The sequence below is a fragment of the Phreatobacter aquiterrae genome, from assembly GCF_053471285.1.
The window spans coordinates 112,599-222,479 of record NZ_JBJPHW010000002.1 but is presented as its reverse complement, the minus strand read 5'-3'; the positions used below and the strand labels follow the sequence as shown (position 1 = coordinate 222,479).

The window sequence follows — 109,881 nt, the reverse complement described above, 5'->3', positions numbered from 1 at the left end:
CCGCTCGGCTCCTGTACGATGAAGCACAATGCCCGCCTGAACGAGAAGATGGCGCGGCTGCCCGGCTTCGGCGACATCCATCCCCTCCAGCCGGCCTCCACCGTGCAGGGCGCGCTGCAACTCATCGACACGCTGGCGCACTACCTGAAGGAACTGACCGGCATGCCGGCCGTCGCCATGAGCCCGAAGGCGGGCGCCCATGGCGAACTTTGCGGGATGATGGCGATCAAGGCCGCGCTGGAGGCCAAGGGCGAGGGCCATCGCAAGATCGTGCTGGTGCCGGAATCCGCCCACGGCACCAATCCGGCGACCGCCGCCCTGATCGGCTTCGAGGTGCGCTCCGTTCCCGCCAACGTCGACGGCACCGTCCATGTGGCGGACGTCAGGGCCGCGCTGGCGCCCGACGTGGCCGCGATCATGCTGACCAACCCGAACACCTGCGGCATCTTCGAGAAGGAGATCGTCGAGATCGCCAGGGCGATCCACGCCAACGGCTCCTACTTCTACTGCGACGGGGCCAACTTCAACGCCATCGTCGGCAAGGCCCGGCCGGGCGATCTCGGCGTCGACGCCATGCACATCAACCTGCACAAGACCTTCTCGACGCCGCATGGCGGCGGCGGTCCGGGCGCCGGTCCTGTCGTGCTGTCGGAGCGCCTTGCGGCCTTCGTGCCCTATCCTTTCATCCGCGTCGGCAAGGGCTACGCGCTGGTGGAGGAGGGCGGTAAACTGGACAAGGGCGAACAGCCCTTCGGCCGCATGTCGGCCTTCCACGGCCAGATGGGCATGTTCGTCCGCGCGCTCGCCTACATGCTCAGCCACGGCGCCGACGGCATGAAGCTGGCGTCTGAGGACGCCGTGCTCAACGCCAACTACATCCGCGCCTCGCTCGCCGACCTGATGAGCCTGCCCTTCGGCAACCAGCCCTGCATGCACGAGGCGCTGTTCGACGACGACTGGCTGAAGAACACCGGCGTCTCCACCCTCGACTTCGCCAAGGCGATGATCGACGAGGGCTACCACCCGATGACCATGTATTTCCCGCTGGTCGTCCACGGCGCCATGCTGATCGAGCCGACGGAGAGCGAGTCCAAGGCCTCCCTCGACCTGTTCATTGCGACGCTGCGCGACCTCGCCATGTCCGCGAAGCGCGGCGAGGTGGACCGGTTCAAGGGTGCGCCCTACCACGCGCCGCGCCGCCGCCTCGACGAGACGCGCGCCGCCCGCACCCCGATCCTGCGCTGGACGAAGCCCGAGCCCTTCAAGGAGGCGGCGGAGTAATCCGTCTTCGCCACGTCTCACTGACGTCCCCGATGCCCGGCCCTGCGCCGGGCCTCGTCGCTTGACGCGCCTAGCGGACGGGCAGGGGCCGCTCGCAGCGCTCATAGGTGTGGCCCTCGCCGTCGTCGACAGCGATAACGAGGCGGTCGCCGCTTTCGAGCCGGAACCGGACGCGGCCGGGCTCCACGGCGGTTTCGCCCTCGTCGCGGCAGCGGCCGGAGCCGGTCACGGAGCCGTCGTGGCTCCGCCGGAAGCGGGTCAGGCTGCAATGGGAGGCGAAGAAGGTCACGGCCCGCGGTTCCACCAGCGCGCGCCCGTCATCCGCCGGATTGACACAGGCTTCGGCGTTATAGCCCCAGGTCCCGTGCATGGTCTGGGGAAGCGTCCGCAGGCTCGGCTCGGTCCCGGCGCCGGACGGTCCGGCAGCGAGCACGAGCAGGAACAGAACGATGTTGCGGATCATGGTGGGCCACGGCGGTGGGAGAGGATCTGAGACCTTCTGAAGGTTCTCTGTTTCCCTTGCGCGTCGCCGCTCCGCCCTTGCCTTTCAGCCCGCGTTCCCCGTATGAGACGCCATGCGCGCCGCCCGCACCGCTTTGCGAATTACCGGCCCGGCCTCCTGAAGGCAGCGGGGCCGTCTCGCGCGCGTTCGGAGGTCCGGGGTTCCGCTCCACCCGATCCGACATCCGCGGCCCGCCGCCGCCTTTCCCGGCCGATCATCCCATGTCCGACAAGACCAAGACCCCCGCTGCCCAGGCACCCGACGCCTTCGACTATTCGAAGACACTGCTGCTTCCGGAGACGCCGTTCCCGATGCGCGCCGGCCTGCCGGAGAAGGAGCCGCAGATCCTGAAAAGCTGGGAGGAGATGGACCTCTACGGCCGCCTTCGCCGCGCCTCGAAGGGCAGGGACCGCTTCGTCCTGCATGACGGCCCACCCTACGCCAACGGCCACCTCCACATCGGCCATGCGCTCAACAAGATCCTCAAGGACATGGTGACGAAGTCGCAGCAGATGCTCGGCTTCGACTCGGACTACGTGCCCGGCTGGGACTGCCACGGCCTGCCGATCGAGTGGAAGATCGAGGAGGAATACCGCGCGAAGGGCAAGAACAAGGACGAGGTGCCGGTCGTCGAGTTCCGCCAGGAATGCCGCGCCTTCGCCACCCACTGGCTGAACGTGCAGCGCGAGGAGTTCAAGCGCCTCGGCGTCGTCGGCGACTGGGCCAACCCCTACCAGACCATGACCTTCCACGCCGAGGCGCAGATCGCCGAGGAAATCATGAAGTTCGCGGATTCGGGCCAGCTCTACCGCGGCTCGAAGCCGGTCATGTGGTCGGTGGTGGAGAAGACCGCCCTCGCCGAGGCCGAGGTCGAGTATCACGACCACCAGAGCGACATGATCTGGGCGGCGTTCCCGGTGACCGATGCAGTGCTTCGGACGACCGAAGTGCGGCCAGATGGGACATCCGTTACACGGTCCGAGTTTAACAACCGGCTGCGCGGCTCAAAGGTCGTCATCTGGACCACCACGCCCTGGACGATCCCCGGCAACCGGGCGATCTCCTATTCGAACCGCATCGCCTACGGCCTCTACCGTGTCATGGCTTCGCCTGCCGACAACTGGGCGCGCGTCGGCAACACCTACATCCTCGCCAAGGCGCTGGCCGAGAGCGTGTTCAAACAGGCCAAGGTCGAGGGCTTCGAACTTGTGACGGACGTCTCGGCCGAAGACCTCGGCGGTATCACCTGCGGTCACCCGCTGGCGGGCCTCGGCTACGGCTTCGACGTGCCCCTGCTCGACGGCGACCATGTCACCGACGACGCCGGAACGGGCTTCGTCCATACCGCTCCCGGCCACGGCCGCGAGGACTTCGAGATCTGGATGGCCAACGGGCGCGTGCTTTCGGAGCGCGGCATCGAGACCCGCATCCCCTACACCGTCGACGGCGACGGCCGCTTCACGAAGGAGGCGCCGGGCTTCGAGGGCCGCCAGGTCATCACCGAGAAGGGCGACAAGGGTGACGCCAACCAGGCCGTCATCGACGCGCTGGTCGCTGCCGGCAGTCTCATCGCGCGCGGCCGCCTGAAGCACCAGTATCCGCATTCCTGGCGCTCCAAGAAGCCGGTCATCTTCCGCAACACGCCGCAGTGGTTCATCGCCATGGACCGCCCCTATGACGACGGCACGACGCTGCGCCAGCGGGCGCTGAAGGCCATCGGCGAGACGCAGTGGGTGCCGGAATCGGGCGAGAATCGCATCCGCGGCATGATCGAGAACCGGCCGGACTGGGTGGTGTCGCGCCAGCGCGCCTGGGGCGTGCCGATCGCCGTCTTCGTCCATCGCGAGAGCGGCGAGGTCCTCAGGGACGAGGCGGTGAACCTGCGTATCAACGAGGCCTTCCGGCAGGAGGGTGCCGACGCCTGGTTCAAGGCGGGCGCCAAGGAGCGCTTCCTCGGCCCGCAGTACCAGGCTGAGGACTACGACAAGGTCGACGACGTCCTCGACGTCTGGTTCGATTCCGGCTCGACCCACGCCTTCACGCTGGAACGCCCGCAGGACTTCCCCAACTTCGAGGGCCTGAAGCGCAAGGTCGACGGCGGCGCCGACACGGTCATGTACCTCGAAGGCTCCGACCAGCATCGCGGCTGGTTCCATTCCTCGCTCTTGGAAAGCTGCGGGACCCGCGGCCGCGCGCCCTATGACGTGGTGCTCACCCACGGCTTCGTCCTCGACGGCGAGGGCCGCAAGATGTCGAAGTCGCTCGGCAACACGGTCGCCCCGCAGGACGTCATCAAGCAGTCCGGCGCCGATATCCTGCGGCTGTGGGTGGCGGCCTCCGACTATTCGGACGACCTGAGGATCGGCAAGGAGATCCTGCAGACGACGTCGGACGCCTACCGCAAGCTGCGCAACACCATCCGCTGGATGCTCGGCGCGCTGGCTCACCACGACGGAACGAAGCTGCCGGAGATGGGCGATCTGCCCGAGCTCGAGCGGCTGATGCTGCACCGCCTCGCGGAACTGACGCCGGAGATCCACGCCGCCTATCGCGACTATGACTACAAGAAGGTCTTCGCGGCGCTGACGCAGTTCATGAATGTCGACCTCTCGGCCTTCTATTTCGACATCCGTAAGGACCGGCTCTACTGCGATCCGGTCTCCTCACACGAGCGCAAGGCGACGCTGGCGGTGATCGAGGAGATCTTCCGCGCGGTGTCGACCTGGCTTGCGCCGATCCTGTCGTTTACGGCCGAAGAGGCCTGGTGGGACCGCTACGGCCGCGATGGTTCGGTTCATCTCGCCGGATTCTACGAAGCGCCTGCCGGGTGGCTCGACACGGCGCTCGACGCGAAGTGGGAGAAGGTCAGGAAGGTCCGCCGCGCCGTCACGGGTGCGCTCGAACTCGAGCGCGCCGCCAAGCGCATGGGATCCTCGCTTGAGGCGGCGCCGATCGTCCATATCGGCGATGCCGATCTGCTGGCGGCTCTCGATGGGATCGACCTCGCCGAGGTGGCGATCACCTCCGGCGCCAGCGTCGTGTCGGGCGAAGGCCCCGCCGATGCCTACCGCGCCGACGACATCAGGGGCGTCGCAGTGGTTCCGGCCAGGGCAGAGGGCATCAAATGCGCCCGCTCCTGGAAGTACTTCGACCCTGCCACGGCCGATCCCGACTTCCCGGACATCACCCCGCGCGATGCCGCCGCCATGCGCGAGTGGAAGCAGCGCCACGTGATGTGAGCCCTCGAAGAGGCGCCCGTGTGCGGGCGTCTCTTTGTCTCGCCTGGCGGGCTTGACGCAGAGCCCCGACGGCTGCGGAGGCTCGTCAACGGCCGCCGTATTCTCCGGCAGAGCCAGCTCCGAGCGAGAAGGCAGCGTCGGGTGCAATCGGTCATGATGTACCCATTGAGTGTATTTTGCATCAGATACAACCCTAAATAGAATATGCGTCGCCCTCCTGGTATTCGGGTTGTGGCCGACCCCACGCCTCGCGTGACGCGAGTTCCGGTGGGCGGACGGCTCAACCCCGGAAGGAGCAGCATGATGGCGACGTTCCACAAGTTCGATGAGAAGGCGATCGCTTCGGCCCTGGAAACGGCCCGGAGCATCTACGACCAGCCGCGGTTCGAGGAGAGCAGCCGCGTCATCAGCCTGTCTGACGACGGGCATCTGCGCATCGCCGCCAGCTGCATCAACGTGGTGGTCGACGGTGGCAAGATCTGTCTTGAGCTTCCGCTCGGACTCGGCAAGTTCTGCTTTCCGATCCCGCCGGTGTTTCCCAACGGCACGGCGGCACAGGCCTGCCTGAGCATCTGCACCACCTGGGGTATTCCCACGGGCGTGCGCGTCACCGTCAGCATCGCCGGCAACGTCATCCTGGAGAAGACCTTCGGCAAGTGCTGAGGGAACACCACCACGGCCGGTTCCGGCGATCCGTCTGACGAGGAATGGCCCGGCGCGTGCTGTGCCGGGCCATAGCCGTTCAGCCGAACGCCAGGATACGCGCATGGGTTGTGCGCGGTGCAGGATGCGCCGTCCGCACCACCCGGTATTGTCCTTAAGCGAGAACACGTGGGGGCAAAGCCCGATCCGCACGCGCAGTCGCCGTGCGATGGTGGCGAATCACCTGTGGGAGCTGGCAATGGCCCAGCGCGCCAATTCCCCCTCCGCCGACGGGGCGCCCGAATTCGAACCGACGACCCGTTTCGCCGTCGTTTCCTTCATTCAGAAGGGATCGCGCATGGTGGCGGAGGATGTCCACTACCTCGACACCTATGATCAGGCCCGGGTCGTGGCGAAATTCGTCTCGGCGCGGCGGCCCGGCGTCCTCGTCCTGTCTGTCTCACCCTCTTCGGAAGGAGAAGATCCCGAAATCGTTGTCCTCGAACAGATCGGTTCCGGGCTGGCTGGCGCCACCGCCACGGTGCACTGAAGATTGCGCGGTGCCGCGCGCGGCACCACGGTTGACGTCAATGGGCCGAAGGCCTGAGCCTTCGGCGTCTCCCCGGCTTGCGACGATCAGGCCAGCTTGAGTTCGTCGGCCGACTGCTTGCCGGTACGACGGTCGGTCGCCAGTTCGTACGACACCTGCTCACCCTCGCGCAGGTCGTTCAGGCCGGCGCGCTGCACGGCCGAGATGTGCACGAACACATCCTTGCCGCCGTCGGACGGCTGGATGAAGCCGTAGCCCTTCTGGGGGTTAAACCACTTAACGGTCCCGGTCGCCATAGAATGCTCCTCGATGCTTGGCGGTGGAGGGAGTCTGTCAGGCAGCCCGTCGCCGGGGCTGATGACGCTTGGGCGGCACCGGCGCGCGGGTGTCGCCGCGCGTCTGGGCCAGAATGGGAGAACCGGCGACGGCGAGCCGCACGCGGGTCAGCTTCTCGATCGCGGCGAGATGGCCGCGCTCACTCGGATCGCAGAACGCAAGGGCGATGCCCGTCCGTCCGGCGCGGCCGGTGCGGCCGATGCGGTGGACATAGCTCTCCGGCTCGTTCGGCAGGTCGAAGTTGATGACGTGGGTCACCTCCGCGACATCGATGCCGCGGGCGAACAGATCGGTCGCCACCAGGATGCGGCACTCGCCGGTCTTGAACGCGGCGAGCGCACGCTGGCGGGCGTTCTGGCTCTTGTTGCCGTGGATCGCATCCGCCGAGAAGCCGGATTTCACGAGCTGGCCGGCGAGCCTGTTGGCGCCGTGCTTGGTGCGGGTGAAGACGACCACGCGGGCGAGGGCGGGATCGCCCAGGAGCTTCTCGAGAAGCCCCCGCTTGTCCGAGGTGCCGACGTGATAGACGTGCTGTTCGATGGCTTCGACCGTGACCGTCTCGGGGGTCACCTCGACGCGCAGGGGCTCCCACAGCATGTCGCGGGCGAGCTTGGCGACCTCCGTCGGCATGGTGGCCGAGAAGAGCATCGACTGGCGCTGCTGCGGCAGCTTGGCGAGAATCTTCTTCACGTCGCGGATGAAGCCCATGTCGAGCATGCGGTCAGCCTCGTCGAGGACGAGGTGGGTGACCGTGTCGAGCCGTACCAGGCCGCCCTGGTTGATCAGGTCGAGAAGACGGCCGGGCGTTGCGACGAGAACGTCGATGCCACGCGACAGGGCGTCGACCTGCGGGTTCTGTCCGACCCCGCCGAAGATCACGGCATGGCGCAGCTGGAGATGCCGCGAGAGGAGCTTGACGTTGTCGAAGATCTGCAGCGCGAGCTCCCGCGTCGGCGCCAGGATGAGGGCGCGGACGCCCTTCGCCGGAGGCCGGACCTTGTCCTCCGAGAGGTGCTGCAGGATGGGAAGCGCGAAGGCCGCGGTCTTGCCCGTGCCTGTCTGCGCAATGCCGATCAGATCGTGGTCATCGAGGAGATGGGGGATCGTCTTCGCCTGGATCGGCGTCGGCGTGGTGTAACCTGCGTCGTGGAGGGAACGCAGAAGCGGCTCGGCCAAGCCGAGTTCCACAAAAGTCATATTGTTCAAGAAGAGCAGTCTTTCAAACCGACCGGAAACGCGCGTTCGCGTCCTCCAGTTTCAAAGTCACGAACCGCGCGCCGGGCGGCCCAGACGGAGTTGTCGCACCGGACACCCGGTTGTCGACGCCTGGTTACGAACATAGGCGGCGCAGCGCATTCACGACGATGGTGACGACAAAGATGGGCGAGAGCAGGCGCGCCGTCAAGCCCGGTTGTCAAAAATAGGTCTATCGCAATGCTTAATAGTTCGAAGACTTGCTGAAAACATCCAGCAAAGTCTTTGAATCAAGATAAAATTACCCAAGAAGACCCGCGAACCTTCGTCTGCTGCGACGGCCTGACACCGGTGCGGCCACCCGCCGCATCCAGGCGTCCCTGGAGACTTGCGTGCAGCGGTAGGCCTTCCGCCCCGGTTCACCGCTCGCTCGGCCGGCGATCCGCGCGGGCGCCGCCGCCCGGTCTCGGCCGTTCATCATGACCGCATTGAGGGCGCTTCCCCGGTGCCCTCGATCGGCTCCACGCCCGGACGGTCACTATCCGCGAAGGCCAGCCTCAGGCCGACGACGCGGCGGGCCGAGGCTTCCCAGTCGGCGATGCGGATGAAGTTGTCGAAGAACCAGTTGAAGGCGAACTGGGTCTGCACGAAGGCGGCCGCGATCTGCATCATCGAGCCGAGCGGCATGGAACTGTTCAGATAGAGCGGCGCACAGGCGAGCAGGGGCACCACAGGCATCAACGTGACGTTGGCGTTGATGAGGATCGTCAGCTTGGCCAGCAGGGCGGCGATCGCGTACCATGCCGAGACGACGCCGCGCATGAGCCCGACGAGGAGCTTCTGCTTGGTCTTTTCGTCGCCGGCCCGGGCGATGGCGGTTGCTTCTTCACGAACCTTGACCATGTTGCCGCGCAAGGCGGCTTCGGCGGCATTCTTGCGCTCGATGGCATGGATCAGAGGCCGGCCCAGCACGGCGATCATGCCCGATGACAGGATAGCGTAGGCAACCGCCACCCAGACCATGAAGCCGGGAATGGCGATGCCGCCTGCGATGGGCAGGGTAATGGCGCCTCCGACGGTCCAGAGGATGGTGATGAAGGCCGTGGCCGACAGCAGGGCATTGGCGAGCCCCACGGCAAACTCGACCAGGGGCTCGATGGCGACCTGGACGTCCTGGGCGATGCGGAACTCGGGCGCATCGACCTGCGGGGCAACCCTCGGCAGGCGGGCGAAGCGCTGCCGGCGCAGCCACATGGCGATCAGCTTTTCCGACAGCCAGCCGCGCCAGGCGATCTGCAGACGCATGCGCAGCCAGATGGTGAGGGCGGCGATCAGGGCGGCCGACAGCGCCAGGATCGCCAACTGGCTGATGCCCGCGATCAGCCGGTCGGCATGACGCTGCTCGAGAGCGTTGAAGAAGCTCGCGTGCCAGCGGGTGATCAGCACCTGGATGGTGACATTGACCACCACCAGCGCGAGCAGGCTGGCGGACAACGTCCATGCCATGGCGGCGGTCCGGCCGCGCCAGAAACCGCGGGCCAGCGGGAAAAAGGGCAGGGGGCTGATCGTTTCGGGAGACGGGGTCGGGTCCGGCGGCATTGTTCTGGCGTCTTCGCTCATGGAACCAGTCTAGGCGAGCGCGATGCACGCGCCATGAGGCCATCTCCGGATGGCTGCGCTGCCCCGCCGGACCGGCGATTGCCGCTCGGGGCCGGGGCCACTACTGATACGGGCCTCGCGCGCGCCAACCCGCACGTCCATCAGGAGGCCCCCATGCCGACCACCAGCCGCCAGGTTCTTCTCGCCAGCCGTCCTCACGGCGAACCGACCGCCGCGAATTTCTCGATTGTCGATACGTCGCTGGCCGATCCAGGGCCGGATCAGGTGTTGCTCAGGATCCGCTATCTCTCGCTCGACCCCTACATGCGCGGGCGGATGAACGACGCGAAGTCCTATGCCGCCCCGGTGCCAGTCGGCGGGTTGATGGAGGGCGGCACGGTCGGCGAGGTCGTCGCCTCCAACAGTGATCGGTTCCGCCCCGGTGACATCGTGCTGTCGCATTCCGGCTGGCAGAGCCACGCCATTGCCGATGCGAAGGACCTGCGCAAGGTCGATCCGACCGCAGGCCCGATTTCCACCGCCGTGGGCGTGCTCGGCATGCCCGGCATGACCGCCTATACGGGCCTCCTCACCATCGGCCAGCCGAAGCCCGGCGAGACCGTGGTTGTCGCCGCGGCGACGGGGCCGGTGGGCTCGGCGGTCGGCCAGATTGCGAAGATCAAGGGGGCGCGGGCCGTGGGTATTGCGGGCGGCGCCGACAAGGTGCGGGCGCTGACCGAGGAGTTCGGCTTCGACGTCGGTCTCGACCACCGTTCGCCGACCTTCGCCGCCGATTTGAAGGCCGCCTGCCCGGACGGTATCGACGTCTATTTCGAGAACGTCGGCGGCCACGTCTTCGACGCCGTCTTCCCGCTGCTGAACTTCTTCGCCCGCATCCCGGTCTGCGGCCTGATCGCCCAGTACAACGCGACGTCGCTCCCCGATGGCCCGGACCGGCTGCCGCTCCTCATGCGCGACGTGCTGACCAAGCGCCTGAACTTCCGCGGTTTCATCGTCCGTGACTTCGCCGACCAGTCGAAGGCCTTCTTCACCGACATGAGCCAGTGGATCGCGGAGGGCAAGGTGAAGTACCGCGAGGACATCGTCGACGGGCTGGACAAGGCCCCCGAGGCCTTCATCGGCCTTCTGAAGGGTCGGAACTTCGGCAAGCTCGTCGTCAAGGTGAGCTGAGTGCCCGTCGGCGGACCAAGGCGCCCGGCGCCCCTGCGCCGCTCCTGGCTGTTCCTGCCGGGCGCGGCGCGCCAGCGTTTGCTGGCAGCCGGGAGCCTGGGAGCCGACGTTCTGATCCAGGAACTCGAGGACTTCACGCCGCCGGACATGAGGCCCGAGGCCCGTCGTCTCTCGCCTGAGGTCTTCGCCGCATGGCGGCAGGCGGGATGGCTCGCCGCCGCCCGCATCAATCCCCTCGAGACCTGCGGCCGCGACGATCTCGCAGGCGCCATGCAGGGCGCGCCTGACATCGTCATGATGTCCAAGGTGGCGAGCCCGGACCAGGTGGCGGCGCTCGACGAAAGCCATCACCGCACAGGAGAGCGCGCTCGGCCTGCCCGCCGGGTCCACGGAGATTGTACCGAACATCGAGACGGCGGCAGGCCTCGTGCGCACCGCGGCCATCGTCGCTGCCAGCCCGCGCGTGACGGCGGCGCTTGTCGCGTCGGAAGACATGGTGGCCGATCTCGGCGCTGAGCGCAGTCTCGATGGCGCGGAGATCGCGGCGGTTCGCGAACGCTTCCTCATCGAATGTGTCGCGGCAGGCGTGGTCGCGATCGACTGTCCCTTCACCTTCTCAAGCCTCGCCCATGCGGAGGCCGACCTGCTGTGGGCGCGGCGGCGCGGCTTCAAGGCCAAGTCGATCGTCTCGGCGGATCAGGTTGCCCTGGTCAACCGGCTTCTGACGCCGTCAGAGGCCGATGTTGCCGCCGCGCGCCGGCTCGTTGCCGCCTTCAATGAGGCGCGCTCCCGTGGTGCCGAGCGCTGCGAGATCGACGGTCACCTCGTCGAGGTGCCGACGGTCAACGCCGCCCGCCGGCTCATCGCTCGGGCCGAGGCCTTCGCGGCGCTCGACCGGTAGAACGCGGCGTCAGACCGGCGCGGTCGGTGCGGTAAGATCGTTCTCGGGGATTTCGTGGGTGGCCGGTCCGAAGGGCAGGCCGGCACCGGCGGCAAGGCTCGCCACCGCAGCACTGACGCCGCCCTCGCCATGGGGGACGCCCAGCGCCTTCATCGCCATCTCGATGGCCGAGAGCGAGCCGATGACCATCGGCGCGTTGACGTGACCCATATGGGCGATGCGGAAGGCGCGGCCCGACAGTTCGCCGATCGCCGAGCCGAGGGCCACGCCGCAGATCTTCTGCGCATAGGCCGAGATGGCCTCGGCATCTGCGCCCTGGACGATGACCGGGGTCACGGAGCAGGCGCGCTGCGCCGGGTCGATGACATTGCAGGAGAGAACCTGCCCCTCCGACCAGCGGCCGATGGCGGCGTGTGTCGCTTCCGCCAGCAGGCGATGGCGCTTGAAGACGGCATCGAGGCCCTCTTCCTTGATCATGTCGAGGGCAGCGCGCAGCGCGAAGAGCAGATGCTCCGGCGGTGTGCCGCAATATTTCATGTAGTGCTCCTTGCCCTGGCGCGCGGTCCAGTCCCAGTAGAGCGTCTTCATGTCGGCGGTCTCGTGGGCCTTGTGCGCCTTGTCGTTGGCGGCGACGAAGGCCAGGCCCGGCGGTGTCATCAGGCCCTTCTGCGACGCCGACATGGCAACGTCGACGCCCCACTCGTCCATCTCGAAGGGCATGCAGCCGAGGGATGCGACGCCATCGACCATGAACAGCGCCGGATGGCCGGCGGCGTCGATCGCCTTGCGCACGGCCTTCACGTCGTTGGCGACGCCGGATGCCGTGTCGATCTGCACCATCAGGATCGCCTTGATGGCATGACCGGTGTCGCGGCGCAGGCGCTCCTCGACGGCAGCGGGATCGATCGAGGCCCGCCAGGAGCCCTCCATCACCTCGACGTCGGCGCCCATGAAACCGGCCATCTGGCCCCAGCCGATGGCGAAGCGGCCGCTGGCCAGCACCAGCACCTTGTCGCCGCGCGAGAGCACGTTGGAGATCGCCGCCTCCCAGCCGCCGTGGCCGTTTGCCGCGTAGATGTAGGTGCGCCCGCGGGTGCGGAAGATGGTCTGGAGGTCAGCCAGAAGGCTGTCGGTCAGCGCCACCATTGGCCCCGAATAGATCTCCTCGGCCGGGCGGATCATCGCCTGCAGCACGCGGTCGGGAATGTTGGTCGGGCCGGGGATGGCGAGAAGGCTGCGGCCGTTGGCGACGCTCATGGGTGGTCCTCTCCCGGAATGTCCGGATCGTGTTGCACAATCGGGTAAACGCCGCCTTCGAGCCTCGCAAGGGGCTGTCCGGCGTGGCTGATGCGCTTTTCCCGGCGGCTCTCGGGGATTGTCAGGCGGGCCCGAACCTGGCGACGAGATCGGCAGGCAGGGCAATGCCCTCGGCCAACGCCTTCTGGCGCAGCTTCAGCCGCCGCTGGCCGGGCAGGCGGACGCCGGCCTGGGCCTCGATCGCCCCCGCGAGGGCGGTGATCCGCTCGCCGAAGCCCGAATGGCCGAAGCCCGAGGGATCGATGGCGAGGATGGTCTGTCCCGTGCCGGGGGGCGGGCCCTTGTCGTCGAGGAAGGAGGAGGCCTCGAAGGCGAGGTGCGCGCCGGTGAGGGCCGCCGCGAGTACCTCGACCATGAGGGCGAGGGCGGTGCCCTTCGCGCCACCAAGGGCCACCATCGTGCCCTTGAGGGCCTTGGCGGCATCGGTGGTCGGGTTGCCGTCCGGGTCAAGCGCCCAGCCCTCCGGGATCGCCTCGCCCTTCTGGTTGGCCGCGACGATGTTGCCGCGCGCCACGGTGGAAAGCGCCAGGTCCACGACGATGGCCGGCCGGCCGGGCAGGGGACAGGCGAACGCGATGGGATTGGTGCCATAGACAGCCTTCGTGCCGCCGGCAGGGGCAATGGCCTCCGGCGTATTGGCGAAGAACAGGGCGATCAGGCCCGCATCCGCCAGCTTCTCGACATGGGCGCCGAGGGCGCCGGCATGATTGGAGCGCGCGATGGTCGCCGCGGCGATCCCGGTCTCGCGGACGATGGCCGGGAGTTCCTTCAGCGCGAGATCGACGGCCGGATAGGCGAAGCCGTTGGCGGCATCGACGGCGAGTGTCGCAGCCCGCACGCGCGTCGCGGTCGGTACGGCCCGGCCGTCGATCTTGCCGCTCGTCAGCATCACCAGATAGGTCGGGATGCGCGAGAGCCCATGACCTTTCAGGCCTTCTGCCTCGGCGCCGACGAGGGCCGCCGCAACGGAACGCGCCGCCTCGGGGCTCGCGCCATGATCGGTGAAGATGCGGACGACCCAGGCGCGGGCCGCGTTCAACGAGACGGTGGTCATGTGCGCTTCCCCATCAGCACGCGGCGGACATTGGCGGCGGTCACCGACGAGACCCGCACATTGCTCTCGACCGTCACGCCGGCGATATGCGGCGTGAGGATCAGGTTCGGGCAGCCGGCGAGCGGCGATCCGGCCTTCAAGGGCTCCACGTCGAAGACGTCGAGCGCCGCGCCGGCGATCGTGCCGGCCTTGAGTGCCGCGGCCAGTGCGGTCTCGTCGACTACGCCGCCGCGGGCCGCATTGACGATGACGGCGTCGGGTTTCATCGCGCGAAGTCTCTCCGCATCGATGAGGTTCCGTGTTTCGGCGGTCAGCGGCACGTGCAGGCTTACCGCGTCGGCTTCCGCCAGCAGGGCATCGAGCGATACGGAACGGGCGCCGATGCGCCCCCAGGCCGGGTCGTCCGACGTCACGAAGGGGTCGGCGGCGATGATCGTCATGCCCAGCGCCCTGGCGCGTACCGCCGTCTCGCGGGCGATGGCGCCGAAGCCGACCAGGCCCAGGACCTTGCCATGGATTTCGCGGCCCATCAGGCGCTCGCGCGGCCATGTGCCCGCCGCCACCGCATCGGTCGCGAAATAGGCGCCGCGCAGCAGCACCAGAATGGTCGCGATGGCCCATTCGGCGACCGCGACGTCGTTGGCGCCCGTCGCCGGAAGAACGGCGATGCCGCGCGCCTTGCAGGCCTCGACATCGATGTTGTCCAGTCCGACGCCGAGTCGGCCGATGGCTTCCAGCTTCGCGCCCGCGCTCAGCAGGTCGCCGCTCACCTGCGTCCGGTTGCGCACGATCAGGGCGCGGGCGCCCGCCGCAAGCGCCTTGAGGTCCTCGGGGCGATCGACCAGCGCCTTGTCGTAGGTGACGCTGAAGTCTCGCCTGAGATCGTCGACCGCCGCCGCGTCCATGAACTCGGAAATGACGATCTCAGTCATGAGCTATCCCTGGATGATGAAGAGCCCGGCGGTGACGATGGCGAGGATCACCACCGTGGTGCCGAAGAAGACGGCCACGTGCCGCCAGCCGATGGAGAGGATGGCGGTGATCGAGGTGCCGAGGCCAAGCGCCGCGATGGCGATCAGCAGCCCGGCATTGGAGAGGTGGACCAGCCAGGTCTTGGCGACGGCATAGGGGGCGGCGAGCGCGGGTATCGCGGGCAGGACCGAGTTCACCACCACCAGCGCGAGGAAGACGATGGCGAAGACGGGGACGGGGACCTTGGCCTCGTTGGTATGGGCGCCCTGCCGCACGAACCACCAGCCGATGGCGAGCACAACGGGCAGCAGCAGGAAGACGCGGAAGAGCTTGACCACGACGGCCGTGTTGCCCACCGGCTCGGACACCGCATAGCCGGCGCCGACCACCTGTGCCATGTCGTGGATCGTGGCGCCGAGGAGGATGCCAGTCTTCGTCGCATCGAAGCCGAGCAGGATGGCGAGCGGCGGATAGGCCAGCATGACGATGGTCGAAACCGCATTGGCGGCGACAACCGTGAAAGCGGTGTCCGCGGCCTTGGCGGGATAGTTCGGCAGGACCGTCGTCGTCGCCAGTGTCGCCGAGGCGCCGCAGACGGCGGTGGCGGCTCCCGCAAGGGCGCCGTAGCCGTCATGAACCGCCAGGCGGCGCGCGAGCCAGATGCCGCTGGCGATCGTCGCGGCCATCGACACGACCACCAGGACAAGGGTGCCGAGACCGAGGCCGAGAATGTCGCCGAAGGCGATCCTGAGGCCAAGCAGGCCGATGGCCCAGCGCAGCAGCTTCTTCACCGCGAAGCCGAGGCCGGGTTCGAAGACGGGTCGCGCGGCGAAGGAATGCAGGGTGATGCCGACAATGAGCGCGATGACCATGACCGGCAGGGCGAGGCGGCCGGCGCTGACCTGCCGGACCAGCGGCTCGGCATAGATGGCCGCCACGGCCACCACCGTGGCCAGCGCGATGCCGGGAAGCAGCGGTCGCGTCGTTGCCGACAGGGTCATCAGGGGCTCCAGGACGTCATCTGGTAGATCGCGATGCTCCGGTCCCCGATGTCGCGGACCTCGTGAAGCGCAAAGCCGAGATCGACGAGAATGTGTCGGGACGCAAGATTGCTTTCGCGCGTGACCGCCATGACAGGATGAATATTCTTCTCTGCGGCGAAATCGAGAACGGACTTTGCCGCCTCCTTCGTGAAGCCCTCTCCCCGATGCTCCGGCATCACGGCGTAGCGCATGGCGACGCCGATCCCGGCATCGTGGTCCCACAGGCCGACGATCCCGACGAAGGCCCCCGTGTCGCGCCGCCGCATCACGAAAACCCCATAACCGCGCTCGCTCCAGGTGGCCCTGTAGCTGTCGAGCAGCGGCCGGGTCTCGTCCGCCGACAAAACGCCGTGCTTCAGCTTGCCGCCGACCTCCGGATGTCCCGTGAGCGCGCACAGATCGGCGAAATCGTCTTCGTCGATCTGTGTCAGGTCGAGCCGGGCTGTGACGCGTGCCGTCACGCCGAACGGTAGAGCTTGGTCAGCGAGAACTCGCGATGGCCGAGCGCCTCCGACGCGGTCAGGCGGCCGTTGGCGGTGCGCACGATGCTCTCGATGAGGGCATCGCCCGCCTGCGGGATGGTGAGTGTGCGCTTGAGGATGCCGGAGACGTCGAGGTCGATGTGCTCGGGCATGGTGCGGATGGTCTTCGGATTGCCCGAGATCTTGATGACCGGGACGATCGGGTTGCCGATGACGTTGCCCTGGCCGGTCGGGAAGGTGTGGACCACATAGCCGCCGGCCGCCATCAGCGTCACGCATTCTGCCGCCGCGGAGGACGTGTCCATGTAGTAGAGGCCGGGCCCCCGGGCCGGTGCCTCGGCCGGCTCGAGGATGTCGATGTACCTGCACTCGCGGCCGATTTTCTCGAGATTGCCCAGCGCCTTTTCCTCGATGGTGGTCAGGCCGCCGACGATGTTGCCCTTTGTCGGCTGCGAGTCCGAGAGGTCATTGGTCTTGTGGGCCTCGATGACGTCGTCCTGATAGGCCTTCCACATCTTGTACCAGCGTTCGCCCACCTCCTTGGTGGCCGCACGCGCCTTGCACAGGTGCTCGGCGCCGGTGATCTCCGAAGTCTCGCCGAAGACGCCGTAGACGCCGCGCGGGATGAGCTTGTCGTACATGTTGCCGACGGTGGGGCAGGAGGAGAGGCCCGTCGTCGTGTCGCTCTCGCCGCACTTGGTGGAGACCCACAGGTCGGTGATCGGGCACTTCTCGCGCTGCAGTTCGCCCGCCCACTGCACGAACTCCTTGGCGACGTAGCTCGCCTTGGCGATGGTGGCGATGTCGCCGTGGCCCTCGATACCGAATCCGACCACCGGCTTGCCGGTCTTGGCGATGCCGTCGACGATGACCTTGGTCCACTGGTCCTCGATGCCGATCACCACCACGGCGGCGACGTTCGGGTTCGAACCGGTGCCGATCAGGGTGCGGAAATAGAGATCGAGATCCGCGCCGAACTGCAGGCGGCCATAGGCATGCGGAATGGCCAGTGTGCCCTTGATGTTGTTGGCCACCGCTTCGCAGGCGGCGTTCGACAGGTCATCGAGAGGCAGCAGGAGCACGTGGTTGCGCACGCCGACGCGGCCGTTCTCGCGGCGCCAGCCCATGATGCTGTCGAGCGCGCGGCCAGTCGGGCGCTTCACGACGGGCGCCTTGAAGGCTTCCGCCTCGATCTTGCGGCCCTTGACGTTCTTCAGCTTGCGCTGGACGAGATCGAAATTGGCGACCATCAGCGACATGGCGTTTCCTTTGTCGGTTCGGCTTTCGCCGTTTGAATTCGGCCGTTGAGGCCATTGCCTGCATCGAGGAAGTGCATCCTCGAAGGACGCAATTGCGATGGGCCATGTGTCCCTGATCGCATCACCAACGCTTGGTCTTGATGTTGTGGACGTGGGCGTGCTCGCCCGTCTTGATGTCGGCCTTGGCGATGCCGATGTCCTGGCCGTACTTCCAGATGGTCTCGCCCTTCTTGATATCCTTCAGCGCCACCTTGTGGCCGATCGGGATGTCCTGCTTCGCGGCGATGCGGAAATCCGAATTGTCGTGGGTGACGACGGCCAGCATGTCGGTGCCGGCCTTCAGGCCTTCCACAACCACGACACCGACCGTGTCCTTTTTCTCATGGACGAGCAGATGGGGGCTTCCCATGGGCGTTTCCTCCGTAGGCTTCTAGGTCTTGTATAAGACATAAGACGTGCTAGGCTGTCAACGTGGGGTCGCGCAGGGAGTTGTCGTTGTCGGCAGGTCGAAAACCGGACCCGGAACGCGTCGTCGGTTTCCTGCCGCTCTATCGGCAGGTGAAGGAGCGGCTCGTCCGACGCATCGCCGAAGGCGCCTGGCAGACGGGGCAGATGATCCCGTCGGAGTTCCAGATCGCTGGTGATCTCGGCGTCAGTCAGGGCACCGTCCGCAAGGCCCTCGACGAGATGACGGCCGAGCGGTTGCTGGTCCGCCGCCAGGGTGTCGGCACCTTCGTCGCCAGCCACGACGAGGACCGTATTCTCTTCCAGTTCTTCAAGCTGACCCGCGATGACGGGCGCCGCGAGTTTCCTGACAGCCTCGTCCTTTCCGTGCTGGAGGTGCCGGCGCCGCCCGATGTCGCGGACCGGCTCGGCCTGGCCGCGGGCGAACCCGCCGTCATCATCCACCGCATCCGGTCGCTCGGCGGCGAGGCTGCCGTCAGCGAGCGCATCGCCGTTCCTGCCGGGCGATTCCCGGGGCTTTCCCGCTTCGATCCTGTCCCGAACAATCTCTACGGCCTCTATGTCGAGCGCTACGGGGTCACCGTGGCTCGCGCGTCGGAAAGCCTGAAGGCCATCGCCTGCCCGGACGCCGACGCCTCTCACCTGGGCATCGCGGGCGGGTCACCCGTTCTCGCCATCGACCGTCTCGCCATCGATCTTGACGGCATGAAGGTGGAATGGCGTGTTTCTCTCTGCAGGACAGATCATTTCCACTACATCTCGGACTTGAAATGAAATGACGCCGGCTCGACGGACCGGACGTTCAGCAACGACAATACCGTCATCCACAAGGAGGAAATCGAATGCTTGGACGACTTTTGACAGCCGCCGCATTGACGGTGGGCTTTGCCCTATCGCCGGCCTCTGCACAGACCTACCCCGACCGCCCGATCACGCTGATCGTGCCCTATGCGGCCGGCGGCCCCTCTGACGTTCTCGGGCGTCTGGTCGGCCAGTCGCTGTCGCAATCCCTCGGGCAGGCGGTGCTCATCGAGAATGTCGGCGGCGCCGGCGGGACGACCGGGGCTGCCCGTACGGCGCGCGCCACCCCGGACGGCTATACGCTACTGATCCACCATCTGGCGCTCGCGGCCGGCGCGACGCTCTACCGCAACCTCAGCTACGATACGGTGAAGGATTTCGAGCCCATCGGCCTGATCAACCAGGGTCCCTTCGTCATCGTGTCGAAGAACGGGCTCGAGACGAAGACCATCGCCGAGTTTATCGAGCACGTGAAGAAGACGGGCCGCGGCGTGAGCTTCGGTACCGCCGGCGTCGGCTCCGGCTCGCATCTCTGCAACATGATGCTGCAGTCGCAACTCGGGGTGAAGGTCAACGAGATTCCCTACCGCGGCACCGGCCCCGCCATGAACGACCTCGTCGCCGGCCAGCTCGATGCTCTCTGCGACCAGACGACGAACTCCATTCCGCAGATCCAGGGCAACCGCATCCGCGCCTATGCGGTGACGGCGCTGCAGCGCGTCGAGCAGCTTCCCAGCCTTCCCACGCTGCATGAATCCGGGCTGGCGAACTTCGAGGTGACGGTCTGGCACGCTCTCTATGCGCCGCGCGGCACGCCGGCCCCGATCATCCAGAGGCTCAATGCCGCACTCGAGGTGGCGCTCAAGGACCCGACCATCCTCAAGCGCTTGGCCGACCTCGGCACGACACCGTTCCCGGCGGGCCAGCGCGGTCCGGCGGAAGCACGGGCCCGTCTCGAGAGCGAGGTCGCCAAATGGCGGCGGGTCATCTCGGAATCGGGGTTCGTCCCATCGAACTGAGCAGGCCGGGGTCATCCGCCTCCGCCACGGCGGACCTTGGTCCTTCAACTGGCCGCCTGGTCCGACCCGGCAGGGCGGCCATCTGATTCCCCGCCTTGACCCATTGAGGGCAACCGGGCGACATCACGGGCCACGGTCGAGAGCCCTTCATGCAAGATCCTCGTCTCGCGCCGCGCGCCCTCGTGCCGCTGCTCGTCATCTTCGCCGCGATCGGCCCCATGGCGCTCAATCTGCCGCTGCCGGCGGTGCCGGGGCTGGCGCGCTATTTCGACACCGACCCCGGCACGATCCAGCTCACCATCACGCTCTATCTCGCCGGCATGGCGGTGGCGCAGCTCTTCCTCGGGCCGCTCTCCGACCGCTACGGCCGCCGGCCGGTCATCATCGCGGCCCTGGCGATCACCGCCGCGATGAGCGTCTTCGCCGCGCTCGCTGCCAGCGCCGCCATGCTCATCGTCGCCCGCGTGCTGCAGAGCTTCGGCGCGTCCGCCGGCCAGGTCATCGGCCGCGCCATCATCCGCGACGTCTTCGACAAGGACCGCGCGGCCTCGATGATCGGCTGGGTGACCATGGCCATGGTGGTCGCCCCGATGGTCTCTCCGTCCATCGGCGGTCTCATGACCGAGACGATCGGCTGGCGCTGGGTCTTCGCGGCCACCGCCGCCATCGCCCTCGTCACCCTGGCGCTCGCCGTGTTTCGGCTCCCCGAGACCCGGGCGGTCGTCTCGTCGCCGAGCTTCGGCCAACTGCTGCGCGATGCCGGGGATCTCCTCCGCGACCGTGTCTTCGTCGGCTACCTGCTCATCGGCGCGCTCTCCTCCATCACCTTCTTCTCTTTCGTCGGCGGCGCGCCGCACATCACGGTCACGCTGATGGGGCAGAGTTCGACGGTCTATGGCCTCTGGTTCATGGTCAATGCCTGCGGCTACATGCTGGGCAATGCCGTCTGCGGCCGCTATGCCGCACGCCTTGGCTCGGACCGGCTGATCCGCTGGGGCAGCCTGATGATGGTGCTGATGGCGCTCTTGCAGTTCGCCATCGCCATCTCCGGCCTGATGGTCCATCCGGCCTGGCTGTTCCTGCCGCAGGCCGCCATCGCCTTCTCCAACGGCCTGCAGCTGCCAGGCTCCATCGCCGGCGCGGTGAGCGTCAGGCCGGAGGTGGCGGGTTCAGCCTCCGGCATCGTCGGTTTCGCCCAAATGGGGCTCGGCGCCATCGCAGCGCAGATCGCCGGAACGCTGGTCGGTACGACGATGAGCCCAGTGCCGATGGTGGCTCTTTCCGTCTTCGGCGCCTTCGGCGCCTTCGCCGCGGTGGCGCTGATCCGCCGCCGGGACACCTACTGATCGGTCTTCAGCTCAGTCCGGCGTAGCGGCCGGGGCGATGGTTCATGCCGACAACGGTGCAGAGCACCGTGACGCCGGCGATCGACAGGGCGATCAGATCCAGGCTCAGCACGGAAGTGGCCGCCAGCATGACGAGGAGATCGACGCCGTACTGGAAATAGCCGGCCCGGATCCCGCGCTTCTCCTGCAGGTAATAGGCGAGGATGCTGACCCCGCCGAGGCTCATTCCGTGCCGGAACAGGATCAGCAGCCCGATGCCGAACAGGCCGCCGCCGACGATGGCGGCATAGACCGGGTTGAGATGGCCGATCTCGAGCCAGAGCGGCATCAACCTCGAGAAGACCGACACCAGCACCACCGCCGCAAGGGTCTTGGCGGTGAAGGCCCAGCCGAGCCGGAACAGGGACAGGGCGAAGAACGGCAGGTTGACCAGCAGGAACAGGGCGGAAAAGTTCAGCGGCGTCGCGTAGCTGAGCAGCAGCGCGATGCCAACGGTGCTGCCGGTCAATAGCGAGGCCTTGGCGTAGAAGGCGATGCCGAGGGCCACGAACAGCGTCCCCAGCACCAGCGCGATGGCGTCTTCATGCAGCCGGTGGCGCAACACGTTCTCGGACATGGGGCTGCTCCTCTGTTGCGGCGCACAATAGCAGACGACCTCGGCGTTGGTCGCGCCCAACGTGTGGGCAGGTCTGCCCCCAATGCAGGCGGCTGCTCAAGGCTCGGAAGGGTCGGCCGCCTGCAGCACCACGAACCACGGGGCTGACTCCGGCTGGCACAGCGGGCCGATCCGTGCGCCCTCGGGGCAGGGGCGCTGGCGGCGCGGGATGGCGAGGACGCCGCGTCGGTTGATGGCAAGATCACGACGCGCCACCGACTGGAGCACATTGCCGCCAACTACTGTGGCGGTGCGTCGCTGCTCGTCGCGCGCGACCACGACGTCGCAGTGGAGGTTCCACACGGGCCGCTCGCCGCGGGCCAGCGCCGGAACCAATGCATCAAATCCTGAACCGCCCTCCAGGCCAGTCGGGTCGTGGCGGTGCAGGCAGAGGAGATCGCCCGGCCGCAGCGGCGTGGTCCGTGGATCGCAGGCCCGGTAGAAGGCGCCGGCCGCCAGTCCCTGCGCCTCGTCGCGGCTGCGCCGGGCCGCCTCGGTCACGTAGTCGAGATGGGCCATGGCGGCGGCAAACCGCGTGCGGGAGACCCCTGACGTGACGACCACGTGCGACACGAAGGCCGCCGACCACGGGATGTCCACCGCCGCGCCGCGCATCGCGGCCTGCACGAGCGCCTCGCGCTCCGTCTCCGAGAGGCTGCCGCCCCCGAGCCGCGCCAGGAGCTCTCCGAGCGGCACGAGCTCGCCGGCCCCGGCCGCATGGGCGTCGTCCTGAAGGCGCGGGATCCGGCGGACCTGCAGCGGCCCCTCTGCCAGCGCGCCGAGGCTCTCCCAGTAGCGCATCACCTCGCGCCAGGGCACTCCGCGCCCCGCCGCCTCGTCGCGGATCACATCCGCCTCGACGGCTCCGAAACGGATGAGCGTGCCGCCCCGGCCGATGACATGCCCGCCGAAGGTCTCGTGCTCGCGCACCGCCGTTGCCGCGATCGTCAGGGCGGCTGGCGAGGATGAACTCCCGCCGGTCGTGCGGCACAGCCTGTCGAGCGCCGTGCGTTCAGCCGGCGGCATCGCCTCCGCCGATGTAATGGCGGGCGCCAGCAGCGCGGCGAGCGCCACAAGCGAGACACCCCATCCCCCCCTGCGTCCCGCAATCCATGTCATGCCAGCCCGCCGTCCCGTTCCAGACCGCACCCCGGTCCGGCGGGAACATCAGCAGGATTCCCGCAGCATGGCGAGCCCGGTCGGACGCGGGTAGTCTTCGCCGATGAACCCTTCCCGCCCGCACCGATGGCGCAAGCTGGCCGGCCTGGTCCTGTTGGTTCTCACGCTTTATGGTGTCGGCGCCTATCTCGTCGCCCCCGACCTGTGGTGGCGCCACGAGCACCATCCGGGTCTCGTCGGGCGTCCGATGCTGACGCGGACGACAGCCGGCATCCCCGGCGACCCGATCAATGTCGGTCTCGTCGGCGGTGCCGCCGAGATTGCCGCGGCCATGCAAGCAGCCGGCTGGCGTCCCGCCGACCCCGTCACGCTGCGCTCGAGCCTCGCCATCGGCCTATCCGTCGTTCTCGACCGACCATATCCGGACGCTCCCGTCTCGCCACTTCTCTTCGAAGGCCGGCCACAGGACCTCGCTTTCGAGAAGCCCGTGGGCGGCTCCGCCGACCGGCGTCACCATGTCCGGTTCTGGAAGGTGCTCGACATGGACGAGGGTCCGCTCTTCCTCGGCGCGGCGAGTTTCGACCGCAGCGTCGGATTCAGCCATCTCACCGGGCAGATCACGCACCATATCGCTCCCGACGTGGACACCGAGCGCGCCTTCGTCATCGAGAGCCTCGAGGCGGCCGGCCGGCTCGTGCGGCGCTACTTCATCGCGGGCTCAGGTCCCACCCTGAATGGTCGGAACGGTGGCGGCGACCGCTATGTCACCGACGGCGAGATTCTCGTCGGCGTTCTGGGACCCGGCCGCCGCCCTGAGATCCTCCGCGGCCCCGCCGAGGTCGGCCGAGACCCTGGTGGATCGCAATGCGCCGACGGATATGGGCGCTCGCGACGTCGGTCGCGCGCTGCGGCCCCTGAGGGGATCCCGCCTGCCGGAACAATCGGTCGCCCCGGACATTACATCCGCTCGCTTCCTTCTGTGTCCGATCGGGAACGACCATGTCCGCAACGCATGCCCGCGATCTGAGAACAGGGCGATCGCCGTGGATGTCGCGTCCACTCGCCGCGATCCCCTCCAGGAAGCTGATGCGCGACATCACCGCCGATGTCATCGTTGTGGGGGCCGGCATCTCCGGGGCGATGGTCGCGGATGCGCTGACGGATGCGGGCCTGAAGGTGGTCATCCTCGACCGCCGCGGGCCGCTGATGGGATCGACGCCGGCCTCGACCGCCCTCCTGCAGTACGAGATCGACACGCCCCTGACCGAGCTTTCGGCCCGTATCGGGCTGGATCGTGCCGAGCGCATCTGGCGGCGCTCCAAGCTGGCGCTCGACGCCCTTCGCGAGCGCGCCGCCTATCTCGGCATCAATGCTGATCTCGCCGTGCGCGACACCCTCTACCTTCAGGGCGACGTGCTGGATCGGAACGGCCTGGAACTCGAGGCCGCCGCCCGCCGCCGGGCCGGCTTCGAGGTCTCCGTTCTTGCGGCCGGCGAGGTGGAGACGCGCTACGGGCTGGCGCGGCGCGCCGCGATCCTCGGCCATGGCAACCTCGCGGCTGATCCGCGGCGCCTCGCTGCCGGGTTCCTGCGCGCGGCTCTGGAGCGCGGTGCCGGTCTCTATGCGCCGGTCGAGGTCGCCTCCCTCGAAACCGGGCGGGACAGCGTGACCGCGATGACGGAGGGTGGCGCGTCCGTGACCGGCCGGCACCTGGTCTTCGCCACCGGCTACGAACTTCCGAAATACGTGCCGCGCAAGAACCACCGCATCGTGTCGACCTATTGCATCGCCACAACGCCGCAGCCGAAAGCCATCCCGGTGGATATGCCCTTCGTCTGGGAAGCCTCCGATCCCTATCTCTACCTGCGGTCGGATCAGGACGGCCGTATCATCTGCGGGGGGGAGGACGAGGACTTCGTCGACGAGGACCGGCGGGACGCCCTGCTGGAGGAGAAGACCCGCACGATCCGGCGGAAGCTCGGCAAGCTCATGCCCGGCATAGACACCGAGGCCGCGTATGCCTGGTGCGGCAGCTTCGGCGCCTCGACGACCGGCACGCCCTCCATCGGATCGGTCCCCAAGCTGCCCGGTTGCTATGCCGTGCTCGGCTATGGCGGAAACGGCATCACCTTCTCGATGATGGCCGCTCAGATTCTGCGAGGGCTCATCGCCGGGAACGGCGATACAGACAGCGACCTGTTCTCGTTCCGGCGAAAGTTCTGAAGCGAGGCGACGGTCGCGTTGAGGCCGGCTCTACTTGTCGTTCGACGCGTCCAGATCCTCGGCGGCAATGGCCTTGTCGTCCCGCGCGGCCTTTGGCACCGCCGCGCGCTGGTTGCCGGTCGCCATCTCGTGGCGTTCGCGCCGGGAGGGCGGCTTCGGCGGTGTGCCGCCATCGTCGCGGGGCACGGGTGCAGTCTGGTCGGGATCGTCCATCACCATGGCTCCTCGTTGCCTCTGTCGAGGTCAACGAGCGTCGGGGGCCCCGGTTCCGTCGCCTCTCAGGACGGCTCCCAGCCGTCCTTCGCCAGCACGTCGCCCGCCAGATAGAGGCTGCCCGTGATCAGCACCCGCGGCGGCACCGCATCGGCACGGTCGCGCACCGCGGCGAGGGCTTCGTCGAAGCTGCCGCAGGCCCGTGCATCGAGCCCTGCGGCGCGGGCAGCTTCCGCCAGAGCCGGCGCCGGCAGGGCCGCCGGATAGCTGAATGGCACCGACAGCAGCGTCGGGGCGAGGGCGCGGAAGTGATCGAGGAAGCCGCGCGGGTCCTTGGTGGAGATCATGCCGGCGATCATCACCAGCGGCCGCGGCTGGCGCGCGTTGAGGGATCGGATGGCCTCGGCCAGCACCTCGCCGCCACCGGGATTGTGCCCGCCGTCGAGCCAGACCTCCGCGCCGACGGGCAGGGCCTCTGCCACCCGTCCCGTCAACCGCTGCAGGCGCGCCGGCCAGGACACTGTCTGCAGGCCTGTCTCGATGGCGTTTGCGTCCAGCGCAAATCCCGCCGTCTTGACCGCTGCGATGGCGGCGCCGGCGTTCTCGAACTGGTGCACGCCTGCGAGCCGGGGCGGCGGGGCGTCGATCAGTCCGTCCTCGTCCTGATAGACGAAGCGGCCATGCTCGCTGCGGGCGAACCAGTCGAGGCCAGAGACAAGCAGACGTGAACGGGTCGCGGCGGCGGCCTGCTCGATCTCCGCCATGGCCTCGGGGGTCTGCCGTGCGATGACGGCCGGGCGGCCGCGCTTGAGGATGCCGGCCTTTTCCGCCGCGATCTTCGGGATGGTGTCGCCGAGATAGTCCGCATGATCCATCGAGACCGGCGTGATGACCGAGACGGCCGGGCGCGGCACGACATTGGTGGCGTCGAAGCGTCCGCCCATGCCGACCTCGAGAATGACTGCATCGGCCGGGTGGCGGGCGAACATGACCAGCCCGGCGATCGTCGTGATCTCGAACTGGGTGATGGCCTCGCCTTCGTTGACCCGCTCGACCTCCAGAAGCACCTCGGCGAGCGTCGCGTCATCGACCAGTCGGCCGCCGCCGGGCGCCGCCAGCCTGTAGCGCTCGTTGAAGCGGACGAGATGGGGCGAGGTATAGACGTGGACCGAGCGCCCCGAAGCCTCGAGGAAGGCGCGGGCGAAGGCGGACGTCGAGCCCTTGCCGTTGGTGCCGGCGACGTGGATCACCGGCGGCAGCGCGAGGTGCGGGTCCCCGAGCCGCGACAGCGCGCGGAGAATGCGGTCGAGCGACAGGTCGATCAGCTTCGGATGGAGCTTCGCCAGCCGGTCGACAATGGCGGTGATGGAGGATTCGGCAACCGTCATGGCGGGGGACTTAACTGCGCCGCGCGCAGCCGGTGCAAGAGGAAATCATCGGCCTTTGGCGCCCGGGTGGCGGGCATGCGGCGCATAGCCGGGAAAGGCCCGCGCGAGTGGCGTCCGACCCGTCGCCTCGGTCAGCCGGCGACGGTGACGGCGGTGACGGCGAGATCCTCCGTCCTGGCCGGCGCCTTGGTCAGAACCCGGCAAAGCCGGGCGAGCGTCGCGCGCATGTCGTGACGGTGGACGACGAGATCTACCATGCCGTGGTCCTTCAGGTATTCCGCCCGCTGGAAGCCTTCGGGCAGCTTCTCGCGGATCGTCTGCTCGATGACCCTCGGGCCGGCGAAGCCGATCAGCGCACCGGGCTCGGCGATGTGGACGTCGCCGAGCATGGCATAACTCGCGGTGACGCCGCCTGTCGTCGGGTTGGTGAGAACGACGAGATAGGGCAGCCTGTTGTCCCGAAGGGCCTGCACGGCGACGGTCGTGCGCGGCATCTGCATCAGCGACAGGATGCCCTCCTGCATGCGTGCGCCGCCCGAGGCGGTGAAGATGATGAAGGGCGTCTTCTTCTCGACCGCCGTCATCATGCCCTTGACGATGGCTTCGCCCGCCGCCGTGCCGAGCGATCCCGCCATGAAATCCATGTCCTGCACCGCGACCGTCACGGCGAGGCCTTCCAGCTTGCCGAAGCCGACCTTGATGGCGTCGTTCATGCCGGTCTTGGTCCGGGCATCCCTGAGCCGGTCCACGTAGCGCTTCTCGTCGCGGAACTTCAGCGGATCGATCGGCGCATCGGGCAGTTGCACGTCGAACCAGGTGCCGTTGTCGAAGATCGACTTCAGCCGCGCCGTCGATCCCATGCGCATGTGCGCGCCGGAACCAGGAATGACGAAGAGATTGCTCTCGAGATCCTTGTGGAAGACCATCTGCCCGGTCTCCGGACACTTGATCCACAGGTTCTCGGGCGTGTCCCGCTTCAGGAACGATCGGATCTTCGGGGGAAGAACGTCGGTGATCCAGTTCATGACTGTCGTCCTGACGGGTGCAAGAAAGTCGGAAAGCGGAGTATCGCGCCGAAAGGCGGCGCTTATTCGGCAGCCTGCCGGGCGCCGCGCACGCCCGAGGCGATCGAGGCGACGAGGCCGGTGACGGCATCGACGCTCGACGCCGTCGCCTTGCCGGAGGCATCGAGCGAGCCTTTCAGGGCGTCGATCAATGCCGTGCCTACGACGACGGCATCGGCGCCGCGCGCCACGGCGCCGGCATGCTCGGCGTTCTTTACACCGAAGCCGACGGCCACCGGCAGGTCCGTGTGCCGCTTGATGCGGGCCACCGCCTGCGCGGTCCTGTCGAAATCCGGGGTGGCGGCGCCGGTGATGCCGGTGATCGACACGTAGTAGACAAAGCCGGAGGTGTTGCGCAGCACCGTTGGCAACCGCTTGTCATCGGTGGTCGGGGTCGCGAGGCGGATGAAGTTGAGGCCCGCCTTCAGGGCCGGGAGACAGAGCTCGGCATCCTCCTCGGGCGGCAGGTCGACGACGATGAGACCGTCGATGCCGGCCGCCTTCGCGTCCGTGAGGAACCGCTCGACCCCGTAGATGTAGATGGGGTTGTAGTAGCCCATCAGGACGATCGGGGTCGCCGCGTCGAATGTGCGGAACCAGGCGATGTCCTCGAGGGTCTTCTTCAGCGTCTGGCCGCCCGCGAGGGCGCGCAGGCCTGCCGCCTGGATCGAAGGTCCATCGGCCATCGGGTCGGTGAAGGGCATGCCGAACTCGATGACGTCGGCTCCGGACGCCGGCAGGGCCTTCAGGATGGCGCGGGCGGTCTCGCGGTCGGGGTCGCCGGCCATCACATAGGTGACGAGGCCGGCGCGGCCCTCGCGGGCGAGATCGGCGAATCGGGCGTCGAGGCGGGTGGTCAAAGCTTGGTCCCCAGGATTTCGGCGACCTGCGGCACGTCCTTGTCGCCGCGGCCGGAGAGGTTCATGACCATGATGTGGTCCTTCGGCTTGGTCGGGGCGAGCTCCGCGACCTTGGCCATGGCATGGGCACATTCCAGCGCCGGAATGATGCCCTCGATCTTCGACATGAGCTGGAAGGCCTCCAGCGCCTCGTCGTCGGTGGCCGAGAGATAGGTGACGCGGCCGATGTCGTTCAGCCAGGAATGCTCGGGGCCGATGCCGGGATAGTCGAGGCCGGCCGAGATCGAATGGCCTTCCTGGATCTGGCCGTCCTCGTCCATCAGCAGATAGGTGCGGTTGCCGTGCAGCACGCCCGGCTTGCCGCCCGAGATCGAGGCGGCATGGAGCTTGTCGAGGCCGTGGCCTGCCGCCTCCACGCCGTAGATCTCAACCGATGGGTCGTCGAGGAAGGGGTGGAACAGGCCGATGGCGTTCGAGCCGCCGCCGACACAGGCGATGAGGCTGTCGGGAAGGCGGCCTTCCTGCGCCAGCATCTGCTCGCGCGTCTCCTCGCCGATCACCGACTGGAAGTCGCGCACCATCGCCGGGTAGGGGTGGGGGCCCGCCACCGTGCCGATGCAGTAGAAGGTCGTGTCGACATTGGTGACCCAGTCGCGCAGCGCCTCGTTCATGGCGTCCTTGAGAGTCTTGGCGCCCGACTGGACGGGAACGACGGTCGCGCCCAGCATCTTCATGCGGAAGACGTTCGGCGCCTGCCGGGCGACGTCCACGGCGCCCATGTAAACGATGCATTCGAGGCCGAAACGGGCGCAGAGCGTTGCTGTGGCGACCCCGTGCTGGCCGGCGCCGGTCTCGGCGATGATGCGCTTCTTGCCCATGCGGCGGGCGAGCAGGATCTGGCCGAGGACGTTGTTCACCTTGTGCGAGCCGGTGTGATTCAGCTCCTCGCGCTTCAGGTAGATCTTCGCGCCGCCGAAATGCTCGGTCAGCCGCTCGGCGAAGTAGAGCGGGCTCGGCCGGCCTATATAGTGGGTGCGATGGCTCGCCATTTCCGCGACATAGGCGGGGTCGTGGCGCGCCTCGTGATAGGCCCGCTCCAGCTCAAGGATGTTGGGCATCAGCGTCTCGGCGACGAAACGGCCGCCATAGATGCCGAACCGGCCGTTCTCGTCCGGTCCCGACCGGAAAGAATTGGGCTTCAGCGGTGCATTCATCGCCACTCTCCTTCGCCCTGCGCCTGGCGGGCGGCGGCCACGAAGGCCCTGATCTTGTCCGGGTCCTTCAGACCCGGCGCACTCTCGACACCTGACGATACGTCGACGCCGGACAAACGGGTCAGCCGGATGGCCTCGGCCACATTGCCTAGATGGAGGCCTCCCGAAAGCATGACCGGGCAGCCGGGGTCAAGGCCGGCCACCAGCCGCCAGTCGAATGTCAGGCCGTTTCCGCCGGGCAGCGCCTCCGCCGTCGTCGGCGGTTTGGCATCGACGAGGATGAGATCGCTGACCGCGGCATAGTCCCTGACCGGCGCAAGGTCGGCGGCCTCCGCCACCCCCATTGCCTTCATGACGCGCGGACCGAAGCGCGACCGTATGTCGGCGACGCGCCCTGGGGTCTCGGCGCCGTGAAGCTGGAGCACGTCAGGCCCGACGCCTTCCATGACCTCGGCGAGAAACTCATCTGTCGGATCGACCGTCAGGGCGACTACCTCAGCGCGGCCACGGGCGTGCTCCGCCAGCGCGCGCGCCGTCGCGATCGACACGTTGCGCGGGCTCTTGGCAAAGAAGACGAGGCCGACCATGTCGGCGCCGGCCTCCAGCGCAACGTCCAGGGTCGGCATCGTCGAGATGCCGCAGATTTTGACGAGCAGGGGCATGCCCTGTCTTTAGACGGGCAGCGACCGCCACACCAGCATGGCGGCGGCGAGGTCTTCGAGTGCGGTGCCCACCGACTTGAACAGCGTGATCTCGTCGGCCGAGGCGCGGCCATGGTGCAGTCCGCGGGCGAGGTCGAAGAGATCGGCCTTCACGTCGCCTTCCGCGATGATGCCGCGGCGGATCGGATCGACGATGTCGCCGGCTTCCTTCAGGCCGCCGGTGCGGGTGTCGACGAACAGACTGGCGCGCCGGACCGCGGCGTCGTCCGCCTCGCGCATCGCCGGCGTATAGCCGCCGACCAGATCGAGATGGGCACCCGGCTTCAGCCAGTCGCCGGAGACGATGGGATTGTACGAGATCGTCGCGCAGGTGACGATGTCGGCTTCCTCCACCGCCGCCTGCAGGTCGGTCGCGACCGTGAAGGTGATGCCGGGCACCGTGCCGGACAGCCCCTCCGCGAGGGCCGTCGCCTTGTCGCGGGAGCGGTTCCACAGCGTGACGTTGCGGATGGGGCGTATGGCGGCATGGGCGCGGATCAGATGCGGCGCCAGCGCGCCGGCGCCCACCATGACCATGCGGGTCGCATCCTTCCGCGACAGATAGCGCGAGGCGAGGGCACTGGCGCAGGCCGTGCGCCAGACCGTGAGCATGGTGCCGTCGAGGATGGCGAGCGGCGCGCCGGTCTCGCCGCTGCACAGCACGTAGCTGCCATAGATCGACGGCAGGTTGCGCGCGCCGTTGCCGGGGTAGACCGAGACCAGCTTGGTGCCGACAAAGGCCCCGTCGCCCGGCGGGGTCCAGGCCGGCATCAGCAGCAGCATCGCCTCGGGAACCCCCTCCTCCTGGCGGATCGGGTGGTGATGACGCAGCGGCACGGTGATGTCGGACCGGAAGGCCTCGGCCAGCGCATCGACGAGGGCCGAATAGGTCAGGGCGCCGGCGATCTCGGCGGCGGTGATGATGCGCATGAAAGGCTCAGGCCGCGGGCCGGTTGAAGAAGGCGAGGGCCCCTCCGGAGGCGCCTGGCGCCTGGTCGCCGCGTCCGAGTTCGTTGCGCAGCCGCTCGACGTCGCTGCGCGTCGCCGACAGTTCGCTCTCGGCCTGACGGCAACGCTTGCGATAGCGCCCCTGCTTCCACCACACGGCGGCGCCGCCGATGACGACGCCGAGGATCATCGCGAGGAACACAATTGCGAAAAGCGGAACGGTGACGGACAGCGCCGAGGCCTCCCGCGCGAACGGGTCGACCGACAGCGTGACGGGTGTCCGGTTGGCCACCGCCAGGATGACGGCGATCAGTGCGACAGGGGCGAGGAAGAGCCAGTTGATGATGCGCCGCAGCATGGTCATGCGCCCTTGTTCAGACGCTCGCGCATTTCCTTGCCGGTCTTGAAGAACGGCACGACCTTGTCGTCCACCTCGACATGCTGGCCGGTGCGCGGATTGCGGCCGACGCGCGCCTGGCGGGCCTTCACCGAGAACGCACCGAAGCCGCGCAGTTCCACCCGGTCGCCGCGCGCCAGCGCACCGACGATCTCGTCGAGGATGGCGTTGACGATGTTCTCGACGTCGCGCTGGTAGAGCTGGGGGTTCTGCTCGGCGATTTTCTGGACGAGTTCCGACTTGATCATGGCCATCACGCCCGCCCGGCGCGCTCCTGATTGAATTTATCAAAATCTATCATGGGCTTGGAGGCTGCCAGAGCGCCAGGAGCCCGTCAAGCGACGTTCGTTCGATCTGGGCGGCAAGGGCCGATCCGGCGATACGCTCGGCCCATTCCGTCAGGCCGACGGCCTCGGCGAGACCGCTGCCAGCCGCCCGCAGCCAGGACATGCTGCCGGCTGCGCGCGGCCGGTGCAACTGGACCCTCACGGTCGTGGGAACGCCGCGCGTCGCCAGCCACGCCCGGGCTTCCCGCTCGCCGCCGAGCTGGTCGACGAGCTTCAGGTCGCGCGCCCGGCGCCCGACGAAGACGCGGCCGTCGGCGACGACGCGCAACTGGTCGTCGCTCAGCCCGCGGCGATCCTTCACGATGCGCTGGAACCAGTCGTAGCTGTCCGTGATGATCTCCCGCAGGGCCGCGATGGCCTCGGGGCTGGTCGGCTCGACGCCGCTGGGCATGGCCTTCAGCGGGGTCGAGCGGATGGCCTCGACCCGCACGCCGAGCGTCTCCAGAAGCTTCACCACGTTGGGAAACTGCGCGATGACGCCGATTGAGCCGGCGATGGAGGTCTCGCGCGAAACGATGTGATCGGCGCCGATCGCGGCGATGTAGCCGCCCGACGCAGCCGTGCCCTCGACCACGGCGACCGTCGGCTTGGCCGCAGCGACCGTGCGGATGGCGGTGAACAGCGCCTCCGATCCCGTCACCGTGCCGCCGGGTGAATCGATGGTGACGATCAGCGCCCGGACGTTGCGGTTGCGGGCGAGCGCCTCGATGGTGCGCACGAGATTGGCGTTCTGGGTGATGACGCCGCGCACCTCGACCCGCGCCACATGCTGGAGCGGCGTCACCCAGCCGAACCGCTGGGCGCCGACCAGGCCGGCGACGCACAGGGCGACGATGACCGCGACGACGGACAAGACGCGCCAGAACGTCAGCTTGCGCCGAAGCAGGCGGCGATCCAGCACGGCATCGGTATCGAGTGGCATGGAACGAGGCTCCCAGTTGCAGCCGGCTCGCCCTGAGCGGGGCGTTCAGGTAGCCCCGACAGGGCCGCAGCGCAAGTCGCCTGCGGTGTCGCGGCAGGAACACCGGCGTCCGCGCGGTGCCCTGCGCAAGGGTGGTTCAGGGTCGCGTCAGCGCGTTCGACGATCCTTGCGGTCGATCGAGCGCTGGCGCAGAAGAACAATCACGCTGACGATCGCCACGCCGATGCCGCAGACGATGGCGGTCGGATAGAGCGCCGACATGGCGACGATGTAGCTCAGGGGTTCGCTGTCATAGTCGACGTCCAGCGCAGGCCTGCTGCGTCCGCCGAACTGGAACACGCCATCGAGCCAGGCGGTCCGGAGCTGAATGAAGCTGTAGATCGCGAGAACCAGGCCACCGCCGACACCGGCAATGGCTGTAGCGACCCTCGCCAGGGGGCTGAGACGTCGCCGCTCGTCAGCGTCTTTCATCGCATGGCCTTTCATCAGGGTCTTCCGCACGTCGCTGGAAGGCTCGTTTGAACGCGCACACCACCACCAGACTTGTTTGCAGATGCTAACACACCTCTACCGCATTGCTCCATCGATCTCGTTCAAAATCGCGCGTGCGGCAGCGAGCGGATCGGCCGCGGCGGTGATCGGGCGCCCCACGACCAGGCGGTCTGCTCCGCCACGGATGGCGTCGCCGGGCGTCACGATGCGCTTCTGGTCGCCCGCATCGGCGCCAGCCGGCCGGATGCCGGGGGTGACGAGTTCAACCCGCGGCGGGATGCCGATCGCCCTGAGGTTGGCGGTCTCGTGGGCCGAACAGACGATCCCGTCGACGCCGATGCCTGCGGCCTGCTGCGCCTTGGCCGGAACGAGGGTCGCGACCGTCCCCACATAGCCCGCCTCGGCGCAGTCGAGGTCGTTCCATGAGGTCAGGATGGTGACGGCGAGAATTTTCAGGGCCGAGCCTGCACGACCCTGCACCGCCGCCCGCATCGTCTGCGGATAGGCGTGGACCGTCAGATACTGCGCGCCGGTGCGCACGATCGACTCGACGCCTTCGCGGACCGTGTTGTCGATGTCGTGCAGCTTCAGGTCGAAGAAGATGGTCTTGCCCGAGGCGGCGAGTTCCCGGCCGAAGGCGATCCCGTCCGAATAGCCCAGCCGGTAGCCGATCTTGTAGTGCGTGACCGTGTCGCCGAGCAGCGAGACGAGCCGTTCCGCCTCCCCGAGGCTGGACAGGTCAAGGGCGACGAAGAGCTTGTGACGGGCGTCGGATGGGGCGGCGGATGACATCAGGAGTAACTCCGGGCCTTATCGATGAGGGAGGCGCAGCAGGCGGTGAGCATGCCGCGAGTGCGCTCGTCCGTCAGGCGTCCGTCGTCGTCGAAGGCCTGGTGGGCGGCCGGCACGGCACAGCTTTCCGGGATGACCAGCGCGCCGCAGCCCAGTTCCAGCACCTGTCTGGAGGCGATCTGGGACCGCATCCCGCCGTAACCGCCGGGGGAGGCGGAGCCCAGAGCGAAAACGCGGTCGCGATAGGCGGAGAGCGGCTTCTCCCCAGCTTCCCTGACGCGGCTGACCCAGTCGATGGCATTCTTCAGAAGGGGCGTCATGCCGGCATTGTATTCGGGGTCGGCGATGAAGATGCCCTGATGGGCGCAGAACTGGCGCTTGAGCTTCAGGGCATTGTCCGGAATGCCGGTGCCCGCCTCGAGATCACCGTCGTAGAGCGGCAGGGAATAGTCGGCGAGTGAGATCAGCGAGACGTCAGCATCCATCCGCGCCAGTTCGCCAGCGGCGGCGGCGGCCAGCCGGGTGTTGAACGATCCCGAGCGGATGGAGCCCGAAAACACGAGGATTCGTATCATGACGCTGCTCCTGCCGACGATGCCGGGTTGTTCTAGGCCATCGCGGGCGGATGCGTAAACGTCAGGCGGCGGGACCCGGCTTGGCGGAGGCCTTCGCCGCTTCCTGGCTTTCCTCCGCCTGCCGGATGACCGCCATGCTCTCCTTCAGGTGGTCGAGCGAGCGGTTGCCGCTGGCGAATTCCCGGATCGCCACGATGAGCAGGGCCAGGATGAAGGGCACGATGAAATAATAGAGCCGGAACAGGATGAAGGCTGCCACCACCGCCTCGGCCGTGAAGCCGAGCGGCGGCAGCGCAACCAGCAGCGTCGCCTCGAAGGCGCCGGCGGCGCCGGGCGCGTGGGTGGCGAAGCCCAGCAGCATGGCCGAGCAGAAGATCACCGCCACCGCGACGAAGGGAGCCGGCGGGGCGTCCGGCATCGCCATGAGGAGGACGTAGAGGATCATCGCCGTGCAGGACAGGTCGACGATGCCGATGACCATCTGCAGGAAGGTGAGCTTGGCGCTCGGCAGCTTGATCACCCAGGCGCCGGACCCGAACTGGCGCGGCACGGCGACGAAGATCAACCAGGCCACCAGCGCGGCGAGGATCAGTCCGCCGACGATCCTGACCGTGCCGCCGCCGATGCCGAAGGGGGCCACCACCGGCGTGACCACCCAGGGCTCCAGCACGAAGCCGAGGCCGAGCACGGTCGCGTTGCCGAGCCAGAAGGTCAGCCCGGCGATGAAGCAGATCTTCACCACCTGCGGCCCGGTGATCTTGTAGCGGGAATAGACGAGATAGCGCACCACGGCGGCGGTGAAGACGGTGGCGCCGAGATTGTGGGCGATCGAATAGCTGGTGAAGGAGCCGATGGCGCAGGCGGGGTAGGGGATGTCCTCGCGGCCGATCGTGCGGGTGGCGAAGTAGTCGTAGACGGTGAGCGTCGCGTAGGCCGCGGCGGCGAAGAAGCCCGCCAGCAGCAGCGTCGACGGACCGATCTGGCCGATGGCCTCCCAGACCTTCGACCAGTCGATCACCTTCAGCTTCTCGAACAGGACGTAGCCGGCCGTGGCGAGCATGGCGACGGCGACCACGAAAAGGATCCGCTTGAAGCCGATCCGGTCGCGCAGGAAATCCACGGAGGTCTTGATCAAGAGCGGTCTCGCCACGCGTTCAGGCGCGAACCCCTCCGCGCACATCCTAAAGCCAACTATCAGAGGCCATGTATCCGGCATATGTCGCCGGATATCCGTAAAAGCCCGTATGGGGCCTTCATCCATCGTCCCCGAGCCCGCGATGTAATGGCCGGGGGCCGAAAGTCCAGCGGACAGATTGTCCTACTGCAGGAAGGGATTGGTCTTGCGCTCGCGCTCCAGCGTCGTGGCCGGGCCGTGGCCGGGCAGCACGGTGAATGCGTCGCCCAGCGGCAGGATCTTCTCCTTGATGCCGCGGATCAGCAGATCATGGTCGCCGCCGGGCAGGTCCGTGCGGCCGACCGACCCCTGGAAGATCGTGTCGCCGACGAGGGCGAATTCCGTCGGCCGATGGACGAAGACGACATGGCCCGGCGCGTGACCAGGCACGAACAGCACATCGAAGGTGAGGCCGCCGACGGTGACGGTGTCGCCTTCCTTCAGCCAGCGCGTCGGCGTGACCGGACGCACGCCAGCCAGACCGAAGCGCTGGCCCTGGGCTGTGAGGTTGGCCAGCAGCGGCGCATCGGCCTCATGCGACCCCTCGATGGGGATCGACAGGAGCTCGGCCAGTTCGGCCGCGCCGCCGGCGTGGTCGATATGGCCATGGGTGAGGAGGATCTTCTCCGGGATGACCTTGAGGTCGGCGATGGCGCCCTGGATGCGGGGCAGGTCGCCGCCGGGATCGACGATGGCGGCCTTCTTGGTGTCGTCGTCCCAGACGATCGAGCAGTTCTGCTCGAACGGCGTCACGGGAACGATCGCAATCTTCAATGTCGCCATGCCGGTCTCCTGTCCTGCCCACCGATTAGCCGTGGCTCGCCTCACCCGCAAGCGGTCCGGACGAACCGATGACACGGTTTGAAACATCAATTTATTGCAGCGCACCAGTTCAGCGTCTATAAGCCGCCTGCCACCGTTCATCCCAGAGGCCTGACGGCTCCACCATCAGTGGACCCACAATGTCAGTGCGGGATGAACGTCGATAGCCGCGACATGCCATCGCAGTCCGGCTGACATTTACTCAGGAAAACATCAGATCATGATCCATCCGAGCGCGAAAGCGCGTCGCATTTCCATTCGTATTGTCGGTATTGCAGGCGCTGTCGGCCTGATGATGGCGCCGCACGCTGCAACGGCGCAGGAGAGCGACCGGGCCAACACCACCTGGGCGACGCTCTATGCGGGCGGCCAGCCGGCGGCAGAGGGGTCCACGCCGCGCCAGATGCGCGGCCGGACCGCAACGGCGGCGCCGCAGCGCGCGGACCGTTCCGCCATCGCACGCCGCATTGCCGAGGTCGCGTCGCGCCATGGCGTGCCGGCGACCCTCGCGCTGGCCGTCGCCCGCGTCGAGAGCAACATGCGCTGCGAGGCCCGCGGTCGGGCAGGGGAGCTGGGTCCGCTGCAGATCAAGCCGGCGACGGCGCGCGGTCTCGGCTACTCCGGTCCGGCTTCCGCGCTGAACTCCTGCGGCGCCGGTCTCGAATGGGGCGTCCGGCATCTCGCGGTCGCCTACCGCCAGTGCGGCTCGGCGGCCGGAGCGGCTGCGCTCCACAACCGGGGCCTTGCTTCGTCCTGCACGCGAACCGCCTATTCGGCCCGCGTCACCCAGGTGATGGCGAGCCTGTGAGCTTCGGCGCGGCGGGACCTGTTCCGCCGCGCCGCCTCAGTCCATCAGTTGGGCCTTGAGCTTCGCGCGCTCGACCTTTCCCATGCCGTTGCGCGGGATGGCCGGCACCTCGATCACCCGGTCGATCGGCACCTCCGGCAACCGCGCCTCGCACCAGGCGATCAGCGCGCCCGCATCGACCGGCTGCCGCGCGACGATGGCGAGCCAGACCTCGGGCAGGCCGGACGCTCCCATCACGCCGAAGGCCGCAGCGTCGGCGATGTCCCGGCGCTGCGCGACCATCTGGTCGATGCGGTCCGGGGCGATTTTGTTGCCGCCAGCGTTGATCACCTCGTCGGAGCGGCCGGTGATGATCAGCAGGCCGTCCGGGCGCAACCTGCCGAGGTCTCCCGGATAGAACCAGTCCTCACGGCGGTCCGGATAGAGCTCGCCCGGCTGATAGGGGCGGCCCCCGGCGACCGCCAGGATCCTGACCCGGCCTTCTTCCCCGGCCGGCAGTGGCGTCTCGTCCTCGCCGACGATCTCCACGCGCCGTCCCGGCAGGACGTAACCGACGGCGCCCGGCGTTCCGCGCAGCCGCTCGAACGGTGCCGCCGCGGTCTTGCCTGCCTCGGTCGAGCCATAGCTCACGGCAATGGTCCGGCAGATCCGCCGCTGCACCTCGTCCGCGAAGACGGGCGTGATGAGGCTACCGGCCACGCCGATGAACTTCACCGTCTCGCAGGTGCCGGGCGTGTCGTCCATCGCCGTCATCAGCGCCCGGATCTGCTGGGGCGCGGCGAGGATCGAATCGACCTTGAACATGTCGATGACGCGCAGGGCCTCCTCTCCGGATGAGGCAAAGCACAGGGTCGCTCCCGCTTGCAGGCCTCGCAGCACCTCGTTGAACCCCCACAGGACCGAGGTGCCGACGAGCAGGAGGTGACGGCTCGATCCATCGCACCAGTGGCAGGTGATGTTGGTCCTGATGCGGGCGTGGGTCTCGCCGACGGTCGCCGCGACGATCTTGGGGGTGCCTGTCGTGCCGGAGGTCATGGCGATGCGGCAGACGCGGCCGGGATCGTCGAACTCTCTCGCATCGGGCGGCATCGGAAGATCCGTCGGCGCAAACCAGTCGTCCCCCATCACCACGCGGCGCGCGGCGCCGAGGGCGACCGATGTGCTGGAGGTGACGACGGCCGCGGCGTCGATGCGGCCGAGGTCGGCGAGCTGGTCGACCCGGATGGAGGCCGACACGACGCCCATCTGCAGCAGCGCCAGTGTGGCGATGACGTCGCGGATGGGATTGTCGAGCAGGATGGCGACGGTGTCTCCGGCCCGGATCCCCGCGGCCTGCAGGCGCCGGCCTACCCGGTCGATGCCGTCGGCCACCATGCCGTAGGTCACTACCCGGTCGGCCCAGATCATCGCCGGTCGATGCGGTGTCGTGCGGCCCTGGAACATGGCTGTTTCTGGGAAGATCATCGGCGGGGTCTCGTTCCTGCGGCGGCGCGATGCTAAACGTTGCGCCGGTTGCGGCAAGTCGGCTCCCCCGCGAGGCGGACAGCGTCGCTGTTCTTTCAGGGACTTGTCCGATGGACCTATCGCGTCGGTGGCTGATGGCAGGGACGGGCGCCATACTGTTCGGAGCCGCCGGCGTGGCGCGGGCCGGCTTCGAGGCGCTGCCTGCCAAGCCCATCCGCATCGTCGTGCCATTTTCCGCGGGAACGACGCTCGACGTCATGGCGCGCGCGCTTTCGGAAGCGCTGGAGCCGATCATTGGCCAGCGCCCCATCGTCGTGAACCGCGACGGCGCCGCCGGGTTCATCGCCCTGTCGGACATGGCTCAGGCGGAGGCGGACGGGACCAGCTGGCTTCTCTCGGGGCCGGGGCAGTTCACCATCCAGCCCCACATGCGCCGGAGGGTCCAGTACACGCTCGATGACTTCGCGCCGGTCTGTCAGATCTACGAGACGCCGTTCGCCGTGGTCCTCAGCCGCCAGAGCGGCATTCTCTCCTTCGCCGACCTCATGGAGCGGGCGCGGCAGGAGCCGGGGGCGATCAGGTTCGGTCACTACGGGCCCGGCTCGGCCACCCATCTCCTGATGGCGATCCTCGCGAAAAACGCAGGCGTCACGTTCCTCGAGATTCCCTATCGCTCGCAGGGCCAGCTGGTTCAGGACATGCTGACAGGGGCGTTGCAGGCCGCGGTCCTGGCGCCCGGCTCCTACGATGCGGACATCGTCCGTCACGTGGCCATTCTCGCCACCGAACGCTACCCGGAGCAGCCGGGCGTCCCGACCATCATCGAGCTGGGACAGCCGGTGCCGCTGGTCTCCTTCGCCGGCATCTACGTGGTCGCAGCGGTGCCGCCGCCGGTGCGCCTCGCCATCGAGGCGGCCTGCATCCAGGCAACGGAAAGTGCGATCGTCCGCAAGGTCGCCGCGCGTGCCCGTGTCAGGATCGATCCGCTGCCCCACGGCCCGTTCGCACGCCGCATCCTCGATCAGAGCCGGGACATGCAGACGCTGATCGCCGCCCTCGGGCTGAAGATCGACTGAGCCGCGCTCAGAAGCGATAGGCGAGTCCGGCCCTGATCTGCGTCTGGCTGGATTTCACGGGCAGGACCTTGCCGGCCGCGATGCCGTTCAGCCCGGTCGCTCCCAGCGTCTGTGTGCCGAAGTCGGCATAGAGCGCCTCGATGCGCAGGGTCCAGTTGCGCGTCATCAGGTACTCGGCACCAGCGCCGACGACGAAGCCGACCCGCGTCCTGTTGAAATTCCAGTTGGGCGCCAGGGCCGGATTGACCGAGTGAGCGTCGCGCGTGTTGGTATTGCCGACGGCGAGACCACCCGTCACGTAGAGCAGCAGGCGATCCACGGTGACGCCGGCGCGCACGCGGGCGGTCCACAGAAAGCCGCCGCGCGATTCGATGCCGACGGACGAATTCGCCGGCCACGGCGAGAACGAGGAGCCGGTGTTGTAGGTAAGGTCGCTCTCTACACCGACGACGAAGGTCGGGGACACTTGCCAGTTATGGCCGATGAAGCCGCCGAAAACGATACCCGTCGATGAGAAGGTGCGCGTCGTCCCGTCGAAAGCCGGATTGCCCGGAAGGTCGGACCAGCGGTGCGTGTTGACGCCAGCGCCGAGCGTCGCGCCGGCATAGAAGCCGCTCCAGTCGGTCGTGGGAGCGCCGAGGGGCTGAGCCGACACGTCGCGCGCCATGAGGGCGCCAATGGCCACGCCGGACAGCAGGAACAAGCGAAACATCACGACCTCGGGACGATCAGCTGCACATACGGGAGTACCAGTCCTTATCCGGGCAATGCTGCGTCGATGCAAGTCCTCGTCGCAGGCGCCGCAACCGTTTGCCGGATGTTGATGCCGGCGCGCCACACCGGATTGCCAGGGTTGCCCAGCGGAACCGGAAAAAAGAAAACCCCGCGCGGAGCGATCCGCGCGGGGTTCATGACGGGGGACGGGCCTCGCGGCCCGCCAGCCTCACTTCTTGTCGGTCGTGCGCGCCTTGAGGGCGGCGCCGAGGATGTCGCCGAGCGAGGCGCCCGAGTCGGCCGAGCCGAACTGGGCCATGGCTTCCTTCTCCTCGGCCACTTCCAGCGCCTTGATCGACACCTGGACCTTGCGGGCCTTGCGGTCGAACATGGTGACGCGGGCGTCGAGCTTCTCGCCGGCGGCGAAACGCTCCGGACGCTGGTCGGCGCGGTCGCGGGCGAGTTCCGAGCGCTTGATGAAGGCGGTCAGGTCGGTGCCGACGAGCTTCACGTCGATGCCGCCTTCCTTGGCCTCCACCACTTCGCAGGTGACGATCTGACCCTTGCGGATCTCACCGGCATCCGCGAAGGGATCGCCGCCGACCTGCTTCAGGCCGAGCGAGATGCGCTCCTTCTCCACGTCGACGTCGAGGACCTGGGCGCGGATGATGTCGCCCTTCTTGAACTCCTCGATGACCTGCTCGCCCGGACGGTTCCAGTCGAGATCGGACAGGTGGACCATACCGTCCACGTCGCCCTCGAGACCCAGGAACAGACCGAACTCGGTCTTGTTCTTGACCTCGCCCTCGACGACGTCGCCGATCGGGTGACGCTCGATGAAGGCCTCCCAGGGGTTCTGCAGGGTCTGCTTGAGGCCGAGCGAGATGCGGCGCTTGGACGAATCCACCTCGAGAACCGAGACTTCCACTTCCTGCGAGGTCGAGACGATCTTGCCGGGGTGGACGTTCTTCTTGGTCCAGCTCATTTCCGAGACGTGGATCAGGCCCTCGATGCCCGGCTCCAGCTCCACGAAGGCGCCGTAGTCGGTGATGTTGGTGACGCGGCCCTTGAACTTGGCGTTGATCGGGTACTTGGCCTCGATGCCCTGCCACGGATCGTCCAGCAGCTGCTTCATGCCCAGCGAGATGCGGTGCGTCTCGTGGTTGATCTTGACGATCTTGACCTTCACGGTCTGGCCGATCGTCAGCACCTCGGAGGGATGGTTGACGCGGCGCCAGGCGATGTCGGTGACATGCAGCAGGCCGTCGATGCCGCCGAGGTCCACGAAGGCGCCGTAGTCGGTGATGTTCTTCACCACGCCGTCGATGACCTGACCCTCTTCGAGGTTCTGGACGAGTTCGTGACGCTGCTCGGCGCGGGTCTCCTCGAGGACCGTGCGGCGCGACACGACGATGTTGCCGCGGCGGCGATCCATCTTCAGGATCTGGAACGGCTGCGGCGAGTTCATCAGCGGGCCGACGTCGCGGATCGGACGGATGTCGACCTGGCTGCGCGGCAGGAAGGCCACGGCGCCGTCGAGATCGACGGTGTAGCCGCCCTTGACGGTGTTGAAGATCGTGCCCGAAACCTTCTCGTTGGCGTTGAACGCCTTCTCGAGCTTGACCCAGCTTTCCTCGCGGCGCGCCTTGTCGCGCGAGATGACGGCCTCGCCCAGAGCGTTCTCGATGCGCTCGAGATAGACCTCGACGATGTCGCCGATCTTGATGTCGCCTTCGCGGCCGGGGCCGGTGAATTCCTTCAGGGCCACGCGGCCCTCGGTCTTCAGACCGACGTCGATGATGGCCAGATCCTTCTCGATCCCGACCACGGTTCCCTTGACGACGGAACCTTCGTTCATCTCGGTCGTACCGAAGCTCTCGGTCAGGAGCGCGGCGAAATCGTCGCGGGAGGGGTTCATGCTGTTGGCGGTTGCCATTCGGTGTTCGTCCTTGTGAGCCCGTTGATGCGCCGGGGTTGAAGAGAGCCGCCGGCTCGCGAGGGCCGGACGAGGGGCTGGAAGCGCATCCGGACGCGGCCGAAAACGGCACGCGGGCGCAACCCAGGCGAAAGGCGGCTTGATGTCAGGCTGGGCGGATCGCGACCGGAGCCGGCAGCGGACCCCGTCCTGAGGCGGCGGCCCGTCGGGGGCCACGGCGAGGACGCGAGGCGGGCGAGGGCCTGAAGCCCCGACCCGGGTGGAGGTCATCCACCATACGTTGCCGGCAGGTCCGACCGGAAGTCGATCTGCCGAATGGCGGGGCAATACAGGAAATCGGCTGGCGCGACAAGCGCCGCAGGGTCGGAAAACGGCGGTTCGTCCGGCTCAGCCCCGGTGCCGCTCGAAGGTGAAACGGCGGGAGCGCTTCAGCTCCAGCACCAGCGCCACGAACTGGGCCGCAGACAGGATCTCCTCCTTGCCGGAGGGATAGGACACGAAGAAGCGGGATTTGTCCGGATACATCATCACCCGGGCCTCCAGCTTCGGCTCGGCGCCCGTGCCGGCCTCGGGGAGGGCGATGATGTCGCCCCACAGCACTTTCCGATGCTGCGGCGGGGCCGGCACCAGGTCCAGTCCTAGGTCTTCCTCGCGGAGGGGACCTGGCTCGTCGGGCTGCGGAGAGCGATTCATGAGGTTCGAGCGGATCAGGATGGGTCTGCGAAGGGTTTAGACACCGCCGCGGTCCGGCGCAACATGCTCTGGGGTCGACAATGCAGGATCTGCAACCGGGGCGCGGTCCCGTCGGCGGCCCCTCGCGGGAAACGTCAGGGCGCGGGCCGGGTCAGACCGCTGAGCTGGGCCGCGAGCCGTTCGATCGAGGCGGCGGCATCGTCCAGCGTGTGGGCGAGCCGCGCCTCCCGCTCGTCCGCCCGCTCCACCATGAGGGTCCGGGCCTCGCGCAGCGTGGCAAGTTCGGTCTCCGCAGCCTTCAGCCGGCGGCGCGTGTCGGCCAGTTCGTCCGCCACCATGATGGCAGCCATCACGGTCAGCCGCGTGTCGCCGATCTCGCCGAAAGCGCCCTTGAGCTGGTCGACCTTGCCGTTCACCTCCGCCGCCAGCCGCAGCAGGTGATCCTCCTGGCCGTCGTCGCAGGCCATGCGGAACTGCCGGCCGTTGATGGTCACGGAGACATGGGCCATCGCGGTCAGTTCTCGTAGCGGGCGAGGACGCCGCGGATGGCGTCCATGGTCAGGTCGAGCCGGCGGGCGACGTCGCGGTTGACCGATTCCAGCCCGGCGACCCGGTCGGCCGAGCGGTCGAGATCCTCGGCGAGGCGGGAGCGGTCCGCCTGCAGCGCGTCCATCTGCTTGCCGAGCACGACATGCTGGCGGTCGGTCTCCAGCTTGCGGGCGACGGCGGTCTCCAGCGTCGAGAGCGCCGTCTTCAACCGCAAGGCCGCCGTTTCAAGGCGCGATGGGCCTGTCGTGGATGCCAAGCTCGATCCTGCATCGTGCGAGAGAGGCCGGAGGAACGCCGCCGCGGCGCCTGCTGGCCGACGGGAACCTACGCGAGCGGGTCGAACAGCGTCAACGGCGCAGGACCGCCTTTGTCGCAGGTTCGTGACATACCGTGCGTCATGGCAACACAGGTCGCTTCCGGCCCGAAAGCCTGCGGATGGATGCCGGATCAGGCCGGTCCTGCCGTTCGGGCCATTGACTCGGGGGCCGCCGCTGGTAGGACACCGGCCCGATAGCCCGGACTCATCGTCCGCGGACCTTTTTCATCCGATGTGCGCCGTTGTCAGCCGAGGCGGCGCTGCGAGGAGCCGCTCCTGATGTCCACCGCAGCCCTGCCGCGCGCCCAGCACGACAAGCTCGCCAACGCGATCCGCTCGCTCGCCATGGACGCCGTCGAGAAGGCCAAGTCCGGCCATCCCGGCATGCCGATGGGCACGGCCGACATCGCCACCGTGCTGTTCTCGCGCTTCATGAAGTTCGACGCGGCGAACCCGACCTGGCCCGATCGCGACCGCTTCGTGCTCTCCGCCGGCCACGGCTCCATGCTCGTCTATGCGCTGCTCTATCTCACAGGCGCGCCCGAGATGACGCTGGACGAACTGAAGAACTTCCGCCAGCTCGGGTCCAAGACCCCCGGCCACCCCGAGAATTTCATCACCAAGGGGGTCGAAACGACGACCGGCCCGCTCGGACAGGGAATCGCCACCGCGGTCGGCATGGCGCTGGCGGAAAAGATGCTTTCCGCCGAGTTCGGCAGGAAGGCCGTCGACCACTACACCTATGTGATCGCGTCCGATGGCGATCTCATGGAGGGCATCAGCCAGGAAGCCATCGCCATGGCGGGGCACTGGAAGCTGAACAAGCTGATTGTGCTCTTCGACGACAACGACATCTCCATCGACGGCCCGCTGTCGATCGCCGACTCGGTCGACCAGGTGAAGCGCTTCCAGGCTGCCGGCTGGCGCGCGGAGCGCGTCGATGGCCATGACCCCGACGCCATCGCCGCCGCCATCGAGCGGGCGCGGAAGTCGGGCAAGCCCTCGCTGATCGCCTGCAAGACCGTCATCGGCTACGGAGCGCCGAAGAAGGCCGGCACCTCCAAGGCCCATGGCGAACCGCTCGGCGCAGACGAGCTGAAGGGCGCCAAGGAGAAGCTCGGCATCTCGCCGGAGCCCTTTGCCGTCGCTCCCGACGTGCTCGACGCCTGGCGCAAGATCGGCGCACGCGGCGCCGCGGCCCGCAAGACTTGGGAATCGCTGTTCGGCACCCTGCCGCCGAAGAAGCAGGCCGAGTTCAACCGCCGCCTCGCTCACGAGCGTCCGGCCAAGCTCGCCAAGGCGCTGGCTGCCCACAAGAAGGCGCTTCTCGCCAATCCGCAGCACATCGCGACGCGCAAGTCGTCGGAACTCGCCATCGAAGCCATCGTGCCGGCCATGCCGGAGTTCCTCGCCGGCTCCGCCGACCTGACCGGCTCGAACAACACCAAGGCCAAGTCGGCCGTCGCCTTCTCGGCGAAGAACCCGAAGGGCCGCTACATCCACTACGGCATCCGCGAGCACGGCATGGCCGCCGCCATGAACGGCATCGCTCTGCACGGCGGTTTCGCCCCGAACGGTGCGACCTTCCTCGTCTTCACCGACTATTGCCGCCCCGCCATGCGCCTGTCCGCGCTGATGGGCACCGGCGTCGTCTATGTGATGACCCATGATTCCATCGGCCTCGGCGAGGATGGGCCCACCCACCAGCCGGTCGAGCATGTCGCCGCGCTGCGCGCCATGCCGAACATGCGCGTCTTCCGCCCCTGCGACGCCATTGAGGTGGCGGAGTGCTGGGAACTGGCGCTGAACCGCATCGACGGCCCGACGACGCTGGCGCTGACCCGCCAGAACCTGCCGCAGCTGCGCACGGACGTGAAGGCGAACCGCTCCGCCGCCGGCGCCTACGAACTGGTCAAGGCAGAGGGCGGCAAGGCCCAGGTCACGCTCTTCGCCACCGGCTCCGAAGTCGAGATCGCCGTCGCCGCCCGCAAGCTCCTGGCGGAGAAGGGTGTCGTGGCGCGGGTCGTCTCGGTGCCCTCGCTGGACCTCTTCCTCGAGCAGCCCGCCGAAATCCGCGAGACGGTCATCGGCGGTGCGCCGGTGAAGGTCGCCATCGAGGCGGGCGTGCGCATGGGCTGGGATGCCGTCATCGGCCATGACGGCATTTTCGTCGGCATGACGGGCTTCGGCGCCTCCGCTCCCTACAAGGAGCTCTACAAGCACTTCGGCATCACGGCGGAAGCCGCCGTCGAGGCCGTTCTCGAGCGGGTCGGCTGACCGTCGCCTTGGGAATGACGTGATTGGACGCCAGATCGCGGCGTCCGCCCGCTGAACGGTCCGTGACACCACGGGCGGACCGCATGAAGGAGAGGAATTCGATGACCACCCGCGTCTTCATCAACGGTTTCGGCCGTATCGGTCGCAACGTCCTGCGCGCCATCGTCGAGGGCAAGCGCAAGGACATCGAGGTGGTCGGCATCAACGACCTCGGTCCGGTCGAGACCAACGCGCACCTGCTGCGGTTCGATTCGGTCCACGGCCGCTTCCCGGCCGAGGTTTCGGTGGACGGCGACACCATCATCGTCGCCGGCAAGCGCATCAAGGTCACTGCGATCAAGGATCCGACCGAACTGCCGCACAAGGCGCTGAACGTCGACGTCGCCATGGAGTGCACCGGCATCTTCACCACCCGTGACAAGGCCGCCGCCCACCTCAAGGCCGGCGCCAAGCGCGTGCTCGTGTCCGCCCCCTGCGACGGCGCCGACCTGACCGTCGTCTATGGCGTCAACCATGAGCAGCTGACCAAGGACCACCTGGTCGTCTCCAACGCCTCCTGCACCACCAACTGCCTCGCCCCCGTCGTCGCCGTGCTGCACAAGACCTGCGGCATCGACAAGGGCTTCATGACGACGATCCATGCCTATACCGGCGACCAGCCGACGCTCGACACGATGCACAAGGACCTCTACCGCGCCCGCGCCGCGGCGCTGTCGATGATCCCGACCTCGACCGGCGCCGCCAAGGCCATCGGTCTCGTCATTCCGGAGCTGAAGGGCCGCCTCGACGGCACCTCCATCCGCGTGCCGACCCCCAACGTCTCGGTCGTCGACTTCAAGTTCCTCGCCAAGCGCAAGACTTCGGTCGAGAAGGTCAACGAGGCCATCCTGAAGGCGGCCAGGCGCGGCCCGCTGAAGGGCATCCTCGGCTACACCGACCAGCCGAACGTCTCCATCGACATGAACCACGACCCGCACTCTTCGATCTTCGCCCTCGACCAGACCAAGGTGATGGATGAGAAGTTCGTGCGTGTGCTATCCTGGTACGACAATGAGTGGGGCTTTTCGAACCGCATGAGCGATACCGCGGTGGCGATGGCCAAGCTGATCTGATCCCGCCGACCGGGCCGTCCGCATCCAGCGGGCGGCCCTTGTCCTTTCCGGATGATGCCATGACCACTTTCCGCACCCTCGACGACGCCGATGTGAAGGGCAAACGCGTCCTCGTGCGCGTCGATCTCAACGTGCCCATGGAGGACGGCAAGGTCTCCGACCTGACGCGCCTCGAGCGCATCGTGCCGACGCTGACCGACATCGCCGGCCGTGGCGGAAAGGTCATCATCCTCGCCCATTTCGGCCGGCCGAAGGGTGTCGATCCCACGCAGTCGCTGAAGGCCGTGGTGCCGGCGCTCGCCGATGTGCTGAAGCGTCCCGTCGCCTTCGCCGAGGACTGCATCGGCGATGTTGCAAAAAAGGCCGTGGATGCGATCAAGCCGGGCGAGATCCTGGTTTTGGAAAACACCCGCTTCCATAAGGGCGAGGAAAAGAACGACCCTGACTTCGTCAAGGCGCTCGCCGCCAATGGCGACCTCTGGGTCGCCGACGCCTTCTCCGCCGCCCATCGCGCCCATGCCTCGACCGAGGGCCTCGGCCATGTGCTGCCGGCCTATGCCGGCCGCACCATGCAGGCCGAGCTGGACGCCCTGACGAAGGCGCTGGACAAGCCGGAGCGTCCGGTCGTCGCCGTTGTCGGCGGCGCCAAGGTCTCGACCAAGCTCGACCTGCTCGGCAACCTGTCGAAGAAGGTCGACTATCTCGTCATCGGCGGCGGCATGGCCAACACCTTCCTCGCCGCCGAGGGCAAGGCCGTCGGCAAGTCGCTCTGCGAGCACGATCTCGTGGACTCGGCCCGCACCATAGTCGCCGAGGCCGCGAAGAACGGCTGCCGCATCGTCCTGCCGGTCGATGTCGTCTGTGCCAGGGAATTCAAGGCGAACGCGTCGCACCGCGTCTGCGTCATCGACGAGGTCGCCGCCGACGAGATGATCCTCGACATCGGGGCCAGGTCGGTCGAGCACGTCGTCTCCATCCTCGGCCGCGCGAAGACCCTCGTCTGGAATGGCCCCTTCGGCGCCTTCGAACTCGAGCCCTTCGACAACGGCACGGTGTCGGTGGCCGAAGCCGCCGCCGAACTGACGCAGGCGGGCCATCTCGTCTCCGTTGCCGGTGGCGGCGACACCGTCGCGGCGCTGAACCAGGCCGGCGCCGCCGACCGCTTCACCTATGTCTCGACCGCTGGCGGCGCCTTCCTCGAATGGCTGGAAGGCAAGCCGCTGCCGGGCGTCGATGTGCTGAGGTCGTAAATTCGGCCAAATTCCCCGCATTTCTCTCGTCGGACCATTCGGACAGGAGATCGATGCTGAGGGGGGCGAAGCGGATCGCGGCATTCGTGCTGGCCGTTGCCGCGGGGCAGGCGGTGGCGTCTGCCCAGGAGCAACGCCCGTCAGTGCTGCTCCTGGACGGCCTCTTCATCTACGTCCACCAGAGCTATGTCGGCGTCTCGGCGCTGGCCGGTGAACTGGAGCGCATGGGCTACCGCGCCGTCGTCGACACCCACCTCATGACACGCACGGCCCGCGAGGAGCCGGCCGTCATCGTCGGCCATTCGATGGGCGGCTCGACCGCCCTCAATCGCGCCCGCGAGATGGTCGAGGCCGGAAAGCCGCCGCCTGTCGTCATCACCATCGACGCGGCCTTCGGCTCGCCGCCCTGTCCCGTGCCCCGCTGCATCAACTATTTCAGCCCCGGCTTCCCCAAGGTGGAGGGCGCCGAGAACATCGACGCCTGGCAGGCCGGCGCCTTCATGGTCAACCACGCCCTGCTGGCGACCAACGCCACCATCCAGCGCCGGGTGCTGGGTCATGCGGCGGCCCTCTTGGAGGAGCGCGCCGCGGCCGCCCTCGCAGCCACCGCTGCGCCGTCGGCTCCCCTGACCGCCCCGGTGCCCCTTCCCAGGCCTTACTGATCGCGTGTGTCTCCGTGCGAACGGACGGCTTTTTTTGGCCGCGCCCTTGCGCTAGACGGACGCAACCCTCGTTGACGAACGACAGGATGGAAACCGCCCATGGCCCGCATCACCCTCCGCCAGCTTCTCGACCATGCCGCCGAGAACGACTACGGCGTGCCCGCCTTCAACATCAACAACATGGAGCAGGCGCTGGCGATCATGGCGGCCGCCGATGCGGTCGACGCACCGGTCATCATCCAGGCCTCGCGCGGCGCGCGCTCCTACGCCAACGACATCATGCTCAAGCACATGATGGACGCGGTCACCGAGATCTATCCGCACATCCCGGTCTGCGTGCATCTCGACCACGGCAACGAGCCGGCGACCTGCATGACCGCCATCCAGGCCGGCTTCACCTCGGTGATGATGGACGGCTCGCTGAAGGCCGACGGCAAGACGCCCGGCGACTGGGACTACAATGTCGGCGTGACGCGGAAGGTCACCGAGATGGCCCATCTCGGCGGCATCTCGGTCGAGGGTGAACTCGGTGTTCTCGGCTCGCTCGAGAGCGGCATGGGCGAGGCCGAGGACGGCCACGGCGCCGAGGGCAAGCTGTCCCACGACCAGTTGTTGACCAATCCGGACGAGGCGGTGAAGTTCGTCAAGGAGACGAAGGTCGACGCGCTCGCCATCGCAATGGGCACCTCGCACGGCGCCTACAAGTTCACGCGTAAGCCTGACGGCAAGGTCCTCGCGATGAACGTCATCGAGGAAATCCACCAGAAGCTGCCGAATACCCACCTCGTCATGCACGGCTCCTCGTCGGTGCCGCAGGAGCTTCAGGACATCATCAACAAGTTCGGCGGCCAGATGAAGCCGACCTGGGGCGTGCCGGTGGAGGAGATCCAGCGCGGCATCAAGCATGGCGTGCGCAAGATCAACATCGACACCGACAACCGCATGGCCATGACCGGCCAGATCCGCAAGGTTCTGTCGGAGAGCCCGGGCGAGTTCGACCCGCGCAAGTACCTGAAGCCGGCGATGGAGGCGATGACTGCCCTCTGCAGGCAGCGCCTCGAGGAGTTCAACACCGCCGGGCAGGCCTCCAAGATCAAGCGCGTGGTGACGCTCGCCGACATGGCGAAGCGCTACGCCAAGGGCGAGCTCGACCCGAAAATCGCCTGATCGGCACCCTCCGTCTGAATGTGGAGCGGGGAGGCTCGCGCCTCCCCGTTTGACGTTCAGGACAGGCGCCTGTCCTCACTCGTTGGCCTTCACCTCGATGTTGAACATCGGCATGGCGGCGAAGGGCGAGCCGCGCAGGGCGACGGCAAGCGCCGCGAGCGGGATGTCGCCCTTCGGCGTCAGCGTAATGGCGAGCGAAGTCGGATCGTCGAGGAACTCGCCGAAGGCCTCGGTGATCTGCTCGGCGAGGGCGCGATCCTGGATGAACTGGCCGATCATCATGCCGGCCTGCTGCTTGATCTGCTCCTTGAAGTCGTCCTCGCCCATGCCAGCCTGCTTGGCCACGTGGCTGATGAAGGAGGCGACGCCGCCGTCCTCGGTGTAGGTCAGCGTCAGCCCACCCGCCTTGGCCGCGAGTCCGAGCACGGCGGCGCTGCCGGGCAGGGCCTCGATCTGGGCGCGGTCGAGACCGCCGATGGCCATGACGAGGTTCAGCGAGCCGACGTCATCCACCTCGACGTTGAAGGTGCGCATCCGCAACTCCTTCGCGCCCTCGACATATTCGATCTCCAGCTCGGCGCCGAGATTGACGCTCTCGGTGAGGCCGAGAGGCGCGAGCTGCGCCCGCTGGCTGGCATTGGTGATCGGCGCCTCGAAGCCGGTCAGCTTCGCGCGCAGGCGCGTGGGCATGATGCCGACGCGCGGTCCGCCCTCGATCTCGAACCGGTCGAGCTTGCCGAGGCGCTGTCCGCTGCGCTCCTTCACGTCGACGTTCTCAAGGAGAATGCGCCGGATGTCCGGATAGGCGGTCGGCGGGATCGGCTTGCCGGCCGAGAACGAGCCGTCCGAGAACTCCCTGGCGAGCGCGATGAGGCCGGAGGCGTCGATCGTCTCGATGCTGAAGCGGCCGATCGTGGTGTTCTGCCCATTGGCAGCCGCCGCGTCGATGCCGGTGAAGTCGATGGAGGTGATCCGGCCCTGCGACACGCCGGTGATGGCGAAGCGGGTCACTGCAACGGGGAGACCTTCGTTCGAACTGCCGCGGAAGCCGGCCAGTTCGACCCGCTCGATGTCGAGGCGGGAGAACAGTTCGGCGACCACGCCCATGCTGCGGCGGCGCGACTCCTCGCTGGCGCCCGCCGGGTCGATGTCCTGCAGGGTCTGCGTCAGTGCGACGAGCGACCGTTCGCCCGGTCGCATCGACACCTTGCCGAAGCTGATCCTGTCGATGGTGAAGGGCCTGTTCTGTGCGCTCGTGCCGCGGATCTGTTCCAGCGAGCCGCTGTCGAGGGCGACGGTCGTGGTAGTGCCCGTCCTCACACCCGCGGAGGTGTCCAGGCCGAGGAAGCGGCTGGCGCCGATCTCGACGCGCTGGCCCTGCTGGCCCTCGGTCGGGCTGGTGACGATTCCGGCGATGGTCATCTCGGTGACCTTGCCGCGCTGATAGCCGTTGAGCCGGATGTCCCGATAGACGGCCTGCTCCATGCGGGCCTCGCGGCGGCGCTGGAGGGTCATGGCCGGAATCGTGACGTTCTGTGCGGAGAAGCCCGTGACCGAGGCTTCGCTGGCGCCCTGGAAGAAGGGCTCGCGCGTCGCCAGGCTGCCGAGGATGGCGGCGAGGGAACCCTGCGCCCCCGCGATTTCGACCCTGTCCGTCTTGTAGGATTGGCCGTCGGCCGCCGTTCCCTCGATGCCTTCGATGACGATGCGTGCATTGGTCAGCGCGTCCGAACCGGTGGTGCCGCCCGTCACCGTGATGCGGTTGACCTTCACGCCGACCGGCCGGTCTCCCGTCGACGAGAAGGTCACGTTCGACAGAACCGCGCTGGAGCCGTCGTCGCGCGCCTCGCCGACCGCTGCCGCGCCCAGTTGAAGCGCCGGCATGGCCGCCACTGCCGCCCGCGACAGGTCATCGGCGGGACCCGCAAGGGCCGTGGAACTGAGGGCGATGACCAGGACTGCGGAGAGTCTCAGGCGGGACGGGGTTCGCATCATGATGGTCCTGACGTTGTGTCGGGCGGGGAGAATAGTCATACGACGAAATTCTTGCGTCGGTTGATTTCCCGACGCGATGGCCGCATGGAGACAAGGCTCGCGCGTCGATGTTTCCGGACGATGTCGATCTCGCGCCGGTTTGCAACCATTCTCCCCTTTTTCGCCTCTTTCCCCGTTAGGGTGCCGCTCGATGCGCGAAGATCGAAACCCTGCTCCCGTCGTGACCCAACTCGTGCTGGTGACGCCCGTCCTCGGTGACCCCGCCGATTTCCTGCCGGCCCTGTCGGCCGCGCTGGCGGCGGGTCCCGTCGCGGCGGTGATCGCCCGCTTCGAGGCGAGCGACGAGCGCACCCTCGTCAACCGCATCAAGGAGCTCGCCTCGACGGTCCAGGCCGGCGGCGCTGCCCTCATGGTGGAAGGACCGGTCGAGGCCGTGGTGCGCGGCGGCGCCGACGGCATCCACCTCGTCTATCAGCCCGAACTCCTGTCCGAGGCGGTCAGCCGGCTCGCCCCGCAGCGCATGGTCGGCGTGGCCGGCCTGAAATCGAAGGACGACGCTATGGCGTCCGGCGAGGCCGGTGCCGACTACGTGATGTTCGGCGAGCCGGCGGTCTCCCGCCACGCCGAGAAGAACGGCGTCGTTCCCCCCTTCCATGCCGTCGTCGAGCGCGTCGCCTGGTGGGCCGAGGTCTTCGAGGTGCCGGTGGTCGGCCATACCCCCGACATCGCGGGCGCCGCGGCGCTGGCGAAGGTCCATGCCGACTTCGTCGCCCTCGGCGCGCCGGTCTGGGATCATCCCGAAGGTCCTGCGGCGGCGGTTGCCGAGGCTCTGGCGCGGATCAAGTCCGGGCCTGCCGCATGAGGCGGGCGGCGACCCTGGTGGCTCTGGCCTTGCTGGCGGCGATGTCGTCGGCGCCCGCCCAGAACCGTCCCGCGCCTCGACCGGCAGCGCCGGCGCCCGCGCCGGTCCGCGCCGAGCCGCCGAGCGCCGAAGCCGCCTATGCGGCCTATCAGCGCGGCCAGTATCTGACGGCCTTCCGTCAGGCGACGGAGCGCGTCGAGGTCCTGGCCGATCCCGCTTCCATGGTGCTGCTCGCCGAACTCCACGCGGCTGGCATCGGCATCCCGCAAAACGAGGAACGGGCGCTCGGCTGGTACCGCCTCGCCGCCGATCGCGGCGACCGCAACGCCATCTTCGCCCTCGGCATGCTCCATATCGAGGGGCGCGCCGGCCAGACCCGCGATCCAGCGCTCGCCCGGCCCTTCTTCGAGAAGGCCGCCAGCCTCGGCCATCTCGCCGCCGCCTACAATCTCGGCCTGCTGGCGCTCGGCGGCCATGGCGGGGAGCGCGATCCGGCGCTGGCGGCGCGCTGGTTCCAGCAGGCGGCCGACCTCGGCAACGCCGACGCCCAGTATGCTTTCGCGGTACTGCTCAAGGACGGCAACGGTATTCCCGCCGACCTGCCGCGCGCCGCCGCCTACATGGAGCGCGCCGCAAAGCAGGACCTTCTGGAGGCCATGATCGACTTCGCCGTCATGCTGTTCAATGGGCAGGGCACGCAGAAGGACGAGGCGCGCGCCGCCGGGCTGTTCCGCAGGGCGGCGTTGCGCGGCAATCCGCTGGCGATGAACCGCTACGCGCGGCTGCTCGCCGCCGGCCGCGGCACCCGTCCCGATGCGCAGAAGGCGGCGCAATGGCACATGACCGCCCATATGCTGGGGGCTTCCGACGCCTGGTTGCAGGAGTTCGTGAAGAACATGGACCCGGTGCAGCGCGAGGCGGCCGAGAGCGGCGCCCGGGAGTGGCTGCGCTGATGCCCGTGCCGCACGGCGCTTGACCGTGACGCCCCTCGCGGGCATGACCGCCCGAAAGCCATCCGAAAGATCGACATGCTCCGTTCCGCCCTTCTCAACGTCATGGTCGCCGCCGCCCTCAAGGCAGGCCGCAGCCTCAAGCGCGACTTCGGCGAGGTCGAGCACCTTCAGGTCTCGCTCAAGGGCCCGGCCGACTTCGTCTCGGCCGCCGACCGCAAGGCGGAGCAGATCCTCAAGACCGAACTGATGAAGGCGCGCCCCGGCTACGGCTTCATCGGCGAGGAGGGCGGCGCGACCGAAGGCACGGACGCCACCCACACATGGATCGTCGATCCGCTCGACGGCACCACCAACTTCCTGCACGGCATCCCGCAGTTCGCCGTGTCCATCGGGCTGGAACGCAACGGCGTCCCGGTAGCCGGCGTCATCTACAATCCCGCCAATGACGAGCTCTACACCGCCGAGCGCGGCACCGGCGCCTTCCTCAACGACCGCCGCCTGCGGGTCTCCGCCCGCACCAAGCCGGAGGAAAGCGTCGTCGGCTGCGGCGTGCCCCACATCGCGCGCGGTGACCATGTGCAGTTCCGCAACGAGCTGAAGATCGTCCAGTCGCGCTTCGGCGGCATCCGCCGCATGGGCGCCTGCGCCCTCGATCTCGCCTATGTCGCGGCCGGCCGCTTCGACGGCTTCTGGGAGCGCGGCGTGAATTCCTGGGACATGGCGGCGGGCATCGTCCTCATCCGCGAGGCCGGCGGCTTTGTCACCGACTGCGACGGCCACGACAACATGCTGCTGAACGGCACCGTCTGCGCTGGCAACGAGCTGATCCAGAAGGCCCTGCTCGCGGCGGTGAAGGAAGGCCAGCGGGGCTGACATGGGGCAGGCCAAGCGGCGCAAGGAGGCGGGCGAGCGGGTCACGCACTGCCGCACCTGCACCTATTGCTGCACGCTGCCGCAGATCGAAGCCCTGGCGAAGCCCGCCTACCGTCCCTGTTTCCATATTGCCGATGGCGGCTGCTCCATCTACGGCCGGCCGGAGCGCCCCGCTGCCTGCTCTGCCTATGCCTGCGCCTATCTGACAGCGCGCCTCGCCAATGCGCCGGAGCGCAACCGCATTCCCCATCCGCTGGACTGCGGCGCCTATTTCCACCGCGATCCCGTCGAGAAGGTGATTTTCCTTTTCGTCGATCCGGCCCGCCCGCATCTGTGGAAGGCGACGGCGCTGCTGGTGGATTTCCTGAAACTGCAGGTCGGCAGCGGCTTCGTTCTCTTCGTCACGGACCGCGGCCGACAGTTGGTCATTCGCGACGCGGCGACGCTCGGTGAGGTTCTGGCGCGCGATTTCGTCGCCATGGCCGACCGGGAGGGCCGGCCGCTGGACGTGCCGAGTTTCCGCGAGGCGGCGCCGTCGCCCCCATTCTGACCTGCCGCGGCAAGTGGCGGAGGCTTTACGTCCTCTTAAACGACCTTCGGACAGAATGGTCGTCAGGACGGCCTCATGTATCGCGAGATTTTCGACACCCAGATCGACGAGCGGGCCCACTCGCCCGCCATCCGTCGGCTTTTCAATCACTGGACGGCCGTGCGGGCCGGCGGTGACCGCGTGCCGTTCAGGGAGTTTGATCCCGCGATCCTCGGCCCCGTTGCCGACGACATGATCGTCTTCCGGGCGAAGGGCGAGGACGACTTCGTCTATTCGCACTACGGCCGCGCGCTCGTCGAACGGGCCGGCATCGACATGACGGGGCAGCCGAGTTCGCAGATGCGCGAATCCATCGGCGCCTTCTTCCGCCAGTGCAACATCCGGGCACTGAAGAGCGGCGAGCCGCTCTTCACCCTCCATCGCAGCGCCCTCGCCGGCCAGGTCCATTTGTGGGAACGCCTGGTCTTGCCCTGCCAAGACGAGGCGGGTGAACCGGTCATCGTCGTCGTCGCCAAGCCGAGGCTGTTCCGCGACGATCTGCTGGCCGCCGTTCTCGACGCGTCCCTCGACGCCATCATGGCGGTGCGCCTGTGCCGCGACGATACCGGCGCGGCCATCGACGGAGAGTTCGTCGCCGTCAACAAGCGGGCCGCCCAGTGGTCCGGCCTCTCCCTCGAGGCCATGTTGCAGACGAGCGTCCTGGCGCTGTGTCCACACCTGAAGGCATCGGGCCTGTGGGATCGCTATGTCGCGGTGGCGCTGACGCGCGAGGCAGTCCAGTTTGTCACCCTCTATCCGCGGGCGGGTGTCGAGCACTGGCTGGAGATCGCCTGCGTCCCCTTCGGCGACGGCTTCATGGTGACCTATGCCGATGTCACCGAGCGCAAGAACGCCGAAGACGCCATGCGCCAGAGCCAGGCCGAATATGCCCGGGCCAACGAGACGCTGAAGGCCGAGATCCGCCGGCGTCAGGACCTCGAGGAGGAATTGAGCCGCCTTGCGACACGCGACGGGCTGACCAACGCTCTCAACCGGCGGGCGATCACTGAAAGCCTCTCCAAGGCCATGGCGATGTCCGAGCGCTATGCCCACCCGGTGTCGATCTTCACCATGGACCTCGACCACTTCAAGCGCATCAACGACCGCCACGGCCATGCCGGCGGCGATGCCGTGCTGCGGGCGACCGTCGATCTTCTCACCCACGGCCTGCGCGAGGATGTCGATCTCGTCGGCCGGCTCGGCGGCGAGGAGTTCATCGCCATCCTGCCGCATATCGGCCTGGACGAGGCTGTCGGAATCGCCTGCCGCATGCGCACGCTTCTGGCGTCGGCTACCGTTACCTATGAGGGCGAGAGCATTCGTTTCAGCGGTTCCTTCGGGGTCGCCACATGGGACGGGCGCGAGTCGCTGGACCGGCTGATGAGCCGGTCCGATGCGGCGCTATATGGGGCCAAAGCCGCCGGGCGGAATGCCGTCGCCATGGACAATGGGGCGGGCGAGATCGTGGTGGTCCACCAGCCGGCCCCGCCATCGCTCAACCTTGACGACCTACCGGCCTTCAGGCCCGCGACCCGGCAGGGAACGGCGCCGCGCCGGCCGCAGGAGCGGATGCCAGCCACGTCGACAGGTCCAGCCGCGCCGCCTCGGGAGTGAGTGCGGCAAAGCCGGGCATCTGGTGCCGGAACCAGGTCTCCTGCCGCTTCGCATAGGCGCGGGTGTCGCGCTGTCCGCGGGCGATAGCGTCCTCCAGCGACACCTCCCCCTTGAGATGGGCGATGAGACCCGGAACGCCGTGCGCCCGCATGGCGGGAAGCGCCGGATCGAGCCGGCGCTCTGCGAGCGCCTCAACCTCCGCCAGCGCCCCGGCGGCCATCATCGCCTCGAAACGCCGGTCGATCCGGGCACGCAGGTCGGCGCGGTCGACGGAGAGAAACACCCCCCGGATTTCATGGTCGCCGAGGACGGCGCCTTCGCGGCCGGCCGCCTGCCAGTGGACCAGCGGCCTGCCGGTCGCCGCGAAGACCTCGAGCGCGCGCAGGATGCGCTGAGGGTCGCTCGGCCTCAGGCGTGATGCCGTGAGAGGGTCGCGGGCGGCGAGGCGGGCATGGAGGTCGGCCGGTGGGATGCCCTCCGCCTCGCGGCGGATGCGTTCGCGAACTTCGGGCGGCACCGGCGGAATGGCGGAAAGCCCCTCGGTCAACGCCTTGAAATAGAGGCCGGTGCCACCGACCAGGATCGGCAGCACACCCGAGGCCCCGGCCTCGCTGATCGCCGCCCGCACGGCTTCGACCCAGCGCCCCACGGAGAAGCTCTCGGCGGCATCCACGGTGCCGTAGAGGCGATGCGGGGCCGCCGCCATCTCCTCAGGCGTCGGCCGGGCGGTGATGATGGCGAGGTCGCGATAGACCTGCATGGAATCGGCATTGATGACGACGCCGCCGAAGGTGCGGGCAAGGTCCAGCGCCAGCGCCGACTTGCCGCTTGCGGTGGGACCTGCGATGAGGACGGCCCTCGGCCTGTGACCCTTGCGGGAATCCTCATCGTGACTCACGTCGCAACCCTCATCGCCAATCCTGCGAACCCGTGCCTCGTGGACGATGCCATCCGGGCGGCGTCGGAGCGTCTGGCCGGAGCCGGCGAACCGGTGGTTCTCGACCCGCGCATCGCCGCCGACATTCCTTTCGCACCGCAGGCCGGCGCGGACAACCGCGCCATCGCCGACGACCTCCGCCAGGCACTCGCCGGCCTGCCGCTTGACGTCGTCGTGCAGCCGGCCGCGGGGCGCGCCAAGCGCCTGTTCCTCGCCGATATGGATTCGACCATGATCGGTCAGGAGTGCATCGACGAACTGGCCGACCTCGTCGGCCTGAAGGATCATGTCTCGGCGATTACCGAGCGGGCCATGCGGGGCGAGATCGCCTTCGAGCCGGCGCTGCGCGAGCGGGTGGCGCTACTCAAGGGGCTCTCGGCGTCGGTCGTCGATGATGTCATCGAGCGGCGCATCACCCTGACCCCCGGCGGCCGCGAACTCGTCCGCACCATGAAGGCGAGGGGAGGCTACACCGCGCTCGTCTCCGGCGGGTTCACCCTCTTCACCGCGAAGATCGGCACGATGATCGGCTTCCACGAGGACCGCGCCAACCTGCTCGAGATCGAGGATGGCCTGTTCGCCGGAACGGTGCGCGAACCGATCCTCGGCCGCGAGGCCAAGCGCGACACGCTGGTGGAACTGCGCCAGCGTTTCGGACTGGATGCCGGGGAGACCATGGCGGTCGGCGACGGCGCCAACGATCTCGCCATGCTCGGGGAGGCCGGCGTCGGCGTCGCCTATCACGCCAAGCCGAAGGTGGCGGAAGCCGCCGCGGTGCGTATCGACCACGGCGACCTCTCGGCGCTGCTCTACATGCAAGGCTACGCCCGCACCGATTTCATCCTCTGACCGGCCCCGCGGGGCGCCGGCCGGAAGGGATATCAGCGCAGCGTCAGGGCCACGAAGCGGCGGTCGCCCTCGGCATTGGCCACCAGGAACAGCGCCGATGAGCGGCCCTCCTTGCGCAGGGCCTCGATGCGGCGCGTCACGTCGGCCGGCGAATTCACCGGCTCGTTCTGCACCTCGAGGATGACGTTGCCGGCCTGGATCGCCCGCTCGGCGGCGCGCGACCCCGGATCGACCTGCGTCACCACCACGCCGCGCACGTCGTCCCTGACGCGGAAGCGCTCGCGCATTTCCTGCGTCAGGCCCGAAAGCTGAAGGCCGAGGGCCGAGACTGTCGGGTTCTGCGGGCGGGGCGCCGCCTGCCCCTGCGGCTGGCGGCCGGTGGAGGCCTGCTGGATGTTACCCTCGCGCCGTCCGAGCGTGACGGTGAGTGTCTCCTCGCGGCCGGCCCGCATGACGATGACCGGCACGGCCTTGCCGACCGCCGTCTCCGAGACGATGCGCGGCAGTTCCCGCGAATTGCGCACGTCGCGGCCGTCGAAGCGGACGATGACGTCGCCGGTCTTCATGCCCGAGGGGCCGGCCGGGCCGTTCGCCTCGACACCGGCGATGAGAGCGCCGCGGCGGGTGCCGAGATTGAGGCTCTCGGCGATCTCGTCAGTGACCTCCTGGATGCGCACGCCGAGCCAGCCGCGCCGCGTCTCGCCGAACTCGCGCAACTGCCCGATGATCGGGCGTGCCGTATTGGCGGGAATGGCGAAAGCAATGCCGATATTGCCGCCGGTCTGCGAGAAGATGGCCGTGTTGATGCCGATGACATCGCCGGCCATGTTGAACAGCGGGCCGCCGGAATTGCCGCGATTGATGGCCGCGTCCGTCTGGATGTAGTTGTCGAACGGCCCGGACTGGATGTCGCGGTTCTTGGCTGAGACGATGCCTGCCGTCACCGTGCCGCCGAGGCCGAGCGGATTGCCGATGGCCATGACCGGCTCGCCGATGCGGATACGGTCGGAATCGGCGAGATTGACGGCCTTCAGGGGCCGCGTCGGCTGGACGCGCAGCACGGCGACGTCGATCTCGCGGTCACGCCCCACCAGTTCCGCCTTGAGGCGTGTGCCGTCGTTGAAGATGACGGTGATCTCGTCGGCATTGTCGATGACGTGATTGTTGGTGATGACGATGCCCGAGGCGTCGATGACGAAGCCCGAGCCGAGCGACGACTGGCGACGCTGCGGCGCCTGCTGGCCGTTCGGGCCGCCGGGCGGATTCTCGCCGCGGCGGCGGAAGAACTCCTCGAAGAGCTCGTCGAAGGGGGCGCCGGGGCCGGGCTGGCCATTGCCGTCGGGCGGCTGTCCGGGCCGGCGGCCGGGAAGGCCCGGCCGCTGTCCGGGCGAGGCATCGACGCGCGTCGTCGTCGAAATGTTGACGACCGCGTCGATGACGCGCTCGGCGAGATCGGACAGGTCGATGGCCTGCCGCGCCTCGGCGCGGGGCGCAAGGGCAGGGGAGAAGGAGAGCCCCGCACCGAGGGCGAGGGCAAGGCTGGCAGCGGCGAGGCCGCCGCCGATCCGGGAAATCATCATGGAGGTCCTGGTCGAGAAACCGGTGAAGGAACGATGCGGGCGGGAAGAGCCGCGCCCCACCGCCGTACGATGCATGCGCGTCGATCGGTCTGTGGTCATGGAGAATCCCCGTCGGTTCCTTTGCATGATCCCACCATGTTTCGGCGGGATTGCGTCGGAACCTAGTCAATCATGAAATGGGGCGGCGTGGCGACAAGGGAAAGGCCCTTAAGGGCCCGCCGAGGTCCTCGCGCCATCACAGCTGTTTGAAGGCTTCGTCGACCGGCACCTGGAGCGAGATCACCATGCGGTTGGTTTCGGCGGCCATGGCGACCACCGAGACCATCTCCATGAACTGCGCGTCGGTCATGCCCTTGGCCCGCGCCGCAGCCGAATGGGAGCGGATGCAGTATTCGCAGGAATTGGCCATGGAGACGGCGACGTAGATCAATTCCTTCGTCAGCGGGTCGAGGGCGCCGGGCGCCATCACCTGCTTGACGCTGTCCCAGGTCCGCTTCAGGGCGGCCGGGTCATGGGCGAGCACGCGCCAGAAATTGTTGACGAAATCCGTCTTCCGGGTGGTGCGGATGTCGGCGAAGACCGCGGCGGCCTCCGGCGACAGGTCGCCTTCGGCCAGAATGGGCAGCATGGACATCGCTCCTCCTTCCGCCGGACGTCAGCCGGCAATGTCCTCGATCAGCCCGGCCATGATCGTGCCGCGCGGCAGGATCGAGCGGATATCGCAGAACTCTTCCTTGGTGTGGATGCCGCCGCCCCAGACGCCGAGCCCGTCGAGGGTCGGCACGCCCATGGCGCCGGTGAAGTTGCCGTCGGAGCCGCCGCCGGACTGCATGTGGTCGATGGGATAGCCATGCCGGTCGGCGATGGCCTTGGCCTTGGCGTAGAGGTCCATGGTGCCCGGACCGGCGACGAAGAGCGGCCGCACCGGCCCCGCCTCGATGGTGATGCGGGTGTTGGGGAAGGGTGGGCGCAGCGTGCGCAGCCGCACGTCGATGTCGGCGAGGTCTTCCGGCGTCGCAGCGACGCAGAGCACCTCGGCCGAGCACAACACCGGCACGACATTGACCCAGGTGCCGGAATTGACGCGTCCCACCGCGAAGGTCTGGCCGCGCTCGTAGTCCGACCAGTCCTCGATGGTCTCGATGATGCGGGCCATGGCGCGGATCGAGGAGACGCCGCGGCTGATGGCGGCGCCGGCGTGCGAGGGCCGGCCGTGGACATGGATCATGTAGCGCACCACGGCATGGCGGCCGGAGGTGACGAAATGCTCCCGTCCCGGCTCCGGCACGAGGACATGGGCGGCCTTGGCGGCCTCCGCCTCGATGGTGGCGCGGGACGAGGGCGAGCCGACCTCCTCGTCGGGGATCAGGACGACTGTGACGGAGCGCCGCAGGCGGCCGCCCTTCGCTGTGATCAGCTTGCCGAGGACGTGCAGCGTCAGCACCGTGCCGCCCTTCATGTCGGTGACGCCCGGCCCGTAGAGCCGCTCGCCTTCGCGGCGGATGGGCAGCGGGCCCGCCAGCGTGCCGACGGCGTGAACCGTGTCGACATGGGCGAGGATGAGGAGGCCGGGGCCCGCCTCGGCGCCGGCGAGGCGGCCGATGACGGTATCGCCGAAGCCTTGCGTTCCGGGCAGGCGCTCGATGCCGAAGCCCATGCTGGCGAGGTCGCGCGCGCCCTCGTCCATCATCCGGTTGACGGCGGCCGCGTCATAGGTCGGGCTCTCGATCGAGGCCCAGCGGATGATGTCGGAGATGACCTGTTCGACATCGGTGGTGACGGGCATGCTCTTGTCCTCCAGCGTGGGACGCGGAGCCTACGGTCGCTGTCCCGCCCGCGTCTACGGGCGGCGCGGCTCACCAGCTATGATGCCGAAGTTTGGGCCGCCAAAGCGCTGCTCGATCTGCCGGATGCGGGTCTCGTGGTCCGACCAGTTGAAGCGGCTTGTCGATCGCTGGCCCGGCGGTGGTGTCGCCGCGCCGGCTGGAACCGTGACGCCGCGGGCGAGCGGCGAGCCGATGGCGTTGAGATGGACCACGGCGCGGCGGCAGTATTCGAGCGACAGCGCGCTCATCTGCGTCTCGTCCCAGCCGGCGCGGTATTTCATCAGGGCCTGGCAGAGATTGCCTCCGGATCGTTCCCAGGCACCCGCCAGATAGGCGATTCCCAGGCGGATATTGGTCTCCGGCTCGAACAGGTCCTGGATCGTTCCGGCGAAGCCGAGCTGGCGCGCGATGGTTGGGCGCACCTGCATGAGGCCGATCTCGTCGATGAGACCCACCGCGTGCGGATCGTAGGCGCTCTCCACCATGGCGACGGCGTCGGCGAGATCGATCGGCACGCGCAGCGCCTCGGCGTGGCGGAGGATCGTCCCGAAATGGGCGGAGCGGCCCACCGGATAGCGGGTGTCGGAAAAGGCGCGCCCCTCGAAACGGCGCGGCGGCGCTTCGGCGAAAGGGGCCTCGAGCTGCGGCAGGTCAGCCGCCGTCGTCGCGGTCGTGGCATCGGCCGGCGGGGGCGGAGCTGGGAGGGCCTGCGGTGCGCTGCCGGGTCGCGCCGGCGGCAGGGGCGCGTTGATGACCGCCGGGTGAGACTCCGGGATGGCCGGCGCGCGGCTGCTCGCCGCCTCCGTTTCGCGGAACGCCTCGTCGATGGTGCTTGCCGGGGCCTCGCTGGCGGCCCGGTCTGCCGGGGCGGGAGCGGGAGCGGGATTGGGGGCAGCGACAGCCGGGGGCACCGGGGAGACAGCGGGGGCCGGCGCGGGGGTGGCCGGCGGAACTGTCGCGAGCTCGGGAGCCGCCGCCGGCTCGCCTTCGCCCGCATCGGCGGGCCGCGGCTCGGGGAGCGGCGCGACCCGCGGTGCCCTCACGACGGGACGGGCAGGGCGCGGCGCCTGCCGTCCGGAAGGCTGCTGGCCGACCCCTGGCGGCGTCAGGTCGAGCTGGGCATGGGCCGGCATCGCGGCGAAAACCGCACCGGCGAGGAGGACCGTTCGCAACGCAGACCGCATGGCCTCAATCTAGTCGACGACGGCAACGAGCGCTACCCGCAGCCCGTCCATCGCCTGAAACGCCTACAGCGCCTGACCGATACGCTGCATCGACAGGCCGAGGGCGGATGCGGCCAGATGGGCCCGCGGACGTCGCATTCCCCTGTGGTGCTTGGATAGGCCCGCCTTCCGATTCCATGCCTGCGGGCAGGACATGTCCGCACGTCCCACGGGAGCGAAGCATCTCGTCGCCTTTACGTCAGGGGAAGTGGGCGTCTAGTCTTTCGCCGCGTGGTCCGTGCCGGCTGCGTGAGTTCGGTTTTTTCTTGGGGAACAGGAATGGTCAGGACCAGCCTCTTCGCGACCGCCGTGGCCGCCGTTTTGGCGATCAGTTCGTTGTCTTCAACTCCCGCCTTCGCGCAGGCCTGTACGGCGCGCTTCACCTGCGATCCCGGCGTGAGCCCCGTCTGCTGGTTCCGCCTGTTCTATCGCAACGGCAACACCAGCGTCTTCACCGTGCCCGCCGGGGGCGAGCGTCGCATCTATGGCCTGCGGCCGGGTGAGAGCTATTGCTCGTCGAACCGTGGCACTCCGAGCACTCGCTGCGCGGCCCAACGCATCCGCATGTCCTGCTGACGGCGGCCGAAGCCTGCGCTGACATTTCCTGCCGAGCCCCGGTGGTCGTCGACAGCCCCCGGGTTTGTCGTTGCCGCCCTTACACGCGCGGCCGGCCCCACGAACCGCTGGCCTGCACCATCGAGGGCAGGTCCTGTCGCTGCGTCATGGTGGGCGGATGCGGCGGCATGTCCGGCATCCGTCCGCCGGCCGTCTCGACCAGCGCCTGGACCCTTTTGGTGATCGAGGGGTGGGTCGAGAACAGGTCGGCGAAGTCGTCCGGATCGTTCTCGAAGCACATGTCCATGACACCGGAGGGCACGCCCTCGATGTCGGCGCGGCCCGAAATCTTGAGCAGCGCCGAGATCATCGCGTCCGGGTTCTTGGTGAGCTCCACGGCGCCGGCATCGGCGAGATACTCGCGCGAGCGCGACAGCGACAGCCTCACCACGATCGCCAGCACCCACGAGACGACGACGAGGGCGACGCCGATCAGCACCACCACAATGGCGCCGCCGCCCTTGCGCTCGCCGCTCGACGAGGAACGGATGCCGCCGCGCAGGAAGGCGCGGAACACCAGTTCGCCGACCAGCGAAATGACCCCTGATATCACCACCGCGATGATCATCAGCCTGACGTCGCCATTGCGGATGTGGGTGAGCTCATGGGCGAGGACCGCCTCGATCTCCTTGTCGTCGAGATTGTTCAGGAGGCCGGTCGTCACCGTCACCGTGAACTGCTTCTCGTTGACGCCCGAGGCGAAGGCGTTGAGCGCGTCGCTCTGCAGGATGGCGAGCTTCGGCGTCGGCATGCCGCGCGAGATGCAGAGGTTTTCCAGCATCCGGTGGAGCTTTGGATGCTTGTCCTGGCTCAGCGGCTCCGATCCCGTCATCTTGCCGATGAGCGCGACGTTGAAGCGGTAGCCGATCAGCACCCAGAGCGCCGTCGCCGCCGTGACGAAGGGCAGCGCCACCAGGAAGACCCGCCAGGTCTCCCACAGCACATAGGCCCCGATGTGGTAGCCCGACATGCCGTAGCCGATCAGGATCACCCCGAAGGTCAGCACATAGGCGAGCACGAAAAGCCCGGCGATCAGGAAGCCGGAGCGGATCCTGTTATTGCGGATATGGCCGTAGAGCCCGTAGGCCTCGCCGATCATGGCACCGCCGCCGCGCTCAGAACTTCACGGTCGGGGCAGTCTCGATCTGGGCCCGGGTCTCCGGACCGACATCGAAGAACTCGCGGGAGGTGAAGCCCATCGAGGCGGCGAAGAGCACGGCCGGGAAAGCCTGGATGGAGGCGTTGAACTCGCTGACCGCATTGTTGAAGAAGCGGCGGGCGGCGGCCAGCTTGTCCTCGACATTGCCGAGATCGACCTGCAGCTGCTGGAAGTTGGCGCTGGCTTTCAGGTCCGGATAGGCCTCGCCGAGGGCGAGAAGGCGGCCCACCGCGCCGGAGAGCTGCTGCTCGGCGGCAGCCTGCGCCGACGGGCCGTGAGCGCCCTGCGCCGCGTTGCGGGCGGCGATGACGGCGTCGAGGGTCGACTTCTCGTGGGCGGCATAGCCCTTCACGGTCTCGACGAGGTTGGGAATGAGGTCGTGGCGCTGCTTCAACTGCACGTCGATGTCGGCGAAGGCCTGGTTGACCCGCTGCCGCAGGCCGACGAGGCCGTTATAGACGAAGACGGCGTAGATGGCGGCGGCGGCGATGATGCCGAGGATGGCCCAACCCATGACGTGGCTCCTGCGCGTGAGGACGGACGGCGATATGTCCGGACGAGAGTGTCACGGGCCGTCCCTGTTCGCAAAGACAAGTGGCGGAATCGTGTTTCCGTGGTGTGTCGAAGCCAGCCTTGTCCTGTCACGGCGTCAGGCACGGCCTCGCCGTCAGAACCGGGTGGTGAGGGTCGTCAGCCACGCGGGCGAGACGTCCACCAGCGCCGCCTCGATGGTCTTGTCGTAGCCGGTAAGGACCAGCAGGGCGATGCCCACGACGACGAGCCCCAGCGCGGTCTTCGCGCCCTGGCCCGCCGACATCATGCGCTCGCGCAGACCGAGGAGCCTCTCCCGCGACAGCGCGCCGAGGGCGGCAAGCGGCAGGCCCGCGCCGATGCCGAAGGCGAGCATGGTGAGCGCCACCTGTCCGAGGTTTTCCCCGCGCGCCGCCATCAGCGAGGCCGCGCCGAGTGTCGGGCCGACGCAGGGGCTCCAGACGGCGCCAAGCAGCAGCCCGACGCCGAACTGTCCCGACAGGCCGGCGCGATCAAAGCCGCCGAAGCGGGACTGCGTCCAATCCGACAGGGGGCCGGCCGCTGTCGCGAGGCGTGTCCCGGCCGCCGGCACGAGCATGGCGAGACCAAAGGCCAGCAGGATCAGCCCGGCGACCATCCGGAAGACGCCGAGGTCGAGCCCGACCGAGAAGCCGATCGTCGCGACGAAGAGCCCGATGGCGGTGAAGGAGACGGCAAGGCCGGCGGCGAGAGCCAGGGGTCCACGCCGGTGCTCGGAGGCGGCGCCCCCGAGCACGATGGGCAGGATGGGCAGCACGCAGGGCGACAGGATCGACACGATCCCGGCGAGGAAGGCGAAGCCGATGGAGGCGAGCATGAGCGTGTCCCTGCGGGCTGGTGGCGACGGCGTCGGGCGTCAGATGCTCTTCGCCACCAGGGCCGCGATCGAGGCGGCGTTGGTGTCGCCAGCGGAGCGGCCGACCTCCTGCTTGCCCTTGAAGACGACGAGGGTCGACTGGCTCTGCACGTTCAGCGTCCGAAGCACGTCCTTTTGGCTGTCGAAGTCGACGCTCAGGAAGACGAGGTCGCGGAAGCGCGGCTCGGCGGTCAGCTTCTGCAGGATAGGCTGCTGGGCCCGGCAGGTCGGGCACCAGGGAGCGGTGACCTCGACGAGGATCGGCTTGCCGGCGGCCTGCGCCGCCTCGAACGCGGCCTGGGTGAAGCGCTGGGCGACGGCGGAAGCCGGCAGCGACGGAACGGCGGCGGCGAGAGCGGCCGAGGCGAGAATGAAGGTGCGGCGATGGATCATGGTGTTCCCCGGAAGCGATGGCGACGCTGCGACGGACGGTTTGGCGTCGTGATCGTTACGGCGCCGAGCAGCGCGCCGTTACGCCGTTGACGGTGTCGTGATCGGGGCGGCCGGCACGCGTCACCCTCTCCCCGACGGAACGCCGGACATGGCGAGGCCCCGGACGCTTTCGCGCCGGGGCCTCTCAACATGTCAGTCGGCCTGTAAGCCGGGTTTTGTGGGGCGGGATCGCTCCCGCGCGACGACCATTCCTCTAGGCGGCCGATTGCTCGGACGCTCTGGCAACCTACCCGGACGACGGCGCGGATCCACGCCCGGGGTCGCCCCCTGTCGTCCCTATTCGGTTTTGCTCCCGGTGGGGTTTACCGTGCCGCTTCCGTTGCCGGTCGCGCGGTGGGCTCTTACCCCACCTTTTCACCCTTGCCGGGGCGAACCCCGGCGGTCTGTTCTCTGTGGCACTATCCCTGGGGTCGCCCCCGCCGGACGTTATCCGGCACCGTGTTTCCGTGGAGCCCGGACTTTCCTCCCCCGCGCCCTTTCGGGTGATGCGGCGGCGGTCGTCCGGCCGGCTGACGGGTGTGCAAGTGGGACAAGCGGGCCGGGGTGTCAAGCGGGCCGTATCAGGCCTTTTCGGTCGGCTCGACGGACTCGCGGCCCTTCGGCGCACCGAGGCTGGTCTTCGGAACGGCCGATGCCACCGGATCGCTCGCCGGGAACGAGGCCTCGAGCGCCGTATCGAGCTCGGTCTGCTGGACCTGCTCGGCCTTGGTCATGGAGCTTTTCGGCATCTTCGGCCCCTTGCCGGAGATGGCGTCTTCGAATTCGCGCGTGCCCTGGTCCTGCAACGCGTCGGCTTTGGTCGTGGCGGACATGTTTCCCTCCTGTGGCCATACCCGTTCGTGACCCACAACCCGCGAGGCGGGGGAAGGTTCCGCCTTGGTCGGCGGCGGTGCGCTCTGCTAAGGCTGTGCGGAACCAGGAATGAGGTTCCCATGCCGTCGCCGCTTCTCGCGCCCCTCTTCGGTTCGCCGGCCATGGAGGCGGTCTGGTCGGATGATGCGACCGTCCTCGCCATGCTGACCTTCGAGGCCGCGCTGGCGACGGCCGAGGGCGAGGCGGGGGTCATACCTGCGTCGGCGGTCGTGCCGATCAACGCCGGCTGCATGATGCTTGACGTCGACATGTCGGCGCTGGCCGAAGCGGCCGGCATCGCCGGCAATGCGGCGATACCTCTCGTCAAGATGGCGACCGCAAAGGTGGCGGAATCCGATCCGGAAGCCGCCAAATGGGTTCACTTCGGCGCCACCAGCCAGGATGTGATGGATACCGGCCTGGTGCTACAACTGCGCGAGGCGTTCAAGATCATCGACGCCGACCTCGACCGTGGCATGGCCGCCGCCGCGGCACTCGCGAAGGCCCATCGCGATACGCCCATGGCAGGGCGCACCTGGCTGCAGCAGGCGCTTCCCATCACCTTCGGCCTGAAGATGGCGGGAACGCTGGACGCACTGATGCGACACGCCGAGCGGCTCGATCAGGCGCGCCCGCGCATCCTCGCCCTTCAGTTCGGCGGCGCTGCCGGCACGCTCGCCTCGCTCGGCGACAAGGGGCCGGAGGTGGCCCGGCTGCTGGCAGCGCGCCTTGGTCTGTCCCTGCCGGACACGCCCTGGCACGGCCAGCGCGACCGCATCCTCGAGGCCGCAGGCCTCATGGCCGGCCTCGTCGCCACCGCGGCCAAGGTCGCCCGCGACGTCGCCCTGATGATGCAGACCGAGGTCGGCGAGGTGCTGGAGCCGGCGGCGCCCGGCCGGGGCGGCTCCTCCACCATGCCGCACAAGCGCAATCCGGCGCTTTCCGCGACCATCCTCGGGGCGGCCGGGCTCGCCCCGCAGCTCCTTGCGACCATCGCCGCCGGCGGCGCGGGCGAGCACGAACGCTTCGCTGGCGGCTGGCAGGCCGAATGGCTGGCCCTGCCGGAACTCGTCCGCCTCACGGGCGGCGTCCTGACGCGCCTTGCCGAACTTCTCGAAGGCCTTGTGATCAAGCCGGAGCGCATGCGCGCCAATCTCGCCGCGACCGGAGGTCTCATCATGGCTGAGGCCGTTCAGATGGCGCTGGCGCCCGCCTTGGGCCGCCTCGCAGCCCATGACCGCATCGAGACGGCATGCCGCAGGGCGCTGGGCGAGGGCAGGGCGCTTCTCGACGTGCTGGCCGCGGACGTCGAGATCACTACGCACGCCTCGCGCGAGCGGCTTGCCGAACTCCTCGACCCCGCCGGCTATCTCGGCGGCGCGGGCGCGTTCGTCGATCGCGTGCTGGAGCGATACAGCAGTCAGCAGTAGTCTCGGCGTCCCGAGCGGAGGGACTCTCGCCGTCGCCCCCGGCCGAGCGCAGCGAGGGGAAGGGGGTCCTGGAGTTGCCGGGCGCCGGACCGTTTCCGTCCCAATGCTGCGGGTGGCGCCCAAGGTGACGGAAAGCCTCGGCTCGACCCTCGATCGCCTCCACTCACCCCCCGTAGAGCCCCTTGTAGGTCTCGCGCAGCACGTTCTTCTGCACCTTGCCCATCGTGTTGCGCGGCAGGTCGTCGACCACGATCACCCGCTTCGGCAGCTTGAACTTGGCGAGCCGCGCCTCCAGCGCGGTCAGGATCGCGCCCTCGTCGAGCCGTGCGCCGGGCGTCGGCACCACCACCGCCGTGACGCCTTCGCCGAAGTCAGGGTGGGGCACGCCGATCACGGCGCTCTCGAACACGCCGGCCATGCCGTCGATCTCGGTCTCCACTTCCTTCGGATAGACGTTGTAGCCGCCGGAAATCACGAGGTCCTTGCCGCGGCCGACGATGTGGACGTAGCCATCGGCGTCAATCTTGCCGAGGTCGCCGGTGATGAAGAAGCCGTCCGCGCGGAACTCGGCGGCGGTCTTCTCCGGCATCCGCCAGTAGCCCTTGAAGACGTTGGGGCCTTTCACCTCGATCATGCCGATCTCACCCTGCGCAACGCCAGCGCCGGTCTCCGGATCGGTGACGCGCAGCTCGACGCCCGGCAGCGGGAAGCCAACCGTGCCGGCGACGCGCTCGCCGTCATAGGGATTGGAGGTGTTCATGTTCGTCTCGGTCATGCCGTAGCGCTCGAGGATCGCCTGGCCGGTCTTCTCGCGGAAGGCGCGGTGCGTCTCGGCCAGCAGCGGCGCCGATCCCGAGATGAACAGGCGCATGTGGCGCGTCGCGTCGGGCGTGAGACGCGCATCCTGCACGAGGCGGACGTAGAAGGTCGGCACGCCCATCATGCAGGTCGCCCGCGGCATCAGCTCGAACACCTTGTCGGCATCGAACTTCGGCAGGAACAGCATGGAGGCGCCGGCCATGAGGATGGTGTTGGTGGCGACGAAGAGCCCGTGCGTGTGGAAGATCGGCAGGGCGTGCAGCAGCACGTCGTCGCGCGTGAATTTCCAGGAGTCCTTCAGCGTCAGGGCGTTGGAGGCGAGGTTGTCGTGGGTGAGCATGGCGCCCTTCGAGCGCCCGGTGGTCCCCGACGTGTAGAGAATGGCGGCGAGGTCGTCGGCGCCGCGCGACACCGTGTCGAAGACCGGCGTCTGAGCGTTCGCCTTGTTCCAGAGAGAGCCGTCCTTGCCGCGTCCGAGGGTCTCGACGGCCGGAACGCCCGTGCGCGCCGCGACCTCGGCGATGCCCTCGCGCTTGCCCGGATCGCAGACCACGAGTGAGGGTTCCGCATCCGACAGGAAGTACTCGATCTCGGCGAGTGTGTAGCCGGTGTTGAGCGGCAGGAAGACGGCGCCGGCGCGGACGCAGGCGAGATAGAGGAAGATCGCCCCCGGCGATTTTTCTACCTGCACCGCCACCCGGTCGCCCGGCTTCACCCCGCTCGCCACCAGCGCGTTGGCGAAGCGTCCCGTGGCGGCGAAGAGATCATCATAGGTGAAGACGGTGCCGTCCTCGGTCTCGATGAAGGTCTTGGCGGGCTCTGTTCCGAAGAGGCGGACGAGGTCGAAGAGATGATTGGCCATGGTCGGCGTGTCGGCTCGGCAATGCGCAGGATCGCGGGAGCGCGGACCATGCCGCATCCGGCCGGTCAGGTCGAGAGGAGAGGCATGCGGGCGAGCCGCGCCGGCGGGCGCGCATCAGCTCGCCAGCGACAGCGCCTTGCGGAGATGGTCCGCCCTGATGGTTGCGCGCACCTGCGTGCCGATGCCCGGCTTCGAGCGGATGGTGAGCGTTCCGCCATGCAAGTCGACGAGCCTCTTGACCAGGGCGAGCCCCAGTTCGCCATCCTCGTGCGCGGCCTGATCCTGCCCGAGGGGGTCGAGGGCATGTGCCAGTTCGCCGGGCGAGACGCCGCGGCCGGAATCGGTGACGTCGATGACGAGTTCACCGGCGGCCCCCTGCTTGGTGGAGAAATTGACCATGCCGCCGCGCGAGGTGGTCTTGATCGCGTGGCCGACCATCTCGCCCATGATCTTCCTCATGGCGACGCTGTTGGCGACCATGGTGGACACCTCCGGTGTCCAGACAACGCGGAGCTTGATGCCCTCGGACTCTGCACGCGGGCGATAGAGCAGGTTGATCTCGCCGATGATTTTCTCCACCGGTGCCTGGTCTCCGGCGGGCGGCGTCTCGATGGCGGAGGCCTGTGCGTAGTCGAGTACATCGGCGAGACGGCGGGCGAGGCGGGCCGATTCCTCCCGCGCCGCCTCGATCAGCGCATCGATGTCGGCGGCGTTGCGGCTGGACGCGGCGCGCCGCGCCATCAGGTGCAGGCGTTCGATCGGCTGGCGGAAGGTGCGGCCGATCAGCCGGAGGAGGCCGGCCCGCACCCCCTTCAGCGTCTCCACCGCGATGAGGGCGCGGCTGACCTCCTGGGTCAGGAAAGCGACCTCGCGCGTCGCCGCCTCCAGCTTTTCGTCGCGCGCCTGCACCTCGGCGGCGAGGTGGGCATTGGCATCGCTCGCACGCTCCGCCGCCACCTCGGCGAAGCTGAGCTTTTCCTTCACGCCCTTGATCTGGGCCTGGAAGATGTCGATGGCGCGATTGTATTCGCGGGCAATCTGGCCGAGTTCGCCATCTGAATCCGCCTCGAGATAGGCGAAGGAGCCTGAATTCATCGTCAGGGCGCCGAGCTGGCTCACCAGCATGGCGACGTCGGTGGTCATGGCGTGTTCGGTGACGTTGAGGCCGATGCGCTCGTCCTCCGCGCCGACCCTGACGCGCATCACGAGGCGCAGCGCCAGGGCTGCGGCCGCCATGACCGCGACCGACCATGCGACGATGGCGAGCAGGCCAGCGGTCTGGATGGCCAGCGTGGTCGCCAGGGTCTCGGGCCGGCAGGCAGCGACGGCGAGAACGCCGAGAGCTCCGGCAAACAGATGGGCCGGGGCGAGGCCAAGGGCATCGTCGATCTCCATCAGTTCCAGCAGCTTCGTGCCGGCAAGGCTCGCCGCCGCGCCGCCGATGCCGAGGGCTATGGCTCCGAGCGGGTGGAGGAGGTGGGCAGCCGCCGAGGCGGCGATGACCCCGGCGATCGTCGCGTGGATGATGTGGACGACGGTGACGGTGGCGGGGCGGATCTGGTTGGCAAGGAAGGTCGCGAGGATTGCGCCGGCGCCGGCGAGGATCAGGTTGATGACCACCGGGGCGAGGGCGAGGCCGGCGGCCATGGCCTGGCTGATGGCGATGCCGAACCAGCCGAGCCACAGGAGCATCACGCCGAGCGCCGCGAAGGGAAAGCTCTGGCTCTGGACCACGAGGACGCGGCGCGTTCCCGCAAAGCGGCCCGTGCGGGGACCGACGAACAGCGCCGCCGCGAGGGCTGCGGCGCCGCCGGCGACGTGAATGACCCCGGCTCCGGCGAGGTCGATGAAGCCCAGTCCCCGCAGCCAGCCGGGCGTCTCGCCCTGCGCCCAGGCCCAGTGGACGATGACGGGAAAGACGGCGAGGGAGAAGACGGCAACGAAGGCCGCATAGCCGCGCAGGGTGGTACGCTCGGCGAGAGGTCCGGACAGCAGCGTCGCGGCCGCACAGGCGATGACGATCGCGAGGATCAACTCGCTGCCGCCGTCGGACGGCATGAACGGCCCGTCGCCCGCCAGCGGCCCGCCGGCATTCATGATGCCGAACCCGGCGAACCAGACGGCCAGCACGGCGATGCCGATCTGGACCAGCGCCTTGGCCGCCGCGTTGACGCTGTGCTTGGCGCGCACCAGTCCGCTCTCGACGGTCACGTGACCGGCGAGAACCAGAAAGACGCAGAGCGCGATCAGGACAGGCCAGAGAAGGTCGAGCGGCGTCGCAGCCATGTGAAGAACCGGGCGCGAGGCGCATCGCTCGCCGCCACACTCTGGCCATTCATGGTTAACGCAAGGTTACTTTGTCCCGAAAGTGACGGGATCAGAGGCATTTAGAGGAAGGGTATCAGCTCTCCGGGGACGCGCCCGGGCGGTGGCGGTCGCGCCACTCGCGCGGGCGCACGAACTCGCCGGCCCACAGTCCCCGCCGGGCGGTCCTGGCGGCGGCCTCGTCCTGGTAATAGGCGCCATAGGCGACCGCCTGTCCCGCCACGACCTGGGCCCGTCCAAGGTCGACGTCATCGACCTTGCAGACGGCGACGGTCCGCCCGAAGCGGTCGATGTCCCGCCGCTCGCAGGAGAGGGGCTGGCCGGCGGCCAGCGCAATCAGGGAGCGCGCCGATTCCCGTCCGCAGCGCACCTCCCGTCCCTCCCGCGTGCAGCGCTGGAAGAGTTCCGGCGCGTCGATGCCGAAGAGGCGGATCTCGACGCCGGCGACCACCAGGCTGTCGCCGTCGACGATGCGGGCGTGGCCGTTGATCGTCAGGCCCGGCTTGCCGCCATGCAGAGCCTGCCAGACGGCGAGGGCGGTGACAGCGGCCACCGCCAGCGCGAGCCAGAGAAAGGCACGGTTGGGCCGCAGGCTGCGGAAGCGGGAGAAGCGCAGCAGGGAACCGGCAAGCATGGTGCGGGTCGGGCTTCGATTCGTCGGCGGGACGCGACGTTCATGGTTCGTTTACCATGGATTTCGACCCGCCGTTAATCAAATCCTGCCACATTTCGGACGTTGTGGCGTTGCGTTGGAGAGGTGCCCTGGCATGGGCGTTGAGGCGGCAGACGGGCGGGCCGAGGAGCGGCAAGCCGAGCGCGCGCGCGAGCACGCCCAGAGCCGCAAGCGCGTCGTGCGCCAGGTTCGCGACGCGCGCGACCGCCTGACGTCCACCACCGGCACGAAGCGCTCGTTCGAATACGAACTGATGCGCGTCTTCGCGCAGAACAAGCTGTCCGCGGGAATCGCCGTCGCCCTCATCGCTGTCGCCACCGGATGGGTTGCCGGCTGGGTCACCAATCCCGTCATGGGGGCTGCAGGCGGCGGCGTGGTGCTCGCCTCCCACGGCTTCTGCGTTCTCATGGCCCGCGCCTTCCTGAAGGTGCCGCCGGACAAGGCCGACCTCCAGTCATGGCGCATGCGTTTCGTCCTCGCCGAGACAGTCCTGGGCCTTGCCTGGGTGCTGGCGCTGATGATCGTCATGCGCTCGGCTGCGGCGGAGGCCAGCACCTTCCTGCTGGTCGGCATGCTGATCGTCGTCGCCGTCTCCGCGATGATCGGCTCGACCGTTCCGGTCGCCGTCTTCGCCTCCTCGCTGCCTGTCGCGGTGGTGGTGATCGCCTATTTCCTGCTGCTGCACGGCATGCAGGGCGCGGTTCTCGCGGCCATGGCGGTGGGAACGCTGCTGTTCTTCGCCATCATCTCGGCGCGGCTCTACCAGACCAACCTCGCCACCATCGAGGCGCGGGCCGAGAAGGACGCGCTGATCGGCGAGCTGGAGACCGCCAAGACCAATTCCGACGAGGCGCGGCGCAATGCCGAGATGGCCAATGTCGCCAAGTCGCAGTTCCTCGCCCAGATGAGCCACGAGCTGCGCACGCCGCTTAACGCCATCCTCGGCTTCTCCGAGGTGATGAAGGGCGAGATGTTCGGGCCGCATTCCTCGCCGCAATATGCCGAATATGCCGGCGACATCCACTCCTCGGGGCAGCACCTCCTGTCGCTGATCAACGAGATCCTCGACCTGTCGCGGATCGAGGCGGGGCGCTACGACCTCAACGAGGAGGCGCTGACGCTCGCCTTCGTGGTCGAGGACTGCCACCACCTGCTCAAGGTGCGCGCCAAGAACAAGGGCGTCACCATCGTCGAGCGTTTCGAGCCCGACATGCCGAAACTGTGGGCCGACGAGCGCTCCATCCGTCAGATCGTGCTGAACCTGATGTCGAACGCCATCAAGTTCACCCCGGCTGGCGGAGAGATCACGCTGAAGGTCGGCTGGACTGCCTCGGGCGGACAATATGTGTCGGTGAAGGACACCGGGGCCGGCATTCCCGAGGACGAGATCCCCATCGTCCTGTCGAATTTCGGCCAGGGGTCGAACGCCATCAAGAGCGCCGAGCAGGGCACGGGCCTTGGGCTTCCCATCGTCCAAGGGCTCGTCTCCATGCACGGCGGCACCTTCACGCTGAAGTCGACGGTGCGCGTCGGCACCGAGGTGACGGTGACCTTCCCCTCCGAGCGCGTGATGGAGGCCCTGCCGGCCATCGCCAGCCCCTCGCTCGCCGCCCAGCCGCATGTGCCGCTGGCCGAGGAAGCCCCGGCCCCGGTCGAGGCCCAGAACGTCGGCGCGCTGCGCCGGGCGCTGTTCGGACCGCGCCGCTGACCCTTCGACCAGAGTCCCGCGGGGGTCTGGTCTGCTGCCGTCTCGCTGGCTTGACCGGTTCCTTCTCCCATGGTGCTGTTACACGACAACAAGCATCTCCGGAGGAGGAAACGCCATGAAGCTCTACGACACGCCGCTTGCCCCCAATCCGCGCCGCGTGCGCGTCTTTCTCGCCGAGAAGGGCATCGACATCCCAAAGGTGACCATCGACCTCGGCAAGATGGAGCAGAAGTCTGAGAGCTACGCCGCCGTCAATCCGCGCCAGCGCACGCCGGCTCTGGAACTCGACGACGGCTCGGTGCTGTGCGAATCCGTGGCCATCTGCCGCTACATCGAGGCGCTGCACCCGGAGCCGAACCTGTTCGGCCGCACGCCGAAGGAGATCGGCGAGATCGAGATGTGGTCGCGCCGCATGGAGCTGAACCTGCTCTCCACCATCGCCTCGGCCTTCCGCCACCTGCATCCGGCCATGGCCGCGATGGAGGTGCCGCAGGTGAGGGAATGGGGCGAGGTCAACAAGGGACGCATCATCGATGAACTCGCCTTCCTCGACCGCCATCTAAAGGGGCGCGACTTCATCTGCTGCGACCGCTTCACCAATGCCGACATCACCGGCATGATCGGCATCGACTTCCTCAAGCCGACTCGGGTCGCCGTGCCGGACGACTTCGTCGACCTGAAGCGCTGGCATGCCGCCATGGCCGCGCGGCCCAGCGCATCGGCGTGATAGACAGGGCGCGTGGAGAGCCTGACCGACCTGACACGCGCCATCGCCGCCTGCCGCATCTGCGTGGAGACCCCGCGCGGAACGCCGCTGCCGCACGAACCGCGTCCCGTCGCCTGGCCCTCGGCGACGGCGCGCATCCTCATCGCCGGACAGGCGCCGGGAACCCGGGTCCATGCCTCGGGTCGCCCGTTCACCGATCCGTCCGGTGACCGGCTGCGCGCGTGGATGGGGATCGACGCGGCGACCTTCTATGATCGCGACCGGATCGCCATTGTGCCCATGGGATTCTGCTTTCCGGGGCACGATGCCAAGGGCGGCGATCTGCCGCCGCGCCGCGAGTGCCGCGCCGCCTGGCACGACCGACTGATGGCCGCCATGCCGCAGATCGACCTGGTGCTTGCCGTCGGCGCCACAGCGCAGGCCTACCATCTCGACAGGCTGGGCCTCGGCGGCCTGCGGCGCCCCTCGCTCACGGAAACCGTCGCCAACTGGCGGGCCATCCTCGAGGCGGGCGCCATTCCCGCCGTCTTCGCTATGCCCCACCCGTCATGGCGCAATTCCGGCTGGCTGAAGCGCCATCCCTGGTTCGATTCCGACCTGCTGCCGGTGCTCAGGGCCGCAGTGCGGCAACGCGTTTGATCCTGCGCAAGACGCCGGGCGGGCCGGGGGCGTAGGCAGTCTATATTCCGCCCCGTTTTCCCGGCATCATCCTTGCCGTGGTTCGCCGGGCGTTGCCCGGTCTGGAGGTCTTGCATGGTCCGCCGTTTCCTCGGGTTTCTCGCCGCCTCGATGCTGATGATCGCATCGGCCCATGCCCAGACCGAAACACGCCTTGCGCTGGTTCTCGGTACGGGTGCCTATCAGACCAATCCCATGCCCAATGCCCTGAACGATGCGGGCCTCATGGCGCGCACGTTGCGCGATCTCGGCTTCTCGACCGTCGAGGGCGCGGACCTGCCCCAGGCCGAACTCCGTCAGGCCATCGCCAATTTCATCGCCCAGTTGCGCGAGGCCGGCCCCGACACCGTCGCCGTCGTCTATCTGTCCGGCCTCGGCCTGCAGCATGAGAGCGACAGCTATCTCTTGCCGTCCGACGCGGTGATCCAGGGCGAGAGCGACGTGCCGATCGGCGGTATCCGCCTCAATGACGTGGTGCGCGCGCTGGCCGCCATCCCCTCCCGCGCCAAGCTCGTCCTGCTCGACGTTTCGCGCCAGCATCCCTTTGCCGATGTCGGTGTGCCGGTGCGTCCGGGCATCGGACTGCTGGACACCGCCCCCGGCCTGTTGATCGCCTCGGCGGCCGCCCCCGGCGCCGTTTCCGCGCCGAACGACGCGGCCTACGGGCACTTCGCCACGGCGCTGGCCGAGCAGCTCAGCGCCCCCGGCCTGCCGGTGGACCAGGCGATGGCCCGCGCCCGCCTGCGCGTTCACCAGTTGACCAACGGCCGCGACACGCCCTGGGAGACGGCCCGCCTCGCGCCTCCCGTTCCGGTGCTGAACGCCGGCGAGGAACAGCCGACGGGCACGACCCCGCCGCCCCCGCCGCCCGCGGCGGAACGGCCGATGGAAGGGCTGTCGGCGCAGGAAGCCTACGCCCTCGCCATCGAGCGCGACACGATCGAGGGCTACCAGGCCTTCCTGAGGGTCTACCCGGGCGATCCGCTGGCGCAGCGCGTCAAGCGCCTGCTGGCCACCAAGCGCGAGGCGCATGTGTGGCGGCGCACGGTGCGGACGAACTCGCCGCAGGCCTACTGGACCTATCTGCGGACCTATCCGCGGGGGCCGCATGCCGAGGAAGCGCGCCTGCGCCTCGGCCGCCTGTCCGCGCCGGTCGCGCCGCCGCCGGCCTTCGACGAGGTGATCTACGATGACATTCCGCCGCCCCTGCCGGAGGTCGAGGTCGTCTACGAACCGGACTACTGGGAGGAGGCGCCGCCCTCCTTCTATGACGACGTGGTGATCGTCGCCCCGTACTACCTCGGGCCGCCGGTGGCGCCGGTCTATGTCCTGCCGCCTCCGCCTCCGCCGCAGTGGGGCGTGCTCCCGATGGTCGGCGCCGCCGCGCTGATCGCAGCCCCCATCGTCGTTCATCGCTTCGTGCGGCCGCGCCGCGAGCCCGTGGTGATCCGTCCGCCCGTCGGTCCGCGTCCAGGCATCGGGCGTCCTGGTCCTGGTGGTGGTCCCGGTTTCGTTCGGCCAGGCGGCCCCGGCGGACCCGGTACCGGCAGACCCTTGCCCGGCTCGCCCGGCGGCGCTCTCCTTCCCGGTGGCCCAGGCGGGCGTTTCGTTCAGCCGGATGGTCGTCGACCGGACGGCCGTTTCGGCCAGCCCGATGGGCGCGGCATCCAGCCCGATGGTCGGCGTCCTGATGGCCGCTTCGGCCGGCCCGATGGTGGACGCCCTGACGGCCGCTTCGTGCAGCCTGACGGCCGGCGTCCCGACGGCCGCCCCGATGGTGGACGCCCTGACGGCCGCTTCGTACAGCCTGACGGTCGTCGTCCCGATGGCCGCATCGGCCGCCCCGATGGTGGACGCCCTGACGGCCGCTTCGTGCAGCCTGACGGTCGTCGTCCCGATGGCCGCATCGGCCGCCCCGACGGTGGACGCCCTGACGGCCGCTTCGTGCAACCCGACGGCCGGCGTCCCGATGGCCGCATCGGCCGCCCCGATGGTGGACGCCCTGACGGCCGCTTCGTGCCGCCTGACGGTCGCCGTCCCGACGGCCGCATCGGCCGCCCCGATGGTGGACGCCCTGACGGCCGCTTCGTGCAGCCTGACGGTCGCCGTCCCGACGGCCGCATCGGCCAACCCGGTGGGGGCCGCGTGGGCGCGCCCGATGGTATGGGCGGCCGGCGCGGTCAGCCGCCGCAGCGGCAGTTCCAGCCGCCGCCCCAGCGCATGGCGCCGCCGCAGCGGCAGTTCCAGCCGCCGTCGCAGCGGATGGCGCCGCCGCAGCGTCAGTTCCAGCCGCCGCCGCAGCGCATGGCGCCACCCCAGCGCCAGTTCCAGCCGCCGCCCCAGCGCATGGCGCCGCCCCAGCGTGCCGCTCCACAGCGTCAGGCGCCGCCTCCGCGACGCCCGGGCGAAAGGCCGCGCGGCTGATCATGAAACGGCAGAGGGCCGCAGGATCGTCCTGCGGCCCTCTCTGGTCAGGGGTGATTTCCGACCCGTTTACCGTCCGGCTCCGTTCGCGTCCGTCCGTTCACTTCCGCTCGAGGCGGGCGAAGAGGCTGGACGTGTCCCAGCGGCCGCCGCCCATGGTCTGCACCTCGGCGTAGAACTGGTCGACGAGGGCGGTTACCGGCAGCTTCGCGCCGTTGCGCCGCGCTTCCGCGAGGCAGATCGACAGGTCCTTGCGCATCCAGTCGACGGCGAAGCCGAAATCAAACTTGTCCTGGTTCATCGTCTTGTGGCGGTTTTCCATCTGCCAGGAGCCGGCAGCGCCCTTCGAGATGACGTCGACGAGCTGCTCGATGTCGAGCCCGGCCTTGCGGGCGAAGTGCAAGCCCTCGGACAGTCCCTGGACGAGCCCGGCGATGCAGATCTGGTTGACCATCTTGGCGAGCTGGCCGGCCCCGGGGCCGCCGAGGCGGCGGCAGGCGCGCGCGAAAGCCGCGATAACCGGCTCGGCCTTCGCGTAGTCGGCCTCCTCGGCGCCGCACATGACGGTGAGAACGCCATTCTCGGCGCCGGCCTGACCGCCCGAGACCGGAGCGTCGACGAAGCCGATGCCGAGCGCCGCGGCCTTCGCCTGCAGTTCACGGGCAACATCGGCGGAAGCGGTGGTGTTGTCGACGAAGATCGTCCCCTTCGCCATGGCCTGGAACGCCCCGTCCGGCCCGATCGTCACGGCGCGCAGGTCGTCGTCATTGCCGACGCAGGCGAAGACGAAGTCCTGACCGACCGCCGCGTCCTTCGGCGTCTTCGCGGCGGTACCGCCATGCTGCGTCACCCAGGCCTCGGCCTTGGCGAAGGTGCGGTTGTAGACGGTCAGGTCATGGCCGCCCTTGGCCCTGAGGTGGCCGGCCATGGGGTAGCCCATGACGCCGAGACCGAGGAAAGCGACTTTCGCCATGGCTGATAGCTCCGCTGGGGATGGCTGGATGCGAGGGACGCCTACCATCCCCGAGGAAGGCACGAGGTCAAGGGGGGCATGCCGGGGCGGGGCGCCGGCTCGTATGCGTTAAGGATAACTACTTAGCCATGCAGAAAGCGGGAAACAGCCCAGCGTCAATGCTGGCATGCTGCGGCGAATTGTGGTTCTGTCCGCGCCAACGAGTCCAAGAACGGACCGGATTTTTCCATTGTGGGACCTAAAGGGAGAATGAAGCTCATGGAGCGCCGCACTTTCATCAAGACCGCGTCGGTTGCCGCCGCCGCATCCGCTGTCGCCGCACCGGCGATCGCCCAGACCGCTCCGGAAGTGAAATGGCGTCTGACGTCATCCTTCCCGAAGTCGCTCGACACCATCTACGGCGCCGCCGAGGTCTTCTCGAAGTCCGTCGCGGAAATGACCGACAACAAGTTCCAGATCCAGGTCTTCGCCGCCGGTGAAATCGTTCCCGGCCTGCAGGCGATGCAGGCGGTGCGTGACGGCACGGTGGAGTGCTGCCACACGGCGTCCTACTACTATGTCGGCATCGACCCGACCTTCGCCTTCGGCACCGCCGTTCCCTTCGGCCTGAACTCGCGCATGCAGGATGCCTGGCAGTTCCAGGGCGGTGGCATGGAGCTGATGAACGCCTTCTACGCCAAGCACAACATCCATGCGATCCCGGCCGGCAACACCGGCTGCCAGATGGGTGGCTGGTTCCGCAAGGAGATCAAGACGGTCGCCGACCTCCAGGGCCTGAAGATGCGCATCGGCGGCTTTGCCGGCCGCGCCCTGCAGAAGCTCGGCGTCGTGCCGCAGCAGGTCGCCGGCGGCGACATCTATCCCTCGCTGGAGAAGGGCACGATCGATGCGGCCGAGTGGGTCGGCCCCTATGACGACCAGAAGCTCGGCTTCAACAAGGTGGCGCCGTTCTACTACTATCCCGGCTGGTGGGAAGGTGGGGCCATGCTCCACAACATGTTCAATGTCGCCAAGTACAACGCGCTTCCGGCCAGCTACAAGGCGATCCTGCTCAACGCCTCACACCACGCCAACACGTGGATGCAGGCGCGCTACGACGCCCAGAACCCGGCGGCACTGCGCCAGCTCGTCGCTGCCGGCACGCAGCTGCGTCCCTTCTCGCTGGAGGTGCTCGAGGCCTGCCTCAAGGCGGCCAACGAGGTGAACGCCGAGACCTCCGCCACCAATGCCGACTTCAAGAAGATCCTGGATTCGACCATGGCCTTCCGCGGCGAGCAGTATCTGTGGTGGCAGGTGGCCGAGTACACCTACGACACCTTCATGATCCGCGCCCGCGCCCGCGGCTGATCACGATCCTGTCGACGAGACATCGCCCCGGCGGAGCAATCCGCCGGGGTTTTTCGTTGCCGGCGGGGGATTGCGGCCCGCGACGTGCAATTTTGGCCACAGACTGCGTGTTTTCCCCGATGCGGATCGCCTCGGCGCGGCTGTCTGATCCTCAAGCCGGTCCATCAGATCGCAGGCACCCGAACGACCTGCACGAGCCCGGCAGAGGAAACCGTAAGGAAGGGAACTCCCATGCAACGCCGAAATTTCGTCAAGGCAGCGGGCGCAGGCCTCGCCGCCGCGGCGGTGGCCTCGCCCGCCGTCGCCCAGTCCATGCCGGAGGTGCGCTGGCGCCTGACGTCGAGCTTCCCGAAATCGCTGGATACGCTCTACGGCGTCTCGGAGGTCTTCGCCAAACGGCTCGCCGAGATCACCGACAACCGCTTCATCATCCAGCCCTTCGCAGCCGGCGAGATCGTCCCCGGCCTGCAGGCCATGGATGCCGTCTCCAGCGGCACGGTGGAGTGCTGCCACACCGCGTCCTACTACTATGTCGGCAAGGACCCGACCTTCACCTTCGGCACGGCGCTGCCCTTCGGCCTCAATCCGCGCATGCAGAACGCGTGGTTCATCGAGGGCGGCGGCACCGACCTGCTGAACGAGTTCTACAAGTCCTTCAACATCCGGGCCGTCGCCTGCGGCAATACCGGCACCCAGATGGGAGGCTGGTTCCGCAAGGAGATCAAGACGGTCGGCGACCTCAACGGCCTGAAGTTCCGGGTCGGCGGCTTTGCCGGCCGCATCCTGACCAAGCTCGGCGTCGTGCCGCAGCAGATCGCCGGCGGCGACATCTATCCGGCGCTGGAGAAGGGCACGATCGACGCCGCGGAATGGGTCGGCCCCTACGACGACGAGAAGCTCGGCTTCGCCAAGGTGGCGCCCTACTACTACTACCCCGGCTGGTGGGAGGGCGGCGCCCAGCTCCAGACCATGGCGAACACCGCCAAGTGGGAGCAACTGCCGAAGCACTACAAGGCCGCCTTCGATGCCGCCGCCTACCAGGCGGGGACCTGGATGCAGGCCCGCTACGACGCGGCCAATCCGGCCGCTCTGCGTCGCCTTGTCGCCCAGGGCACCCAGCTCCGGCCCTTCTCGCTGGAGGTCCTGGAGGCCTGCTACAAGGCGGCGAACGAGCTCTATACCGAGGTTGCAGCGCAGAACCCGTGGTTCAAGCGGGTGCTCGACAATACGGTGGCCTTCCGCAACGAGGAATATCTCTGGTTCCAGGTTGCCGAGTACACCTTCGACTCCTTCATGATCCGCATGCGCGCACGCGCCTAGGCTGATCGACAATTGTGGCCGGGCGAGCGCATCGCCCGGCCGCGACCGCACCGGCGGACGAGACACATGCAACTGGCGCGGCGATGGGTGGTGGCGATGGCGCTGACCGTCACGGTGCCGGCTTCGGCTGAAACCTCCGTCCGCTTCACCAACGCCGAGGGCGTCTCGATCGAGGCCGGGCTGCTGTTGCCCGCCGGTCAGGGGCCCTTTCCCGCCATCGTGGCGCTGCACGGCTGCGGCGGGCGTGACAACGGCCGGGGCGCCCTCGCGCGCCGCCACCGCGACTGGGCCGATCGCTGGGTGGGGCAGGGGCACGCCGTGCTGCTGCCGGACAGTTTCGGATCGCGCGGCCTCGGGTCTCAATGTTCCGTCGCGGACCGCAGCGTGCGGCCCGGACGCGAGCGGGCCAGCGATGTCGCCGCGGCGCGGGCCTTCCTGCAGGGGCGCGCCGACATCCGCGCCGACCGGATCGTCCTGATCGGCTGGTCGAACGGCGGCTCGACGGTGCTCTATGCCCTGTCCGACAGCCGGCGCCCGGCCGATGGCCGTCCGGACTTCGCCCGGGCCGTGGCCTTCTATCCGGGCTGCCGCACGCCGCTCGGCCGTAGCCTCTTTCCCCGCGTGCCACTGACTATTCTCGTCGGCGAGGCCGACAACTGGACGCCGCCCGGTCCCTGCCGCGATTTCGTGGCCGCGGCGCGGGCCGCCGGCGCGCGCGCCGACCTCGTCACCTATCCCGGCGCCTTCCACGGCTTCGACGATCCCGCCTCCCGGCCGCGCGAGCGCAGCGGTCTGGCCTATACGGCGGATGGTTCGGGACGCGCCATGGTCGGCACCGATCCGGCCGCCCGCGCCGATGCCATCAGGCGGATCGGCGATCTCCTGCGGCCGCGCTGACGGCGGTCAGGGCGTGTAGCCCGGCGGGCGCTTCAGCCAGGGCGTGTTCGCCAGAATCTCGCTGCGGCCGAACGCGAACAGCGCGTTCATGTAAACGGGGTCGAAGGGCTTGTCGTAGGGCACTGTGAAGCGGCTGGAGATATAGGCGAGGTTGAAGTCGACCCGGTCGCGCTGGGTGACCAGGTACATCCGGTAGATGTCGCCGATGGCGTTTGCCGAGATCATGGTCGAGATGGAGCGCGCGGCGATCTGGACCAGACCGCGCTTGACCTCGTCGTGCAGTTCCTGAGTCCGCCCGTTGCGGATGATCCAGGCGACGCGCGGCGTCCGCCTGACGTATGCCGGGGCCAGTCGAAGCGGCGTATTGCTCGCATAGAGGAAGACCTGTGTCGTGGCGCCGCCATCGACATGCATCTCCTGCCGGCGGGTGCCGCCGACCATCACGTCCATCATGACCGGCGGGAAGGCGCCGGGAACGGAGGCCGAGGCCAGCAGGATGTCGCGAATGGCCTGGACCCTGGCCGGATGGTTGCTGACGGCGATGGCGCCGATGTTCCAGGCGATCGGCTGCCCGAGGTCGAGATTGGTGGTGCCGACCAGCAGCAGGCGGCCCTTCTGGTACTCGCGGCCGATCTCGGCGACCATTTCGGGCGTGATGTAGGTGGCGATCAGGCTGGCGAGCGGGCGGCTGTCGGCGGCGGAATCGCTGCCCAGAATGGTGAGGATCGGCAGGAGCTGGGCGATATTGTCCCGCTGGACGGTCGTGTAGACGGCCTTCAACTGCTCGTCGTAGCGACTGCCGAGAAAGGCGAAGGGCGCCGTCAGCGCGCCGGTGGAGACACCCGTGACGAGGCGGAACTGCGGGCGGTCGCCACGTTCCGTCCAGCCGTAGAGAAGGCCGGCACCGAAGGCGCCGTTCTCGCCGCCGCCGGAGATCGCCAGCATGTGCTGGGTGCCGGTCATCCCAGACATCTGCTGCCGCCGCTCGGCGGCCAGGAACATCTGGGCGAGCAGTTCGGCGTTGCCGGTCAGTGAGAACCGGGCATCGGGAATCCCTAGGAAAGTCGCCTCTGCGGTCTCGTGGCGCTGCACCGACGGCAGGCGCGGCTGGCTGGCGCAGCCGGCCAGTACCAGCGCGACGGCCGCGACGGCCATCATGCGGAACAGGGGCGAGATCGCAAGGCGCATCGGTCACTCCACCCTGCCTCGATAAGGCTGCGGCGGGCGGCCGTCTAGGACCGAAAAGACACGGGCCGCGACCCGTGTCGCGGCCCGGTTGACGTCAGTTGCGCGGCGGCGGCGGCTCGAGGCCTGGCGGCGGTCCGCCGAGACCGGGAGGCGCACCGAGGCCGGGAGGCGCGCCAAGTCCGGGAGGTGCGCCAAGTCCGGGAGGCGCGCCGAGCCCTGGCAGGCCGCCCGGGCCTTCGAGGCCGGGCAGGCCGCCGCCTCCGAGGCCCGGAAGCTCGATGCGAATCTCGACCTTGGACGGGTCCACCGTGGAGGCGGTTCCCTTGTAGTGCAGCACCATGCCCGGGAAGGTGATCACCAGCGCCACCATGATGCACTGGATGACCACGAAGGGCACCGCGCCCCAGTAGATCTGCATGGTGGTGACCGGCTCCATGCGCAGGCCCGTCACCTTGTCCGTATAGGGCTCCTTCGGCGCCACAGATCGCAGGTAGAAGAGCGCGAAGCCGAAGGGCGGGTGCATGAAGCTCGTCTGCATGTTGACGGCCAGGATCACGCCGAACCAGATCAGGTCGATGCCGAGCTTTTCGGCGGCCGGGCCGAGCAGCGGAACCACGATGAAGGCCAGCTCGAAGAAGTCGAGGAAGAAGGCCAGCAGGAAGACCATGATGTTGACGACGATCAGGAAGCCTGCCTGGCCGCCCGGCAGCGACACGAGCAGGTGCTCGACCCAGACGTGGCCGTTGACGCCGTAGAAGGTCAGCGAGAAGACGCGTGCGCCGACCAGGATGAACAGCACGAAGGCCGACAGCTTGGCGGTGGACTCGCTGGCCTGGCGCACGAGGTCCCAGGACAGGCGCCGCTTCATGATGGCGAGGATCATCGCGCCTGCAGCCCCCATGGCGCCGCCTTCGGTCGGCGTCGCGAGGCCGATGAAGATGGTGCCGAGGACGAGGAAGATCAGGCCGAGCGGCGGCACCATGACGAAGGTGACCTGCTCGGCGATGGGCGAGATCAGCTTCACGCCGGCGAAGCGCTCGACGACCCCGACGACGATCGCGTAGGCGAAGCCGAAGGCGGCGGCCTCCGCGATGAGCGACCATGTCGTGTAGCCACCCTGCTTGAGGAAGTAGTAGGCGACCATCAGCGCCGCGGTGGCGGCGACGGTGAGGATCAGCCGCTGCGCGCCGAAATAGTAGTTGCAGACGGCCGCGATGAAGGCGACCAACACGGCCACCGACATGGACAGGATGACGAAGTCGGCGCCGCCCTTCACGCCCGTCTGGTTCATGATGAACACGGAAACGAACGCCGAGAAGAGCACGAGGATGCCGAGCTTCCAGGTGCCGCGCTTGCCGTCGTCCTGCATGTAGAGGAGGGCTTCCTTCGGCAGGCCGGGGGCGTTCTTCGGCGTGAGCAGCGCGACCAGGAGCACATAGCCCGCGTAGAGCGAGGACAGCACCATTCCGGGCACGAAGGCTCCCTCGTACATGTCGCCGACGGAACGACCGAGCTGGTCGGCCATGACGATGAGGACGAGCGAGGGCGGGATGATCTGTGCCAGCGTGCCTGAGGCAGCGATGACGCCGGTGGCGAGCCGCCGGTCATAACCGTAGCGCAGCATGATCGGCAGCGAGATGAGACCCATCGAGATGACTGAGGCGGCGACGACGCCGGTGGTCGCAGCCAGCAGCGCGCCGACGAAGATGACGGCATAGGCAAGCCCGCCGCGGATCGAGCCGAACAGCTGGCCGATGGTGTCGAGCAGGTCCTCGGCCATACCGGAGCGCTCGAGGATGAGGCCCATGAAGGTGAAGAACGGGATCGCCAGCAGCGTGTCGTTGTTCATCGTCCCGTAGATGCGCTCGGGCAGCGCCTGCAGGAAGTTCGGCTGGAACAGCCCGAGTTCGATGCCGATGATGGCGAAGAACAGGCCGTTGGCGGCCAGGGCGAAGGCCACCGGATAGCCGAGCAGCAGGAAGAAGACGAGGGCGACGAACATGACCGGCGCCATGTTGGCGCGGACGAAGTCGCCGAAGCCGGACCCGGTGGCCGCCTGCGCCGGTTCGGCGAAGAAGGCGAGGGCAAGGAGGGTGAGCGCGGCGGCGGCGAGGGCGCCCGAGAGGGAACGACGGATGGACACTGATTTTCTCCCGGTACGCGTCACTTCTTGGCCGCGTCGAGCAGGCCCTGGGCCTTGGCGACCTCAAGCAGGCGCGCCGCTTCGGCTGCCGCCATGTCATGCGCGCCGCCGCCGTGGACGTCCTCGAGCTCGCCGCGCATGATGGCGATGCGCTTGATGAGCTCGCTGACGCCCTGGAACAGGAGCAGCACGAAGCCGGCGACGACCAGGAACTTGGCCGGCCAGACCACCAGGCCGCCGGCATTCATCGACTGCTCGTTCTGCAGGTAGGATTTCAGGAAGAACGGCCAGCTGTCATAGAGCAGCAGGATGCAGAAGGGCATGAGGAACAGGGCGTGCCCGACGACGTCGATCCAGTTGCGCACCCGCTTCGGCAGCAGGCTGTTCACGACGTCGATGCGGATATGCTCGTTGGAGAGCAGCGTCCAGGCGGCGCAGAGCATGAAGACGGCGCCGAACAGGTACCACTGCATTTCCAGCCAGGCGTTCGATGAACTCGAGAACACCTTGCGGATGATCGCATTGCCCGCCGAGATGACGACGGCGACGAGGATCAGCCAGCTGACGGCCTTGCCGATGGCGGTGTTCACCGCGTCGATGACGCGGCTGATGGAAAGCAATACCTGCATGCCGGGCACACTCCCTGGAAGGCCATGACCTCGCGGGGGCGCAGCCTTCCGGGACGATCGGAACCCGCTCCCTGCGACGGCCGACCGGACCAGCCCGTCCGGTGCGCCGCCAGGAAAGAGGTCCCCGAGGCGGCCGGTCCGCTCCGCTTGGTGGAGCGTAAACCTCGGCCGGCCGTGATCGCCCGTCATGCCTGTCCCGCTGACCAGCCCCGCGGTTGTTGTGCGGTGACCGGCTCGGCGCCTGAGCGCCGCGGCTTCTCTATGCCACGGCTTCGGCGCGGACAATAGTGGTCTGGTGACAATCGGGATCGAAAGCGAGGGATTGAGCGCGGAAAATTGCGCTCCGGGCGCGCGCCAGGACACAAACGCCAATCGCAGCGGTCAGGGCAGCGTCGTCTCGGCTTCCGCCTTGGCGTCGCGCACGCGCAGGCGCACGCGCTCGCGATGAAGCGTGTACAGCCCCGCCCCGACGATGAGGGCGATGCCGGCCCAGCTCGCCGCATCTGGCCATTCACCGAAAACGGTGATGCCCGAGACGATGGCCCAGACCATGACCGAATATCGGAACGGCGAGACCAGCGAGACCTCCACGCCGCGGAACGCGAGGATCATCGCGTGATTGCCGACGACAACCACCGTGGCCGCGGCGAGCAGGATGAGCACGTGGGTCTGCGTCGGCGGGACCCAGGTCTGGAACGGGATCATCGCCGCGCCGAAAGCCCCGACGGCGACGCAGGTCGTCAGCGTGATGACAATGGTGGGGATGCGCGGGTCGATGAAGCGCGTGACCATGTCGCGCACCGCGCAGAAGACCACGCTGGCGAGCGCCATGGCGGTGGCCGAGCCCGCGACGAATCCGGCGCCGCCCGGCTTCACCACCAGCAGCATGCCGGCAAAGCCCGCAGCGACCGCCGACCAGCGCCGCCAGCCCACCTGTTCCTTCAGGAGAGGGCCTGACAGAGCGGTGATCAGCAGCGGCGTGATGAGGAAGATGGCGGTGATGTCGGCGATCGGCATGTCGGCGATGGCCGTGATGAAGAGAAAGGCGACCAGCGCCTCGAGCCCGGCGCGGCTGGCGACCAGCGGCGAGGCCGCCTTGCCGATGTGCCGGACATGGCCGGCGATCACCAGCCAGGCGAAGACCATCACTGTGGCGAAGGCGCCGCGGATGGCGATGATCTCGCCGGAGGGCAGGTCCCGCGCCACCAGCTTGACCAGGGTGTCGTTGGTCATGAAGCAGGCCATCGCGGTGCACATCGCGATGATGCCCCGGCGATTGGCGCCCGCATCCACCGCGGGAGCGGTGAAGGGGGTCAAGGCACGGCTCCGCCGCCGGCGGCGAACCGGTCGAGACGGAACAGCGAGATGTCGTGGCGCGTGGCGCCGGAGATGGCGAGGTCGGCCAGAACCTCGCCCATCACCCCGGCGAACTTGAAGCCGTGGCCCGAGCAGGGCGAGGCGACGACGACCTGCGGCAGGCCGGGCAGGGTGTCGACGATGAAATGCTCGTCCGGGGTGTTGGTGAACATGCAGCAGCGCAGCCCGAGGAGCGGCCCGTCCGCGTCGGGGAAGGTCTCGCGCAGGACCGCGCGCAGCGCCGCCTCATCCTGCTCGGTCGGCTCCCGCGACAGGCTGTCGGCGTGGCCGGTTTCATTCAGGTGGTGATAGAGGCCGATCTTGAATCCGGGCACGCCGAAGACCGGGAACTGGTAGCAGGAGGTCGAACCCGTCTCGACGATGGAGACGGGGAAGGCGCCGAGGGCGAAGTGCTCCGGAACCCTGGGCTGGAACCAGCCAAGCACCTGACGTTCGGGAGCCGCGAGGCTGGCGAGATCGGCGGCGTGGTCGCCGATCCATGCGCCGGTCGACAGGATCAGCCGGCCGGCCTCGTAGCTCCCCCGCGACGTCGTCACGCGTACGCCGCCGCCCGCGGTGGGCTCCCAGCCGAGGATGGCCTCGCGCGCCCTGATTTCGGCGCCGGCCGCCATCGCCATGGTGACGTGCGCGACGATGGCGCGCTCGCTCATGACGAAGCCCGCATCGGCCTGGAAGTTGGCGACCTGATCGGCGCCGAGGCGGAAGCCGGGGAACCGCCGCATGGCCTCTTTCGCATCGAGGAGTTCGTGCGGCAGGTCGTGCTCCCGGCAGGCGGCGAGCGATCCCGACACCACGCGCCCGGCGGGTGGACCCGCGTCGATGCCGCCGGTGATGTAGAGGAGCTGTTCGCCGAACGCGCTTTCCGTCTCCCGCCACAGCTCATAGGCCCGGCGCAGAAGCGGCACGTAGAGGGGATGTTCAAAATAGGCGAGCCGGATGATCCGGTTGGTCCCGTGCGACGACCCCATCGCATGCGGAATGTCGAAGCGTTCGAGGCCCAGAACCCGCTGGCCGCGGCGCGCCAGTTGATAGGCCGCGGCCGATCCCATCGCGCCGATGCCGGCAACGATCACGTCATAGTTGGCCACGCTTGTGCGCTCCGGTCGCTTCGTCCCCGCGATTCAGCTAGCGCCAGATCGCCGCGGCGTCGAGGGCGGCGGCGTCGCACCTGCCCCGCGATGAAAGCCTAGTCGATCGGCTGCTCGAAACTGCGCTGCACGTCGTGCCGGATCAGGTCGAAGACGGGGCTGCGGGGAGCCGGCTTCTCGGCCGTGCTGACGCCCTTGAACGCCGGCTTGGCGACCTGCGGTTCGACCACCGCCTCGCCGCGCAACTGATACGCCATGAGCGAGACCGTCATGGCGACGTCGAGCGCGAGAATGATGGTGATCGCCGCGAGCCAGCCGGCGAGGGCGGGAACCCGCAGGCGACGCGCGGGCGGTTCTGCGGCCGGGATGGCGGGTGCGATGCGGGCGCCTGACGAGGATGGAACGGCCGCAATCCCGGTCGGCTCGAAGATCGGACGATAGGACCCCGGCACCAGACGAATGCGCAGCGGGTCGTTCGCTCCCGGACCCGCGTAGTAGAGGTCGAGTGCCGTGCGAAGGCGCATGGCCGTGACGCGCACCGTCGAGTCTCGGTCGGGATCGAAGTCGGGAGGCCGGCCGAAAGCTTCCACGGCGATCGTATAGGCCTTGATGGAGCGGCCATCGCCGGCGAGCGTGCGCTCGACGACATGCGACAGCATCGTGGCCAGAACGGAGCCGTCCGGGACGAAGGACGATTGGAGAAGCTGCTGCAGGGCCTCCCGCACAAGAACGGGATCAGCCTGCGCCGCCGGAGATGATGAGTTCATCACGGTCGCCTCAGTAGGACGGGCCGCCCGACGCTTCGCTGCGCAGGATGGCATGTGGGGTTGAATGCGAATCGAGCCCGTGGCGGAACGAATCCGCTAACTCGTGGGGCTCCTGTATAAGGACGCATAAGCCTTCCGATTGTGGCGCGAAAGGGGCATTTTCCCTTGCGGCAGCCCTGGTGCAATGCAGGTAAGAGCTTCGCGCAGCGCCCGGACGTGTTTATTTCTTCTGTTCGTACACGAATGAAATAATCTTATCAGCCGCCGGTCATGCTCATGTGCCTTGATACCGAAGGCCGCTGCATCCGGCGGTCTATCACGAAGTCGTGACCTTTCGGTTTGCGGGCGATGGCCCGGTCGATAGCGGCGAACAGAAGATCGTCGGCCTCCGAGGCGCGCAGCGGCGCGCGGAGGTCGGCGGCGTCCTCCTGGCCGAGACACATGTAGAGCGTTCCGGTGCAGGTGACCCGCACCCGGTTGCAGCTTTCGCAGAAATTGTGGGTCATCGGCGTGATGAAGCCGATCCGCCCTCCGGTCTCCGCCACATCCACATAGCGCGCCGGACCGCCGGTACGGTGCTGGCTCTCGGTGAGGGTCCAGCGCTCGGAGAGCTCAGCGCGCACCATCGACAGCGGCAGGTACTGGTCGAGGCGGGACGGTTCGATGTCACCCAGCGGCATGACCTCGATGAAGGAAATGTCCATGCCCTTGCCGTGAGCCCAGGTCACGAGATCGGCGATCTCGGCCTCGTTGACACCCTTCAGGGCCACCGCGTTGATCTTCACATGGATGCCGGCGGCCAGCGCCGCGTCGATGCCCTTCAGCACGGCGTCGAGGTCGCCCCAGCGGGTAATGGCGCGGAACCGCCCCGGATCCAGCGTATCCAGCGAAACGTTGATCCTCCGGACGCCGCAGGCGGCGAGGTCGGCGGCATGGCGGGCGAGCTGCGAGCCATTGGTCGTCACGGTCAGTTCGTCGAGCGTCCCCCGGTCGAGATGGCGCGACAGGGAGCGGAACAGCGTCATGACCTCCTTGCGGACCAGGGGCTCGCCGCCGGTCAGGCGCAGCCGGCGGACACCCTTGGCGATGAAGGCCGAGCAGAGCCGGTCCAGTTCCTCGAGGGACAGCAGGTCCTTCTTCGGCAGGAACGCCATGTTCTCCGACATGCAGTAGACGCAGCGGAAATCGCAGCGGTCCGTCACCGAGACGCGCAGATAGTCGATGGACCGCCCGAAGGGGTCGATCATCGGGGCCGGTTTCACCGAGGCGGCAGCGTCGAACATGCAATCCTCCCGGCCGCCCGGCGTGAAGCCGGCCGCCATGACCTCTATTTAGGCATGCTTGTGCCGTTCGTCACGCCCCTGCGGCGTTGAAGTACGCGGCGGAACAGTCTACCTCTCCGTTCCGTTCTGCGACACGTTCTCGCTCAGGGAGATGCGGCCATGCGGGAGATCAGCGCTGTCGAAAGCGCCACGGGTCGCCAGCATGCCTGGCCGACCGAGTTGCGATTGTCCGCCGACCGGCGCCGCCTCACGGTTACCTTCGACGACGGGCACATTTTTGCCCTCGACGCCGAATATCTGCGGGTGGAGAGCCCCTCTGCGGAAGTGCAGGGGCATTCACCGTCGGAGCGCAAGTTCGTCGGGGGCAAGAAGGACGTGCAACTGATCGGGGTCGACCGGGTCGGTCACTATGCGGTCCGCCTCAGCTTCGACGACATGCATTCCTCCGGCATCTACTCATGGGACTACCTGTATGAGCTCGGACGAGACCACGACGCGATCTGGACCCGCTACCTCGACGGACTTGCAACCAGTGGCGGCGCCCGCGAACGTCCCGGCCGTTGAGTTGGCGCCGGACGATCGCGCAAAGCTCGACGAACTGGCGGCCGCCCTCGACGGCTTCAGCCTCGACCGGCCGGATCCGCCGATGGGCTCGCCGGTCGTGCCCGCCGCGCCGCCGCCTGTCGTCCTTGATCCGCTGATCGTGACCGCCCCGGTCGACACGCCCGCCGAGCCGGAACTCTCTCCCGAGCCGCCCGCGCTCGCCGTTCCGGCCTCGCGCCTGCAGCCTTTCCCCGCCACGCCCCCCGTTTCCGCGACCTCCCTGCCGACGAGTTCAACAGCCATGATCCCGTGGATCGAGACCAAGCAATTCACCGTCGACCTGTTCCCCAACTGGACCAAGACGGAGGGCGACAAGGAGTGGAGCCTCGGCGCCGTGACGGTCGACGTCCCCGAGATCACGTCCCGTCTCGACCAGCTGATCGCCTCGCTCAACGAGGACCAGTGGGAGATCAAGATGGTCGTTCCGCTGGACAAGAGCCTGACCTACCACGAGCATCAGAAGGTCGTGCGCCAGGGTAACCGGCGCGAGGCCGAAGCGGTACTCGGCGCCTTCGGCCTCGGCTGGGCCGCCGGCACCACCGCCTCGCTCCTGGTCGTTTGCCAGCGCACCGAATATCTGGAGGCCGCCGACTACCGGGCGCGCATTGATGCGCGCAACGCGCGCCTTGCCGATTCCCAGCGCGAGCGTGACCGGGCGACGGCCCTTGAGCACAACAACGCCATCAACGCCAAGATCACCGCGGCCCAGAAGCTGCTCGACGATCTGAGGACCAACGGCGTGAAGGTGAAGAAGTCCGGCCTCTTCCGCGGCGAGAAATTCGTCGTCGACGAGGCCGAGTTCACCAACCGAACCGAGGCGGAATCGGCCCTGCGTGCCCGCATCGGCGAGCTTGAGGCCGATCTCGCCGCGCTGCCGCGTCAGCTCCGGTCCATGACCTGACACCTGCGCCGGCCGAGACCGCGGCCGGCTCATTCTCCTGATCGCTGGATTGCCGCGCCGCTTCACCGTTGCGTGAACGGCGGGCCGTGCTAGTTTCCCGGCCAAGACGGCCGTGAAGCCGCGCGATTCAAATCTCCCAGGAGGAACCATGACCAAGACTATCGACAGGCGAACTGTGCTCTCGCTGACGGCGGGGACGCTCGCCGCCCCCTTCATCGGCAGCGAAGGGTTTGCGCAGGCCTACCCGAACCGCCCTGTCACCGTGATCGTGCCCTTCGGCGCCGGCGGCTCGACGGACGTCATCGGACGCATCGTGACCGAACGGCTGCTCGCCAAGCTCGGCCAGAGCTTCGTTATCGAGAACAAGGCGGGCGCCGGCGGCAATGTGGGCGTCGCGGCCATCGCCCGCTCGGCCAATGACGGCTACACGATCGGCATGACGACGATCGCCAATCACGGCATCAACCCGAATCTCTATGGCGATCGCCTGCCGTTCAAGCCGATGGACGACTTCGAGTTCCTGTCGCTGTCCTCGGCGCAGCCGAATTTCATGTGCGTCCACCCCTCGGTGCCGGCCCAGACGCTGCCGGAGTTCATCGCCTATCTGAAGGCCAACCCGGGCAAGGAGAATTTCGGCTCGTCGGGCATCGGCACGTCGATCCATCTCTCCGCCGAGCTGTTCATGCAGCTGACCGGCACCCGCATGACCCATGTGCCGTTCCGCTCGTCGGCGGGCCTCGTGCAGGGGCTCCTCACCGGCGAAGTGAAGCTTTCCTTCGACAATTTCACCTCGCCCTATCCGCACTACAAGGCCGGCACCCTCCGCGGCTTTGCCGTCACCTCGCTGAAGCGGGTGACCATCGCGCCGGAGATTCCGCCGCTGAACGACACCCTGCCGGGCTTCGACATCACCTCGTGGAACGGCTTCGTGGCGCCGAAGGGCACGCCGAAGGAGATCACCGAGCGCCTGTCGAAGGCGCTGCAGGAAGTTCTCGCCGAGCCGGCCGTCATCAAGCGCTTCGAGGAAATGGGCGCCGAATCGACGCCATCGACGCCCGATCAGATGCGCGAGAAGGCCGTCACCGAGATGGCGAAGTTCAAGAAGATCATCGATACCGCAAACATCAAGCTGCAGAACTGACGGACGGAGGCGCCACCGCGCTCAGGCGTGGTGGCGTTCCCGGCTGTCGGCGGGGGCTTCGGCCCGTTTCTCCGCCATGTCGTAGTCGCGTATCACCTGAGCGACGCGCAGCCTGTAGCCTGCGAACATCCCGTCCCGCCCCGCCGCCTGCGTCGCCCTGTGCATGGCGTGATTGCGCCAGGCCTTCACCGCTTCCTCGTCGCGCCAGAACGACAGCGACAGGAGCTTCGCGGGATCGGTCAGGCTCTGGAACCGCTCGACCGAGAGGAAGCCGTCGATCGCCTCGAGCTCCGGTCGCAGCCGTGCGGCGTGGTCCATGTAGCCGGGCAATTGCCCTTCGGCCGGCTGCACTTCGAAGATGACGACGATCATGGCATTCCCCTGACGGCGTGCTTTTCTGTATTAAGTGTAGAACAACGTGCGCGTGCCGTCATGCGGCCGCCGCCGTCCAGGCGCTTTGACGCACCGCGCCGGACATGGTGGGCTGGGCGCGTTCCTGCAGCGAGTCGCCCTGCCATGACCATCGGCCTCTTCTTCGCCACCATCGCGGCCGCGATGATCTACGTGCTCACCCCAGGTCCAGCCTTCCTTGCGCTCTTCGCCTTGGCGGCGAAGGACGGACGCGTGTCCGGCACCTGGTTCGTCACCGGCCATCTCGTCGGCGACGTGCTGTGGGGGACGCTGGCGCTGGCCGCCATCGTCGGCGTCAACCAGTTGGGTCCCCTCCTGTTCGAGATCCTCGGGCTCGTCTGCGGTGCCTACCTGATCTTTCTCGGGGTGAGGGCGCTCATGGCGCGGGAGGCCTCCGGAACCACCGTGATCGGCGGCCGCCACCCGCTGGCGGCCGGCCTGATCTTCGGGGTGACCAACCCGAAGGCCTATCCGGTGTCCGTGGCCATGTTCACCGTGCTGGTCGGGCATTATTCCGGCCTGCTGACCTGGGACCTCGCGCCCTTCGTGATGCTGGTGGCCTTCCTCGGCTTCATCCTCGCCGACATCATCCTGGTCGCCGTCGCAGGGCTTCCGGCCGTCCGCCGCTTCTTCCTCACCCACGGCCTCATCGTGACGCGGCTGGTCGGTCTGACCTTCGTCCTGTTCGGCGTAAAGTCGGGGAGCGATGCGATGCAGAGCTATCGCCAGCGGGCCTGAGGGCGGCGCGGGTGCATTCGCCGCGCCGCTCTGCTAACCCGACGCCATGACGTCCGCCTCCGCCACCGACAAGCCTTTCGCGCGCCTGCCTGACGATCCCGCGCGGGCGGCGATCATCGTCATCCTCGGCTTCACGGCGCTGCGCATCGTCTTCGCCGCCCTGCTCGGCTTCGGCGTGGACGAGAGCTACACGCTGGGGCAGGCGCGCCGGCTGGCGCTGTCCTATTTCGACCATCCGCCGCTGCACCTGTGGCTGGCCCATGTGTCCCTTCTCGTCATCGGCACAAACTGGGCGGTGCGGCTGCCCTTCATCGCGCTCTTTGCCGGCACGTCCTGGCTGATGTTCCGTCTGACCGAGCGGCTGTTCGGCGGCTGGCCGGCCGTCTGGGCGGTCCTGGCGCTGAACGCCTCGCTGTTCTTCCTGGCCTCTCCCGGCACCTGGATCGTGCCGGACGGACCGCTGCTGTTCTTCCTCGCCGGCGGCGTTCTGGCCCTGGCGCGGCTGTTCTTCCCGCGAGAGGACGAAAGCCCGTCGCCCTGGACCGCCTGGCTGATCGCCGGGCTCTGCTTCGGCCTTGCCGGCCTGTCGAAATACTCGGCGCTCTTCGTCGTCTTCGGCCTCGCGCTCTTCCTGCTGGCGACGGAGCACCGCCGCTGGCTCGCCCACCCCGTGCCCTGGGCCGGCGCCGTGCTGGCGGCGCTCGCCGTCTCACCGGTTATCGTCTGGAACATCGCCAACGAGTGGGTCTCCCTGCGCTTCCAGGCGGGCAGGGGCGGCGGACAGGGGCTGACGCTTGCCGCCTTCGCCCAGATGCTGGCTGGGCAGTTCGTCTGGCTCGCTCCCTGGATTGCCGTGCCGCTCGCCACCATCGCGGCGCAGAACCTCGGCCGGCTGAAGGAGCCGCGCCGCCTGTTCCTGATGGCGCTGGCGGCCCCGACGATCCTCTATTTCACGCTGCAGTCGCTGTGGTCCGGCTGGGCGCTGCCGCACTGGCCCATGCCGGGCTGGTTCTTCGTCTTCCCCTTGCTCGGCGCCTGGATGGTGGCGAACCCGCAGGCGAGCCCCTCGCCGCGCGTCTGGGCGAAGTGGTGCGTCGGGCTGGCGGTCGTCCTGTCGCTCGGCATCGGCGCCATCGGCGCCACCGGCGTGCTGACCCGCCTCGGCGTCCCCGTCAGGGCGGACCCGACGGTCGACGCCTTCGACTGGGTCGCCCTCAGGCCCGTGCTTGCCACCAGGGGTGCAACGAAGGGCGCCGGCCCCGTGGTGGTCGGGCTCACATGGAACGAGGGCGGCAAGGTCGATCTCGCCGTCGGCGATCGCGCCGACGTCATGGTCATCGGCCCCGACCCGCGCGGCTTCGCCTTCCGCCAGGTTCCCCGCGCCTTTCGCGGCGGCGATATCCTGATCGTCGCGCTCGCCGGCACATGGGCCCGCCAGCAGGCGGTGTTGCAGAGCCAGTTCGAGGTGATCGGCGAGCCGGAGAGGCTGTCCATCGGCCGCGGCGGCCGGCCCGAACTCGAACTTGTCATCGTGCCGGCGCGAGGGCTGAAGTCGATGGCGCCGGTGAGCGTGGCGGCCCGCTGAGGGGCACGTGCCGGGTCGCACTGCACCTTCATGCGGTCGGGGCCGCACGGGGCGTGCAAGCAGAAAGGGCGGCACCTTGCGGCACCGCCCTTCGCATGTCCGCCGACTGAATCGGCTTACTGGATGCCGCCGAGCATCATCAGCTTGATCTCGATGAACTCGTCGAGGCCGTAGTGCGAGCCCTCGCGGCCGAGGCCGGATTCCTTGACGCCGCCGAAGGGGGCGACATCGGTGCCGACGAGGCCGGTGTTGATGCCGACCATGCCGTATTCCAGTGCTTCGGCGACGCGGAACACGCGCCCGATGTCACGGCCGTAGAAGTAGCTGGCAAGGCCGAAGGGCGTGGCGTTGGCGAGCTCGATCGCCTCCTCCTCGGTCTTGAAGCGGTAGATCGGCGCCAGCGGGCCGAAGGTCTCCTCGCGCGTCACCAGCATGTCCGGCGTGACGCCGGAGATGACGGTCGGCTCGAAGAAAGTATGGCCGAGATCGGAGCGCTTGCCGCCGGTCTCGATCCTGCCGCCCTTGGCGACGGCGTCCTTCACATGGGCCTCGACCTTATCCACCGCCGCCGGCTTGATCAGCGGGCCCTGGTCGATGCCGGGCTCAAGCCCGTTGCCGACCTTCAGCGCCTTCACCCGTGCCGTGAACTTGGCGACGAACTCGTCATGCACCGTGTCCTGGACGAAGATGCGGTTGGCGCAGACGCAGGTCTGGCCCATGTTGCGGTACTTGGAGACCATGGCCCCCTCGACGGCGGCGTCGATGTCCGCGTCGTCGAAGACGATGAAGGGCGCATTGCCGCCAAGCTCGAGGCCGACGCGCTTCACGGTGGAAGCGGCCTGAGCCATCAGCAGCTTGCCGACCGGGGTAGAGCCGGTGAAGCCGATGAAGCGGACGGTCGGGTGCTCGCACCAGACCTTGCCGATGGGCGCGGCGTCGCCGGTTATGATGTTGATGACACCTGCCGGGATGCCGGCGCGGTGAGCCAGTTCGGCAAGGGCGAGGGCCGTCAGCGGCGTCTCGGGAGCGGGCTTCACCACCATGGTGCAGCCGACGGCAATCGCCGGCGAGCACTTGCGGGTGATCATCGCCGCCGGGAAGTTCCACGGCGTGATGGCGGCGCAGACGCCGATCGGCTGCTTCTGCACGAGGATGCGGTGGTCGGGCCGGTGCTGCGGAATGATGTCGCCATAGACGCGGCGCGCTTCCTCGGCGAAGAACTCGACGAAGGAGGCGGCATAGGCGATCTCGCCCTTGGCCTCGGCCAGCGGCTTGCCCTGCTCGGCGGTCATGATCATGCCGAGGTCGTCGGTGTTGGCGATCATCAGGTCGAACCACTTGCGCAGGAGGTTCGAGCGCTCCTTGGCGGTCTTCTTCGACCACAGCTTGAAGGCCTTGGCGGCGTGCTCGACGGCCTCCGCCGCCTCCGTCGCGCCGAAGCGCGGCACATGGCCGATGGTCTGGCCGGTGGCCGGGTTGACGACGGGGTCGACCGGCGTGCCGACCCATTCGCCGTTGACGTAGCATTGCGACTTGAGGAGCGTCGGGTCCTTGAGCGGCAGCGGCGTGGTCTTCAGGGGCGCGTTCATCGGGACCTCCGGGGCTTGCGGAATGAGAGACCGGCTTTCTAACACCGGCGCACCGTCGGCGCACCCTGCTCCTTGCAGGGCAGGCCGCGCGGCGTGACAGGGCGGGCGGCTTGCGGCATGAGGGGCGGAGCACAGGATGAGCCGCATGACCATCGCCGCCCCGACCATCGTCTTCGACCTCGACGGAACCCTCGTCGACACCTATCCGGACCTGATCGGCACGCTGTCGTGGCTGCTGGAATCCGAGGGTCTCGAAGGCATCGATTTCGACGAGGCGCGCAAGCTGATCGGCCACGGCATGAGGCCGATGGTGGAGAAGGCGCTGAAACTGAAGGGCCGGGGCGAGACGAAAGCCGAGGTCGATGAGGTGTTCGCCCGCTACATCGCTGTCTATGAGACCCGACTGACGCGCGACAGCCGCCCCTTTCCCGGCATGATCGAGGCTCTCGACCGTCTCGCCGACGAGGGCATGGTGCTGGCCGTCTGCACCAACAAGGTTCAGCGGCTGGCGCGCCAGTTGCTCGAGGAACTGGACATGGCGCGCCGTTTCGCCGTCATCGCCGGCGCCGACACCTATTCCGTCCGCAAGCCCGATCCGGGCCACATCCTCATGACCGTGCGCGATGCCGGCGGCGATCCCTCCCGTGCCGTCATGGTCGGCGATTCCGATACGGATATCCGCGCGGCGCAGGCCGCCAGCGTGCCGGTGATCGCCTATTCCGGCGGCTACACCGCCATTCCGCTGCCGAGCCTCGGACCGGACGTGATTATCGACCATTACGACGATCTCGCCGCAGCCGTCGGACGCCTCCTGCCGGCGGCCTCTCATACGGAAGTATAAGGCGGGGGCGTCCCGCCCTGAGATACGCTTAAGCCCGCGTTTACCACGAACCGGCACAATTCCCGCAAAATGACCGTGCTTTCCGCGCGGCACGGTGAGGGAAACGCTCATGGTCCTTGGTCGCATGCTGAAGGGCCGCGCCCCGCAGACGGTGACTCATGAAGCCACGACGGCGCCGGCCGGTGAGGACGCGGCGGCCGAGGTCGTGCGCCTGAAGGCCGAGATCGCCCAGATCCGCGACACGATCGGGCTAGTCGAATCCGATCTGATGAAGGTCATCGCCGACGTGTCCTCGGCGACCGACCACGTCCATGACGGCACCGCGGCGGCCAGCCGCGCGCTGGCGGCCATCCGCGAGCGCTCGCGCGCGCTCGACCGCCTCGCCGCCGGAGCCTCGGAGAATTCGCGCCAGCTTGCGGCCGCAACGGAGGAGTTCGGCCAGAGCAGCCACGAGATCGGCGACCGCGTCCGCCAGGCGACCCGCTTCACCGACGAGGCCGTCGAGGCGGTCGGCAATGCCTCGATGAGCATCGACGGACTGCGCGCCTCCTCGGCCGAGATCGACCAGGTGGTGGCCCTGATCGCCAAGATCGCCCGCCAGACCAATCTCCTCGCACTCAACGCCACCATCGAGGCGGCGCGCGCCGGCGAGGCCGGTCGCGGCTTCGCCGTGGTCGCCAGCGAGGTGAAGAACCTCAGCATGGAGACCCAGCGCGCCACCGACGAGATCGCCCGCCGCATCGCCCATCTTCAATCGGATGCCCAGGCCTCCATTGCGGCGGTCCAGCAGATCGCCGGCGCGGTCGAGGCGATACGGCCGGTCTTCGCGACCGTGGCCGATGCGGTCGAGCAGCAGGTCGAGACCATTCAGGACCTGTCGCGCTCGGCCGCCGACACCGCCTCCTTCATCGTCAACGTCGCGGCGGGAGCCAGCGACATCGACGCCGCCGCGCAGGATGCGGAGGCGACCTCCGGCGCCGCCGACGCCGCCGGCCGCGACGCGCGCCTGCTGACCGAGAAGCTGAGATCGCGCTTCACCATCTTCCTGCGCCAGTCGGAGATCGGCGACCGCCGTCGGCATGATCGGCTTCCCGTCGAGATCGCGGTGACGATCGCGGGCCCGAAGGGGCAGGCCCAGTGCCGGACCATCGACCTGTCCGAAGGTGGCATGCTGCTGTCACCGGCCGGAGCCGAGGCCCTTGCGGCCGGCGACACGGTGAAGGCCTCGCTGACCGGCATGGGCGCGTTCAATGCGAAGATCGTCGGGCGCTCGTCGCTCGGCCTGCACTGCCAATTCGTCGACTTGACCGATGAGGCCCACGCCGCCGTCGCGGCGCGGCTCGTCGCCCTGAGGGAGGCCGATGCGGAGCGCATAGCCCACGCGGTGGCCGCGGCGGAGGAGATCAGCAAGGCCTTCGAGGCTGCCGCCGAGGCGGGGCGGCTGTCCCGGCAGGACTTCTTCGACAACGACTATATCCGCATTCCCGGCACCGATCCCGTGCAGTTCTCAACCCGCTACCTGCCGCTGCTCGAACAACTCCTGCCGCCGATCCAGGAGAAATGGGTCAAGGTCGACCCGCAGATGGCCTTCTGCGCCGCGGTCGACCGCAACGCCTACCTGCCGGTCCACAACCGCATCTATTCCCATCCGCAGAAGCCCGGCGATCCCGTCTGGAACGCCGCCAACTGCCGCAACAAACGCATCTTCGACGATCGCGCCGGCCTGTCCGCGGCGCGTAGCGCGCGGCCTTACCTCATCCAGTCCTATGCCCGCGACATGGGCAACGGCGTGACCGTCCACATGAAGGAGATCGACGCGCCGATCCGCATCTTCGGGCGCCACTGGGGCGGCGTCAGGATGGCCTACCGGCTATGAGCGGGCCCGGCCCCTCCGAACCGGTCGCAGGCATGCGCGGAGCGGTGGCGAGGGAACCGGCGACCGCCTGTTCGGTTGAAGGACTAGCGGTGGAGGAAAACATGGCGAACGAGACCCCTTGGGCCCGGTTCTATCGGCAGCAGGCGGGGGAAGCCTTTTCCTCGACGGTCGGCCGGCTCCTCGACAGCTGGAAGACCCGCAGGACCCTCGGCGACCGCGACGTCTCCGACGGCGACGCACGTTCGCTCCGTCGCTGAATCCCCGTCAGTATCTCCCAACCAACTCGCCTGCCAGCGCTTCAGCGAGAAGGCTGTCGAGGGGAATGGCGTTTGTCGGGTGCGGAACGCTGCTGGTCGAGCGCACGGACCCGATGCCTGCCTCTGTGAAATCGTCCAGCAGTGCCGGCGGGAAGAGGGCATGGGTGACGACGACGTCCACTCTCGCGGCCCCGGCCGCCAGAAGCATCCTCGCGCAGGCGATGATCGTACCTCCCGAGGACACGATGTCGTCGAACAGGACCGCCGGTCGCCCGGCGAGGATCGCGGGATCGGACAAGGTGATGTCGACGGAGCGATCTCCGTGGCGCGTCTTGCGCGCGACGGTATGGTCGACGCGAAGCCTTGCGCCGAGGTCCCGCGCCCACGGCTCCGATTCCTCATCCGGACCGACCACGACGGTGCGCGCGTCGTAGCCGGCAGCGGAAACGCCTTCCGCAATGGCCGGAATGGCCGAGAGGTTCAGGGTCTCGATGCCGGGGAAGACAGCCTCCAGGGATGACGTGCGGTGCAGGTGCGCATCGACCGTGACGACGCGGTCGAAGGCTCCTGCGAGCAGGCGGCCGACCACCGCCTGGCTGATCGCCTCGCCCGGTGCGAAGGCGGCGTCCTGCCGCATGTAGCAGAGATAGGGCGCGACCAGCACAAGCCGCCGCGCCCCGCCGCGTCTGAGCGCTTCGGTGGCGAAGAGTAGCGAAATGAGCTTGTCGTTCGGCTGGTCGAGCGAGGCATAGAGGATGGTCGTCGGCGCGGCGGGCCCGACCGTGACGCGGAGTTCCGTATCGGGAAACCGGTGCATGGCGATCGTGTGCGCGGGGATGCCGAGCTTGAGCGCGAGCCTTGTGGCATCCGCAGCCCCGCCCTTCAGGCTCTGGATGGCGATGCCCCTCATCGCGCGGTCTCCGCCGTCGCATCGTCGTGGCCGTCGATGAGGTAGCCGGGATCGGCATCGGCCGCTGCCGCCGCCAGATCGAATTCGGCCTGGTCGAAGGCATGGATCCGGTAGAGCGGCTCGCCCATCTCGACCCGATCTCCGATCTTTTTGAAGATGCGGATGCCGGCGCCCTTGTCGAGCGGCGCGCCGGCCGTGCGCGCGAGGCGGTTCAGCCGCAGGCAGTCGATGGAGTTCACCACGCCGTCCGCCGGCGCGAGGATGTCGGTGGTCATCGTGCCGAGATCGGTGCGGCAGGAGGAGGGGCCCTGCGCGTCGATGATCTTCTCCATCTGACGGAGCGCTGCGCCGCTTTCGAGCAGTTCGCGCGCGCGGGCATAGCCCGTGCCGCCGCGCAGTCCGGGATCGAAGTCGAGCACGTGGGCTGCGAGCCTGAGCGACTTCTCGCGCAGGTCGGCCGGTGCCGACGGATCGTTGGACAGCACCGCCATGACGTCGGCCGCCTCGAGTACGGGGCCGATGCCGTTGCCGATCGGCTGCCGTCCGTCGGTGGTGACGACCTCGACCGCAATGCCGAGATGCCCGCCGACGAACTCGAAGAGCTTCCTCAGGCGCATCGCCTCGGTGGCGTTCCTCAACTTGGCCGCCGGCCCGACCGGCAGATCGACCAGAAGATGCGTCGAACCCGCGGCGAATTTCTTCGACATGATCGAGGCGACCATCTGTTCGCGCGTGTCGATGCCGAGCGGCCTTTCGACCGAGATGAGAATGTCGTCGGCTGGCGACAGGTTCACGTGGCCGCCCCAGACGAGGCAGCCATGGCAGGCGTTCACGACCTCGCGCATCTCGTCCATGCCGAGGTCGACGCGGGCGAGCACCTCCATCGTGTCGGCCGTTCCCGCCGGCGAGGTCATCGCGCGTGAGGATGTCTTCGGCATGGTGAGGCCGTGGGCCGCGACGATCGGCACCATCACCATCGAGGTGCGGTTGCCGGGAATGCCGCCGATGCAGTGCTTGTCGACGACGATGGGGCGGCCCCAGTTGAGCTGGGTTCCGGCGCTGGCCATGGCCCGCGTCAGGGCGAGCAGTTCCTCGCCGGTGATGAAACTCGCCGAGCCCACGAGGAAGGCGGCGATCTCCATGTCCGAATAGCGATAGTGGGCGATGTCGTCGATGATCGCGTCGATGGCGGCGGTGCTGAGCGTGTGCCCCATGATCTTCTCGCGGACGGCATCGAGGCTCGCCGGTGGCGTCGCCGGGGTGACGGAAACCCAATCACCGGCTGGCCGGCCGAACCGGCGGAAGGCCGGTTCCGCCAGCCCGATCTCGTCGGGGCCGACCAGTGCGTCGTCGTCGGTGATGAGCAGCGTCATCGGCATGGTCTTCGTCGCATGCCGGAGCTCGACACGGCTGAAGCCGCGGAACACCTCGGGTCGCAGCGCCTTGGACCGGCGCGAGATGACGGCGACGTTCTCCCGGCCGGTGTCGAGCGCAATGCGGCGGATCCTGAGTTGGGGTCGGAGCATGCGTATCGGGACCTCGGCGTGCGGACTTTGATGGGACGCCAGCGCAGCATAGGAGGTCGCCGCCCTGGAAGACATGTGCCCCCGGGTCGGCTGCAACCCGACTTGAACCATAGCAACGCCGGGCAGGGGGCAGGGGATCAGACTATACACATTCGAATTCTTGAAAGAGGGAGAAGTCCCATGCGCAGGCTCATTCTGACGGCCGTCGTTTCGACGTGCCTTGCGACTACAGCCATGGCCCAGCCGGCCGCCCAGAACTGGGGGCCGGGCTACGGAGGGGGGCGATGGACCCGCATGGATCCCGAGCAGCGATCGGCCCGCATGGATGCGCGCCTCGCCGCCATGAAGGCCTCGCTCCGCCTCACTGCCGATCAGGAGCAGCTGTGGGCGCCGGTCGAGGCGGCGATGCGCGAGGCGATGAGCCAGCGCTATGCCCGCATGGAGGCCATGCGCGGGCAGCGCCAGAGCGCCACCCCGCCCAACCCGGTGCAGGGCCTGCGCACAGCCTCCGACATGATGGCGGAGAATGCCGCATCCCTGAAGAAGATCGCCGAGGCCGCCGAGCCGCTCTATGCGGCCCTGGACGATGCGCAGAAGCGCCGGGCCGACGGGCTGTTTGCCCGGGGCGGTCGCGGCATGATGCGCGGGCAGGGCTGGCACGGCGAAGGTGGGGGCTGGAGCTGGGGTTCCGGCGGCTGGGGCTGGGGGCGTCCGGCCCGTTGATCCGGACTTTGCCGGGTCTCGTCCGGTCTGCTCTGGCCGGGTGACCGTGGAAACGGTTCCAGGAAGCGGCGGCTGCCTATACCGGGCCGGCCGCCGCGTTCGATTCAGGCTTCCGTTGGCTTCAGCCGGGCGGCAGGCGATGGCCGGGCGTCCAGGGCCCTCGGCCGCGCCCACGGTTCCGCCTTGAACAGCCGCGCCACCCAGGCCGCCGCGACGATGCCGGCAAGCCCGGCGATGTTGATCACCGTCACCGGTCCGGGTGTGTCGCCCAGGATGTCGAGCGCGATGCCGCCGATCCACGCGAGGACCGTGCAGGCGAGGAAGGCCGGCAGCGATTGCGTGCCGACGAGGGTCAGCACCCGGGCCGCCCAGGTGTCGAGCAGCCATCGGGCGCGTTCCAGCAGCGACAGGACGAGATAGGCCAGTGCCAGAAAGTGGATGATCCGGACCGGGTGGAGGTTGGTCCAGGTGTTGAGGGGCAACACCGCCGCCTGGATGTCGATCAGCGCCGGATAGGCGTCGGTGAAGCCCCAGAAGTTGAAGGGCACCGAGACCGCGACGATCGCGGCGGCGATGGCAACGAGGCCGCGGCGGTCGAGGGCCGGCGGAGTCCACCAGCCGAGCCCGATGGCGAATCCTGCGAAGAACAACACCTGCCACGCGAAGGGGTTGAAGAACCAGTGTCCGGCATCGCTCGACCGCCCCGGCATCTCGAGCCCGAGCAGAAAGGTCGCCGCATAGAGGGCCGCGGACAGCGCGAAAGGCGCGACGGGATGCAGCCGGCGCGCCGCCATCATCACCGGGACGAGGGCCAGCACGACGATGTAGAGCGGCAGGATGTCGAGCAGCATCGGCACGTAGGTGAGCGTCACGAGACCGGCGAGCGCCTGCGCCGGCGCGGAGAAGACATGGGACAGTGCCCGAGCGGCATGGCTGCCTTCCGGCGCCAGCAGCACGGTGAGGCCGGCCAGAGCGGCGAAGAGGGCGAGGTGCGTCCAGTAGAGCTGCCAGATGCGGTTGGTGATCTTCAGCGTGCCGTTCAGGAAGCCGGCCGTGGAGAAGGTGCGCCCGAAGGCGATGGCGCTGGCGAACCCCGATCCGAAGACGAAGAGTTCGGTGGCCGAGGAGAAGCCGAAGCGGGCCGGAATCCAGGCGAGCCAGGGATTTTGCGGCATGTGGGCGATGAAGATGATCAGCATGCACAGGCCGCGGAACACGTCGAGCCGGAGGTCGCGGGGGCGCTTGGGCGTGGCGGTCATGGATCGGGCTCGTCTGTCGCGGTGAACAGGCTACGCATGGGCCGGCCCGTTCGTTACGCACGCCCCGCCCGGGCGATCCGCTGCGGGCCCTCACGACTTGGTGAAGTCGTCGCCGGTAACGCCGCCGCCGCCGGAGCGAATGGTCATGCAACGGGGCGGGCGTCGCCCCGAAAACCCCGGAGGGACCGCCATGATCGCCGATGCCGCACCAACAACCCTGCCCGCTGAGACCCGCATCGCCGGCATCGCCGTGCCCGGCCTGCGCGAGATGGTCGCGCTCATGGTCGGCGGCTTCGCCGGTCTCGGCCTCTGGGAGATCTGGGCCAATGTGCCGACCGCCATCGTCGCCGGCGGGCCGCTGGAGCCGCCGTCGCTGATCAAGGCGCTGTTCGCGGCCCGCCTCGGCTTCGAGCCCTCCGACGTCGTGGCGAAGGCGCTGCACTATTTTACCGGCGTCATCGGCTATCCGCTCGGCTACTTCCTGCTGACGCGCAACGGCGTCTCGCTCGGCCGGCGCTGGAACGGCTGGATCTGGGGCGCCTTCACCACCTTCATCGCGCTGGGCATCTTCGCCCCGCTCGCCGGCCTGCCCTTCATGCTCCTCGCCTGGGGCGGCCAGCTCACCGTGATGAGCACGATCGGCCACGCGCTCTACGGCGCCATGGCGGCCTGGGTGACGGAAATGATGCTCGACCGCGACCGCATGTGACGCGATCGCGACAATGCGAAGGAATGGCGTGAGGAGCGGTCAACCACGATCACAGGGGGACTTGCTCCTTAACCATTCCTGCACGAGAACATCCTCATCATCGTGCCGCATAAGAGCACGTGCGAGGACGCCCGCATGACCACGATCAAGCTGCAGCTTCCCCCCGATCTTCTTGCCGCGGTGGACCGCTTCATCGAGGAGGAAGTGCCCGATGTCAGCCGCCCCGATGCGCTCCTCGCCGCCTTGCGCGCCTGGGCCGTCGGCAATGGACTGATGCTCTCCTGGCGCGGCCCGCAGGACCCGCCCGCGACTTGGCCGCAGGCGGCGAACGACGGGTGAGGGATGGAGGCTCAGCGGGCGCTGGGCAGGGTAAGCTGATTCAGCAGGAGCTGATTCAAGATTTCCCGGGCGCGAGCGCTGGGCGCGACCTCGGCTGAACGGACCCTTGGAGTCGTTGCGGCTTTGGCCGCGAATGCGAAGGTAACGCGGTTGGTATCAGTCCGCCCGAGGGTCCCCATGTTTCCCGGTCCGCGAAAATGGGTCAGCGTCCAGTTTGGCCCCACCGCATTGACGTTCCGGACGAGGACGAATGACGCATACCCACCGAACTCACCGGAAATTCCGGAGATCAACGGAGCGGTGTAGCCACCGGGCGCCTGCAGGGCCATCATCGCAGTCTGGCGTATGCCCAGATCGCCGCTGAGATTGCCGTTGTCGCCGGGGCAACGAACGGCGTCAGGGGCCGTATTGACGAGATTCTCGATGTCAACCATCGAAAAATAGAGGTTTTGCAGGTAGTTCTGGTCCCGTGTTCTGGCAAGGCGCGCTCCGACGTTGAACGAGAACTGGGGCGGAATAGGGAAATTGAAACTCGGCGCCAATTCTCCTGTTTCGGTGACAAGAAGGGATATTGCAACGGCCACTTGGTAGTTGCCGGCGATCAATCGCTTGCGATGATCGCCAAACCCCGAATCTGCCCTGACGAGGTCCGCGAGTTCGCATCGGATCCGCGCGACGATGTCGAGGACTGTCGGCGCGCCATGGCGCTCGCTTACCATAAACTGCGGTGTCGTGCAGCCGGCGAGACCGGTCAATGCGACCGCAGGCAGCCAGTGGCGGCCACGTCGCGCGTTAGAATGCGGCCTCCGAGAAGGCATGGCGATGGCGCTCATTTGGGGCAGGCCCTTCCAGGGAAGAAGTTGGTGAAGCCGGCATCGCGCGCCAT

General features: G+C 68.1%; 108 protein-coding genes and 1 other RNA gene (2 of these 109 running past the window's edge). 45 read left to right on the top strand and 64 right to left on the bottom strand.

The annotated features are described in order from the left end of the window. On the top strand, nt 1-1,281 hold the 3' portion of the coding sequence (gcvPB, locus tag ACJ4V0_RS03565) for an aminomethyl-transferring glycine dehydrogenase subunit GcvPB (protein ID WP_448298178.1). The gene continues 294 nt to the left of window position 1, outside the view; only the last 1,281 of its 1,575 coding nucleotides appear in the window; its start codon lies beyond the left edge, outside the window; it ends in the stop codon at nt 1,279-1,281. Nucleotides 1,282-1,351: 70 nt separating this feature from the next. Here gcvPB and ACJ4V0_RS03560 read toward each other — a convergent pair whose 3' ends face one another. Next, nucleotides 1,352-1,744 carry a hypothetical protein gene (locus ACJ4V0_RS03560; RefSeq protein ID WP_448298177.1) on the bottom strand — a complete coding sequence of 131 codons (393 nt, stop codon included), beginning with the start codon at nt 1,742-1,744 and terminating at the stop codon, nt 1,352-1,354. A gap of 260 nt (nt 1,745-2,004) precedes the next feature. Between ACJ4V0_RS03560 and ileS the strand changes: the two genes are divergently transcribed. The 3 genes from ileS to ACJ4V0_RS03545 all read left to right on the top strand — a co-directional run bounded on the left by ileS (nt 2,005) and on the right by ACJ4V0_RS03545 (nt 6,214). Further along, nucleotides 2,005-5,022 (top strand): isoleucine--tRNA ligase, encoded by a 3,018-nt coding sequence (ileS, locus tag ACJ4V0_RS03555; RefSeq protein ID WP_448298176.1) that lies wholly within the window; start codon nt 2,005-2,007, stop codon nt 5,020-5,022. A 303-nt stretch (nt 5,023-5,325) separates the two neighbouring features. Further along, complete coding sequence (locus ACJ4V0_RS03550) at nt 5,326-5,685, top strand: hypothetical protein (protein WP_448298175.1); 360 nt, start codon at nt 5,326-5,328, stop codon at nt 5,683-5,685. 103 nt (nt 5,686-5,788) lie between these two features. Continuing rightward, nucleotides 5,789-6,214 (top strand): hypothetical protein, encoded by a 426-nt coding sequence (locus tag ACJ4V0_RS03545; protein ID WP_448298174.1) that lies wholly within the window; start codon nt 5,789-5,791, stop codon nt 6,212-6,214. A gap of 86 nt (nt 6,215-6,300) precedes the next feature. On the opposite strand, the gene ACJ4V0_RS03540 is transcribed toward ACJ4V0_RS03545, so the two are convergent. The 3 genes from ACJ4V0_RS03540 to ACJ4V0_RS03530 form a co-directional block, all read right to left on the bottom strand. Further along, nucleotides 6,301-6,510, bottom strand: a complete 210-nt coding sequence (locus ACJ4V0_RS03540; protein WP_293421579.1) for a cold-shock protein — start codon at nt 6,508-6,510, stop codon at nt 6,301-6,303. A gap of 37 nt (nt 6,511-6,547) precedes the next feature. Next, nucleotides 6,548-7,726, bottom strand: coding sequence for a DEAD/DEAH box helicase (locus ACJ4V0_RS03535; protein ID WP_448298173.1), 1,179 nt, complete (start codon nt 7,724-7,726; stop codon nt 6,548-6,550). Between the two features lie 495 nt (nt 7,727-8,221). After that, nucleotides 8,222-9,250 carry an SbmA/BacA-like family transporter gene (locus ACJ4V0_RS03530; protein ID WP_448298172.1) on the bottom strand — a complete coding sequence of 343 codons (1,029 nt, stop codon included), beginning with the start codon at nt 9,248-9,250 and terminating at the stop codon, nt 8,222-8,224. 267 nt (nt 9,251-9,517) lie between these two features. Here ACJ4V0_RS03530 and curA point away from each other — a divergent pair, with 267 nt between their 5' ends. The 3 genes from curA to ACJ4V0_RS03515 are packed head-to-tail and all read left to right on the top strand — an operon-like array spanning nt 9,518 to nt 11,435. Continuing rightward, nucleotides 9,518-10,534 carry an NADPH-dependent curcumin/dihydrocurcumin reductase gene (gene curA / locus ACJ4V0_RS03525; protein WP_448298171.1) on the top strand — a complete coding sequence of 339 codons (1,017 nt, stop codon included), beginning with the start codon at nt 9,518-9,520 and terminating at the stop codon, nt 10,532-10,534. Continuing rightward, complete coding sequence (locus tag ACJ4V0_RS03520; RefSeq protein ID WP_448298170.1) at nt 10,535-11,050, top strand: aldolase/citrate lyase family protein; 516 nt, start codon at nt 10,535-10,537, stop codon at nt 11,048-11,050. Beyond that, a complete protein-coding gene (locus ACJ4V0_RS03515) occupies nt 10,941-11,435 on the top strand; it encodes an aldolase/citrate lyase family protein (RefSeq protein ID WP_448298465.1) in 495 nt (164 codons plus the stop codon). Before ACJ4V0_RS03520 ends, ACJ4V0_RS03515 begins: the two co-directional genes overlap by 110 nt. A gap of 9 nt (nt 11,436-11,444) precedes the next feature. Here ACJ4V0_RS03515 and ACJ4V0_RS03510 read toward each other — a convergent pair whose 3' ends face one another. From ACJ4V0_RS03510 to ACJ4V0_RS03480, 7 genes are all read right to left on the bottom strand, one after another. Next, complete coding sequence (locus ACJ4V0_RS03510; protein ID WP_448298169.1) at nt 11,445-12,692, bottom strand: pyridoxal-phosphate-dependent aminotransferase family protein; 1,248 nt, start codon at nt 12,690-12,692, stop codon at nt 11,445-11,447. A gap of 121 nt (nt 12,693-12,813) precedes the next feature. Further along, the gene (locus ACJ4V0_RS03505) at nt 12,814-13,806 is read right to left on the bottom strand and encodes an Ldh family oxidoreductase (RefSeq protein ID WP_448298168.1); all 993 of its coding nucleotides are present in this window, start codon (nt 13,804-13,806) and stop codon (nt 12,814-12,816) included. Further along, nucleotides 13,803-14,738, bottom strand: coding sequence for a hydroxyacid dehydrogenase (locus ACJ4V0_RS03500; protein WP_448298167.1), 936 nt, complete (start codon nt 14,736-14,738; stop codon nt 13,803-13,805). The genes ACJ4V0_RS03505 and ACJ4V0_RS03500 overlap by 4 nt, the downstream gene beginning before the upstream one ends. Before the next feature lie 3 nt (nt 14,739-14,741). Further along, entirely contained in the window at nt 14,742-15,779 is a 1,038-nt protein-coding gene (locus ACJ4V0_RS03495) for a YeiH family protein (RefSeq protein WP_448298166.1), read from the bottom strand. Next, nucleotides 15,779-16,282 (bottom strand): GNAT family N-acetyltransferase, encoded by a 504-nt coding sequence (locus ACJ4V0_RS03490; protein ID WP_448298165.1) that lies wholly within the window; start codon nt 16,280-16,282, stop codon nt 15,779-15,781. The genes ACJ4V0_RS03495 and ACJ4V0_RS03490 overlap by 1 nt, the downstream gene beginning before the upstream one ends. Next, nucleotides 16,279-17,430: a UxaA family hydrolase gene (locus ACJ4V0_RS03485; protein ID WP_448298464.1), complete on the bottom strand. Its 1,152-nt coding sequence runs from the start codon at nt 17,428-17,430 to the stop codon at nt 16,279-16,281. Before ACJ4V0_RS03485 ends, ACJ4V0_RS03490 begins: the two co-directional genes overlap by 4 nt. A 253-nt stretch (nt 17,431-17,683) precedes the next feature. Then, nucleotides 17,684-17,971 (bottom strand): UxaA family hydrolase, encoded by a 288-nt coding sequence (locus ACJ4V0_RS03480; protein ID WP_448298164.1) that lies wholly within the window; start codon nt 17,969-17,971, stop codon nt 17,684-17,686. Nucleotides 17,972-18,057: 86 nt separating this feature from the next. Between ACJ4V0_RS03480 and ACJ4V0_RS03475 the strand changes: the two genes are divergently transcribed. The 3 genes from ACJ4V0_RS03475 (at nt 18,058) to ACJ4V0_RS03465 (ending at nt 21,193) form a co-directional block, all read left to right on the top strand. Further along, on the top strand, nt 18,058-18,801 hold the full coding sequence (locus tag ACJ4V0_RS03475) for a GntR family transcriptional regulator (protein ID WP_448298163.1): 744 nt from the start codon (nt 18,058-18,060) through the stop codon (nt 18,799-18,801). Nucleotides 18,802-18,869: 68 nt separating this feature from the next. Then, on the top strand, nt 18,870-19,847 hold the full coding sequence (locus ACJ4V0_RS03470) for a tripartite tricarboxylate transporter substrate-binding protein (RefSeq protein ID WP_448298162.1): 978 nt from the start codon (nt 18,870-18,872) through the stop codon (nt 19,845-19,847). Between the two features lie 149 nt (nt 19,848-19,996). Next, the gene (locus ACJ4V0_RS03465; RefSeq protein WP_448298161.1) at nt 19,997-21,193 is read left to right on the top strand and encodes a multidrug effflux MFS transporter; all 1,197 of its coding nucleotides are present in this window, start codon (nt 19,997-19,999) and stop codon (nt 21,191-21,193) included. Between the two features lie 7 nt (nt 21,194-21,200). Here ACJ4V0_RS03465 and ACJ4V0_RS03460 read toward each other — a convergent pair whose 3' ends face one another. Together ACJ4V0_RS03460 and ACJ4V0_RS03455 are read right to left on the bottom strand one after the other, a co-directional pair. After that, entirely contained in the window at nt 21,201-21,809 is a 609-nt protein-coding gene (locus tag ACJ4V0_RS03460) for a YitT family protein (protein WP_448298160.1), read from the bottom strand. A gap of 96 nt (nt 21,810-21,905) precedes the next feature. Continuing rightward, nucleotides 21,906-22,967, bottom strand: a complete 1,062-nt coding sequence (locus ACJ4V0_RS03455; protein WP_448298159.1) for a DUF2272 domain-containing protein — start codon at nt 22,965-22,967, stop codon at nt 21,906-21,908. 103 nt (nt 22,968-23,070) lie between these two features. Between ACJ4V0_RS03455 and ACJ4V0_RS03450 the strand changes: the two genes are divergently transcribed. Both ACJ4V0_RS03450 and ACJ4V0_RS03445 read left to right on the top strand, forming a co-directional pair. Then, on the top strand, nt 23,071-23,994 hold the full coding sequence (locus ACJ4V0_RS03450) for an LssY C-terminal domain-containing protein (RefSeq protein ID WP_448298158.1): 924 nt from the start codon (nt 23,071-23,073) through the stop codon (nt 23,992-23,994). A gap of 20 nt (nt 23,995-24,014) precedes the next feature. Then, the gene (locus ACJ4V0_RS03445; protein WP_448298157.1) at nt 24,015-25,190 is read left to right on the top strand and encodes an NAD(P)/FAD-dependent oxidoreductase; all 1,176 of its coding nucleotides are present in this window, start codon (nt 24,015-24,017) and stop codon (nt 25,188-25,190) included. A gap of 30 nt (nt 25,191-25,220) precedes the next feature. On the opposite strand, the gene ACJ4V0_RS03440 is transcribed toward ACJ4V0_RS03445, so the two are convergent. The 15 genes from ACJ4V0_RS03440 to ACJ4V0_RS03370 form a co-directional block, all read right to left on the bottom strand. Continuing rightward, entirely contained in the window at nt 25,221-25,403 is a 183-nt protein-coding gene (locus ACJ4V0_RS03440) for a hypothetical protein (RefSeq protein ID WP_448298156.1), read from the bottom strand. Nucleotides 25,404-25,468: 65 nt separating this feature from the next. Then, nucleotides 25,469-26,791: a bifunctional folylpolyglutamate synthase/dihydrofolate synthase gene (locus tag ACJ4V0_RS03435; protein WP_448298155.1), complete on the bottom strand. Its 1,323-nt coding sequence runs from the start codon at nt 26,789-26,791 to the stop codon at nt 25,469-25,471. Between the two features lie 131 nt (nt 26,792-26,922). Beyond that, nucleotides 26,923-27,816 carry an acetyl-CoA carboxylase, carboxyltransferase subunit beta gene (gene accD, locus ACJ4V0_RS03430; protein ID WP_448298154.1) on the bottom strand — a complete coding sequence of 298 codons (894 nt, stop codon included), beginning with the start codon at nt 27,814-27,816 and terminating at the stop codon, nt 26,923-26,925. Between the two features lie 62 nt (nt 27,817-27,878). Continuing rightward, on the bottom strand, nt 27,879-28,715 hold the full coding sequence (trpA, locus tag ACJ4V0_RS03425) for a tryptophan synthase subunit alpha (protein WP_448298153.1): 837 nt from the start codon (nt 28,713-28,715) through the stop codon (nt 27,879-27,881). Further along, the gene (trpB, locus tag ACJ4V0_RS03420) at nt 28,712-29,929 is read right to left on the bottom strand and encodes a tryptophan synthase subunit beta (protein WP_448298152.1); all 1,218 of its coding nucleotides are present in this window, start codon (nt 29,927-29,929) and stop codon (nt 28,712-28,714) included. The genes trpA and trpB overlap by 4 nt, the downstream gene beginning before the upstream one ends. Further along, entirely contained in the window at nt 29,926-30,591 is a 666-nt protein-coding gene (locus ACJ4V0_RS03415) for a phosphoribosylanthranilate isomerase (RefSeq protein ID WP_448298151.1), read from the bottom strand. Before ACJ4V0_RS03415 ends, trpB begins: the two co-directional genes overlap by 4 nt. Nucleotides 30,592-30,600: 9 nt before the next feature. After that, a complete protein-coding gene (gene lhpI / locus ACJ4V0_RS03410) occupies nt 30,601-31,560 on the bottom strand; it encodes a bifunctional Delta(1)-pyrroline-2-carboxylate/Delta(1)-piperideine-2-carboxylate reductase (RefSeq protein ID WP_448298150.1) in 960 nt (319 codons plus the stop codon). A gap of 7 nt (nt 31,561-31,567) precedes the next feature. Further along, the gene (locus ACJ4V0_RS03405) at nt 31,568-31,942 is read right to left on the bottom strand and encodes a LapA family protein (protein ID WP_448298149.1); all 375 of its coding nucleotides are present in this window, start codon (nt 31,940-31,942) and stop codon (nt 31,568-31,570) included. Then, on the bottom strand, nt 31,939-32,223 hold the full coding sequence (gene ihfB / locus ACJ4V0_RS03400; protein ID WP_448298463.1) for an integration host factor subunit beta: 285 nt from the start codon (nt 32,221-32,223) through the stop codon (nt 31,939-31,941). The genes ACJ4V0_RS03405 and ihfB overlap by 4 nt, the downstream gene beginning before the upstream one ends. 49 nt (nt 32,224-32,272) lie before the next feature. Then, a complete protein-coding gene (gene sppA / locus ACJ4V0_RS03395) occupies nt 32,273-33,244 on the bottom strand; it encodes a signal peptide peptidase SppA (RefSeq protein ID WP_448298148.1) in 972 nt (323 codons plus the stop codon). Nucleotides 33,245-33,391: 147 nt separating this feature from the next. Then, entirely contained in the window at nt 33,392-33,745 is a 354-nt protein-coding gene (locus tag ACJ4V0_RS03390) for a hypothetical protein (RefSeq protein ID WP_448298147.1), read from the bottom strand. A 66-nt stretch (nt 33,746-33,811) separates the two neighbouring features. Continuing rightward, complete coding sequence (pyrF, locus tag ACJ4V0_RS03385) at nt 33,812-34,528, bottom strand: orotidine-5'-phosphate decarboxylase (protein ID WP_448298146.1); 717 nt, start codon at nt 34,526-34,528, stop codon at nt 33,812-33,814. After that, on the bottom strand, nt 34,528-35,103 hold the full coding sequence (locus ACJ4V0_RS03380; RefSeq protein WP_448298145.1) for an NADPH-dependent FMN reductase: 576 nt from the start codon (nt 35,101-35,103) through the stop codon (nt 34,528-34,530). Before ACJ4V0_RS03380 ends, pyrF begins: the two co-directional genes overlap by 1 nt. 61 nt (nt 35,104-35,164) lie before the next feature. Next, nucleotides 35,165-36,238 (bottom strand): lysylphosphatidylglycerol synthase transmembrane domain-containing protein, encoded by a 1,074-nt coding sequence (locus ACJ4V0_RS03375; RefSeq protein WP_448298144.1) that lies wholly within the window; start codon nt 36,236-36,238, stop codon nt 35,165-35,167. A 183-nt stretch (nt 36,239-36,421) separates the two neighbouring features. Continuing rightward, nucleotides 36,422-37,060: an MBL fold metallo-hydrolase gene (locus ACJ4V0_RS03370; protein ID WP_448298143.1), complete on the bottom strand. Its 639-nt coding sequence runs from the start codon at nt 37,058-37,060 to the stop codon at nt 36,422-36,424. Nucleotides 37,061-37,319: 259 nt separating this feature from the next. On the opposite strand from ACJ4V0_RS03370, the gene ACJ4V0_RS03365 reads away from it, so the two are divergent. Further along, a complete protein-coding gene (locus ACJ4V0_RS03365; protein ID WP_448298142.1) occupies nt 37,320-37,907 on the top strand; it encodes a transglycosylase SLT domain-containing protein in 588 nt (195 codons plus the stop codon). Between the two features lie 36 nt (nt 37,908-37,943). Here the strand turns inward: ACJ4V0_RS03365 and ACJ4V0_RS03360 are convergent, their stop codons facing one another. Continuing rightward, nucleotides 37,944-39,371, bottom strand: a complete 1,428-nt coding sequence (locus ACJ4V0_RS03360; protein ID WP_448298141.1) for a class I adenylate-forming enzyme family protein — start codon at nt 39,369-39,371, stop codon at nt 37,944-37,946. A gap of 110 nt (nt 39,372-39,481) precedes the next feature. Here ACJ4V0_RS03360 and ACJ4V0_RS03355 point away from each other — a divergent pair, with 110 nt between their 5' ends. Further along, nucleotides 39,482-40,447: a Bug family tripartite tricarboxylate transporter substrate binding protein gene (locus ACJ4V0_RS03355; RefSeq protein ID WP_448298140.1), complete on the top strand. Its 966-nt coding sequence runs from the start codon at nt 39,482-39,484 to the stop codon at nt 40,445-40,447. Between the two features lie 7 nt (nt 40,448-40,454). On the opposite strand, the gene ACJ4V0_RS03350 is transcribed toward ACJ4V0_RS03355, so the two are convergent. The 5 genes from ACJ4V0_RS03350 to ACJ4V0_RS03330 form a co-directional block, all read right to left on the bottom strand. Continuing rightward, the gene (locus tag ACJ4V0_RS03350; RefSeq protein ID WP_448298139.1) at nt 40,455-41,159 is read right to left on the bottom strand and encodes an outer membrane protein; all 705 of its coding nucleotides are present in this window, start codon (nt 41,157-41,159) and stop codon (nt 40,455-40,457) included. Nucleotides 41,160-41,390: 231 nt separating this feature from the next. Further along, nucleotides 41,391-43,367: a 30S ribosomal protein S1 gene (gene rpsA / locus ACJ4V0_RS03345; protein ID WP_448298138.1), complete on the bottom strand. Its 1,977-nt coding sequence runs from the start codon at nt 43,365-43,367 to the stop codon at nt 41,391-41,393. A 117-nt stretch (nt 43,368-43,484) separates the two neighbouring features. Continuing rightward, the gene (locus ACJ4V0_RS03340; RefSeq protein WP_448298137.1) at nt 43,485-43,724 is read right to left on the bottom strand and encodes a hypothetical protein; all 240 of its coding nucleotides are present in this window, start codon (nt 43,722-43,724) and stop codon (nt 43,485-43,487) included. 200 nt (nt 43,725-43,924) lie between these two features. Further along, nucleotides 43,925-44,299: a cell division protein ZapA gene (locus ACJ4V0_RS03335; RefSeq protein ID WP_448298136.1), complete on the bottom strand. Its 375-nt coding sequence runs from the start codon at nt 44,297-44,299 to the stop codon at nt 43,925-43,927. Between the two features lie 5 nt (nt 44,300-44,304). After that, complete coding sequence (locus ACJ4V0_RS03330) at nt 44,305-44,595, bottom strand: DUF4164 domain-containing protein (protein ID WP_448298135.1); 291 nt, start codon at nt 44,593-44,595, stop codon at nt 44,305-44,307. Nucleotides 44,596-44,934: 339 nt separating this feature from the next. On the opposite strand from ACJ4V0_RS03330, the gene tkt reads away from it, so the two are divergent. The 5 genes from tkt to fba all read left to right on the top strand — a co-directional run bounded on the left by tkt (nt 44,935) and on the right by fba (nt 51,123). Further along, on the top strand, nt 44,935-46,932 hold the full coding sequence (gene tkt / locus ACJ4V0_RS03325; RefSeq protein WP_448298134.1) for a transketolase: 1,998 nt from the start codon (nt 44,935-44,937) through the stop codon (nt 46,930-46,932). A 101-nt stretch (nt 46,933-47,033) separates the two neighbouring features. Beyond that, nucleotides 47,034-48,044 (top strand): type I glyceraldehyde-3-phosphate dehydrogenase, encoded by a 1,011-nt coding sequence (gene gap / locus ACJ4V0_RS03320; RefSeq protein WP_448298133.1) that lies wholly within the window; start codon nt 47,034-47,036, stop codon nt 48,042-48,044. A 59-nt stretch (nt 48,045-48,103) separates the two neighbouring features. Then, entirely contained in the window at nt 48,104-49,294 is a 1,191-nt protein-coding gene (locus tag ACJ4V0_RS03315) for a phosphoglycerate kinase (RefSeq protein ID WP_448298132.1), read from the top strand. Between the two features lie 53 nt (nt 49,295-49,347). After that, nucleotides 49,348-49,956, top strand: a complete 609-nt coding sequence (locus ACJ4V0_RS03310; RefSeq protein WP_448298131.1) for an alpha/beta fold hydrolase — start codon at nt 49,348-49,350, stop codon at nt 49,954-49,956. A 99-nt stretch (nt 49,957-50,055) separates the two neighbouring features. Next, nucleotides 50,056-51,123: a class II fructose-bisphosphate aldolase gene (gene fba, locus ACJ4V0_RS03305; RefSeq protein ID WP_448298130.1), complete on the top strand. Its 1,068-nt coding sequence runs from the start codon at nt 50,056-50,058 to the stop codon at nt 51,121-51,123. A 75-nt stretch (nt 51,124-51,198) separates the two neighbouring features. Here the strand turns inward: fba and ACJ4V0_RS03300 are convergent, their stop codons facing one another. After that, entirely contained in the window at nt 51,199-53,115 is a 1,917-nt protein-coding gene (locus tag ACJ4V0_RS03300) for an aq_1923 C-terminal domain (protein ID WP_448298129.1), read from the bottom strand. A gap of 193 nt (nt 53,116-53,308) precedes the next feature. On the opposite strand from ACJ4V0_RS03300, the gene ACJ4V0_RS03295 reads away from it, so the two are divergent. The 5 genes from ACJ4V0_RS03295 (at nt 53,309) to ACJ4V0_RS03275 (ending at nt 58,009) form a co-directional block, all read left to right on the top strand. Continuing rightward, complete coding sequence (locus tag ACJ4V0_RS03295) at nt 53,309-53,980, top strand: thiamine phosphate synthase (protein WP_448298128.1); 672 nt, start codon at nt 53,309-53,311, stop codon at nt 53,978-53,980. Between the two features lie 17 nt (nt 53,981-53,997). Continuing rightward, on the top strand, nt 53,998-54,933 hold the full coding sequence (locus ACJ4V0_RS03290) for a tetratricopeptide repeat protein (RefSeq protein WP_448298127.1): 936 nt from the start codon (nt 53,998-54,000) through the stop codon (nt 54,931-54,933). Nucleotides 54,934-55,008: 75 nt separating this feature from the next. Then, complete coding sequence (locus ACJ4V0_RS03285; RefSeq protein ID WP_448298126.1) at nt 55,009-55,806, top strand: inositol monophosphatase family protein; 798 nt, start codon at nt 55,009-55,011, stop codon at nt 55,804-55,806. A 1-nt stretch (nt 55,807) separates the two neighbouring features. Next, nucleotides 55,808-56,356, top strand: a complete 549-nt coding sequence (locus ACJ4V0_RS03280; RefSeq protein WP_448298125.1) for a hypothetical protein — start codon at nt 55,808-55,810, stop codon at nt 56,354-56,356. Between the two features lie 75 nt (nt 56,357-56,431). Beyond that, complete coding sequence (locus ACJ4V0_RS03275; protein ID WP_448298124.1) at nt 56,432-58,009, top strand: diguanylate cyclase; 1,578 nt, start codon at nt 56,432-56,434, stop codon at nt 58,007-58,009. On the opposite strand, the gene miaA is transcribed toward ACJ4V0_RS03275, so the two are convergent. Then, nucleotides 57,915-58,907 carry a tRNA (adenosine(37)-N6)-dimethylallyltransferase MiaA gene (gene miaA, locus ACJ4V0_RS03270; RefSeq protein ID WP_448298123.1) on the bottom strand — a complete coding sequence of 331 codons (993 nt, stop codon included), beginning with the start codon at nt 58,905-58,907 and terminating at the stop codon, nt 57,915-57,917. The two genes, ACJ4V0_RS03275 and miaA, sit on opposite strands and share 95 nt — an antisense overlap. Here miaA and serB point away from each other — a divergent pair. Continuing rightward, nucleotides 58,899-59,795: a phosphoserine phosphatase SerB gene (gene serB, locus ACJ4V0_RS03265; protein ID WP_448298122.1), complete on the top strand. Its 897-nt coding sequence runs from the start codon at nt 58,899-58,901 to the stop codon at nt 59,793-59,795. The two genes, miaA and serB, sit on opposite strands and share 9 nt — an antisense overlap. Before the next feature lie 32 nt (nt 59,796-59,827). Here the strand turns inward: serB and ACJ4V0_RS03260 are convergent, their stop codons facing one another. The 4 genes from ACJ4V0_RS03260 to ACJ4V0_RS03245 form a co-directional block, all read right to left on the bottom strand. After that, entirely contained in the window at nt 59,828-61,372 is a 1,545-nt protein-coding gene (locus ACJ4V0_RS03260) for a Do family serine endopeptidase (protein WP_448298121.1), read from the bottom strand. A gap of 238 nt (nt 61,373-61,610) precedes the next feature. Further along, entirely contained in the window at nt 61,611-62,009 is a 399-nt protein-coding gene (locus ACJ4V0_RS03255) for a carboxymuconolactone decarboxylase family protein (RefSeq protein ID WP_448298120.1), read from the bottom strand. A gap of 21 nt (nt 62,010-62,030) precedes the next feature. Further along, nucleotides 62,031-63,161 carry a M20/M25/M40 family metallo-hydrolase gene (locus tag ACJ4V0_RS03250; RefSeq protein WP_448298119.1) on the bottom strand — a complete coding sequence of 377 codons (1,131 nt, stop codon included), beginning with the start codon at nt 63,159-63,161 and terminating at the stop codon, nt 62,031-62,033. A 54-nt stretch (nt 63,162-63,215) separates the two neighbouring features. Then, entirely contained in the window at nt 63,216-64,385 is a 1,170-nt protein-coding gene (locus tag ACJ4V0_RS03245; RefSeq protein WP_448298118.1) for a lytic transglycosylase domain-containing protein, read from the bottom strand. A 318-nt stretch (nt 64,386-64,703) separates the two neighbouring features. On the opposite strand from ACJ4V0_RS03245, the gene ACJ4V0_RS03240 reads away from it, so the two are divergent. Continuing rightward, the gene (locus tag ACJ4V0_RS03240) at nt 64,704-65,000 is read left to right on the top strand and encodes a hypothetical protein (protein ID WP_448298117.1); all 297 of its coding nucleotides are present in this window, start codon (nt 64,704-64,706) and stop codon (nt 64,998-65,000) included. A 79-nt stretch (nt 65,001-65,079) separates the two neighbouring features. Here ACJ4V0_RS03240 and ACJ4V0_RS03235 read toward each other — a convergent pair whose 3' ends face one another. From ACJ4V0_RS03235 to ACJ4V0_RS03210, 6 genes are all read right to left on the bottom strand, one after another. After that, nucleotides 65,080-66,138, bottom strand: a complete 1,059-nt coding sequence (locus tag ACJ4V0_RS03235) for a M48 family metallopeptidase (protein ID WP_448298116.1) — start codon at nt 66,136-66,138, stop codon at nt 65,080-65,082. Between the two features lie 16 nt (nt 66,139-66,154). After that, nucleotides 66,155-66,712: a LemA family protein gene (locus ACJ4V0_RS03230; RefSeq protein ID WP_448298115.1), complete on the bottom strand. Its 558-nt coding sequence runs from the start codon at nt 66,710-66,712 to the stop codon at nt 66,155-66,157. A gap of 153 nt (nt 66,713-66,865) precedes the next feature. Then, complete coding sequence (locus ACJ4V0_RS03225; RefSeq protein ID WP_448298114.1) at nt 66,866-67,585, bottom strand: cytochrome c biogenesis CcdA family protein; 720 nt, start codon at nt 67,583-67,585, stop codon at nt 66,866-66,868. A gap of 39 nt (nt 67,586-67,624) precedes the next feature. After that, nucleotides 67,625-68,017 (bottom strand): thioredoxin family protein, encoded by a 393-nt coding sequence (locus ACJ4V0_RS03220; protein WP_448298113.1) that lies wholly within the window; start codon nt 68,015-68,017, stop codon nt 67,625-67,627. Between the two features lie 188 nt (nt 68,018-68,205). Next, nucleotides 68,206-68,590: RNase P RNA component class A (gene rnpB / locus ACJ4V0_RS03215), an RNA gene on the bottom strand. 47 nt (nt 68,591-68,637) lie between these two features. Continuing rightward, entirely contained in the window at nt 68,638-68,889 is a 252-nt protein-coding gene (locus ACJ4V0_RS03210) for a hypothetical protein (RefSeq protein ID WP_448298112.1), read from the bottom strand. 120 nt (nt 68,890-69,009) lie between these two features. Here ACJ4V0_RS03210 and ACJ4V0_RS03205 point away from each other — a divergent pair, with 120 nt between their 5' ends. Then, on the top strand, nt 69,010-70,359 hold the full coding sequence (locus ACJ4V0_RS03205; protein ID WP_448298111.1) for a 3-carboxy-cis,cis-muconate cycloisomerase: 1,350 nt from the start codon (nt 69,010-69,012) through the stop codon (nt 70,357-70,359). A 163-nt stretch (nt 70,360-70,522) separates the two neighbouring features. On the opposite strand, the gene ACJ4V0_RS03200 is transcribed toward ACJ4V0_RS03205, so the two are convergent. The 3 genes from ACJ4V0_RS03200 to ACJ4V0_RS03190 form a co-directional block, all read right to left on the bottom strand. After that, a complete protein-coding gene (locus tag ACJ4V0_RS03200; RefSeq protein WP_448298110.1) occupies nt 70,523-72,040 on the bottom strand; it encodes a malonate--CoA ligase in 1,518 nt (505 codons plus the stop codon). Nucleotides 72,041-72,154: 114 nt separating this feature from the next. After that, entirely contained in the window at nt 72,155-74,326 is a 2,172-nt protein-coding gene (locus ACJ4V0_RS03195; protein WP_448298109.1) for an ATP-binding protein, read from the bottom strand. 115 nt (nt 74,327-74,441) lie between these two features. Then, on the bottom strand, nt 74,442-74,999 hold the full coding sequence (locus ACJ4V0_RS03190; RefSeq protein ID WP_448298108.1) for a thermonuclease family protein: 558 nt from the start codon (nt 74,997-74,999) through the stop codon (nt 74,442-74,444). Between the two features lie 133 nt (nt 75,000-75,132). Here ACJ4V0_RS03190 and ACJ4V0_RS03185 point away from each other — a divergent pair, with 133 nt between their 5' ends. The 4 genes from ACJ4V0_RS03185 to ACJ4V0_RS03170 all read left to right on the top strand — a co-directional run bounded on the left by ACJ4V0_RS03185 (nt 75,133) and on the right by ACJ4V0_RS03170 (nt 80,575). Next, the gene (locus ACJ4V0_RS03185) at nt 75,133-76,746 is read left to right on the top strand and encodes a sensor histidine kinase (protein ID WP_448298107.1); all 1,614 of its coding nucleotides are present in this window, start codon (nt 75,133-75,135) and stop codon (nt 76,744-76,746) included. Between the two features lie 115 nt (nt 76,747-76,861). After that, nucleotides 76,862-77,473: a glutathione S-transferase family protein gene (locus tag ACJ4V0_RS03180; RefSeq protein WP_448298106.1), complete on the top strand. Its 612-nt coding sequence runs from the start codon at nt 76,862-76,864 to the stop codon at nt 77,471-77,473. 12 nt (nt 77,474-77,485) lie between these two features. After that, nucleotides 77,486-78,112, top strand: a complete 627-nt coding sequence (locus ACJ4V0_RS03175; protein WP_448298105.1) for a uracil-DNA glycosylase family protein — start codon at nt 77,486-77,488, stop codon at nt 78,110-78,112. 114 nt (nt 78,113-78,226) lie between these two features. Next, nucleotides 78,227-80,575, top strand: coding sequence for a caspase family protein (locus ACJ4V0_RS03170; protein ID WP_448298104.1), 2,349 nt, complete (start codon nt 78,227-78,229; stop codon nt 80,573-80,575). A 100-nt stretch (nt 80,576-80,675) separates the two neighbouring features. Here ACJ4V0_RS03170 and ACJ4V0_RS03165 read toward each other — a convergent pair whose 3' ends face one another. Then, nucleotides 80,676-81,548, bottom strand: coding sequence for an NAD(P)-dependent oxidoreductase (locus ACJ4V0_RS03165; RefSeq protein WP_448298103.1), 873 nt, complete (start codon nt 81,546-81,548; stop codon nt 80,676-80,678). Nucleotides 81,549-81,806: 258 nt separating this feature from the next. Here ACJ4V0_RS03165 and ACJ4V0_RS03160 point away from each other — a divergent pair, with 258 nt between their 5' ends. From ACJ4V0_RS03160 to ACJ4V0_RS03150, 3 genes are all read left to right on the top strand, one after another. After that, a complete protein-coding gene (locus ACJ4V0_RS03160; protein WP_448298102.1) occupies nt 81,807-82,895 on the top strand; it encodes a TRAP transporter substrate-binding protein in 1,089 nt (362 codons plus the stop codon). 231 nt (nt 82,896-83,126) lie between these two features. Continuing rightward, entirely contained in the window at nt 83,127-84,215 is a 1,089-nt protein-coding gene (locus ACJ4V0_RS03155) for a TRAP transporter substrate-binding protein (protein WP_448298101.1), read from the top strand. A 66-nt stretch (nt 84,216-84,281) separates the two neighbouring features. Further along, nucleotides 84,282-85,112 carry a dienelactone hydrolase family protein gene (locus ACJ4V0_RS03150; protein ID WP_448298100.1) on the top strand — a complete coding sequence of 277 codons (831 nt, stop codon included), beginning with the start codon at nt 84,282-84,284 and terminating at the stop codon, nt 85,110-85,112. 6 nt (nt 85,113-85,118) lie between these two features. Here ACJ4V0_RS03150 and ACJ4V0_RS03145 read toward each other — a convergent pair whose 3' ends face one another. The 7 genes from ACJ4V0_RS03145 to moaA all read right to left on the bottom strand — a co-directional run bounded on the left by ACJ4V0_RS03145 (nt 85,119) and on the right by moaA (nt 93,587). Beyond that, a complete protein-coding gene (locus ACJ4V0_RS03145; RefSeq protein WP_448298099.1) occupies nt 85,119-86,300 on the bottom strand; it encodes a patatin-like phospholipase family protein in 1,182 nt (393 codons plus the stop codon). 94 nt (nt 86,301-86,394) lie between these two features. Continuing rightward, nucleotides 86,395-88,314, bottom strand: coding sequence for a TRAP transporter large permease (locus tag ACJ4V0_RS03140; RefSeq protein WP_448298462.1), 1,920 nt, complete (start codon nt 88,312-88,314; stop codon nt 86,395-86,397). Nucleotides 88,315-88,463: 149 nt separating this feature from the next. Then, entirely contained in the window at nt 88,464-89,072 is a 609-nt protein-coding gene (locus ACJ4V0_RS03135) for a TRAP transporter small permease subunit (protein ID WP_448298098.1), read from the bottom strand. 381 nt (nt 89,073-89,453) lie between these two features. Further along, entirely contained in the window at nt 89,454-90,389 is a 936-nt protein-coding gene (locus tag ACJ4V0_RS03130; protein WP_448298097.1) for a DMT family transporter, read from the bottom strand. Further along, nucleotides 90,386-91,537, bottom strand: coding sequence for an N-methyl-L-tryptophan oxidase (gene solA, locus ACJ4V0_RS03125; protein WP_448298096.1), 1,152 nt, complete (start codon nt 91,535-91,537; stop codon nt 90,386-90,388). The genes ACJ4V0_RS03130 and solA overlap by 4 nt, the downstream gene beginning before the upstream one ends. 98 nt (nt 91,538-91,635) lie before the next feature. Beyond that, a complete protein-coding gene (locus ACJ4V0_RS03120; protein WP_448298095.1) occupies nt 91,636-92,304 on the bottom strand; it encodes a hypothetical protein in 669 nt (222 codons plus the stop codon). A gap of 257 nt (nt 92,305-92,561) precedes the next feature. After that, nucleotides 92,562-93,587, bottom strand: a complete 1,026-nt coding sequence (gene moaA, locus ACJ4V0_RS03115; protein WP_448298094.1) for a GTP 3',8-cyclase MoaA — start codon at nt 93,585-93,587, stop codon at nt 92,562-92,564. Nucleotides 93,588-93,746: 159 nt separating this feature from the next. Here moaA and ACJ4V0_RS03110 point away from each other — a divergent pair, with 159 nt between their 5' ends. From ACJ4V0_RS03110 to ACJ4V0_RS03100, 3 genes are all read left to right on the top strand, one after another. Next, on the top strand, nt 93,747-94,151 hold the full coding sequence (locus tag ACJ4V0_RS03110; protein WP_448298093.1) for a gamma-butyrobetaine hydroxylase family protein: 405 nt from the start codon (nt 93,747-93,749) through the stop codon (nt 94,149-94,151). A 1-nt stretch (nt 94,152) separates the two neighbouring features. Beyond that, nucleotides 94,153-95,091 carry a hypothetical protein gene (locus ACJ4V0_RS03105; RefSeq protein WP_448298092.1) on the top strand — a complete coding sequence of 313 codons (939 nt, stop codon included), beginning with the start codon at nt 94,153-94,155 and terminating at the stop codon, nt 95,089-95,091. A 148-nt stretch (nt 95,092-95,239) separates the two neighbouring features. Then, nucleotides 95,240-96,232, top strand: coding sequence for a Bug family tripartite tricarboxylate transporter substrate binding protein (locus ACJ4V0_RS03100; protein WP_448298091.1), 993 nt, complete (start codon nt 95,240-95,242; stop codon nt 96,230-96,232). Between the two features lie 21 nt (nt 96,233-96,253). On the opposite strand, the gene ACJ4V0_RS03095 is transcribed toward ACJ4V0_RS03100, so the two are convergent. Beyond that, a complete protein-coding gene (locus ACJ4V0_RS03095) occupies nt 96,254-96,604 on the bottom strand; it encodes an antibiotic biosynthesis monooxygenase family protein (protein ID WP_448298090.1) in 351 nt (116 codons plus the stop codon). 144 nt (nt 96,605-96,748) lie between these two features. On the opposite strand from ACJ4V0_RS03095, the gene ACJ4V0_RS03090 reads away from it, so the two are divergent. Further along, nucleotides 96,749-97,381, top strand: a complete 633-nt coding sequence (locus tag ACJ4V0_RS03090) for a LysE family translocator (RefSeq protein ID WP_448298089.1) — start codon at nt 96,749-96,751, stop codon at nt 97,379-97,381. A 46-nt stretch (nt 97,382-97,427) separates the two neighbouring features. Further along, complete coding sequence (locus ACJ4V0_RS03085) at nt 97,428-98,966, top strand: ArnT family glycosyltransferase (protein ID WP_448298088.1); 1,539 nt, start codon at nt 97,428-97,430, stop codon at nt 98,964-98,966. A 116-nt stretch (nt 98,967-99,082) separates the two neighbouring features. Here the strand turns inward: ACJ4V0_RS03085 and ACJ4V0_RS03080 are convergent, their stop codons facing one another. Next, entirely contained in the window at nt 99,083-100,555 is a 1,473-nt protein-coding gene (locus tag ACJ4V0_RS03080; RefSeq protein ID WP_448298087.1) for an NAD-dependent succinate-semialdehyde dehydrogenase, read from the bottom strand. 145 nt (nt 100,556-100,700) lie between these two features. Here ACJ4V0_RS03080 and ACJ4V0_RS03075 point away from each other — a divergent pair, with 145 nt between their 5' ends. From ACJ4V0_RS03075 to ACJ4V0_RS03065, 3 genes are all read left to right on the top strand, one after another. Continuing rightward, nucleotides 100,701-101,396 carry an HAD-IA family hydrolase gene (locus ACJ4V0_RS03075; protein ID WP_448298086.1) on the top strand — a complete coding sequence of 232 codons (696 nt, stop codon included), beginning with the start codon at nt 100,701-100,703 and terminating at the stop codon, nt 101,394-101,396. 109 nt (nt 101,397-101,505) lie between these two features. After that, nucleotides 101,506-103,272 (top strand): methyl-accepting chemotaxis protein, encoded by a 1,767-nt coding sequence (locus ACJ4V0_RS03070; protein WP_448298085.1) that lies wholly within the window; start codon nt 101,506-101,508, stop codon nt 103,270-103,272. Between the two features lie 101 nt (nt 103,273-103,373). After that, nucleotides 103,374-103,529 (top strand): hypothetical protein, encoded by a 156-nt coding sequence (locus ACJ4V0_RS03065; RefSeq protein ID WP_448298084.1) that lies wholly within the window; start codon nt 103,374-103,376, stop codon nt 103,527-103,529. Between the two features lie 7 nt (nt 103,530-103,536). On the opposite strand, the gene ACJ4V0_RS03060 is transcribed toward ACJ4V0_RS03065, so the two are convergent. Together ACJ4V0_RS03060 and ACJ4V0_RS03055 are read right to left on the bottom strand one after the other, a co-directional pair. Further along, nucleotides 103,537-104,439, bottom strand: a complete 903-nt coding sequence (locus ACJ4V0_RS03060) for a ribose-phosphate pyrophosphokinase (protein ID WP_448298083.1) — start codon at nt 104,437-104,439, stop codon at nt 103,537-103,539. Next, on the bottom strand, nt 104,436-105,965 hold the full coding sequence (locus ACJ4V0_RS03055) for a thymidine phosphorylase family protein (RefSeq protein WP_448298082.1): 1,530 nt from the start codon (nt 105,963-105,965) through the stop codon (nt 104,436-104,438). Before ACJ4V0_RS03055 ends, ACJ4V0_RS03060 begins: the two co-directional genes overlap by 4 nt. A gap of 180 nt (nt 105,966-106,145) precedes the next feature. Between ACJ4V0_RS03055 and ACJ4V0_RS03050 the strand changes: the two genes are divergently transcribed. Next, complete coding sequence (locus tag ACJ4V0_RS03050) at nt 106,146-106,688, top strand: Spy/CpxP family protein refolding chaperone (protein ID WP_448298081.1); 543 nt, start codon at nt 106,146-106,148, stop codon at nt 106,686-106,688. Nucleotides 106,689-106,792: 104 nt separating this feature from the next. Here ACJ4V0_RS03050 and ACJ4V0_RS03045 read toward each other — a convergent pair whose 3' ends face one another. Further along, nucleotides 106,793-107,947 carry an OpgC family protein gene (locus ACJ4V0_RS03045; protein WP_448298080.1) on the bottom strand — a complete coding sequence of 385 codons (1,155 nt, stop codon included), beginning with the start codon at nt 107,945-107,947 and terminating at the stop codon, nt 106,793-106,795. A gap of 190 nt (nt 107,948-108,137) precedes the next feature. Here ACJ4V0_RS03045 and ACJ4V0_RS03040 point away from each other — a divergent pair, with 190 nt between their 5' ends. After that, nucleotides 108,138-108,656: a hypothetical protein gene (locus ACJ4V0_RS03040; protein ID WP_448298079.1), complete on the top strand. Its 519-nt coding sequence runs from the start codon at nt 108,138-108,140 to the stop codon at nt 108,654-108,656. A gap of 135 nt (nt 108,657-108,791) precedes the next feature. Continuing rightward, nucleotides 108,792-108,995 carry a hypothetical protein gene (locus tag ACJ4V0_RS03035; protein ID WP_448298078.1) on the top strand — a complete coding sequence of 68 codons (204 nt, stop codon included), beginning with the start codon at nt 108,792-108,794 and terminating at the stop codon, nt 108,993-108,995. An 11-nt stretch (nt 108,996-109,006) separates the two neighbouring features. On the opposite strand, the gene ACJ4V0_RS03030 is transcribed toward ACJ4V0_RS03035, so the two are convergent. Both ACJ4V0_RS03030 and ACJ4V0_RS03025 read right to left on the bottom strand, forming a co-directional pair. Beyond that, nucleotides 109,007-109,828 carry a hypothetical protein gene (locus ACJ4V0_RS03030; RefSeq protein WP_448298077.1) on the bottom strand — a complete coding sequence of 274 codons (822 nt, stop codon included), beginning with the start codon at nt 109,826-109,828 and terminating at the stop codon, nt 109,007-109,009. Further along, nucleotides 109,825-109,881 carry the final stretch of a hypothetical protein gene (locus ACJ4V0_RS03025; protein ID WP_448298076.1) on the bottom strand. 180 nt of this gene lie beyond the right edge of the window, so the window shows 57 of its 237 coding nt (coding positions 181-237); its start codon lies off the right edge, out of view; its stop codon occupies nt 109,825-109,827. The genes ACJ4V0_RS03030 and ACJ4V0_RS03025 overlap by 4 nt, the downstream gene beginning before the upstream one ends.

What these genes read in the sequence shown, in the direction of transcription:
- ACJ4V0_RS03485 (WP_448298464.1), bottom strand. Translation starts at nt 17,430, where the DNA reads ATGGGCTGGCGCCGCGAGAACGGCCGCGTCGGCGTGCGCAACCACGTG.
- ACJ4V0_RS03405 (WP_448298149.1), bottom strand. Translation starts at nt 31,942, where the DNA reads ATGACCATGCTGCGGCGCATCATCAACTGGCTCTTCCTCGCCCCTGTC.
- ACJ4V0_RS03465 (WP_448298161.1), top strand. Translation starts at nt 19,997, where the DNA reads ATGCAAGATCCTCGTCTCGCGCCGCGCGCCCTCGTGCCGCTGCTCGTC.
- ACJ4V0_RS03505 (WP_448298168.1), bottom strand. Translation starts at nt 13,806, where the DNA reads ATGACCACCGTCTCGTTGAACGCGGCCCGCGCCTGGGTCGTCCGCATC.
- ACJ4V0_RS03050 (WP_448298081.1), top strand. Translation starts at nt 106,146, where the DNA reads ATGCGCAGGCTCATTCTGACGGCCGTCGTTTCGACGTGCCTTGCGACT.
- ACJ4V0_RS03185 (WP_448298107.1), top strand. Translation starts at nt 75,133, where the DNA reads ATGGGCGTTGAGGCGGCAGACGGGCGGGCCGAGGAGCGGCAAGCCGAG.
- ACJ4V0_RS03530 (WP_448298172.1), bottom strand. Translation starts at nt 9,250, where the DNA reads ATGGCATGGACGTTGTCCGCCAGCCTGCTCGCGCTGGTGGTGGTCAAT.
- pyrF (WP_448298146.1), bottom strand. Translation starts at nt 34,528, where the DNA reads ATGTCATCCGCCGCCCCATCCGACGCCCGTCACAAGCTCTTCGTCGCC.
- ACJ4V0_RS03245 (WP_448298118.1), bottom strand. Translation starts at nt 64,385, where the DNA reads ATGCGGTCTGCGTTGCGAACGGTCCTCCTCGCCGGTGCGGTTTTCGCC.
- curA (WP_448298171.1), top strand. Translation starts at nt 9,518, where the DNA reads ATGCCGACCACCAGCCGCCAGGTTCTTCTCGCCAGCCGTCCTCACGGC.
- ACJ4V0_RS03260 (WP_448298121.1), bottom strand. Translation starts at nt 61,372, where the DNA reads ATGATTTCCCGGATCGGCGGCGGCCTCGCCGCTGCCAGCCTTGCCCTC.
- ACJ4V0_RS03360 (WP_448298141.1), bottom strand. Translation starts at nt 39,371, where the DNA reads ATGATCTTCCCAGAAACAGCCATGTTCCAGGGCCGCACGACACCGCAT.
- ACJ4V0_RS03295 (WP_448298128.1), top strand. Translation starts at nt 53,309, where the DNA reads ATGCGCGAAGATCGAAACCCTGCTCCCGTCGTGACCCAACTCGTGCTG.
- gap (WP_448298133.1), top strand. Translation starts at nt 47,034, where the DNA reads ATGACCACCCGCGTCTTCATCAACGGTTTCGGCCGTATCGGTCGCAAC.
- ACJ4V0_RS03135 (WP_448298098.1), bottom strand. Translation starts at nt 89,072, where the DNA reads ATGCAGGTATTGCTTTCCATCAGCCGCGTCATCGACGCGGTGAACACC.
- ACJ4V0_RS03055 (WP_448298082.1), bottom strand. Translation starts at nt 105,965, where the DNA reads ATGCTCCGACCCCAACTCAGGATCCGCCGCATTGCGCTCGACACCGGC.
- ileS (WP_448298176.1), top strand. Translation starts at nt 2,005, where the DNA reads ATGTCCGACAAGACCAAGACCCCCGCTGCCCAGGCACCCGACGCCTTC.
- ACJ4V0_RS03335 (WP_448298136.1), bottom strand. Translation starts at nt 44,299, where the DNA reads ATGGCCCATGTCTCCGTGACCATCAACGGCCGGCAGTTCCGCATGGCC.
- sppA (WP_448298148.1), bottom strand. Translation starts at nt 33,244, where the DNA reads ATGCCACTCGATACCGATGCCGTGCTGGATCGCCGCCTGCTTCGGCGC.
- tkt (WP_448298134.1), top strand. Translation starts at nt 44,935, where the DNA reads ATGTCCACCGCAGCCCTGCCGCGCGCCCAGCACGACAAGCTCGCCAAC.
- ACJ4V0_RS03540 (WP_293421579.1), bottom strand. Translation starts at nt 6,510, where the DNA reads ATGGCGACCGGGACCGTTAAGTGGTTTAACCCCCAGAAGGGCTACGGC.
- ACJ4V0_RS03150 (WP_448298100.1), top strand. Translation starts at nt 84,282, where the DNA reads ATGCAACTGGCGCGGCGATGGGTGGTGGCGATGGCGCTGACCGTCACG.
- ACJ4V0_RS03045 (WP_448298080.1), bottom strand. Translation starts at nt 107,947, where the DNA reads ATGACCGCCACGCCCAAGCGCCCCCGCGACCTCCGGCTCGACGTGTTC.
- ACJ4V0_RS03170 (WP_448298104.1), top strand. Translation starts at nt 78,227, where the DNA reads ATGGTCCGCCGTTTCCTCGGGTTTCTCGCCGCCTCGATGCTGATGATC.
- ACJ4V0_RS03140 (WP_448298462.1), bottom strand. Translation starts at nt 88,314, where the DNA reads ATGGCGCCGGTCATGTTCGTCGCCCTCGTCTTCTTCCTGCTGCTCGGC.
- ACJ4V0_RS03195 (WP_448298109.1), bottom strand. Translation starts at nt 74,326, where the DNA reads ATGGCTGCGACGCCGCTCGACCTTCTCTGGCCTGTCCTGATCGCGCTC.
- ACJ4V0_RS03145 (WP_448298099.1), bottom strand. Translation starts at nt 86,300, where the DNA reads ATGCGCCTTGCGATCTCGCCCCTGTTCCGCATGATGGCCGTCGCGGCC.
- ACJ4V0_RS03315 (WP_448298132.1), top strand. Translation starts at nt 48,104, where the DNA reads ATGACCACTTTCCGCACCCTCGACGACGCCGATGTGAAGGGCAAACGC.
- ACJ4V0_RS03035 (WP_448298078.1), top strand. Translation starts at nt 108,792, where the DNA reads ATGACCACGATCAAGCTGCAGCTTCCCCCCGATCTTCTTGCCGCGGTG.
- ihfB (WP_448298463.1), bottom strand. Translation starts at nt 32,223, where the DNA reads ATGATCAAGTCGGAACTCGTCCAGAAAATCGCCGAGCAGAACCCCCAG.
- ACJ4V0_RS03280 (WP_448298125.1), top strand. Translation starts at nt 55,808, where the DNA reads ATGGGGCAGGCCAAGCGGCGCAAGGAGGCGGGCGAGCGGGTCACGCAC.
- ACJ4V0_RS03380 (WP_448298145.1), bottom strand. Translation starts at nt 35,103, where the DNA reads ATGATACGAATCCTCGTGTTTTCGGGCTCCATCCGCTCGGGATCGTTC.
- ACJ4V0_RS03350 (WP_448298139.1), bottom strand. Translation starts at nt 41,159, where the DNA reads ATGTTTCGCTTGTTCCTGCTGTCCGGCGTGGCCATTGGCGCCCTCATG.
- ACJ4V0_RS03070 (WP_448298085.1), top strand. Translation starts at nt 101,506, where the DNA reads ATGGTCCTTGGTCGCATGCTGAAGGGCCGCGCCCCGCAGACGGTGACT.
- ACJ4V0_RS03030 (WP_448298077.1), bottom strand. Translation starts at nt 109,828, where the DNA reads ATGAGCGCCATCGCCATGCCTTCTCGGAGGCCGCATTCTAACGCGCGA.
- moaA (WP_448298094.1), bottom strand. Translation starts at nt 93,587, where the DNA reads ATGTTCGACGCTGCCGCCTCGGTGAAACCGGCCCCGATGATCGACCCC.
- ACJ4V0_RS03090 (WP_448298089.1), top strand. Translation starts at nt 96,749, where the DNA reads ATGACCATCGGCCTCTTCTTCGCCACCATCGCGGCCGCGATGATCTAC.
- ACJ4V0_RS03255 (WP_448298120.1), bottom strand. Translation starts at nt 62,009, where the DNA reads ATGTCCATGCTGCCCATTCTGGCCGAAGGCGACCTGTCGCCGGAGGCC.
- ACJ4V0_RS03455 (WP_448298159.1), bottom strand. Translation starts at nt 22,967, where the DNA reads ATGACATGGATTGCGGGACGCAGGGGGGGATGGGGTGTCTCGCTTGTG.
- ACJ4V0_RS03200 (WP_448298110.1), bottom strand. Translation starts at nt 72,040, where the DNA reads ATGGCCAATCATCTCTTCGACCTCGTCCGCCTCTTCGGAACAGAGCCC.
- ACJ4V0_RS03235 (WP_448298116.1), bottom strand. Translation starts at nt 66,138, where the DNA reads ATGATCGGCGAGGCCTACGGGCTCTACGGCCATATCCGCAATAACAGG.
- ACJ4V0_RS03500 (WP_448298167.1), bottom strand. Translation starts at nt 14,738, where the DNA reads ATGACTGAGATCGTCATTTCCGAGTTCATGGACGCGGCGGCGGTCGAC.
- ACJ4V0_RS03160 (WP_448298102.1), top strand. Translation starts at nt 81,807, where the DNA reads ATGGAGCGCCGCACTTTCATCAAGACCGCGTCGGTTGCCGCCGCCGCA.
- ACJ4V0_RS03190 (WP_448298108.1), bottom strand. Translation starts at nt 74,999, where the DNA reads ATGCTTGCCGGTTCCCTGCTGCGCTTCTCCCGCTTCCGCAGCCTGCGG.
- ACJ4V0_RS03120 (WP_448298095.1), bottom strand. Translation starts at nt 92,304, where the DNA reads ATGAACTCATCATCTCCGGCGGCGCAGGCTGATCCCGTTCTTGTGCGG.
- ACJ4V0_RS03220 (WP_448298113.1), bottom strand. Translation starts at nt 68,017, where the DNA reads ATGATCCATCGCCGCACCTTCATTCTCGCCTCGGCCGCTCTCGCCGCC.
- ACJ4V0_RS03510 (WP_448298169.1), bottom strand. Translation starts at nt 12,692, where the DNA reads ATGAGCGTCGCCAACGGCCGCAGCCTTCTCGCCATCCCCGGCCCGACC.
- ACJ4V0_RS03180 (WP_448298106.1), top strand. Translation starts at nt 76,862, where the DNA reads ATGAAGCTCTACGACACGCCGCTTGCCCCCAATCCGCGCCGCGTGCGC.
- ACJ4V0_RS03480 (WP_448298164.1), bottom strand. Translation starts at nt 17,971, where the DNA reads ATGGGAAGCCCCCATCTGCTCGTCCATGAGAAAAAGGACACGGTCGGT.
- ACJ4V0_RS03495 (WP_448298166.1), bottom strand. Translation starts at nt 15,779, where the DNA reads ATGACCCTGTCGGCAACGACGCGACCGCTGCTTCCCGGCATCGCGCTG.
- ACJ4V0_RS03415 (WP_448298151.1), bottom strand. Translation starts at nt 30,591, where the DNA reads ATGCCCCTGCTCGTCAAAATCTGCGGCATCTCGACGATGCCGACCCTG.
- ACJ4V0_RS03155 (WP_448298101.1), top strand. Translation starts at nt 83,127, where the DNA reads ATGCAACGCCGAAATTTCGTCAAGGCAGCGGGCGCAGGCCTCGCCGCC.
- ACJ4V0_RS03445 (WP_448298157.1), top strand. Translation starts at nt 24,015, where the DNA reads ATGTCGCGTCCACTCGCCGCGATCCCCTCCAGGAAGCTGATGCGCGAC.
- ACJ4V0_RS03470 (WP_448298162.1), top strand. Translation starts at nt 18,870, where the DNA reads ATGCTTGGACGACTTTTGACAGCCGCCGCATTGACGGTGGGCTTTGCC.
- ACJ4V0_RS03165 (WP_448298103.1), bottom strand. Translation starts at nt 81,548, where the DNA reads ATGGCGAAAGTCGCTTTCCTCGGTCTCGGCGTCATGGGCTACCCCATG.
- ACJ4V0_RS03310 (WP_448298131.1), top strand. Translation starts at nt 49,348, where the DNA reads ATGCTGAGGGGGGCGAAGCGGATCGCGGCATTCGTGCTGGCCGTTGCC.
- ACJ4V0_RS03460 (WP_448298160.1), bottom strand. Translation starts at nt 21,809, where the DNA reads ATGTCCGAGAACGTGTTGCGCCACCGGCTGCATGAAGACGCCATCGCG.
- ACJ4V0_RS03370 (WP_448298143.1), bottom strand. Translation starts at nt 37,060, where the DNA reads ATGGCGACATTGAAGATTGCGATCGTTCCCGTGACGCCGTTCGAGCAG.
- ACJ4V0_RS03560 (WP_448298177.1), bottom strand. Translation starts at nt 1,744, where the DNA reads ATGATCCGCAACATCGTTCTGTTCCTGCTCGTGCTCGCTGCCGGACCG.
- ACJ4V0_RS03210 (WP_448298112.1), bottom strand. Translation starts at nt 68,889, where the DNA reads ATGTCCGCCACGACCAAAGCCGACGCGTTGCAGGACCAGGGCACGCGC.
- ACJ4V0_RS03100 (WP_448298091.1), top strand. Translation starts at nt 95,240, where the DNA reads ATGACCAAGACTATCGACAGGCGAACTGTGCTCTCGCTGACGGCGGGG.
- lhpI (WP_448298150.1), bottom strand. Translation starts at nt 31,560, where the DNA reads ATGCGCATCATCACCGCCGCCGAGATCGCCGGCGCCCTGACCTATTCG.
- ACJ4V0_RS03365 (WP_448298142.1), top strand. Translation starts at nt 37,320, where the DNA reads ATGATCCATCCGAGCGCGAAAGCGCGTCGCATTTCCATTCGTATTGTC.
- ACJ4V0_RS03060 (WP_448298083.1), bottom strand. Translation starts at nt 104,439, where the DNA reads ATGAGGGGCATCGCCATCCAGAGCCTGAAGGGCGGGGCTGCGGATGCC.
- ACJ4V0_RS03040 (WP_448298079.1), top strand. Translation starts at nt 108,138, where the DNA reads ATGATCGCCGATGCCGCACCAACAACCCTGCCCGCTGAGACCCGCATC.
- ACJ4V0_RS03230 (WP_448298115.1), bottom strand. Translation starts at nt 66,712, where the DNA reads ATGGGTTGGGCCATCCTCGGCATCATCGCCGCCGCCGCCATCTACGCC.
- ACJ4V0_RS03275 (WP_448298124.1), top strand. Translation starts at nt 56,432, where the DNA reads ATGTATCGCGAGATTTTCGACACCCAGATCGACGAGCGGGCCCACTCG.
- ACJ4V0_RS03205 (WP_448298111.1), top strand. Translation starts at nt 69,010, where the DNA reads ATGCCGTCGCCGCTTCTCGCGCCCCTCTTCGGTTCGCCGGCCATGGAG.
- accD (WP_448298154.1), bottom strand. Translation starts at nt 27,816, where the DNA reads ATGAACTGGATCACCGACGTTCTTCCCCCGAAGATCCGATCGTTCCTG.
- fba (WP_448298130.1), top strand. Translation starts at nt 50,056, where the DNA reads ATGGCCCGCATCACCCTCCGCCAGCTTCTCGACCATGCCGCCGAGAAC.
- ACJ4V0_RS03065 (WP_448298084.1), top strand. Translation starts at nt 103,374, where the DNA reads ATGGCGAACGAGACCCCTTGGGCCCGGTTCTATCGGCAGCAGGCGGGG.
- ACJ4V0_RS03225 (WP_448298114.1), bottom strand. Translation starts at nt 67,585, where the DNA reads ATGCTCGCCTCCATCGGCTTCGCCTTCCTCGCCGGGATCGTGTCGATC.
- ACJ4V0_RS03240 (WP_448298117.1), top strand. Translation starts at nt 64,704, where the DNA reads ATGGTCAGGACCAGCCTCTTCGCGACCGCCGTGGCCGCCGTTTTGGCG.
- ACJ4V0_RS03550 (WP_448298175.1), top strand. Translation starts at nt 5,326, where the DNA reads ATGGCGACGTTCCACAAGTTCGATGAGAAGGCGATCGCTTCGGCCCTG.
- ACJ4V0_RS03545 (WP_448298174.1), top strand. Translation starts at nt 5,789, where the DNA reads ATGGGTTGTGCGCGGTGCAGGATGCGCCGTCCGCACCACCCGGTATTG.
- ACJ4V0_RS03440 (WP_448298156.1), bottom strand. Translation starts at nt 25,403, where the DNA reads ATGGACGATCCCGACCAGACTGCACCCGTGCCCCGCGACGATGGCGGC.
- ACJ4V0_RS03285 (WP_448298126.1), top strand. Translation starts at nt 55,009, where the DNA reads ATGCTCCGTTCCGCCCTTCTCAACGTCATGGTCGCCGCCGCCCTCAAG.
- ACJ4V0_RS03355 (WP_448298140.1), top strand. Translation starts at nt 39,482, where the DNA reads ATGGACCTATCGCGTCGGTGGCTGATGGCAGGGACGGGCGCCATACTG.
- ACJ4V0_RS03075 (WP_448298086.1), top strand. Translation starts at nt 100,701, where the DNA reads ATGACCATCGCCGCCCCGACCATCGTCTTCGACCTCGACGGAACCCTC.
- ACJ4V0_RS03250 (WP_448298119.1), bottom strand. Translation starts at nt 63,161, where the DNA reads ATGCCCGTCACCACCGATGTCGAACAGGTCATCTCCGACATCATCCGC.
- ACJ4V0_RS03110 (WP_448298093.1), top strand. Translation starts at nt 93,747, where the DNA reads ATGCGGGAGATCAGCGCTGTCGAAAGCGCCACGGGTCGCCAGCATGCC.
- ACJ4V0_RS03095 (WP_448298090.1), bottom strand. Translation starts at nt 96,604, where the DNA reads ATGATCGTCGTCATCTTCGAAGTGCAGCCGGCCGAAGGGCAATTGCCC.
- ACJ4V0_RS03450 (WP_448298158.1), top strand. Translation starts at nt 23,071, where the DNA reads ATGAACCCTTCCCGCCCGCACCGATGGCGCAAGCTGGCCGGCCTGGTC.
- ACJ4V0_RS03085 (WP_448298088.1), top strand. Translation starts at nt 97,428, where the DNA reads ATGACGTCCGCCTCCGCCACCGACAAGCCTTTCGCGCGCCTGCCTGAC.
- ACJ4V0_RS03300 (WP_448298129.1), bottom strand. Translation starts at nt 53,115, where the DNA reads ATGCGAACCCCGTCCCGCCTGAGACTCTCCGCAGTCCTGGTCATCGCC.
- ACJ4V0_RS03080 (WP_448298087.1), bottom strand. Translation starts at nt 100,555, where the DNA reads ATGAACGCGCCCCTGAAGACCACGCCGCTGCCGCTCAAGGACCCGACG.
- ACJ4V0_RS03435 (WP_448298155.1), bottom strand. Translation starts at nt 26,791, where the DNA reads ATGACGGTTGCCGAATCCTCCATCACCGCCATTGTCGACCGGCTGGCG.
- trpB (WP_448298152.1), bottom strand. Translation starts at nt 29,929, where the DNA reads ATGAATGCACCGCTGAAGCCCAATTCTTTCCGGTCGGGACCGGACGAG.
- rpsA (WP_448298138.1), bottom strand. Translation starts at nt 43,367, where the DNA reads ATGACCTCCACCCGGGTCGGGGCTTCAGGCCCTCGCCCGCCTCGCGTC.